The 115,343-nt window shown below is 44.3% G+C and carries 91 protein-coding genes, 1 pseudogene and 1 CRISPR repeat array (1 of these 93 running past the window's edge); of the genes and pseudogenes, 43 read left to right on the top strand and 49 right to left on the bottom strand.

Translation table 11 applies throughout. From position 1 onward, the window contains the following. The 10 genes from QUA40_RS01520 to QUA40_RS01565 form a co-directional block, all read left to right on the top strand. The coding region (locus QUA40_RS01520) for a polymer-forming cytoskeletal protein (protein WP_333121194.1) at nt 1-774 on the top strand (774 nt) is incomplete at its 5' end. 135 nt (nt 775-909) lie between these two features. Then, on the top strand, nt 910-2,472 hold the full coding sequence (locus tag QUA40_RS01525; RefSeq protein WP_333121195.1) for a phage tail sheath C-terminal domain-containing protein: 1,563 nt from the start codon (nt 910-912) through the stop codon (nt 2,470-2,472). A gap of 129 nt (nt 2,473-2,601) precedes the next feature. Further along, a complete protein-coding gene (locus QUA40_RS01530) occupies nt 2,602-3,126 on the top strand; it encodes a phage tail protein (protein ID WP_333121197.1) in 525 nt (174 codons plus the stop codon). Nucleotides 3,127-3,129: 3 nt separating this feature from the next. Beyond that, nucleotides 3,130-3,870 (top strand): T4 family baseplate hub assembly chaperone, encoded by a 741-nt coding sequence (locus QUA40_RS01535; RefSeq protein ID WP_333121199.1) that lies wholly within the window; start codon nt 3,130-3,132, stop codon nt 3,868-3,870. Then, nucleotides 3,863-6,496, top strand: coding sequence for a hypothetical protein (locus tag QUA40_RS01540; protein ID WP_333121201.1), 2,634 nt, complete (start codon nt 3,863-3,865; stop codon nt 6,494-6,496). Before QUA40_RS01535 ends, QUA40_RS01540 begins: the two co-directional genes overlap by 8 nt. Further along, on the top strand, nt 6,493-7,710 hold the full coding sequence (locus QUA40_RS01545) for a Pvc16 family protein (protein WP_333121203.1): 1,218 nt from the start codon (nt 6,493-6,495) through the stop codon (nt 7,708-7,710). Before QUA40_RS01540 ends, QUA40_RS01545 begins: the two co-directional genes overlap by 4 nt. Further along, nucleotides 7,707-9,755, top strand: coding sequence for an ATP-binding protein (locus QUA40_RS01550; RefSeq protein WP_333121205.1), 2,049 nt, complete (start codon nt 7,707-7,709; stop codon nt 9,753-9,755). Before QUA40_RS01545 ends, QUA40_RS01550 begins: the two co-directional genes overlap by 4 nt. A gap of 3 nt (nt 9,756-9,758) precedes the next feature. Next, a complete protein-coding gene (locus tag QUA40_RS01555) occupies nt 9,759-10,013 on the top strand; it encodes a hypothetical protein (protein WP_333121206.1) in 255 nt (84 codons plus the stop codon). Further along, entirely contained in the window at nt 10,010-12,097 is a 2,088-nt protein-coding gene (locus tag QUA40_RS01560) for a DUF4157 domain-containing protein (RefSeq protein ID WP_333121208.1), read from the top strand. Before QUA40_RS01555 ends, QUA40_RS01560 begins: the two co-directional genes overlap by 4 nt. 348 nt (nt 12,098-12,445) lie before the next feature. Further along, nucleotides 12,446-12,901 (top strand): DUF29 domain-containing protein, encoded by a 456-nt coding sequence (locus QUA40_RS01565; RefSeq protein WP_333121209.1) that lies wholly within the window; start codon nt 12,446-12,448, stop codon nt 12,899-12,901. Between the two features lie 48 nt (nt 12,902-12,949). Here the strand turns inward: QUA40_RS01565 and QUA40_RS01570 are convergent, their stop codons facing one another. The 3 genes from QUA40_RS01570 to QUA40_RS01585 form a co-directional block, all read right to left on the bottom strand. Continuing rightward, nucleotides 12,950-13,273: a reverse transcriptase domain-containing protein gene (locus QUA40_RS01570; RefSeq protein WP_333121211.1), complete on the bottom strand. Its 324-nt coding sequence runs from the start codon at nt 13,271-13,273 to the stop codon at nt 12,950-12,952. Continuing rightward, nucleotides 13,249-13,830 (bottom strand): hypothetical protein, encoded by a 582-nt coding sequence (locus tag QUA40_RS01575; protein WP_333121213.1) that lies wholly within the window; start codon nt 13,828-13,830, stop codon nt 13,249-13,251. The genes QUA40_RS01570 and QUA40_RS01575 overlap by 25 nt, the downstream gene beginning before the upstream one ends. 855 nt (nt 13,831-14,685) lie before the next feature. Continuing rightward, a complete protein-coding gene (locus QUA40_RS01585) occupies nt 14,686-16,542 on the bottom strand; it encodes a bifunctional 3'-5' exonuclease/DNA polymerase (RefSeq protein WP_333121214.1) in 1,857 nt (618 codons plus the stop codon). 109 nt (nt 16,543-16,651) lie between these two features. Here QUA40_RS01585 and QUA40_RS01590 point away from each other — a divergent pair, with 109 nt between their 5' ends. From QUA40_RS01590 to QUA40_RS01615, 6 genes are all read left to right on the top strand, one after another. Beyond that, nucleotides 16,652-17,212, top strand: coding sequence for a hypothetical protein (locus tag QUA40_RS01590; RefSeq protein ID WP_333121216.1), 561 nt, complete (start codon nt 16,652-16,654; stop codon nt 17,210-17,212). Next, nucleotides 17,209-17,880: a hypothetical protein gene (locus QUA40_RS01595; RefSeq protein WP_333121217.1), complete on the top strand. Its 672-nt coding sequence runs from the start codon at nt 17,209-17,211 to the stop codon at nt 17,878-17,880. The genes QUA40_RS01590 and QUA40_RS01595 overlap by 4 nt, the downstream gene beginning before the upstream one ends. A gap of 447 nt (nt 17,881-18,327) precedes the next feature. Continuing rightward, nucleotides 18,328-18,582 (top strand): type II toxin-antitoxin system ParD family antitoxin, encoded by a 255-nt coding sequence (locus tag QUA40_RS01600; RefSeq protein WP_333058483.1) that lies wholly within the window; start codon nt 18,328-18,330, stop codon nt 18,580-18,582. Continuing rightward, entirely contained in the window at nt 18,582-18,878 is a 297-nt protein-coding gene (locus QUA40_RS01605; RefSeq protein WP_333058482.1) for a type II toxin-antitoxin system RelE/ParE family toxin, read from the top strand. The genes QUA40_RS01600 and QUA40_RS01605 overlap by 1 nt, the downstream gene beginning before the upstream one ends. A 411-nt stretch (nt 18,879-19,289) precedes the next feature. Continuing rightward, a complete protein-coding gene (locus QUA40_RS01610) occupies nt 19,290-19,511 on the top strand; it encodes a hypothetical protein (protein ID WP_194008911.1) in 222 nt (73 codons plus the stop codon). Nucleotides 19,512-19,847: 336 nt separating this feature from the next. Next, nucleotides 19,848-21,935 (top strand): hypothetical protein, encoded by a 2,088-nt coding sequence (locus QUA40_RS01615; RefSeq protein WP_333121218.1) that lies wholly within the window; start codon nt 19,848-19,850, stop codon nt 21,933-21,935. A 449-nt stretch (nt 21,936-22,384) separates the two neighbouring features. Here the strand turns inward: QUA40_RS01615 and QUA40_RS01620 are convergent. Continuing rightward, nucleotides 22,385-23,705: pseudogene (locus QUA40_RS01620) on the bottom strand (IS4 family transposase). 234 nt (nt 23,706-23,939) lie between these two features. On the opposite strand from QUA40_RS01620, the gene QUA40_RS01625 reads away from it, so the two are divergent. Further along, on the top strand, nt 23,940-24,575 hold the full coding sequence (locus tag QUA40_RS01625; protein ID WP_333121220.1) for a hypothetical protein: 636 nt from the start codon (nt 23,940-23,942) through the stop codon (nt 24,573-24,575). A 3-nt stretch (nt 24,576-24,578) separates the two neighbouring features. Here the strand turns inward: QUA40_RS01625 and QUA40_RS01630 are convergent, their stop codons facing one another. Then, a complete protein-coding gene (locus QUA40_RS01630) occupies nt 24,579-25,643 on the bottom strand; it encodes a DUF5895 domain-containing protein (protein WP_333121222.1) in 1,065 nt (354 codons plus the stop codon). Between the two features lie 82 nt (nt 25,644-25,725). Here QUA40_RS01630 and QUA40_RS01635 point away from each other — a divergent pair, with 82 nt between their 5' ends. Together QUA40_RS01635 and QUA40_RS01640 are read left to right on the top strand one after the other, a co-directional pair. Next, a complete protein-coding gene (locus QUA40_RS01635; RefSeq protein ID WP_333121224.1) occupies nt 25,726-27,660 on the top strand; it encodes a type IV secretion system DNA-binding domain-containing protein in 1,935 nt (644 codons plus the stop codon). Further along, nucleotides 27,657-28,820, top strand: a complete 1,164-nt coding sequence (locus QUA40_RS01640) for a hybrid sensor histidine kinase/response regulator (protein ID WP_333121226.1) — start codon at nt 27,657-27,659, stop codon at nt 28,818-28,820. Before QUA40_RS01635 ends, QUA40_RS01640 begins: the two co-directional genes overlap by 4 nt. Nucleotides 28,821-29,165: 345 nt before the next feature. Here the strand turns inward: QUA40_RS01640 and QUA40_RS01645 are convergent, their stop codons facing one another. The 3 genes from QUA40_RS01645 to QUA40_RS01655 all read right to left on the bottom strand — a co-directional run bounded on the left by QUA40_RS01645 (nt 29,166) and on the right by QUA40_RS01655 (nt 31,556). Then, on the bottom strand, nt 29,166-29,840 hold the full coding sequence (locus QUA40_RS01645; RefSeq protein ID WP_333121227.1) for a response regulator transcription factor: 675 nt from the start codon (nt 29,838-29,840) through the stop codon (nt 29,166-29,168). A 273-nt stretch (nt 29,841-30,113) separates the two neighbouring features. Further along, the gene (locus QUA40_RS01650) at nt 30,114-30,824 is read right to left on the bottom strand and encodes a hypothetical protein (RefSeq protein ID WP_333121228.1); all 711 of its coding nucleotides are present in this window, start codon (nt 30,822-30,824) and stop codon (nt 30,114-30,116) included. Between the two features lie 300 nt (nt 30,825-31,124). Continuing rightward, nucleotides 31,125-31,556, bottom strand: coding sequence for a helix-turn-helix transcriptional regulator (locus tag QUA40_RS01655; RefSeq protein ID WP_332980241.1), 432 nt, complete (start codon nt 31,554-31,556; stop codon nt 31,125-31,127). 337 nt (nt 31,557-31,893) lie between these two features. Between QUA40_RS01655 and QUA40_RS01660 the strand changes: the two genes are divergently transcribed. Continuing rightward, entirely contained in the window at nt 31,894-32,961 is a 1,068-nt protein-coding gene (locus tag QUA40_RS01660) for a hypothetical protein (RefSeq protein ID WP_333121230.1), read from the top strand. Between the two features lie 12 nt (nt 32,962-32,973). Here QUA40_RS01660 and QUA40_RS01665 read toward each other — a convergent pair whose 3' ends face one another. The 3 genes from QUA40_RS01665 to QUA40_RS01675 all read right to left on the bottom strand — a co-directional run bounded on the left by QUA40_RS01665 (nt 32,974) and on the right by QUA40_RS01675 (nt 38,188). Beyond that, the gene (locus tag QUA40_RS01665; protein ID WP_333121232.1) at nt 32,974-34,155 is read right to left on the bottom strand and encodes a hypothetical protein; all 1,182 of its coding nucleotides are present in this window, start codon (nt 34,153-34,155) and stop codon (nt 32,974-32,976) included. Nucleotides 34,156-34,284: 129 nt separating this feature from the next. Then, nucleotides 34,285-35,240, bottom strand: a protein-coding gene (locus tag QUA40_RS01670; RefSeq protein WP_333121234.1) for an IS630 family transposase whose coding sequence is annotated in 2 segments (ribosomal slippage) — nt 34,285-34,901 and nt 34,901-35,240 — 957 coding nt in all. Because the reading frame shifts where the segments join, the coding sequence is not laid out codon by codon here. Between the two features lie 314 nt (nt 35,241-35,554). After that, entirely contained in the window at nt 35,555-38,188 is a 2,634-nt protein-coding gene (locus QUA40_RS01675; protein ID WP_333121236.1) for a DEAD/DEAH box helicase, read from the bottom strand. Between the two features lie 426 nt (nt 38,189-38,614). On the opposite strand from QUA40_RS01675, the gene QUA40_RS01680 reads away from it, so the two are divergent. Both QUA40_RS01680 and QUA40_RS01685 read left to right on the top strand, forming a co-directional pair. Continuing rightward, on the top strand, nt 38,615-39,976 hold the full coding sequence (locus tag QUA40_RS01680; RefSeq protein WP_333121238.1) for a transposase: 1,362 nt from the start codon (nt 38,615-38,617) through the stop codon (nt 39,974-39,976). 183 nt (nt 39,977-40,159) lie between these two features. Beyond that, a complete protein-coding gene (locus QUA40_RS01685) occupies nt 40,160-40,762 on the top strand; it encodes a hypothetical protein (RefSeq protein WP_333121239.1) in 603 nt (200 codons plus the stop codon). Between the two features lie 104 nt (nt 40,763-40,866). Here QUA40_RS01685 and QUA40_RS01690 read toward each other — a convergent pair whose 3' ends face one another. Genes QUA40_RS01690 through QUA40_RS01700 form a run of 3 tightly spaced genes read right to left on the bottom strand, consistent with a single transcriptional unit; the run spans nt 40,867 to nt 41,844 of the window. Further along, a complete protein-coding gene (locus QUA40_RS01690) occupies nt 40,867-41,400 on the bottom strand; it encodes a helix-turn-helix transcriptional regulator (RefSeq protein ID WP_333121241.1) in 534 nt (177 codons plus the stop codon). Further along, the gene (locus QUA40_RS01695; protein WP_445243727.1) at nt 41,397-41,681 is read right to left on the bottom strand and encodes a DUF6932 family protein; all 285 of its coding nucleotides are present in this window, start codon (nt 41,679-41,681) and stop codon (nt 41,397-41,399) included. Before QUA40_RS01695 ends, QUA40_RS01690 begins: the two co-directional genes overlap by 4 nt. Next, nucleotides 41,665-41,844, bottom strand: coding sequence for a DUF6932 family protein (locus tag QUA40_RS01700; RefSeq protein ID WP_333121243.1), 180 nt, complete (start codon nt 41,842-41,844; stop codon nt 41,665-41,667). The genes QUA40_RS01695 and QUA40_RS01700 overlap by 17 nt, the downstream gene beginning before the upstream one ends. A gap of 140 nt (nt 41,845-41,984) precedes the next feature. Here QUA40_RS01700 and QUA40_RS01705 point away from each other — a divergent pair, with 140 nt between their 5' ends. Continuing rightward, complete coding sequence (locus tag QUA40_RS01705; RefSeq protein ID WP_015179671.1) at nt 41,985-42,110, top strand: hypothetical protein; 126 nt, start codon at nt 41,985-41,987, stop codon at nt 42,108-42,110. A gap of 3 nt (nt 42,111-42,113) precedes the next feature. Then, on the top strand, nt 42,114-42,311 hold the full coding sequence (locus QUA40_RS01710; RefSeq protein ID WP_333121245.1) for a hypothetical protein: 198 nt from the start codon (nt 42,114-42,116) through the stop codon (nt 42,309-42,311). A 253-nt stretch (nt 42,312-42,564) separates the two neighbouring features. On the opposite strand, the gene holA is transcribed toward QUA40_RS01710, so the two are convergent. The 6 genes from holA to QUA40_RS01740 form a co-directional block, all read right to left on the bottom strand. Then, on the bottom strand, nt 42,565-43,521 hold the full coding sequence (gene holA, locus QUA40_RS01715; RefSeq protein ID WP_333121247.1) for a DNA polymerase III subunit delta: 957 nt from the start codon (nt 43,519-43,521) through the stop codon (nt 42,565-42,567). Beyond that, the gene (dnaX, locus tag QUA40_RS01720; protein WP_333121249.1) at nt 43,518-44,933 is read right to left on the bottom strand and encodes a DNA polymerase III subunit gamma/tau; all 1,416 of its coding nucleotides are present in this window, start codon (nt 44,931-44,933) and stop codon (nt 43,518-43,520) included. Before dnaX ends, holA begins: the two co-directional genes overlap by 4 nt. A gap of 364 nt (nt 44,934-45,297) precedes the next feature. Continuing rightward, nucleotides 45,298-46,803, bottom strand: coding sequence for a DNA polymerase III subunit beta (dnaN, locus tag QUA40_RS01725; protein ID WP_333121252.1), 1,506 nt, complete (start codon nt 46,801-46,803; stop codon nt 45,298-45,300). 405 nt (nt 46,804-47,208) lie between these two features. Continuing rightward, nucleotides 47,209-48,636, bottom strand: a complete 1,428-nt coding sequence (locus tag QUA40_RS01730; RefSeq protein WP_333121253.1) for an ATP-dependent DNA helicase — start codon at nt 48,634-48,636, stop codon at nt 47,209-47,211. Between the two features lie 173 nt (nt 48,637-48,809). Next, nucleotides 48,810-49,190, bottom strand: a complete 381-nt coding sequence (locus tag QUA40_RS01735; RefSeq protein WP_333121254.1) for a hypothetical protein — start codon at nt 49,188-49,190, stop codon at nt 48,810-48,812. 201 nt (nt 49,191-49,391) lie between these two features. Beyond that, the gene (locus QUA40_RS01740; protein WP_333121256.1) at nt 49,392-50,627 is read right to left on the bottom strand and encodes a hypothetical protein; all 1,236 of its coding nucleotides are present in this window, start codon (nt 50,625-50,627) and stop codon (nt 49,392-49,394) included. A 206-nt stretch (nt 50,628-50,833) separates the two neighbouring features. Here QUA40_RS01740 and QUA40_RS01745 point away from each other — a divergent pair, with 206 nt between their 5' ends. Next, complete coding sequence (locus tag QUA40_RS01745; protein ID WP_333121257.1) at nt 50,834-51,427, top strand: hypothetical protein; 594 nt, start codon at nt 50,834-50,836, stop codon at nt 51,425-51,427. A gap of 363 nt (nt 51,428-51,790) precedes the next feature. Here the strand turns inward: QUA40_RS01745 and QUA40_RS01750 are convergent, their stop codons facing one another. The 7 genes from QUA40_RS01750 to QUA40_RS01780 all read right to left on the bottom strand — a co-directional run bounded on the left by QUA40_RS01750 (nt 51,791) and on the right by QUA40_RS01780 (nt 56,259). Continuing rightward, a complete protein-coding gene (locus QUA40_RS01750) occupies nt 51,791-52,645 on the bottom strand; it encodes a PRTRC system ThiF family protein (protein ID WP_333121259.1) in 855 nt (284 codons plus the stop codon). Further along, complete coding sequence (locus tag QUA40_RS01755) at nt 52,611-53,249, bottom strand: hypothetical protein (RefSeq protein WP_333121260.1); 639 nt, start codon at nt 53,247-53,249, stop codon at nt 52,611-52,613. Before QUA40_RS01755 ends, QUA40_RS01750 begins: the two co-directional genes overlap by 35 nt. A gap of 61 nt (nt 53,250-53,310) precedes the next feature. Next, entirely contained in the window at nt 53,311-54,018 is a 708-nt protein-coding gene (locus QUA40_RS01760) for a hypothetical protein (protein ID WP_333121262.1), read from the bottom strand. Nucleotides 54,019-54,084: 66 nt separating this feature from the next. Then, nucleotides 54,085-54,441: a DUF3768 domain-containing protein gene (locus QUA40_RS01765; RefSeq protein ID WP_333121264.1), complete on the bottom strand. Its 357-nt coding sequence runs from the start codon at nt 54,439-54,441 to the stop codon at nt 54,085-54,087. A gap of 81 nt (nt 54,442-54,522) precedes the next feature. Next, the gene (locus tag QUA40_RS01770; RefSeq protein ID WP_333121266.1) at nt 54,523-55,314 is read right to left on the bottom strand and encodes a hypothetical protein; all 792 of its coding nucleotides are present in this window, start codon (nt 55,312-55,314) and stop codon (nt 54,523-54,525) included. Then, nucleotides 55,314-55,778, bottom strand: a complete 465-nt coding sequence (locus tag QUA40_RS01775; RefSeq protein ID WP_333121267.1) for a hypothetical protein — start codon at nt 55,776-55,778, stop codon at nt 55,314-55,316. The genes QUA40_RS01770 and QUA40_RS01775 overlap by 1 nt, the downstream gene beginning before the upstream one ends. Nucleotides 55,779-55,788: 10 nt before the next feature. Then, the gene (locus tag QUA40_RS01780; RefSeq protein ID WP_172186659.1) at nt 55,789-56,259 is read right to left on the bottom strand and encodes a hypothetical protein; all 471 of its coding nucleotides are present in this window, start codon (nt 56,257-56,259) and stop codon (nt 55,789-55,791) included. A 243-nt stretch (nt 56,260-56,502) separates the two neighbouring features. Between QUA40_RS01780 and QUA40_RS01785 the strand changes: the two genes are divergently transcribed. Beyond that, nucleotides 56,503-56,814 carry a hypothetical protein gene (locus tag QUA40_RS01785; RefSeq protein ID WP_332946638.1) on the top strand — a complete coding sequence of 104 codons (312 nt, stop codon included), beginning with the start codon at nt 56,503-56,505 and terminating at the stop codon, nt 56,812-56,814. A 624-nt stretch (nt 56,815-57,438) separates the two neighbouring features. On the opposite strand, the gene QUA40_RS01790 is transcribed toward QUA40_RS01785, so the two are convergent. Together QUA40_RS01790 and QUA40_RS01795 are read right to left on the bottom strand one after the other, a co-directional pair. After that, nucleotides 57,439-57,756 (bottom strand): helix-turn-helix domain-containing protein, encoded by a 318-nt coding sequence (locus QUA40_RS01790; RefSeq protein ID WP_333121269.1) that lies wholly within the window; start codon nt 57,754-57,756, stop codon nt 57,439-57,441. Continuing rightward, nucleotides 57,725-58,075: a hypothetical protein gene (locus QUA40_RS01795; RefSeq protein ID WP_333121270.1), complete on the bottom strand. Its 351-nt coding sequence runs from the start codon at nt 58,073-58,075 to the stop codon at nt 57,725-57,727. The genes QUA40_RS01790 and QUA40_RS01795 overlap by 32 nt, the downstream gene beginning before the upstream one ends. A gap of 424 nt (nt 58,076-58,499) precedes the next feature. On the opposite strand from QUA40_RS01795, the gene QUA40_RS01800 reads away from it, so the two are divergent. Then, nucleotides 58,500-58,682, top strand: a complete 183-nt coding sequence (locus QUA40_RS01800) for a hypothetical protein (protein WP_333121271.1) — start codon at nt 58,500-58,502, stop codon at nt 58,680-58,682. Nucleotides 58,683-58,725: 43 nt separating this feature from the next. Continuing rightward, nucleotides 58,726-59,301, top strand: a complete 576-nt coding sequence (locus tag QUA40_RS01805; protein ID WP_333121273.1) for a site-specific integrase — start codon at nt 58,726-58,728, stop codon at nt 59,299-59,301. A 138-nt stretch (nt 59,302-59,439) separates the two neighbouring features. Here the strand turns inward: QUA40_RS01805 and QUA40_RS01810 are convergent, their stop codons facing one another. After that, nucleotides 59,440-59,820: an HNH endonuclease gene (locus QUA40_RS01810; protein ID WP_333121275.1), complete on the bottom strand. Its 381-nt coding sequence runs from the start codon at nt 59,818-59,820 to the stop codon at nt 59,440-59,442. 614 nt (nt 59,821-60,434) lie between these two features. Between QUA40_RS01810 and QUA40_RS01815 the strand changes: the two genes are divergently transcribed. The 11 genes from QUA40_RS01815 to QUA40_RS01865 all read left to right on the top strand — a co-directional run bounded on the left by QUA40_RS01815 (nt 60,435) and on the right by QUA40_RS01865 (nt 78,706). After that, nucleotides 60,435-60,599 (top strand): hypothetical protein, encoded by a 165-nt coding sequence (locus tag QUA40_RS01815; RefSeq protein WP_333121276.1) that lies wholly within the window; start codon nt 60,435-60,437, stop codon nt 60,597-60,599. A gap of 232 nt (nt 60,600-60,831) precedes the next feature. Beyond that, nucleotides 60,832-64,083 (top strand): type III-B CRISPR-associated protein Cas10/Cmr2, encoded by a 3,252-nt coding sequence (cas10, locus tag QUA40_RS01820; protein ID WP_333121278.1) that lies wholly within the window; start codon nt 60,832-60,834, stop codon nt 64,081-64,083. A gap of 3 nt (nt 64,084-64,086) precedes the next feature. Beyond that, the gene (locus QUA40_RS01825; protein WP_333121279.1) at nt 64,087-65,274 is read left to right on the top strand and encodes a type III-B CRISPR module-associated Cmr3 family protein; all 1,188 of its coding nucleotides are present in this window, start codon (nt 64,087-64,089) and stop codon (nt 65,272-65,274) included. Next, nucleotides 65,271-66,152 carry a type III-B CRISPR module RAMP protein Cmr4 gene (gene cmr4, locus QUA40_RS01830; protein ID WP_333121281.1) on the top strand — a complete coding sequence of 294 codons (882 nt, stop codon included), beginning with the start codon at nt 65,271-65,273 and terminating at the stop codon, nt 66,150-66,152. The genes QUA40_RS01825 and cmr4 overlap by 4 nt, the downstream gene beginning before the upstream one ends. 11 nt (nt 66,153-66,163) lie before the next feature. Further along, nucleotides 66,164-66,586: a hypothetical protein gene (locus QUA40_RS01835; protein ID WP_333121283.1), complete on the top strand. Its 423-nt coding sequence runs from the start codon at nt 66,164-66,166 to the stop codon at nt 66,584-66,586. 181 nt (nt 66,587-66,767) lie between these two features. Next, nucleotides 66,768-68,456 carry an RAMP superfamily CRISPR-associated protein gene (locus tag QUA40_RS01840; protein ID WP_333121285.1) on the top strand — a complete coding sequence of 563 codons (1,689 nt, stop codon included), beginning with the start codon at nt 66,768-66,770 and terminating at the stop codon, nt 68,454-68,456. Between the two features lie 84 nt (nt 68,457-68,540). Continuing rightward, a complete protein-coding gene (locus QUA40_RS01845) occupies nt 68,541-70,367 on the top strand; it encodes a hypothetical protein (RefSeq protein ID WP_333121287.1) in 1,827 nt (608 codons plus the stop codon). Between the two features lie 122 nt (nt 70,368-70,489). Further along, nucleotides 70,490-72,712 (top strand): WYL domain-containing protein, encoded by a 2,223-nt coding sequence (locus tag QUA40_RS01850; protein WP_333121288.1) that lies wholly within the window; start codon nt 70,490-70,492, stop codon nt 72,710-72,712. Nucleotides 72,713-73,093: 381 nt separating this feature from the next. Further along, nucleotides 73,094-74,809, top strand: coding sequence for a CHAP domain-containing protein (locus QUA40_RS01855; RefSeq protein WP_333121290.1), 1,716 nt, complete (start codon nt 73,094-73,096; stop codon nt 74,807-74,809). A gap of 506 nt (nt 74,810-75,315) precedes the next feature. Beyond that, nucleotides 75,316-76,854: a hypothetical protein gene (locus tag QUA40_RS01860; protein ID WP_333121291.1), complete on the top strand. Its 1,539-nt coding sequence runs from the start codon at nt 75,316-75,318 to the stop codon at nt 76,852-76,854. Nucleotides 76,855-76,951: 97 nt separating this feature from the next. Beyond that, complete coding sequence (locus QUA40_RS01865) at nt 76,952-78,706, top strand: hypothetical protein (protein WP_333121293.1); 1,755 nt, start codon at nt 76,952-76,954, stop codon at nt 78,704-78,706. A gap of 398 nt (nt 78,707-79,104) precedes the next feature. Here QUA40_RS01865 and QUA40_RS01870 read toward each other — a convergent pair whose 3' ends face one another. The 6 genes from QUA40_RS01870 to cas1 (QUA40_RS01895) all read right to left on the bottom strand — a co-directional run bounded on the left by QUA40_RS01870 (nt 79,105) and on the right by cas1 (QUA40_RS01895) (nt 89,482). Then, the gene (locus QUA40_RS01870; protein ID WP_333121294.1) at nt 79,105-79,407 is read right to left on the bottom strand and encodes a helix-turn-helix domain-containing protein; all 303 of its coding nucleotides are present in this window, start codon (nt 79,405-79,407) and stop codon (nt 79,105-79,107) included. Continuing rightward, nucleotides 79,379-79,750: a hypothetical protein gene (locus QUA40_RS01875; protein WP_333121296.1), complete on the bottom strand. Its 372-nt coding sequence runs from the start codon at nt 79,748-79,750 to the stop codon at nt 79,379-79,381. The genes QUA40_RS01870 and QUA40_RS01875 overlap by 29 nt, the downstream gene beginning before the upstream one ends. Before the next feature lie 69 nt (nt 79,751-79,819). Then, nucleotides 79,820-80,089: a hypothetical protein gene (locus QUA40_RS01880; protein ID WP_333121298.1), complete on the bottom strand. Its 270-nt coding sequence runs from the start codon at nt 80,087-80,089 to the stop codon at nt 79,820-79,822. A gap of 70 nt (nt 80,090-80,159) precedes the next feature. Then, nucleotides 80,160-80,438 (bottom strand): CRISPR-associated endonuclease Cas2, encoded by a 279-nt coding sequence (cas2, locus tag QUA40_RS01885; protein WP_333045383.1) that lies wholly within the window; start codon nt 80,436-80,438, stop codon nt 80,160-80,162. 71 nt (nt 80,439-80,509) lie between these two features. Beyond that, nucleotides 80,510-81,580 carry a CRISPR-associated endonuclease Cas1 gene (cas1, locus tag QUA40_RS01890; protein ID WP_333121300.1) on the bottom strand — a complete coding sequence of 357 codons (1,071 nt, stop codon included), beginning with the start codon at nt 81,578-81,580 and terminating at the stop codon, nt 80,510-80,512. A 229-nt stretch (nt 81,581-81,809) separates the two neighbouring features. Then, nucleotides 81,810-87,150: direct repeats of the CRISPR family, unit length 35 nt; unit sequence GTTTCCATTAATTCAACTTCCGAAGAAGCCTAAAG. A gap of 268 nt (nt 87,151-87,418) precedes the next feature. Next, nucleotides 87,419-89,482, bottom strand: a complete 2,064-nt coding sequence (gene cas1, locus QUA40_RS01895) for a CRISPR-associated endonuclease Cas1 (protein WP_333121302.1) — start codon at nt 89,480-89,482, stop codon at nt 87,419-87,421. A 629-nt stretch (nt 89,483-90,111) separates the two neighbouring features. On the opposite strand from cas1 (QUA40_RS01895), the gene QUA40_RS01900 reads away from it, so the two are divergent. Further along, entirely contained in the window at nt 90,112-94,059 is a 3,948-nt protein-coding gene (locus tag QUA40_RS01900) for an NACHT domain-containing protein (RefSeq protein WP_333121304.1), read from the top strand. A gap of 1,040 nt (nt 94,060-95,099) precedes the next feature. Here the strand turns inward: QUA40_RS01900 and QUA40_RS01905 are convergent. Beyond that, entirely contained in the window at nt 95,100-95,621 is a 522-nt protein-coding gene (locus QUA40_RS01905; protein WP_333121306.1) for a transposase, read from the bottom strand. A 199-nt stretch (nt 95,622-95,820) separates the two neighbouring features. Continuing rightward, nucleotides 95,821-96,081 (bottom strand): hypothetical protein, encoded by a 261-nt coding sequence (locus tag QUA40_RS01910; RefSeq protein ID WP_333121308.1) that lies wholly within the window; start codon nt 96,079-96,081, stop codon nt 95,821-95,823. A gap of 568 nt (nt 96,082-96,649) precedes the next feature. Between QUA40_RS01910 and QUA40_RS01915 the strand changes: the two genes are divergently transcribed. Together QUA40_RS01915 and QUA40_RS01920 are read left to right on the top strand one after the other, a co-directional pair. After that, the gene (locus QUA40_RS01915; RefSeq protein WP_333121310.1) at nt 96,650-96,865 is read left to right on the top strand and encodes a hypothetical protein; all 216 of its coding nucleotides are present in this window, start codon (nt 96,650-96,652) and stop codon (nt 96,863-96,865) included. Beyond that, nucleotides 96,813-97,355, top strand: coding sequence for a transposase (locus QUA40_RS01920; RefSeq protein WP_333121312.1), 543 nt, complete (start codon nt 96,813-96,815; stop codon nt 97,353-97,355). The genes QUA40_RS01915 and QUA40_RS01920 overlap by 53 nt, the downstream gene beginning before the upstream one ends. Nucleotides 97,356-98,447: 1,092 nt before the next feature. Here the strand turns inward: QUA40_RS01920 and QUA40_RS01925 are convergent. The 3 genes from QUA40_RS01925 to QUA40_RS01935 all read right to left on the bottom strand — a co-directional run bounded on the left by QUA40_RS01925 (nt 98,448) and on the right by QUA40_RS01935 (nt 105,174). Next, the gene (locus QUA40_RS01925; protein ID WP_333121313.1) at nt 98,448-101,957 is read right to left on the bottom strand and encodes a plasmid replication protein, CyRepA1 family; all 3,510 of its coding nucleotides are present in this window, start codon (nt 101,955-101,957) and stop codon (nt 98,448-98,450) included. A gap of 530 nt (nt 101,958-102,487) precedes the next feature. Then, entirely contained in the window at nt 102,488-104,224 is a 1,737-nt protein-coding gene (locus QUA40_RS01930) for a helix-turn-helix transcriptional regulator (RefSeq protein WP_333121315.1), read from the bottom strand. Nucleotides 104,225-104,523: 299 nt separating this feature from the next. Then, the gene (locus QUA40_RS01935) at nt 104,524-105,174 is read right to left on the bottom strand and encodes a hypothetical protein (RefSeq protein WP_333121317.1); all 651 of its coding nucleotides are present in this window, start codon (nt 105,172-105,174) and stop codon (nt 104,524-104,526) included. Between the two features lie 58 nt (nt 105,175-105,232). Between QUA40_RS01935 and QUA40_RS01940 the strand changes: the two genes are divergently transcribed. Then, nucleotides 105,233-106,207 (top strand): tyrosine-type recombinase/integrase, encoded by a 975-nt coding sequence (locus QUA40_RS01940; RefSeq protein ID WP_333121319.1) that lies wholly within the window; start codon nt 105,233-105,235, stop codon nt 106,205-106,207. Between the two features lie 421 nt (nt 106,208-106,628). Here the strand turns inward: QUA40_RS01940 and QUA40_RS01945 are convergent, their stop codons facing one another. The 8 genes from QUA40_RS01945 to QUA40_RS01980 all read right to left on the bottom strand — a co-directional run. Beyond that, nucleotides 106,629-111,566, bottom strand: coding sequence for a CHAT domain-containing tetratricopeptide repeat protein (locus QUA40_RS01945; protein ID WP_333121322.1), 4,938 nt, complete (start codon nt 111,564-111,566; stop codon nt 106,629-106,631). A gap of 58 nt (nt 111,567-111,624) precedes the next feature. After that, entirely contained in the window at nt 111,625-112,389 is a 765-nt protein-coding gene (locus tag QUA40_RS01950; protein WP_333121324.1) for a DUF1822 family protein, read from the bottom strand. Beyond that, the gene (locus tag QUA40_RS01955) at nt 112,386-113,081 is read right to left on the bottom strand and encodes a hypothetical protein (RefSeq protein WP_333121325.1); all 696 of its coding nucleotides are present in this window, start codon (nt 113,079-113,081) and stop codon (nt 112,386-112,388) included. Before QUA40_RS01955 ends, QUA40_RS01950 begins: the two co-directional genes overlap by 4 nt. A 66-nt stretch (nt 113,082-113,147) precedes the next feature. After that, the gene (locus QUA40_RS01960; RefSeq protein ID WP_333121326.1) at nt 113,148-113,411 is read right to left on the bottom strand and encodes an HNH endonuclease; all 264 of its coding nucleotides are present in this window, start codon (nt 113,409-113,411) and stop codon (nt 113,148-113,150) included. 152 nt (nt 113,412-113,563) lie between these two features. Continuing rightward, the gene (locus QUA40_RS01965; protein ID WP_333121328.1) at nt 113,564-113,743 is read right to left on the bottom strand and encodes a hypothetical protein; all 180 of its coding nucleotides are present in this window, start codon (nt 113,741-113,743) and stop codon (nt 113,564-113,566) included. 12 nt (nt 113,744-113,755) lie between these two features. After that, nucleotides 113,756-114,088 (bottom strand): hypothetical protein, encoded by a 333-nt coding sequence (locus tag QUA40_RS01970; protein WP_333121375.1) that lies wholly within the window; start codon nt 114,086-114,088, stop codon nt 113,756-113,758. A 428-nt stretch (nt 114,089-114,516) separates the two neighbouring features. Continuing rightward, nucleotides 114,517-115,026, bottom strand: coding sequence for a hypothetical protein (locus QUA40_RS01975; protein ID WP_333121329.1), 510 nt, complete (start codon nt 115,024-115,026; stop codon nt 114,517-114,519). Between the two features lie 316 nt (nt 115,027-115,342). Beyond that, a protein-coding gene (locus tag QUA40_RS01980; protein ID WP_333121331.1) for a ParB/RepB/Spo0J family partition protein crosses the window boundary here: on the bottom strand, nt 115,343 shows a 1-nt sliver of it. The gene runs 941 nt beyond the window's last position; just 1 of its 942 coding nucleotides falls inside the window; its start codon lies off the right edge, out of view; its stop codon straddles the right edge of the window (only 1 of its three bases is visible, at nt 115,343).

The following is a 115,343-nucleotide window of genomic DNA, read 5'->3' on the forward strand; positions in this document are numbered from 1 at the left end:
GGAACCACTACCACTAAAACTCTAACTGTTTCAGAAGATGCTAACGTTACCGGAACCACTACCACTAAAACTCTAACCGTTTTAGAAGATGCTAACGTTACCGGAACCACCAACACTAAAACTTTAACCGTTTTAGAAGATGCTAACGTTACTGGAGAGGTAACCGTTTCAAAAAATGCTAACGTTACCGGCACCACTACCACTAAAACTCTAACCGTTTTAGAAGATGCTAACGTTACCGGCACCACTGCTACTACAACTCTAACCGTTGCAGAAGATGCTAACGTTACCGGAAAGCTAACCGTTTTTGGAGATGCTAACGTTACCGGCACCACTGCTACTACAACTCTAATCGTTTCCAAAGATGCTAACGTTACCGGAGAGCTAAAAGTTACCGGACAAGTCACAGCTGACACTTTCATAGGGAAACTCGGTCAAGCCTCATCAAGAGTTATAAAAGAGGAAATTAATGATTTATCTAGTCAGGAGGTTTCAGCCATCCTCAGAACCCTTAATCCCGTTAAATTCATCTACACAGAAGATGAGTCCAAAACGCCCCATGCTGGTTTTATTGCAGAAGATACACCAGACTTACTAACAGCCCATGACAAGCAAGCCATTAAAGTTGTAGATATTGTCGCAATTCTTACCAAAGTTGCTCAAGACCACCGAAAAACGTTGAGTGACGTGGTAAAGATTGTCAAAAAACAGCAGGCTGAAATTGCGGCTTTGACGCAAAAAATAAAAAAAATGGAGGAGAAAACCGATCCATGAGCAAAAAAAACGCAATTCGTATAAGTGCTATTAAAGGGTGTTTATATTGGCGAAAAAGCTAACTAACAAAATAATTAGCGTCCGTTTTTATCACTCTTGACTTCTATTAACTCACCCTAAAACAAGGAATTGATTATGCCCGTCACACCTACTTATCCCGGTGTCTATGTTGAGGAAATTCCCAGTGGTGTTCGCACCATTAGTGGTGTTGCAACGTCTATTACTGCCTTCATTGGTTCTGCCTTAAAAGGACAGTTGAATGAGCCCATACGCATTCAAAACTATGGCGATTTTGTGCGTCAATTCGGAGGACTATGGAATAAAAGCACCATGAGTTATGCGGTGCAACAGTATTTCCTCAATGGCGGTCAAGATGCCATTATCATTCGCATTCATAAGGGGGCAAAAAATGCAAAAATCGGCTTACCCGGTAGTGGTGGAGCGCTGAATCTAGAAGCAGCTAGTCCGGGCACTTGGGGCAACGCTCTACGAGCAGCCGTTGACCATAAAACTCGCAAAAGTGGCAACAATGAAGAAGATGCTAAATTATTCAACTTAACTGTTCAGGAATTAGAAGCACCCGGTTCCAATAAAGTGGCTGCGGCTGAAACCCTCCGCAATCTATCCATCGATCCGGATTCTGCCCGCTTTTACAAGAAAGTAATTGAACAAGAATCAAACTTAGTCAATGTTCCAGAAGACGCTTCAGCTATCACTGCTCGTCCCAATGAGATGGACTCTGTTAATGCTGACGGAACGGGTAGTGACGGTGCAGATATAACCGATACGGAGATTTCTGATGATGGCTTGAAAGCCGATCGCAAAGGGCTGTATGCCCTAGATAAAGCAGATTTATTTAATCTACTTTGCATTCCTCCTTTGACGCGATCAAAGGACGTTGGAATTGATACAACTGTCGTAAAGGCAGCTAAATATTGTAAGGATAAGCGAGCATTTTTGATTGTAGACCCACCTTCAGGCTGGAAGAAGATTTCTGATGCCGTCAGTGGTGTGGATACTCTTCGTGGCACTATCGGCGCTGATCTTGCCACCAATGCAGCGATTTATTTCCCCCGCTTAAAGATGGCCGATCCGCTCATGGAAAATCGTACAGAAGAGTTTGTTCCTTGTGGTGCAATAGCTGGAATTTTTGCTCGTACTGATTCGCAACGAGGAATTTGGAAAGCACCTGCTGGCATAGAAGCCTCAGTAGTAGGAGTACGAGAACTTTCCTACAAAATGACTGATGGTGAAAATGGTCAATTAAATCCTTTAGGGGTGAATTGCGTGCGGAATTTTCCCGTTTATGGCAATGTCCTTTGGGGATCTAGGACGTTAGCTGGCGCTGATCAACTCGCTTCCGAGTGGAAGTATGTTCCGGTTCGCCGACTCGCTTTATACCTGGAAGAAAGTCTCTACCGAGGGACGCAATGGGTAGTATTCGAGCCAAATGATGAACCTTTGTGGTCACAAATCCGGCTTAATATTGGCTCATTTATGAACAACTTGTTTAAGCAGGGAGCATTTCAAGGAAAAACGCCTAAAGAAGCTTACTTTGTCAAATGTGACAGTGAAACAACCACTCAATACGACATTGATCGAGGCATCGTCAATATTGTGATTGGTTTTGCTCCACTGAAACCCGCGGAATTTGTAATTCTCAAATTCCAACAAATGACTCGTGAAAGTGCAGCCTAATTCTTTGGGTAGCTAGTAGGTTGGGTTGAGCCATAGCGAAACCCAATCTATTTCTATAAAAGTGTTGGTCAATAGTGCCCACCTAAGATAATTGCTGGGTATTTCTAGAAAAATTGCAAGGAGAAAAAAATGGCTCAATTTAGCGTGAATGCTCAACGGTTTGACCCCTACAAAAACTTCAAATTTCGGGTTAAATGGGATGGTAAGTATGTTGCAGGTGTGAGTAAAGTAGGAGCATTAAAACGTACTACTGAAGTAGTGAGTCATCGCGACGGCGGAGATCCTAGTAGCCAACGCCACTCACCAGGCTCAACTAAATATGAAGCCATTACACTAGAACGAGGTGTAACTCACGATAAAGAGTTTGAACAATGGGCGAATAAAGTTTGGAATTATGGCTCTGGTTTGGGTGCAGAAGTGTCTTTGAAAGACTTTCGCAAGGACCTCATTATTGAATTGATGAACGAAGCGGGGCAAGTTGCGATCGCATACAAAGTCTTTCGGTGTTGGGTATCTGAATTCACGGCCATGCCCGAACTCGATGCCAATGCGAATGCGGTTGCCATTCAGAGCATTCAGTTGCAAAACGAAGGTTGGGAACGCGACTACGCCGTAAACGAACCAACAGAACCCAGTTTCCTCGAACCTAGCTAATCAATGCGTCCCTTTTCTGCTCATCACATTCTGCAAATTTGGGAAATCGGGCAGAGTCAGCATCCTCTGGATCGGGCGCTGACTCTCCTCACTTTTGCTTGCTCAGACATAACGGCATCTGAACTAGCATCCCTCAGTATTGGACAGCGAGATGCCTATCTGTTGACAATCAGAGAGATGACCTTTGGTTCTAAGCTTAATGGGTTTGCCGAGTGTCCGCAGTGCCGGGAACGCTTGGAATTTGACATGAACGTGGCAGATATCCGCATTGCTGAACCCGTTGCACCCCAAGTACAGGAATATTCTTTGGCGGTGGAAGGGTTGGAGCTGCAATTTCGTTTGCCAACTAGCTGGGATATGGCGGCTATTGTGGGGTGTCAGGATATTGGTGTGGCTAACTCCCAGCTCATACAGCGCTGTCTCGTGCAAGCAAGCCGGGATGGGGTTACGGTTGACTACAGTGAATTGCCATCGGTGGCGATCGCACAATTAGCCGCACAAATGGCAGAATACGACCCCCAGGCGGAAATACTACTAGACCTCAACTGCCCAGCCTGCAACCACTCCTGGCAAGTCCTGTTCGATATTGTGTCATTTTTCTGGACAGAACTGAGCGTCCAGGCCAAGCGCTTGTTGCGGGAAGTTCATCAACTAGCCCGGTTTTATGGCTGGCGAGAGGCAGATATTTTGTCCATGAGTGCAATGCGACGGCAGTTTTATTTGGACATGGTTTCCGATGGCTAATTTTCTCACCCGATTGGTAACGCGGCATCTGGGTTTAATCCCTGTGGTGCAACCGCTGATTGCTTCGATGTTTGCTTCAGAGGAAGTGCTATTAGGTAGCGATTCGCTGGGCTTTGAGGCTCAAACGAGTAGTATTGACTCTTTCTCGGAGGAGGAGAGGAACTGGGAAGCTGGCAAGACGGGGAACTGGCAAGACGGGGAGACGGGGAGACGGGGAGACGGGGAGACAGAGGGAGCAGAATTTAAAGCTGATTCTAGCCGTACTAGAACGGGGAAGATGCCCATCTTACAAGCAGAACTATCTAGCTCTGGTGGGGTAGGTGTCTGGCATACCCAGGCTCTGAGTACAAGCTCTGAGATTCACATCAGCAAACAGGAAGATACCGAGATACTGAGGACGGGCAAGATACCCATTCCACGAGCACAAACATCCAGCTCTGATGGGCTAGGTGTCTCACCTGTCCAAGCTATGGATGCAAGCTCGTCTTCCCAACCCAGTAAGTTAGTGCCATCTCCAGAACAGTCGGATAGCTTCAGTGAAGCTATTTCTGCGATCTCTTCGGAGGCGACACCGATTCAACCAACGCCTGAAAACCAAGGAAATCGAGTTCAACCGTTGGTTGAGTTGGTAGAAGAAATTCAGCCAAATACTTTTCAGCCATTAGACACCAATCGATCGCCAAATATACACGAAAGGCGATCGCACTTGGCAACTTCCTCTGAACAGCAAGACTCCTCACCCCTAACTGAACCCAGTTCCTCACAAACACCCAAAGTCGATACTCCTCAAAATCCCGTTGCTAACTTCATGGCCACGCCACCGACACAGCTATTCGCCGCACCGGGAATGATTCAGCGGAAAGTTGATGCAAGTATGCGATCGCATTCCTCAATTGACAGCCCAGTCAATCCCCCGAACTTAGGTGAGTCCGGTGGTTTCGTGGTGGAAGACATCCCGCTTGAGCATCCGAGTCCGGTAAAACCAACTCTGCCTCTGGTGTCTCCTGAAGCAATCCCATCCGTTCAACCGACGACAACAAGCGTGCCGAGTCGAGTAGAACCACTATTCAACGAGGTTTTAGAAACAGGACAGCGAAGGGAACATACCCAATACGGTTCAGATCAAACAAGCTTAACCCCATCTTACGAGGGTAGGAGAGAATCTAGCTTCCCTCACCTTGTAGGAGAGGAACAGGGGGAGAGGTTAACGGAACCCGATTGGGATAATAGGGAAGTGTTGGAACGCGATCGCTCAACCGCTCAACCAGATTCCCAGATATCCAACCTTAGACAACGTAATGCACCGAGGGAAACCCAGGCAACATCATCTTTTCAGGCATCCCCCGCATTGGAGATAATTCAGCCACTCCGAAGTGCCGAGTCCCCGATGTCATCGCCAATCCAAGCACCGGAAAGCCAATCTTCGCGTCGCCCTAATTCTGTGCAAGATGTTCTTAACACTGCACCCAGTTCCAAGTATTCAACAACACCGCAGGTAGAGAACCAGGGAACTATAGCGAATGCTAGTACACCCGAGCCGCTAGTCCGTTCTGAGATTGTCCTACCCATCCAGCCCTCTGCTGAATCTCAACCGAGTCGAGTTGAACCGCTAATTAATAATGATGTAGCACCAAGTGTCCAGCCAAAACAACAATTGATTGAATCAGATTTAAATCATTACCACAAAACTGTACAAGAGTCAATAAATAAGCAGCAAAACACTTCAACTGCACGGCCAAGTGAACAGACGGAGGGACACACACAGAGGCAGATGGGGAGACGTTTACAAGAGGATTCTTCGTCTCAAGCTGCTCGTACAGTTCCCTCGCGAACATTATCTCAGCAACAGGAGATATCTACAGGTAGCAATCCACCGCTTCATGCTACTGCACAGAAGCGAGAATTCATTCAATTAGTGCCACAGCGATTGATGAGTGGAAATCAATCGCTGCCAATTTCGAGTTTACCTGACGGAGAAACGGGGAGACGAGGAGACGGAGAGAAAAAAAGTGTAGGAAGTTTGACAGCAACAGGAGATGAAAGGATGTCTGAGCAGTCGTTTTTGCTACACTCAAACGTGGATGATCCCCCTAAATCCCCCTTAAAAAGGGGGACTTTGAGCAATATTGTTTCCTCATTAAACAGAGAGACTTTGAGCAGTATTGTTTCCCCCTTAAACAGGGAGACTTTAAGCAATATTGTTCCCCCTTTTTTAAGGGGGGCTAGGGGGGATCGAGTAATGTCTAGCACTTTTGAGATACCCTCTGAGTCCTCTAGGGCTATGCAAATACAGGTTCAGAGTGAGAAGTTGAGTTCTCTCATACGGCGATCGCTTTCTGTATTATCTGAGTCATCCTCCAGCCAATCAAGAGTTTATCCGAATACGAACGATGTGCCGGCATTCCCCTCCTCTAACCCAACCTATCGGCGCAACGCCGCAAATTTCGACCCAACAAATCAGTTAAATCCTGTAGAGACAACCCCGACGATTCAAATCAGTATCGGTCGAATCGAGGTACGGGCCAGTCAGCCGCCCACTCCCCCGCCCCCAACTAAATCCGCTCAACGGGGGCCAACGCAGTCTCTGCAAGATTACCTCAAACAGCGTCACGGAGGGAAGCCATGAGTAACTCACTGGCGATCGCGGCTGTCACTACTACACTGCGGAACTTACTCGCCCGAAGTATTGGAAGTGAACTGGGAAGTGGTGTTGTTACTGCCCGTCCTCCAGATAAGGCGCGGGAGAATGGAGATAGCAGCAATCAGGTGAATTTATTCCTCTATCAAACCCTGCCCAATGCCTCCTTGCGGAATGCAGATGTCACAGGACGATTGAGGCCGGGAGAAACGGGACGTTTTCCCTTAGCCCTGAATTTGTACTACTTAATTACAGTTTACGGTCAGGATAACGAAGATATTATTAGTCATCGTCTGTTAGGGGGAGCGATGCGTGTTCTCCACGACTATGCAATTCTCAACCCCGATCATATTCGTGCTGCCCTACCGGAGAGCGATTTGCACAATCAGGTAGAACGGGTGCGAATTACGCCTCAGCATCTAAATATAGAAGAGCTTTCCAAATTATGGGCAACGTTTCAAACTCAGTATCGAATTTCAGTGGCTTACGAAGTTTCGGTCATCTTAATCGATAGCAGTAGCCCGACAAAAGCTCCCTTGCCCGTCTTAATGCGGGGGTCTGATGATAAGGGGATGCTGGCACAGACGGGTTTGATTCCACCGTTTCCGACACTACAACAGGTGCAAACTCTCAATCAGCAACCGAGTGTGCGGTTGGGTGAACGGTTGATTTTGAGGGGATACCATCTCCAAAGTCAGGGGGATGTTATCGTTCGATTCATGCATCCACGTTGGTCAAGACCATTCGATTTGACTTCGCAACCAGGGGCGACGGATACGGAAGTGGTGGTTGAACTGCCGGAGCGATCGCAAGACTGGCCTGCTGGATTTTATACCGTAATGGTGCAGGTGCGGCAGGGGGGACAAGAGCGGGTGACGAATGAACTGTCGTTTTCCCTCGCGCCTAAAATTCTGCGGTTTGACCTCAGTCCCCCAGGTACGCTGACTGTAACTTGTGAACCCCATATCTGGCCGGGACAACGGGTGGTTTTGCTGGTGGGCGATCGCGAATTGTTGCCTCAAGTCGATTTAGATGCATCCCCTCGGACTGAGAAGACGAATACCCTGGTGTTTAACCTGAGAGATATTCCATCGGGCGATTACTTCCTCCGGTTGCGGGTGGATGGGGTCGATAGTTTGTTAATCGATCGCTCCGTTCAGCCGCCTGTGTTTGATGTGACTCAGAAGGTGCAGGTGCTATGACGCAGTTAAGACGCTGGCAGGTGAGCAACGATCAATATTTGGGGGCAGCGCTAAACTGGCTCCGTCTCCGCCTGAGATGGTTAGCGCAATCAGCGGAGATGGAACAACAGAAGAACAGTGAGTCGTCTCCACCAGAGATTCGGTGGGAGGAGATTGAGCAAGCGGAGAACCTGATGGCAGCAGCGGATTGCGACCCACCGCCAGCTCTGATCTTGCTAAGTTACAAGTTGGGATTGTCGGAGTTTGAGCAATGGGTGTTGCTGCTGTGTGTGGCGATGGAGTTTGATACCAGTATTGCTAATCTTTGTGCAAAGGCTCAAGATGATCCGAATCGACCATATCCGACGTTTGCGCTGGCGTTGGCGTGTTTTGATCAACCGGAATGGGGTGTGGTGTTGCCGGAAAGTCCTTTGCGCTATTGGCGGTTGATTGAGATTCATCAGGTGGGAAATCAACCGCTAATCACGAGTGCGTTACGGGCGGATGAGCGGATTGTTAATTATTTTAAGGGGATAAATTATCTCGATGACCGCTTGGGGTCGTTGGTGTTTCCTCTCAATCCTTGGGAGAAAGGGGTGAAGGAGGGGATTTTACCGTTGCCTGCTTCTGGGCGAGAGGTGGCGGAAACTATGGCATTGCAGATTAAAACGGCGGTTGAGGAGCAGGAGTTTCCTATTTGGCAGTTAACGGGAATTGATAAGGATAGTAAGGTTAGCATAATTTGGAAACTTTGTCAAGTGTTGGGGCTGCGTTTGTATCGGTTGCCCTTGGAGTTGTTGCCGCCGCAGGGGACGGAGTTGGAAACCTTGGCGCGGCTTTGGGAGCGAGAAAGTTTGTTGTTACCTTTGGCGCTGTATGTAGATGTGCAGGGGTTAGATGAGGTGGCGAATGGGGGGGGACTGGCGGGGTTGCGGCGGTTTTTGAGTCGCAGTCAGGGGATTTTCTTTTTGGATGTGCGGGAGAGTGGGTTGGCGCTGTCTCGTCGGACGGTGACGTTTGATGTTGCCAAGCCTACGCCTGTGGAACAGCGAGAGGCTTGGGAGTTGGCGTTGAGGGAAGAGTTAAATCAGCCAATGGTAAAGAGCATTTCGGGGCAACTAGCGAATCAATTTAACTTGAATTTGGTGGAAATTGGGCAGATTGCGGAGAAAGCACGGGGGGAGGTGAGGGAAGAACCTGAATTGCTGGCACATTTATGGCAAGGGTGTCTGGCTAGCACTCGTCCGCGTTTGGATTCGCTGGCGCAACGGTTGGAGGTGAAAGCCACTTGGGATGATATTGTACTGCCGGATGAGGAGAAGAAGTTGCTTGAACAAATAGCTGACCAAGTGCGGCATCGGGGGGTGGTGTATGACGACTGGGGGTTTCGGGGACGGATGAATCGGGGGTTGGGGGTGAGTGCGTTGTTTGCGGGGGAAAGTGGGACGGGGAAGACGATGGCGGCGGAGGTGATAGCGCAGGATTTGCGGTTGAATTTGTACCGGATAGATTTGTCGGCGGTGGTGAGCAAGTATATTGGGGAAACGGAGAAGAATTTACGCAGGTTGTTTGATGCGGCGGAGGATGGGGGAGCGATTTTGTTTTTTGATGAGGCGGATGCGTTATTTGGGAAGCGCAGTGAGGTGAAGGATAGCCATGACCGCTATGCGAATATAGAGATTAATTATTTGTTGCAACGATTGGAAGCGTATCGCGGGTTGGCGATTTTGGCGACGAATATTAAGAGTGCTATGGATGCCGCGTTTGTGCGACGGTTGCGGTTTATGGTGGATTTTCCCTTTCCGAGTGTGAAGGAACGCCATAAAATGTGGGAGAAGGTGTTTCCACCAAAGACACCGACGGAGGAGTTAGATTTGCAACGGTTGGCTCAGTTTAATGTTACGGGGGCGAATATCCATAATATTGCTTTGAATGCGGCGTTTTTGGCAGCGAAGGCGGGGACTCCGGTGGGGATGGAGTTGGTGTTGGCGGCGGCGCGGACGGAGTTTCGCAAGTTGGGAAGGCAGATTAATGAAGCAGATTTTCGGGTTATGGGAGGCAGGTAGGGGATGAAGATTGATATTCAGATTGAGCGGTTGATTTTGTCAGGGGTGGATGTTAGTCAGAGTCAGAGGGTGAAGTTGCAAGGGGCAATTGAGGCGGAGTTGGCGCGACTGTTGACGGTGTTTGGGTTGCCTGTGCATTTACAGGGAGGCGGGAGGATTCCTAAGTTGCCTGCAGATTTGAGTTTGACGAATACAAGCAATCCTGTGCAATTAGGACAGGAAATTGCCCAAGCCATATATGGAGGGATGAAGTTATGAAAGGTCGCCAAGTTGGTCGGGTTAATCAGCAGTCTAAAGGCGAGAGTCCTGTGGTGAGTGGGGTTTTACAGCGTGCGGCGGTGGAGAAGGAGGTGGAGGCGACTGAGGATGTGGAGTCGGAAAGGTTTAGCCAGTCGCGGTTTCGGCATGATTTTAGTCAGGTGCCGATTGGTACAGGGAGTTTGCCAATTCCAATTATTCAGGCAAAGTTGACCATTGGCGAACCGGGAGATAAGTATAAACAAAAGGCTGATCGGGTAACATCCCAGGTGGTACAAAAGATCAATGCCCCCGCATCTACCCTGTCATCTCAAGGACAGGAGATGGGGGCCGATTTCGCGGTGCAGCGAAAATCGTCTTTACCACCGCAGCAATTCTCGCAACTCACTGTCACCGAAACCCCATCTGCATCAGCAGGGGATTGTGTGATCCAAGGGAAAGGCGAAAAGACAGAGAATAGCCAAGTTCTATCAGAAGTCCCGTATCCCAACCAAACGGGTTTACCGGATCGCCTGAAAGCAGGCATAGAAATCCTCTCTGGCTACTTTATAGATGATGTGAGAGTACATTACAACTCGGATAAACCCGCACAATTGCAGGCCCATGCTTATGCACAAGGCACAGAAATACATTTGGGTGCAGGACAAGAGAAACACCTGCCCCATGAGGTTTGGCATGTGGTGCAACAAAAACAGGGAAGGGTACAGCCTACTGTACAGGCACATGGTGCGAACATAAATGACGCTCCGAGCATGGAGCAGGAAGCCGATGTGATGGGTCAAAAGGCTTTAAAACTAGCTTCGGCTGATGCTAATTCAAAAGAAGTAGTGTTAAAACAGGATACGCCAAAGGTAACGACAGCGACCGTTCAGTTGATAACCGTGGATGATAGTGATATTGACAAAACTTATGAAATAATACCCTATGGACAAACTGACAAAGTACAAGGACAGCTAAAAAAGATTGTGGGTGGCGGATGGTACACATTTGTTGTATCAGGCTCTGAGATAAAAGTGCGAGGACAGAGCAATATCATACGGGAGATAACTGCCTTTATACCTACATCAAACGCCGGATCACTCACAGCCATCCTTAGCCATTATGATATAACGGCCCTTTCCACATCTATCCCGGAATTTACTATTAGTGAGATTGTCAAGACATACAGTGTGACCCCTTCAGATGCCCTACAAATGATTGCGGATAATTTTAGACGTGATCCCCGAACCATACGCATTCATTATCCCTTTGGCTCAAAAACGATTGCCAAGGGAGCACCTGCTTTTACTGACCCATCCAAAACCAACAAAATGCCGCAGGCAATGGTCAGTTACCGTCAGCAAGAATATGGGGCGCATAAAAAGGTGGGTCATGACTATGATGACTGGGCTGACGAACTATCAGACAGCGAAGAGTCCTCGTCTGACCGTCAGCATTTTGCCAAAAGGGTGGGGGAATATCTCACCTCTACCAACCCTAAGGACGACTTTATGGATCTATCTGGATCAAAACGGGCTGCCCTCGGTGGCATTCTCACGGCTACACAAGTATCTGATCGCTTGCGGACTTATCAGGATTCAAGCGTGACAGCTATGGAATTCAACAGACAAATACAAGAGCGTGGCAATGGAAAGGGTACAATGCATTCCATCTTTGGAGACAAAAAACATTCTACTTTTCTGCCTGCCCGTACTGGCGGTTCTGGTAACCAACGGGACAAACTAAATTTATACCTTCAGGAAATTCAAGCTACAGCCTTGTTACAAGTAAATAACTGCCTCATAAACGCCATTTGTCAAGCCGTTAAGACACGAAATGCTACGATGGAAGAGCTAGTAGAGATACGTTCGGAGTTGGGAAATGTAGGGGAGATGATGTTAGCAAATGATAAGACTATAGATGTGATCAGTCGAGTCCTCCGTGTTAACAATTGGATTACGGTGCGTTATCCCCTTGATTCAGGGGCAATGAACGAAACTTTTTCGAGAGGGAGCGGGAGCGGTCAACATATAAATATTTACCATACAGGAGGAAATCATTTCCAACACAATCAGCCTTCTACTGGGGCTTACAATATGTCATGATAGGTCTGGTTAAAAGTAATCTAAATTTTTCGGTAATTGTACGTGGAGTTTAGCGATCATTGAGCTTGTAGTAGGATTGGATTAGATGAAATCGGTTTTGAGAGTAAAAAACTCCGAAGGAGTCGCTTCGCAATAGCATTCTAGCCGATGAGAAACGAAAGGCGAACACAAGCTTGGGGAGTACAGAAGAGCAATGCGATCACTCAATTGATAAAATTTTGAAATAGAGTGCGATCACCTGTTTTGGGATTGAGGGTAGAGAGAAATGCGATCGCGATCTTGTAGGTTAGTTTAAGGGAACGAAACCCAACAAACTAACCCAACATGATCGTAAAATTGAGGTAAAAAATGACGCTTAAAACTAACTTAACATCTCTTTATGAGAGCGAATATGAGCAATGGTTAGGGGAAACGATTAACCTTTTAAAAGAAAACCGATTCGATGAGTTAGATAAGGAGCATTTAATTGAGGAGTTAGAACTCTTGAGTCGGCGAGACCAAAAAACCGTTGAAAGGTTACTCGAACAGATTATTAGACATTTACTGCTTCTACAATATTGGACTGCCGAATATGATTATAATTCCAATCATTGGCAAGCGGAAATTATGAGTTTTAGAACACAACTTAATGAGGATTTAACTCAAAATTTACGAAATTACCTACAGGAAAACCAAGCAAAAATTTATGAAAAAGCCTTAAAATATGTCAGGCAAAAGACAGGATATGAGATCATCTGCCCAGAAGACTGTCCTTATACCCTTGAACAATTATTTGAGATCAACTGGCTACCAGAAAGAGGGTAAAATCACTGCGATCGCAATTGTGTTTTTGTGAGTGCGATCGCCCTTTGACTAAGTTTTAAGATATAGTGCGATCGGCTGTTTTTGGATTGAGTGTAGACAGATATGCGATCGCTCCTCTTGTAGGTTGTAGGTTGGTTTGAGGAAACGAAGTGCAATCCTCCCAATAAACGTCTTATCCGGATGTTGCTCAACCCGGAGGTCAGCCATCACCTCATTCACCGCCTTAATCGCCTTCCGTAGCCTCCACCGCGTCGGCGCAAGGACAACCAAATCATCCATAAAGCAGACATAAAAGCAGCCAAAATCCGCCATCCGGTCATCCAACGGCTTCAGGTACAGCGCCCCCATCAACGGCGACAACGGACACCCCAAGGAGATCCCTGGGTAATATCGATGAACTTGCTCCCATCATTAACATACCGCCGTAAATAGCCCCAAAGCAACGCCAAAACCGCCTCATCTTGCACATAACGCCCCACAATCCCCATGAGAATCTGATGATTAATACTGGCATAGTAGCCCTTCACATCAGTCCGAAAAACAAACGGGTTATCAGCCACATTTGCCGCCACCTCTCGCACCGCCGCCTTCATCCCCCCACTACCCGCCAAATGAAAACACCGCAGAGAGAGATGAGGTTTGAGGTGTGCGGATAAAACAATCGCCATCGCCTTCAACACCAGCGCATCCAACGCCGACCAAACCTCGATATTCTGCCCCGGACCCCAAATCGCTCGTAATTCGCGAAACAGATAGCGTCCCGACCGTAATAGAGCCTGAAGCTGCGGTTTTTTCTCCTGCCACCAGCACCGCACCTGCCACACATCATTGTTGAAATGATAGTGCGATCGCTTTTGGCATAGCCAAGCATAGACCTGATCGATGACGACATCTGAGGCAATGCGTTTGAGTAAAGTGCGATCGATCATCCGTAAGTTGGTTTCATACTTCAACCCAACACATAGAAGTGTTTCTGATTATATGGGACTCTGATTGAAATTGCGATCGTCATTTTCAATAATTGTAGGGTGGGTTAATGAAATGTAACACGCCATCTCAACCCCCACAGTGCGATCATCGCTAACCAATGTAATTTTCTCTAGATGCGGGGCTTCACGAAGCGCGAACACACCCTACGGCGATCGGATTATATGTGTTAGGTTTTGAGAGTGCGATCGCAAATCAATAACAAGAGCGATCGATATCTGAAAGCTCGGTTAAAGATAATTTTTTTTCTTTGGTGTTAGATTTCGAGCGTAAACTCCAGTCGGATTTAACTGTAGCATATTTTGAGTTAAAGTTAAGGTGCGTTTACCCTGCTTCTCCACCGCTTTGAGCAGGATCAAGACGCTTGATGAAAAAAACAGTCGGAAGAGCCCTCTAAACAATTTCAGATTAATACTACAACCTTTAATTAGCTTTAACTTGATACAACAGTGGCTAAAAGTTTTTCCGATTCCACCATTATCTACAGGCTTGGCTCGATTAAGAGCGTTAATGAATTTTTCCCCAAATCCCTTCTCTTACTTGATGAATGAGAGTGAATTCTTATTTTCTTCTGCCTAGAGTGACAGAAGAGGGGTATATTCATGGTGATTTGAATTCTACTCTTCATTTTCACCACAACAATCGTTGTTTACGGGTGGGAGGTTAGGGGAGGAATCGTGCTGCGACTGTTAGGGGAGTGGGGAATGGGGAGTGGTCAGGAAGTGGAATTTTCACAGCAATGCCTGCGGTGCGGTTTCTCCCTACTTCCCATTCCCCACTCTTTCCCCGTTAATCTCTTACCCTCCCCAACTTTCCATCACCTTAATTTCTACCTCGCAAGGAATCGGAGAGAGAAACTTATTCCCAGCTCTCACCATACATTTTTTAAGCAAGGCTTTAACTGGCCTCACTTCTTCAAGAGGACACTCTATTAAAATTTCATCGTGAACCACACAAATCAGTTTACCCCCAGTGCTGCTCAGAGGCAAAAAAAGTAGAGCAAGAGCGAGTTTAGTAATGTCAGCACTCATCCCTTGAATTGGGTTATTTAGCATCTCATTAAGCAGCGGTTTAGTATCTTTTGACCATAATCTCCTTCTGCCTAACACAGTCCGACTTTCTCGGATACCTCGGCTCCATGCGCTCCGAACTAGGGCGTGAAATCGTTTGATACCTGTATAGGATTCAAAGAACTTCTTGCGAAAGTGTGAAGCTTGTTGCAGCGTTAAAGTGACTCCATGCTCTGCTTGAGCCATATTCTTAAATTTCGTAACTCCCATGCCATAAATTAAACCGAAGTTAATAATTTTGCCGAGCTGTCTGTCTTCGAGAGTAATTTCAGATAAGGGTTTTGCTAGCACCAAAGAAGCTGTGAGAGAGTGCAAATCTTCCCCTTTGGAGTAAGCTTTCACCATCGTGCGATCGCCGGAAACCTTCGCCATGATCCGCAGTTCAATCTGGCTGTAATCGGCTTTGAGCAGGACGTAACCGGGTGCAGCTTTAAAACACTGTCGGGTTTCCTTATCTCTGGGGATATTCGTTAAATTTGGCTCTCGACAACTAAACCGTCCTGATCTAGCACCAATCTGAAACCAATTGGGATGAATGCGCCCTGTAATCGGGTGAATGCGTTCAGGTAAACCCAGAGTAAAAGTATCGATACGAGCCGATAAACTGCGGTATTCTAACAGTGCTTGAATAACGGGATACTCGCCTTGCAAAGGAATTAAATGTTGAGAGCTAGTGGAAGTAACAGGAATACCTTTTTCTTGCAAAGCCGCTAAGACTTGCTTGGGAGAGCGAGGATTAATTGTATCCGTAAATTCGGGCAGCAGAGAGATTTGTTGATTAGGGTTAGGTCGATGGAGTTGCGAATTAATTTGTTTTAAAAGAGAGTCGCGTTGATGACAGAGATTCACTCCCAAAACTCTCCACTGTTCTCTATCTAAAAGCATTCCGTTGAGTTCCATAGAAGCCACCGCAGGCAGACAGGAAAACTCTAGTAAAGCGGTTTTCCAAAGCTTAGAAACTTTCAATTTTTGTTCGAGAGCAGCAGCCAGCGGGAGTAAAATTGCAGCATCGGCAGCAGCATATTGCAGTTGAGCGAGTGTTAAGTTTCCCGACCAATCGCTAACTTGCTGCGTTTTGTCTAGCTTTACTTTCAACAAATTCTCAGTGACAGCCTCTAGGGACAGGTGGCGTTTTAGTCCAGCCGTCAGCACTCGGTAAGCCAAATAGGTATCGAAAAAGGGTTTTGATGGTTCCAGTCCGGCAAAAGCGAGCATTTGCCATTCAAATTTGAGGTTGTGACTTACCTTGAGTGCAGGACTGGCTAGAAGCAAGCGTAATGGTTCGAGGGAACTCGGTTCAATGGCCCATAAATCTACAATGATTACTGGATGGTCAGGAATGGCAAGTTGTAACAATCTAATTTTGGCTTGGTAGGGGTCAAGCCCTGTCGTTTCGCAGTCTATACCGATGATTTTTGCTTGTTGGAATGGTTGAAGGGCTATTTCAAGATTGAAAGCAGTATCGATTAGTTGGTAAGGAGTTTTAAGTGTAACTTGCAACTGAGCTATTTTAAGTTTGTCGGGGGTCAAAAAAGTTGGGATAGCGGTTGATTGTTTCTGCTCTTTTAGTGGATTAGGTTTCATAATTACTTCTGTTCATAAAAATAGTGAAAGGATTGGGAAAATATTGCTTAGATTTAAATTTAAAGATTATGACATATAATGTAGTTATCACAATAATTAGGTTTGGCAATTGAATCGCCCTATCCAGCTTCTTCGAGTTCGAGATCGACAGGTAGTTAATGCTATCCTGACATCCGTTACTGAGAAGCATTTAGAAGATGCCACAACCCTCTGGGAACCAACCCTTCGAGGGAGTGGAGAAGAAGATGAATACTGGAATTGGGTTAGTAAAAGCTATCGAACTCAATTTTTACCGGGAGATGAACTATATGCCATTGAGTGTGACGGCATAACTCAGGGTTTAATGACTATCGATATTTTTAAAAAACGCTGCTATATTGAGTCTCAATTGAGACGAAGATTGGTGTACGTCAGAGCCCTAGCAACGGCTCCCTGGAATCGACCAACTATTAGCAATCCTCCCACTTATAAGGGAGTAGGTGGAACTCTGATAGATTTTGCGCTCGCTCGTAGTGAGGAACTAGGATACCAAGGAAGGATAGGCTTCCACGCATTGCCTGGTGCGCTAGTATTTTATAGAAAGTTGAAAGTGGGGTTGCTAGACTGCGGTCCCGATCCTGAAGAACCCGACAATCTTAATTACTTTGAAACATTAAGGACAGACAGATGAGTAACTCAATTCCCTCCCAGCCCCAATCCACAATAGATGATACAACCAGTTATCCGCGCTTGATGGAACTGATAGAAGCAGAAGATGCAGCTAATGGAGAAGTTGGCTGCGGTCGGAATTTGGGTAATAAACCTTCAGTTTATCTGAAAACCTGCGGTATCAATATCTCTGATGAAAAGCTAAGAAATTTGTTAAGGGAGTATTTAGGTCATTTATTGATGGAGCTAGATTTTGACTCAATCATCAACCAGGTGAGTCATTTCGTAGAGTCATTAGTCGTGCAGGAACACACTCAATTAGAACACGTAAGACCAGCCTTAATGCTCTTAGAATCAGTTTTTGAGCAAATTCCTGCGAAAGAACTCAAACAATGTATTGAGTCAGAGTTGGGGGAGTTTTGTTCGGAAACTGCGCTCGAGCAAATTGTTCAGTATACTGGTCAAGTGATTCACTATTCAATTCTTCAACCTCGACATAAGTGGCCCAAACCTATTTGGGTACTAAGTGCTCTTGAGAAGGTGTATATTGCTCAGGCATCTAGTTTAGATGCAGCAATTGCCCAAGTTAAAGGACAATATCCCGACGAAACCGGAGAGTTGCAAGTAATAAAAGTCGGAGGTGTTCTCGCACCAAACCAAGTGATTTGCTTGGAGTTATTGAACAATTAATAAAAAATGCAGAATATGTCCGGTATTCTGAGTAACGCTGGAGGATGTCTTGTGCAGTTAGCGGTTTCATTGCATAATAGCCAAAAGTTTTCAGCGAGGTGAGCGCGATCGCGGTTGGAAAAATGAACTTGCTCAAAATGTTGGGTACGATTGATCTCTCCAGGTCAACTGTAGGTAATCATTGTAAATTCGGATTAGTTGGAAACCCACTTGGGGCATGATTATACATCTCCATAAATTACAGATAAGTCTAAGCAGGATAAGGGTTTCAGATTCATTTTTGGAGATGTCTATTGGTTCATTTCGATCGATCGCGAGAGTTACTTGAGAAATTGCTCAACTCGCTTGTACACAAGAGCGAGTTTTTTAGTACAATAATAACAACGATTGCTATTCCCTGTTATTAAGGCGAAAATGGAATAGCCCAAATTACAGGAGGACTCAGGCATGAACGTGTCTTTGACACCAGAGTTAGAGCAGTATGTCCAGGAGAAAGTCTCAAGCGGACTGTATTATTCTGCTAGCGAGGTAATCCGTGAAGGGTTGCGCCTGTTGAAAGAACGGGAACAATTCCAGCAAACTCGCTTGCAGGAATTGCGGCAGGAAATTCAGCTAGGGCTAGACAGCGGTGAAGCAACTCCCTTGGATATGCCAGCAATCAAGGCAAAAGCGCGGCAGCGTCGGCGGAGGAAACCGCAGTAATGGCCACGATCGTTAAACGCCCGCGTGCTGAACTGGATTTGCTAGATATTTGGGACTACATCGCTGATGATAGTTTAGATCGGGCTGACGAGTTTTTAGATCGCGTTGAGGGAAAACTGCAAACCTTGGCACGTAATCCAGGATTGGGCAGAAGGCGTGAGGAACTGTTAGCTGGGTTGCACAGCTTTCCGATCGGCAATTATGTGGTGTTCTATCGGGAAATTGAAAATGGAATAGATGTAATTCGTGTTCTGCACGGTTCACGGGACATTGAAGACATTTTCAGTCGCGGCTAACTCCTTGTAATTCAAGTGCGTATTCAAGACGTACTGCCTGCCAATATAGAGAGTTTGGTTGTGGAAGTGTTGCGTAAATTCGAGTCACCAATTGAGTTAGGGGCATTAATTTCAGTAGATGAAACGCGCTCTCGGGTTAGAATTCTACCTATTACACCGCGATAACTGCAAAACCAAAGATTTTAGTGCGCGATGATCGCACTTTGTCACCTCTCTTAACTCTCTTAAAGACATTTTTCTCGACTTCGTAGCATTGCCCAGTGCTGAGAGCCGTTAGGCAACCTTCCTAAAGCCGCCCCCTCCATTTAGAGGGGGTAATTTTTACTGAACGAAATCGCTCACAGGAATGAAGTTGCACGAACTCGATGCGATTTAAATTGGAATTATTGACCACATAAACTAAGAAAAACCATGCACAATGCTTCGATTGAACCTAATTCCGGCTATAACAACTCCGGTTACGAATCGGCACCCGATTTGACTGTCGGTTACTCGTCATCTAAAGAAGTTCGCCAAGGTAATTTTGACAACGGTTACCAAGAAAATGTGTATGACTTGTCCAACCTAGCAGATACTCCTTGGACAGATTCAGCAGTCCGCCCGAATCCACAGCTTGAGCTGGAGCTTGATTAAAGAAAAAAGCGAAGATGGAGAAATGCAGTCCTGGACGCACTATCAACCTAAAAAAACCAGTTTCTCGTTCTCATGCTCAACCTCAAATGACGGAATTACATAGGAAGGCCAGGTTTTTGGGTAATTCCTAAAATGGAGAGGAAAAGAGGGAGAAAGGTAGAGAGGAAGAGAGGGAGAGGGGGAGAGAGGGGGAGAGGGAGATTTAGCTGATGGCTAATTTCTGCAATACTGCTCTATTTTTCGTAATGTTTTAAAAACCATTTAAAGTTTTTCCAAACTAGAGAGAATAGAGCAGATTTTTTTACCCGCATTTGAGTTAACATCAATAGGATTCTCATGAACAGTCCCAAGCAGTTAAAAAAATCAAGCCAGGTAGGATCTGCCTTAATAGCTGCCAGTACACTCTGCCTAATTTTTGCTTTCATCAGCATTACTTTCTTCAGCTTTCCATCAATTGCTAGCGCTAGTTCCTTACCTACTAAAATTTGGGAAAAAGAGCAATCTAGAGTTTTGCTGCCAGATTGGAGCCAGATTACCTTTAGTTCCCTGCCCGCCGTTGCTAGTTCTGGAAGTTCGGGCGATCGAAGCTGGCAAGCCGGCACTTCTGTTGACAACATCTTGAAGCTGGGGGACATCAACGATGTAAAACCTGAAATTCTGTCTTTGCAAGCAATTGAACAATTGGCACTAGGAGATATCAATTTAGAGAATATCAGCTTGTCAGCATTTCCCTTAGCTGGTAAGCAAACTGTCGGTCACTTGGCTGAAATTGTTCCGAATCTTAGCCAATTTCAATTGAGCGATGTTCCTCCAATTGCTTCTTTATATTCTCAAATAGCCGGAGTGAATCCTAACATCAATCAATTATCAATTGGTCAAGCTGTAAAACAAGTACCACAACTAGCACAGGCAAAACTTAACCAAATTGATCTATCTGAGTTTGCGATCGCCCAAATCCCCAACCTTAATAGCGTAAATTTAGAACAGTTCTCTGGCTGGTCAGAGGAACTCATCAGCAATATTCCGCTGCTGAGTCAAGTCCCGCTTTCAAGCTTTCCGGTTCCTATTGCGTCCATTGGCAGCGCAGTCATGCGAATTGACACGATCTACAGTCGGTACGAGAGCAAGCGCAATAACACAATTTCCGGTTCTGATGTAGAAGGATTTGCGGTAGCGTGCGAGAAAGATTGCGCTTATATCGAACTCGACGACATGGAAAACGCCGGTCGCCGCGCCACAGGGCCGCTAGAAGGCAAGCAGTGGATTAGCGGCAAATACCAGGAAGTGCGAGGTGGTTCTGGCTGTTTGACCGGTTGGGAACCGACGGGACGGCATCCTTTTGGGGAAGTGTTTAAAGTAGTGGTAATGGAACCGTCAGAAACCAGCGATACTGTTGACACGGCTCTGTACTTCAGGTTTAGTTTGCCCTGCGGCAAATCGCCTTACATTATTGGCCCGGTTCCGTTTCTCAGTTACAGCGTTAATTCGCCTATGTTTGTCGGTCGATTGGAGGGCGGTTCTTCTAACAGTATTTCGCGTTCAAAAGGCGTCGCATCTGAAACAAAACCTTCAAAGCCGCTGAGTTCAAATCACGCTCGAAAAAACGCTTTACCAACTCAGCCTGTACCTGAATCAAAGCGAGAGTGCGCGCGCCCAGCGACTTACGTTAACGGTGTGGATGTGGCTTTATTAGGAGAGGCGTTAGCGAAGCTTTCCGAAGGAATCGCCAATTTGGAAAATGCAGCCAGTGCCGACTACGAAGCCATTGGCGAGATGGTTTGTACCGAAGGATCTCGCAACTGCGGGCGGGCGATCGGTCGCTATCAGTTGATGAGTTACCGGGAAGACGTGCAGCGTGCTGTCAGCTCAATTCCAGGGGGGGCTAACTTTATCCTGAACATCAACAAAGGCCAAAAACCTACAAGAGAGGAACTCTTCCAATATTTTCCTCCTGCTGTTCAGGATAAAGTCTTGCAAAATTCTCTAGCTGAGAGCTTAGTCAGCAGCCAACAGGAAATTGACCCTAAAACTGGGCAAATGTTCAGGGGCGATCGTTTAATTGAGCGACTAGCACAGAAACACTTTGGCGGTTCGGGCAGTAAAATTGATGCCAGCTATTCCAACATTTTAGGTGGCTACTCTCTCAAACAGTACGGGGAAAAAGTTCGAGAGCTTTATAACCATAATATCAGCGACAATTGCCAAGCTAATTCTGGTGACAGCAATGGCATCAGCAACTCGGTCGGCTCCGGCATTACTTTAAATGCTAGTTGGAGTATTAAGGTGGCGCTGTTCATTAGCTCTTTTTTGGTGGGAATGTGGTTTTTAATTCAACTTTTTCACAAGCGAAAGCAGCAAATCTTTTTGATACTAATCGGTTTGGGGATAGCAGTTACTCTTGGCACGGCTGCGCTCTCCCATTGAACCAGGGGAAAAAGGAGGTGGAAAAGCAAGTTATTAACAACTATAAGCTGTTGTGCATTTAAATTGTATGTTAAGTGCGGGCTCTCCTGCCTACCCCACAAGAGTAAAGATTTATTTTACTCTGCAATTTAAATGCGGATTAGCTTAACAACCTTCTCTACAACCAGGACGTTTTTAATTGCTGAAACCATTGATTTTATGGCATTGATATCAATTTCGGTTGTATCGAAATGATTAAACCACAGAGGGCACAGAGGACACAGAGAAAGAGAAGATAGAGATAATAATTCCGATGTCAACTGATTAGATATGACTTCTAAGCTGTTCAGGATATAAATTGTAGAGTCGTTTAGTATTCCCCGAAGGAAGTCATAAAAATTGACTGTAAGATTTAGACATACAACAGCTTACTTCAACAAAATACTCTCTCTCTTATCATTGGTGACAAGTTAAGGCTCAAAGCCAGTTGTCAAGGGGATTTTCGGCAGTGGCTCAAAGAAAAATGGTTCTCCACGTAGGGTGGCATCCGGAAAGGGAGCGATAATCAATTTTAACTTGGGTTTTCGTTGAGCTTTGACAATCCCTAAATCTCGATTTTCCTCGGCGGCTAAATACTTCACGGGGTCAGCAGCTAAGCCTTTGTGATGAGCTACTTGAAAATGATACAGACCTCGATAAATCATCTCCAAAGAAATGCTCTCAAATTCCAGGGACATCTCGTCAGCCACCGCATCTCCTAAATCTACCAAAAGACCATAAAACAGCCAAGTTCCCCAAATCTGTAACTTGATGCCATTTAGGGAACCCGTCCATAAATAACTGAGTCCTAACAGCCGTTTTACTACGTTAAATGCCTCTTCAATCCGCCAGCGCCGTCGGTACAAATCCGCCACCACATAGGGCGGGAGAATGGCTGGGTCGAGTACGGAGGTCAGGTAAGAATGCCAGGTGTTCCCCGAACGCACTTCTATCAAACGTAAGGTGATAAATGGAGTCTTTTTCGTTCCCGAACCCAGACGCACTCGGCGGTCTCGCAGACTATAGCTGTTGGTCAACACGCCCTCGACTTGTATCGTCGCTCGTTTTTTGAGTCGGGTAATAAAATCCACGCCTTGTTCTCTCAATTGATGCCAAAATTGAAAGTGATAAAACCCTCTATCTAGTAGCAGTAAGGTCTGGGGTTTGACTAATGCTAACAGGTCTTTCTCCCAGGAGGTGTCCGAGGCTCTGGGATTTTCGTCAAATCCAATCTCGATAGGCAAGCGGGTGATTAAATCGATGACCACTGTCATCTTTCCCGCTAATTGACCTTTGGGGAGAGTTTCTAAACTTTTGAGTTTCCGAAATAGAGCTTCTAGGGTTGAACTGTCGGCAATCCAAATCTGCTCAAAGCAGCGACGGGCAAACTGTGTACTTTCGGGTTCAAGACGGCGACTTCGTGAGCACCAAGCCTGTCTCAGATGGGGCAACAATTCTTTGAAAACTCTCTCGAATAACTCGGCGGGAAAGGTCAAAAATCTTTGAGAAAGAGCTTGTTGACTTACCTGTGTGGGGGGACACCATAATAAACCTTCTCTTCCTAAGATGCGACTTAATTCCCTGACTCCTGCCACATCTCGCCCGACTTAGAGTCAGGAGCGCTGCCACCATCAATGGTAGGTTGAGTATTCGGTCTCTGAGCCCCAGCCGGCGGTAGTAATTTTCTTGAGCGGTAATGGCGGGCGTGACCAAGGCTTCGAGTTGGGCAGCGACCACTTCGTCTTCGACCATCGGTCGTTGGCTCTTCTTAGCATGGTCTCTATTAGTTTTTCGGGTTCGGCTCATGAGGACTCACCGGGGCTAGATGACTTATCCAGTCTGAGTTTCACACATTTGAGCTTGTAGAGAAAGTCCCTCTTGACTTTCGAGCGCTCTTCTTAACTTGTCACCAATGCTCTCTTATTCTCTTTTTTTTCTGCTTTATTGTCCTTTTTTTTCTTTTTTTTTGTATGATGGGAGTAACAAATGGTTAAACAAAATAGAGTTAAACAACAAACAGCAGGCACCCAAAAGATTGTCACCCCCCCGGTTTGGTTAAATCAACTTGGTTACTGGTTTCGCATTGGTTTGACAGTGTTTACCGCCCTGTCGCTATTATTGGGGACAGTTGCTTGCACGAATTCTAGTTCAGCAACAACGGCACCAGCTTCTTGGCAACAAGCTTTGCGAGTCACTCCAAAAGAAACTTTAACCCTAATCGTAAAGGAACACAGCAGTCTTCCAGAACTCAAAGTAGCGGCTGGGCAAAGTGCTGTGGCGGAAGCGATTAAGAGAATGCGAGTGTGGCAAGTTAATGGCTCGGTAGGACGGCTGAACCTTTATGATTTCAATAATTCCACTCTGTGCGGCACAAAAGGCTGCCTTTATGTTGGCTACTTAATTCCTAATGATTCAAGTCAAATGCCAACAGAAGTATTTGCAGCTTATCTCGACCCCCATAAACCGCCGAAAACTCCTTTGTTTAAGGCTGACAGTTCCTCACACGAGGGTTTGCCTTGTCTAGGAGTGAATCAGCTTTCCAAAGAAGGCCGCCGCCAGCTTCAATTTTGCTACGACGGCCTTACCTATCAACTTGCTGAAAGCCAGCTTTTCAGTAGTTAGTGTTTAGTAGTCTGCGGGTTCATCGAAGTCAAAATCTTCTGCTGAATCAACCTCAACTTCAACCTCAGCAGCCTCGGAAAATTCATCTAATTCCTCTAATTCTGAGTCTGTTCCTCCTTCAACTTGTGCAATTTTGCGAGGGGGTGACAATTTACCTCGATTTTTGCGGTTAGTTACGCTTTCTGGCAACGCCTGGACTTCAGGTTCGACACCAGCAGCTATAGCTGGCAACCCGGCCTCGCTAGCGTCAATAAACCCAGCAATGCTATTGTGCAGTCCCCAAATCAATTTCTTTTGTGGTTTTTGACCGAGAAATAGCTTGGGAAAATTAGCATCAGTTGGCTGAGTAATGCTGTGAGTTTTGCAGCAAAAGGATTTATTTTTGCCTTCCCCTTCTTTGAGAGCTCTAAACTCGACATTCAACACTCCCAAAGAGCGCCACTTGTCATTTTTACCGCTGTAATCTCTCCCAAAGCAATCAGCAAATGCCCGTTCCAAATTGCGGTAAAATTCTTCTCTAGCGCTCTTAAAGCTCCAGAGGGCTACATTCTTGAAGCGGACGACAATCGGTACCTGATGCAGGGGTTGGTTTTTGGGATTTAGAAAGATGAGAGCGTGTTCGGAACACACTTCCTGCGTCTTTTTATCGAGGGAATCGCGATATTCGTCGTAAAGCCCAATAAAAGTACCTGCTAATTCTCCATTTTTTTCAATATCTTTGTAGCGGATGTACTCAGGCACAAAAGCTAATACCAACATTCTCGCTTTTTGGAGAAGTAAGCCTGTCACTTCTTCGCTTAGTTCGACCGTTGTCAATTCCTCAACATTAGGCATTACGTGCCATTCCGCTTTGACAAGCTGGTCGTTCGGGAGCAAAATACCTGCTGGGTTATCGTTAATCACGATTCCATAGGGCAAAGAGGGTTTGCGAGTTTGGTTGTAATCACTGTTGAATAGCTCCGGATCTATCTCGTAATAATCAGCACTCTTGTTCTTTTGCGTGTTGGACTTTCCACTAGAATTCTGTACTGTCTTACTGGGAGATTTCGCGTTATTGCTTCTTACCATTGTTTACCTATTTTTGTCATGGTCTCCCCCTTGAGGCGATAGCCGCTATCTGAAACATTTAGTTTTTTTAAGAGTTAAGAAAATGAACAATTTGCAATTTTTGCCTAAAATTAACAAAGCTACCTTGGTACCAATGGCAGTTCAACCTCCTAAACGTTCGTTAACTAGCATAGATGTTGGGGGGTTGTTGGGTCAGTTTATGAAGCCAGAGGGACTGGCAATGTTAGGGCTAATGGCAGGCTTACTTATTGTTTCCAAATTAGTTGGAAACGGAAAGGGTAAAATTACCTCCGGGCGGCTGTGCGGAACGGCAGAAAAATTGGCAGCCACAGGCTCTGCCCTCAAGCAAATGAAAGAAAAAAAACGGCAGCCCGTTACTTTGTGGAGCGGTACGCCGAGTTATTGGTTTAAAGGTTGTCAGGGATTGAGTGCTCGATTGCAAACGCTATTAGGTGCAAATCCGACGGTTTGGTTTCCCCACGCAGAACGCGGAACTTTAGTCATTGGTGCTCCGGGTTCTGGCAAAACATTCAGCGTCATTGACCGCATGGTTGAAAGTGCATTCCAGCAAGGTTTTCCTGCCATTATTTACGACAAAAAAGGAGACCAGATGAAAGTGCTTGCACCCCTTGCAGTGCGCTATGGCTACGATGTGCAAGTGTTTGCGCCAGGGGAAGCTTACAGCGGCACTATCAATCCTCTGGATTTTATGAGAGATGCACAAGATGCAGTAATGGCAGCAGAAATTGGACAAGTTATTGCTCGAAATGCTAGTCCGGGGGAGAGTAAAGGCAATGAGTTTTTCGAGAAAGCAGGCGAGTTGATGGCGAAGGGTTTAGTGCAGTTGGCAAAAAGCAGTCCTTACCCGGATTTAGCTTTTGTGTACGCAATTATTCAACTGCCTGATTTGGTCAAGCGCATCGACCACGCCGTTCACCGACCCGACGGTCATCCCCTCAAAATGGACAGGTGGATTGCCTCTAGTTTTTCGCAGTTATTAAGTTCAAAAGATGCTGAAAAAACAGTGGCGGGCATCAAGGCAACCGCAGAGGCCACCTACTCCAGTTTCATTCAAAAAGATTTGCTGCGGGCATTTATTGGTCGCAGCACCATTCCGATTGCTTTAGAAGGCAAAAAGTGCATTATTTTCAAATTAGATGACCAAAGACGCACTGTAGTGGGGCCGCTGTTAGCTGCTGCTATTCATTTATGTGTGGTGTCTAATTTGAGCCGGGTACGTTCTGACCCATTTCTGTACTGCTTAGACGAGTTTCCGTCTCTCAAGTTCGACAGAATGGATCAGTGGGCTAACGAATATCGTTCTGCTGGCGGCGTGCCGATTGTTGGCATTCAATCACTCAATCAACTCTATAATCTCTATGGGGATAAAAAAGGGGCTGCGATCGCCAGTGCTTTGTCAACTCACGTCCTCTTCAACCCCGGCGATTTTGATACAGCCGAGAAATATTCTAAGCGGTACGGGGAAGTGGAAGTGCTGGTAAAAAATCGATCGACCGGCAGTTCGACGGGGCAGCAAACGAGCCGTTCTGTCAACTGGAGCGAACAGTTGCAAAAGAAACCGCTGATTAGTCCTGACGAAATTCTGAGGTTTCCTCAAGGCAAATGCGTCATCACTTCACCGGCCTACGCAACGGGGGCGGAAGCTTTATTTCCCTACCCTCTCAAGATTCCGGTGCGGCCCGGCGACATAAAGCGAGCTAAAGAGTCTGAACAACTGTGGGACAGCAGCATCAGACCGCAGCTTGAAAGGCGGGCGAAAGCTTTGTCAGTAGAGCAGCAGACGGGTAAACTGCTCAATATAGATGAAGAGCTGGATCAGCGGATTCGATTCGCTCGGGCATTGCTGCCACATCCGAACGATCCAGAAGAACCGGTGACTGTGGCTGATGTTAAGTCGCCTGTTAATGCGGCTGGTGCGAACAGCGCGGCTGGGAAAATAGCAGTTGGCAATATTCGGAAAAAACTCAAAACTCTGTCCTTTGGTGGCGATAGATGATGGAGCAAACTAAACAATTTTTGGCTGACATTTTGATTGTTGACGATATTCCCGCTAACATTCAACTACTTTCTCAATTGCTAATTGAAAACGGTTACAAAGTCAGGAAGTTGATTAGTGGACAGCGAGCTTTAAAAGCAGTAGAGTTGCAAGCGCCAGACTTGATTTTGCTAGACATAAAAATGCCCGGTATGGATGGTTATGAAGTCTGCCGTCAACTTAAAGGATCTGAAGCTACTTGTGATATCCCTATAATTTTTATCAGCGCTTTAGATGACGTATTTGACAAAGTAAAAGGGTTTGAGGCGGGCGGTGCTGACTACATTATAAAACCTTTTGAGCCTGTTGAAGTGTTAGCGCGGGTATCTGCCCAACTTAAAATGCAGCGCCTGCAGCAGCAACTTCGCTCCGCTAACGTGCAATTGGCTGCACAAAATGTTCAGCTAAGCCAGGAAATTCAAGAAAGACAGCAAGCAGAAGCCAATTTAAGAATGCTGTTGCACGCTGTTTCGCACGATTTGCGATCGCCTCTATCAGGAATGTCGCTACTGCTGCGAAGTCGCCTCAATGATGCTGCCAGTAACATTGTTATTGATAGGCGGACTGTGGAGGTTATGGTGCAAAGTTGTTCGCGCCAACTCCAGTTGATTGAGTCACTAACAGCAACACAACAGTTTGATGTGAAAAGTGCTTCTTTAGCCATAAAGCCGCTGTCGCTGCCCACTTTAGTCCAAAATATTCTTATTGAAAGATTACCAATTCTCAACCAGCATCGAGTCAAGGTTAAGCAGCTTTTTGCAGCAGATTTGCCTTTAGTCAATGCTGATGGTCAGCAGCTCTGGCGGGTGTTTGGCAATCTGATCGACAATGCTGTTAAATACAATCAGTCTGGGTTTATTTTGACTGTAGAAGCTAAAAAGGAAGGTGAGATGGTTCGCTGTACGGTTGCAGACAATGGGGCAGGAATTTCTCCTCAGCAATGTGCAAGATTATTCGAGCCTTATACGAGGGGAGTTGGAGTTAGTTTAAGGCAAGGGTTGGGATTGGGACTTTACATTTGCAGGCAAATTGTTGAGGCTCACGGCGGAGAGATTGGCGTTGATAGCGAATTGGGAAAAGGAGCGAGGTTTTGGTTGACATTGCCAAAGTTTGAAGATTGACAAGCTGTCAGAAACGGTAATTTTTGAGAACTAAACTTTATCAAATACGATCGCCTATTTGATAAAGTTTAGAAATGAAATCTCATGACGCCATTTATTCACAATCGCGCCAGCCAAAAATGATCTCGAAGAACTGCTACTCCCACTAGGAACAGTTAATCTCGATCGCGATGTCACTTCTTAAATACGCTAAATTAGCGTTTACTTTAGTTCGACTGCCGTCACTCCAGGATATGCAGAAACCCTGGGAGTTTTGGGAAGAATGCCAACTGCAACATTAATCTTTGAACCGTTGAGCAACCCGGTTACAGGTGTAGGAGGATGTCACTTTCTTAGTTCCAACGGCTAAACCAGCCCCAAGCGCAATGCTTTAACTGCTGCCTGGGTGCGATCGCTCGCTTCAAATTTAGCTATAATCATCTCTACATGACCTTTGGCGGTGTGGACGCTCATGCCTAGCTCAGCGGCAATTTGTTTATTGCTTTTACCCTCAACTAGCTGCTGCAAAACCTGCATTTCCCGTTCAGTCAGCTTGATGTCGTCCGCATAGCTATCGGGCAGTGGCGTTTTGAGATTTTGCAGCACGCAGTCGGCAATCTTACGGTCTAGGTAACTGCCACCTTCTTGCACAGTCGTAATCGCTGCTAGAAGTTGTTCTGCGTTAGTGCCTTTAACGCAGTAGCCGTGAGCGCCGCTTGACAAAGCCGCCATTACGTGAGTTGGATTGCTGTGGTGGGTGAGCATCAGGATGCGAGTATGCGGCAGTGCGGCTCTGATTTGCTGCGCGGCTGCAATACCGTCGATTCCGGGTAAGTCAATGTCCATCAGGGCGATGTCTGGTTGGTGTTGCAGTGCAGCACTGACGGCTTCGTTGCCGTTAACAGCTTGTGCGACAACTGTTAAATGGGGTTGGTTATTGAGGATATGCTGTAGACCGAGCTGCATCATCGGGTCATCTTCAACTATCAGGATGGTTTTTAGTTGGCTTGTTTTTGCTTGGGTGGCGGTAGTTGCAGTCACGGCTAAGATTCCTACTACATTTTATCCATAGTCTATTGTTTTTCCTCATATTAAAGAGTGTCATCCTCCTATGGAGAGAAGAAAATTATTGATTTTTGGGCAATTTCGTCGGAAGGTGGATGTCTCTCGATAGGAGGATGGTAATAAAGTCGATTCTCCTGAGTTTTAGGTGATCGTAAAAATTCTAGTGATGCGACCCGAAAAGCCCGTGCGAGAGGCTCACACTACCGTTCCCACCACAAATCCAGAAGAGCTATACACAGTCTGAACAGATTAGATCGACACTTCGTTGACTTCATCCAAATTGATTTCATCCAAATTGATTTCATCCAAATTGATAGCTGTTGCTACTTCCTTCGGTTGAGGTGTTAGATAACCATTGAGCTTGATAACTGTTTGTTCTGTCTCTCGTTCAATGGCAGTCAAAAGCCAATTTTGAGTTTGTCGGTGTTGCTTGCTATCCCAGGCAAACTGAACTTTTTCTGCTGGTTGAGTCGGGTGCAGTGCCAAAATAATCAGTTGTAGCTTGTGAGGCTCGATCTCGAAGAATTCGGCAGCTACCCATAACTTAACTCGGTCTTGCCAAGTCAGTACAGGATGGCGAATCGCCCACTCAAATAGTCTGGGTGTTCCTTTGACTAAACCCACATTTGTACGGACTTGTATCACTTTAAATGGAGAAGAAGGGGAAGAATTTTCTTCTGTCACTCCCCTTTTTGTTCGGTCTAGTTTTGTTTGAAGTGGAATGTCAACCAACAACTTTCGCTGCGGTAAAAACAGTGATGGCGATAGTTCTTTGAGCTGGAAAACCCACTGCTGGAACTGGGGCTGACTGTTGAGAATTGGCTCGACAGGTAATCCCATTAAAATTTGCTTGACAAGCAGTTGCAAGCGTTCTTGCAGATAGGAAGGAACAAGAGGTGGCTCTTGTAGTGGGCTAGTATGAATAGTTTGATTGAGGTCTGATAGAGTAAGGAGGTACATTGCTCAGAGGATAAAAGGCTGAGCAATAGCGGCGATCGCCAGAAGTAAGGGAGAGTCTTTGCTGACAACTTAAGACCGATCGCTGGAGTCAGGAGTCAGGATTCGGATACTTAACGATTCCTTGATCGCCCCGATTTGAGTTTTCTAGCCAAAATCCGAGTCAATTCTGATCGTAATTGTTGATTGACAAATGCTTCTGCCGCTTAAGTTGTCACCAATTGGGGGGAGTGGGGAAGGAGACGGTGATTTTTCTGGTTTCTCAACAGAAAACCCTAATGGTGCAGGCTGCTCGTTACTTAACTATACAAGTTTGGCTAAAAATGCTACTGATGAAGAAATGATATCGGCAATATCATCGGGATCGAGGGAATAAATCTTTGCTAAAACTTCTTTTTTAATTTTTTCAGAGCCTATCTTCTTGCTGCCACTCACTTGACCTATCGCCACCTCATCCAAACCGCGTTGATAAACTGATAGGGATATATCTCCGTCCAAATAAAGTTGCAGAGTCGTGGTACTGCCACCGCTTAACTTTGCCAGTTGCCGAAAGTTCTTAGAATCGGATTCGGGTATCGTTTTCCCCTTTAACCACCGATATACTGTTGAAAAATCTACTCCGATAGCTTCTGCTAAAGCGCTTTGAGTCCAGCCTTCTTTCAGCAGCAGCTCGATCAACTGAGTCAGCCGCTTTTGGCGATCGAGTATAAGAGAAGACACAGAGCTAACAGTCACAAGTGCTTACCTGACGCTATTACCGTACATTATTTTACTTTCTGTAGCAGAGAAACCTCTCCGCTACAAAAGGGAGGGATTGAGACAAGACCTTTCGAGAATCAGATAAATTACCTCGGATCAGATAAATTACCTGGCACTATACATCTATTTAACGGTAAAGTCCTTGTATTTGCAAGGTTTGAGCAATTTTTTGACGATCGCATTTTTGACTGCCCCTGCTGTATTTTACCCCTTTTCTACAAAATTTGAGCAATCAAAGCCTTAATCGATTACGCAACTACTCTTGCATTATGCAATACTTAATCTTGCACCGCGCAAGACGGACGGAACATCAATGTCATCCTCCAACACAGTTCGCGGTTCTGATGCACATAACTTCTCTGTTGTTCTCCGCGCTGAACTCACTGCGAGAGTTGCACAGGACTGCCAGCTAAACAAAGCCGACGCTAAAGATTTGTCTGCCCAGAGCAGTACGCTCACTGATGCTGAAGCATTAGAATTAAGCAGCTTGGAATCTACAGTCGAACGGAGCTTGAAAGCTTTCTGGGAAATAGGGCAAGCTTTGCGCCAGATCCGGGATCGGCGCCTCTACCGACAAGACTTCTCGACTTTTGAAGACTATTGCACTAATCGGTGGGAAATGTCTCGTCGCTGGGCCTACCAATTGATTGACGCGGCAACCGTCTATGAAAATGTGCGCCATGGCGCACAAATCCTTCCCGCCAATGAGCGCCAAGTTCGCCCTCTCGCTGCACTACCCTCCCAAGAGCAGCCTAGGGCTTGGGCCCAAGCTGTTGCTACGGCTCCTAACGGCAAACTTACGGCTTTTCACGTTGCCCGAGTTGTTGAAGAACACCAGAAGAAAATTTCGACGAATAAGTCTAACAACGAGAATAGTTCCAAAAACCAACGAACTCTTTCAACCAATCATCCATCATCAGACGGTAAGATTTCAGCAGCCACTCAAGAGAATGCTGGGGAATTGGGAGCAACATCCAGTCAGACAGAAACTCAATGGCGAAGCTGCTGGAACTGCTACCACTGTAGTTTTGAGCCAATTCAAGGCAACCCCCAGAGTTTTTATTGTCACAAGCTAGGCAAACTAAGCTTTATTGAGAAGGATGGTAACGAACGCGGAGCTGAATGTAAATTGTGGCTCGATCGATGGATCGAGCCAGAGTTAGTCAAGAAGGCAAAACGAGCCCAACGAGATACTTTTACCTTAACTCTACAGCTCCCGATAGACCTGCAAGCCCAGATGCAAGATGCGGCTAAAACTCAAGGGCTGGCTGTAGTAGATTGGGCTGCACAAGTTCTCAAAGCAGCAGCTTCTACAATCAGTTTTGCTTCTGAAGTCCAGCCTACTCATAACATTACGCCCGCCGCCACAAGTGAGAATTAGGTACGTATTGGGCTAGAAATCGTCCAAATTAAACAGCGTAAATTGATGAGGCGATGTTGTCGTATTTCTGGGTCGGCGTTTGCCCTTAACAACTTCTTGAACTACTGGATTAGAGTGAATTGATGTCTGATCATTCAAGTCAATAACTTCTGAGCTTTCTCCTGAACTTATTTCATGTTCGACAGGACAATCAGTATGATTTTTAGCCTGAGACTCGACAGGCTCAAACCACTCAGTGTACCAATAAGTGGCGTTCATTGATTGGGGTCGATCGCTACTTAAAGTATTGCCAAGGAGCAAATCAGTTTGACCCAACCACCAAATCGGAACAGCCAGCCAAGGTGAAAACATATAAAACTGAAACAAAGCGCATTTTAACAGAGTAGGGTCTATATCTTGACCGATACCGCTCAGACAGTAATTCGACTGTGTTAACATTAAAGCACCCGTACCGCACGCAGGTTCATTGAAGCTGGAAATTCGCTCTGTCTTATCACCACTGACTAACTTAGATATCAACTGACACAAAGCTAAAGGTGTCGGATAAAACCCTGAACTTTTTTGAGCAGTCTTTCCGCAAATTTGGGGTAGCAGCCTGCCCATATAATCTTCAGGATACAGCATGAGAATTGACAGGTCAAACATCTGATAGAGACGCATTGATGCACCTTCACAGCCGGCGGGTTCTTTGGGTAAAATCTTGTAAGCTGGATGTCCGAATGCGAACAAAACCCAGTCCAAGAAAAACTCCAAATAGTCCCAAGCTGACCAAGTTTTCCATTCTCCATGTTGAGGAATGCAATTGAGAGTGTTATCTAGCATGGCTTCTGCGGTAGGAGAATGCTGCCATTCGATTTGGGGAATCGGTTCTGCTGGCAAAGTTTCCTCAATTACAAATTTGGGTAAAATTTCGGGTTTCCTGTTCTCCAGAAGGGCTAGCATTGGCTCCATCTTCCACCGCATCCAGGCATGAGCGGGGACAGCTTGACACAAAGCCCAATAATCCCACCTTCCCCATAAACATCGGTCTATTTGTGCGAGAATTGTTAAAAGCCAGCCCGGCTTTAAATCTCGTTTGAGGTTGGGAATTAAAGCTTGCTTTTTCTTAGGTTTATAGGGTTGATTTCTGAAATGTAACAGCGTTGACTCTCTAGTCTTGGAGTCAATGACTGGTAAGACAAGCTTGTTTTTCATAAGTACAAGTCTGAAAAATGCACCCCTAAAAACCGCAGTAGCGGTTCGCACAATTCTATGTTGATGCAAGCAGCGTCTTGTTTAATAAAAACAGTAAAAAATTTTGGGGAATAGAGTGTATAGCCTTTCTCAGAAAGATGAGGTACAATAACAGCAGTGTGTAAACCAGTTAAAAATATTTGACGATGTAACTTGTCCGAACGCAAACTCGATGGCTTTTCCTAACTCTTGATAATTAGTAGTCTTGATTGAACGGAGAATGATTTTAAGTTTTGACCACAGATTCTCAATTGGTGAAAAATCTGGTGAATAAGGTGATAAGTATATTAATTTTGCGCCTTTCTTTTCAATAGCTTTTTTGACTTCTTCTCCCAGGTGTATAGGACAATTATCCATCACCACACAAGCACCTTTCCAGAGTTTGGGTACGAGTTTTCTGATAATAAAAGCTTCAAATGTAATTGCATCAGTTCCGCCTATTAGATTAACCGATGTCAAAATTTCATTGACTGACATTGCTCCAATTATTGAGACATTTTTGCCACGTTTAGTTGGTTTGGGTCCCTGGGCTCTGTCACCTTTTAAAGACCTAGCATATAACCTAACCATTGCCAAATTAACTCCCGATTCGTCAAGGAATATTAAGTCTTTCAAACTAATCTTTTTAATTGTTTCCCAGAACTCACATCGCAGGATTTGAACTCGGTCGGTGCCTTTGCCTGAAGGGAATAGAGTTTTTTTTTTACAGTAATGTTTAAAAGTTTTATCATTCTTCCTATGGTAGCTCTACTAACGGAAAATCCGATTTTTCCATAAAGTAAATAACGGAGTTCTTCAAGAGTTGCATCATTATTTTCTTCAATCAATTGGGCCAAGATGAGTAGTTGCTCCGCATTGAGTTTGCCTTTGACTCCACATCGGTCAGTTCTCGGAGTAATGTTTTTTGTTTCACGATATTGTTTAAGCAATTTTTGTACAAAACTCAGGGCTACAGAAAAACGCTTAGCTATTGCTTTTTGTGAAATGGGTTCAGTATGATAAGTATCAAGGATTTTTTGCCTAAAATCAATCGAATAAGCTTTCATTTTTAACAATGTATGAAGTTTGGTACAAGTAAACGTGTTGTGAGTCAAGCAGATCGTGCTGTCAAAAAAATGCTATTATGTGTGGTATGGCTTTCGCGTGGCTTTACTGAACCATGTAATTATAGTTCATTTGAGCTGAGCTTCTCTGTTTGACCCTCACGAGTGAGTGTCAGTAACATGATACCTCATCTTTCTAAGAAAGGCTATAGCTATTTTCACACAAAAAAGCTACACTCTATTCCCACTCCCATTTTCCCTATTTCTCTCTCCTTATTCCCCTTTCTCAGCCGTCTATTCCACCCATTTTTTGATATTTAAGGAGTAGAAAATGCTTCGCACAGCAGCAGCCCCACCTGCTTAAGTAAAGCTTTATTGCCATCAGGGCATCCCGACTGAATCAAACATTTAGGACAGCCAGAACTGCAAGAACAACTGCGGGCTAACTCAGCAGCCGCATGAGCTAATTTAGGGAGAGAACGAAAAATAGCTTCCGAGGTTCCCGAACCCCCTTCTGCTAAATCGTAAAAGAGTCCTGCATAGTCATTTGCACCTCTCTTCTCTACCAGAAAATTCACATCATTAGGTGAAGCCAAAATAGTCAGAGGTAAAGCTGCTAAAATTTGATGGCCGAAACTGTGAATAGCCAACAAATTCGCGGGGTACTCCCACAACTGCTGATATCCGGGAGGAATCGGCTGTTGAGACTGAAGCAATTCCTGGCGAGTAGCTGTTACTACGTGTTGCAGGTAACATTCAACCCGGGAATTCAAACTAATTTGCAGTACAGGAGTCGCAAATTTTATTTCGTAAGGTTGCTCAAAGTTTACCTCATTAAGAACCGATGTTAGCTCAGCCGAGCGAGTTCTCTTGCCACAAACAGGACAGGCAGTACATTTTGGTAAATGCTCTCTGTAATTGACACACTTTCTATTGAGACAAGTTAACTCGTAATTGCGAGTTAATAATTGATAACCAGTGACAAGTTGGCTAATTTCCCCCCAAGCCAGTTCCAGAATAGCTTGAGCTGGAATTGCATTACTATCCGTTGAATTGGTTTGAACATTTCTTTCAACTTCTGGAATAAGCAACGGGATTTGTTGAGGCAAACTCAAATTCTGCTTGAGGCTGGTATCAGTGTGGCTAATCGCTACAGTAAACAGTCGAGTTTCAGGGCTGTTTTGCAAAATAGCTTTGCCATTCAAGAGCGAGCGCGAAGTATAAGTCACCAAACAGCCGTCTGAGTTTTGCGTGCGGTAAATAGCACCAGGAAATACCTCTCGATAAGCAATCTCCGCACTGAGGAATTCAATCTCTTCTTGAGTATCCGCATCCACCAGTTGTATCGTGCTAGCACCCGTTCCCCCTCGAAAGTTTACATCTTTATGCGGAAAGCCCTTAGCCCATAATTTATCCCGGCTTTTGTGAAGAACACCTTGCTCAATTAAAGCCGTTGCAATTTGAGGAGCACTCTTGCCAAAGTAGTGCTTGAGCTTATTGACAGGAATGCCTGTTTCGACAGCCGCGCACATCAAATGTTTGGCAATATCTATGGGATAATTGGCATTAAAGCTCACCAATTCAGATTCGGCTGACACCAACAATTCAGGGCGCTCGGCAAAATAGTTATCCAAAGGTGATTGTGCAATGGGAATGAAGACAATTAAACCGGAGTTTGTCCGACCGGCTCGGCCAGCCCTCTGCCTGAAAGCTTGCAAGCTTCCCGGCCATCCCCTAATAATAGCAAAATCAAGTTGAGGCAAATCAATTCCCGCTTCGAGAGCGCTAGTGCTGAGGATACACTTAACTGTTCCTGACTGCAAAGAGTTAATAATTTCCATGCGGCGCTCGCTTGTTAAACTGCCGTAAAAAATTGCTACTTGCGACTCAATTCCCGAGTTAGTTTGAGTTACAGCTTCTTGCTTAAAAGTTGCCCACAAGTTCTTAATTGCTTGTCGGCCGTTACCGAAGCAAATTCCGCTTTGCCCTTGCTGCAACAAAAACATAATGATGCGAGCAACATCGGAATTAGCATCATGAGTGGGTTTAGTAACAATTAATTGCCGTTCTGGGACAGCAGCTCCGCTAGAGTTAATCCAAACTAACCGCTCGGGTTTATTGATAGTTCGCTTTCGACTTCTACCAGATAGTAACTTCGCTAATTTAACGGGATTGCCAACGGTAGCACTCAACATCAGGAATTGCAGTTTTTGAGAACAACCTCCGCGCTCGTCTACTGCCAATTTTAAGCGGCGAATTAAGCTAGCCATGTTAGCTCCGTAAACTCCGTTAAAAGTGTGAGCTTCATCTAGGACAATATAGCGGAGGCGACTTAAAAAATGCTGCCAAGGCTGACTCCAGTGAACGCCTTTCAGCGCATAGTGAATTAATTCTGGTGTTGCGCTGATTATGCTAGGGTTTGCAGCTAATAATTGTTCTCGGGTTTTGGGAGGAGTATCTCCAGTTAGAAGGGCAAGGCGCGGGCGGGCCGGCTCAGGAATCAGTTGGAGCAAATCGGCAAGTTTTTGACTTTGGTCGGCTGTTAAAGCTTTCAAGCCATAAATAGAGAGTGCCGTAAATTGATGTTGGAGAATGCCCTCTAAAATAGGCAAGTACGCACTTAAAGATTTGCCAGAAGCTGTTGCTGTGCTGAGGATGACATCTTTGCCCTGGCGCACGGCTTTGAGTGTTTTAATTTGGTGCGAATAAAGCTGTTGAATGCCTTGGCGGTGCAAAGCAGAAATTATTGAAGGCGGCAAGTCTTGAGGAATTTTGTAGAGCTTAGGAGTTGTAGCAGTCGCGATTGTCTGATAAATAACCTCTTCGCCTAAAAACTCACACAAATCGGCTGTTGCAGTTGGCTGCAAGTGGCTTGCTTCTGGGAAGTTATTTTGGTGAAAGTCAGGTCTGGCTATTAGCTGGGAAAGAAGGTTGATATAATTGGGAGGCATCGGTCACTCTACGAATGAATTTTTTCTCTTTTACTACCGATAGGTAGGAAAAAGAAGGAGAGAGGAAATTCCAAAAAAACCAACTGGGAGTCGGACTGCTTTGGGTAGCAATTATGGGTTTTAATTCAGGAACTAGGGAAACGGTAGGCCTCTGGCTGACTGCGCGATCGCCTCGTGAGGCACTATAATGAGTCTTGCAGGAGTCGTGAAACTCTCTTCTCTTTCTGACCTTCGCGTGCTTCGCGATTCGTTTAAAACTTGTTTTTTTCAAAACTTATAAAAAAAGTTCGGCAAGCGGAAAACTCATCGGCTTTAGCCATGAGATGTAAGCGGCACGGGCGGTTTAAACCGCCGTGAATCTTTCTGAATTCTTAATATTTAAAAGGCGACTGCTATATTAAGATATGAACAAGGAGGTGAGTGAGATTGCTAACAAACTATATTTACAAATTGCGCCCCAATCAAACGCAAGTCTTAAAAATGTCGGCTTGGGTAAATATGCTTAGAAGTCATTACAACTGGTGTCTAAATGACAGAATTACCCAATACAGCCAACAGTTTATCCAAGGCGACTACTGCGATATTATAACTTATGGCGAAGTTTCACCGTTAACCTGTTTCGTCAGCAAAAGTGGCGCAACCGGAAATCCCTGGAAAGACGATAAGTTTGATCAAGAAGGTAAGGCTAGAAATCCCCGTAGAAGTGCGGCGGACATTCAAATTACAGCATTGCCAGAATTGAAAATTGCTAGACCTTGGTATGCTCAAATAGATTCAACAGTTCTACAACAGAATGTTAAACGCTTAGACACTGCTTATAAGAATTTCTTTGAAGGCAGAGGATTTCCCAGGTTCAAAAACCGTAGCAACTTTACGTCTTTTACTTATGTGATGGGCGTAAAACTAAAGGGCAATAAAATCTATCTCCCTAAACTGGGCTGGATGCGATTTCATAACTCTCGCTCAATCCCAGATGGATTTACCATCAAGGCTTGCACGGTTAGAAAACGTCAAAATGGTTGGTATATTTCCATCAGAATAGAGGATAAATCTGTACCTGAATACAGCGCTAAACTTCTTAGTGATAATCCCAAAGTAATAGGGTGCGATTTAGGAATAACTAAGCTGGTTCACCTTTCTGATGGACATCAAATCGAGAATCCCAAGTTTGCAACCAACAAAAAAGCTAAGCGGACTCTGAAAATTAGACAAAGGCGAGTTAGCCGTAAGGTCAAAGGTAGCAAAAACCGCAAAAAAGCGGCTATCATAGTTGGGCGATTTCATCAAAAGATTGGTAATAAACGCCAAGCGCATCAATGGAAAGTTGCTGACAAAATTGTGTCTCGCAACGTCGATGTAATTGCCCTAGAAGATTTAAACATCTCTGGGATGATGCGCCGATGTAAGGTGAAAAATGACAATGGGAGATTCCTGAAGAATGGACAATCTAGAAAGAAGGGTTTGAATCGTTCTATATCTGATGCAGGTTGGGGTGAATTGATTTTAAAGATTGAGTATCTTGCTGTGAAGCAAGGAAAAATCACAGTTAAAATCAATCCTAAACACTCTAGCCAAGAATGCAGGAATTGCGGTCATATTGACAAGTCGAATAGAGATGGTGAAAAGTTCATCTGTGTCGAATGTGGATATCACGAACACGCTGATATTGGCGCTGCTAAAACCATCAGAGATAGAGCTTTGACAATAGTACGTGGGGACTCCGCGAAACTTGGTGCTAGTCATCTACGCCCAAAAGGTATCACCGCGCTCAAAGAGCAAACGCGGTGAGTTTGGGAACCTGAGCAATCAGGATATTAAGGTTGCGAAATCTTAATAATCTCAGTCGCTTTAGCGCTGAGAGTGTCAATTAGACTGGCTATATAATAATTAGTACAGTACACTTTACCAATTACCAGATGTAGCTCATTTAACCCAGAAGTGTTATAGTATCCAATTAAGAATAATAAACCTATGCCTTACAGTAAATTCACTCTCAGCAAAGCTGTAGAAGATTTTCATCTCACAATCATTGAAGGAGCGCGTTTTTTACCAGAAATACTCCCAGTGACTCCTAGTCTTTTACTACAAGATACTCTTAAAGAAACGATTCCCTGGGCGATCGCGGTGAGTAGCGAAAAAGCTCGTTCTGAGGGGATTATCAATCCTGTTTTACTAGAAGTAAAACGCCAGCTTCAAGGACAGATTAGCGTTTTTTCCGGCGAGGAATTCAATGTAGAACCGGAGGCTGAACTCACAGGCTATGTTGACTTTCTCCTGAGTCGTTCCCCGGAACAACTATTTATCAAAGCTCCTGCGGTTGTATTGGTGGAAGCCAAAAAAGAAGACCTTAAACCGGCTCTTGGCCAATGCCTTGCAGAAATGGTTGCAGCTCAACGCTTTAACCAACAAAAGCAACAGCCGATATCGACGATTTACGGAACGGTAACTAGCGGTACCGTCTGGCGGTTTCTTAAACTAGAAGAGCAATGCGCGTCCATTGACCTTACAGATTATCCACTACCTCCTGTTGACCAAATATTGGGCTTTCTCGTTTGGATGATGCAGGAAAAGTGAGCTGCTTTTAAACGGCTTTTGGGTATGTCAGTTAACTGATTTTCACCGATGATAGTGCGTTCGTACTCTTAAAAACTGCGGGGACTCTCGGCAATAACTAATGACTATTTCTCGACTTTCTGAGCTTTAACTTCTAACTGCTTTCGCTGTCGTTCTACAAACTCAGCTAGAGAAGTTTTCCGAATTTCCATCTCCTGAAAATCCACCCCAAAACTAGCTGTTTTCAGCTCAACCGCTAAAGCTTCAGTAATATCGATAATTTCCACCCAACTCGCACATTGATAATCTGAGTCTTCATATTGCTTAATTCGATTTTCTTCCAGCCCCAGTCTATCCGCCAGTTCTTTTTGAGTCATTTTCGCAGCAATTCGAGCTTTAATTAAGACTCTTGGCAGTTCTAAAATCGAATCTACTTCAATTTTGAGGTATTGAGTGCGATCGCACCCCACCAATCTTTCATACTCAGCTATTTCTGCCCTAAAAGTATCCAGATGACTTTGGATAGATTCACGCATCACTAACCACCAAGGATCGTTCTTTTTCACCTCTTCATCTTGGGCGTCATACTGGGCTAGCGTAGATTCACATCTTTTCGCTAACTCTTGGGTATACTCATATTGCTTTTTATTTCTAATCATGGCGACCACCTTACTAAATCTATAGCAATAATTCCTTTAGGATGCAGCTCTCTGTCCCGTTGAAATAATTCATAGGAAGTTAGATCGTAACTACCGACTGGCTGGTCGGACGGAAAGATTTCACCGCGATAAAGAGCTTTCTGTGCGGCTCTATCTGCATAATTTCTCAGTCGAGGAGCATGAGTTTTCAGATAATTCATATCAACCTCTTCTCTATCCCAACAAGCATCAAAATCTTGAGGAGCTAGTTTGCTAGTAATAAAACTACCATTGATGTAAATTGTTCGGCATCCTGCTGCCTTTAGCTGCTAAGAATGCCATTTGCAAACCCTCTATCATGCGAGTACGAAGTGGTGTTATTCCAAAGCGATCTTTGAATTCTTCCCATTCGGCCCTATACACTCCTGGTGGCAAGTTGCCGTTCTCATCAAATTCGGGAATCATGCCCTCACACCTTTACATTTTAACACAATTTTATTGTTGGTTTTTATAGCTATTGATTTCCTCAGCATACCTGAATATGCAGGCAAAAAGCCATCGCTATGAGTTATAATTAATAAGTTGTAACAGAAGCGACTGGTGCGATGCAGGGTTTTGAGTTAACTTTCAGGTCTAATTCGACACCGAATGTTCCGAATATTCCGACTCAATACGGTCAAATAGAAGTCGCCACAACTACATTTAGACTCAACGGTCAAACTCACACCTAAACGATGGAATACGACGAGGATTCGGATGGCCTAATCGTCGCTATCAAAACTTCCCAAGGTAACAGTCAATCAGTAGTTTATGATGCCTTGGAACAGGTCAAATCGATGACAGATGTATTTGGCAACGTCACATCATACAGCTACGACTTGCAACAAGCATCCGGGCCAACAATACAACTCCACCTGCTGGGTCGGTTGTAACTCGCATTGACGAAATTACCTTACAGAAAAAATATGGTAAGCGGAAAGCGAGCAAAACTTTATTTAGTCCGCTCGATGCAAGCGACTCTCTTAGACTTTAGTTCCAGTAAAATTTGGCAACAAATCTGGACTTATTGTACATTATATTACGCCAAAAATGTTAAAAAATACCTTGGATAAGTAATGAAAAAACAGCTTTTTTAACAAGGCAGTTAATGAAAGACTGCCGAATTAACTCGGCAGCGCTTTCCTGTTATTTAAGGTGAGTGAGTTGAGTGATGCTGAGCAAAGCAGGCAACATCGAGTCAGGCTTATCTCCTGTTTTGAGAGCAATTTCTAAATCAAACAAAATGGAGAGGGATCGACTTAAGAATTTCGCAGATACTTCCTTAACCTCCTGCTTAAGGAAATACAGCCGTTTGGGGTTACTAATTCCGCAGATGCTAGCAATTTCGCTATCAGAACGTTGTTGGTCGGAATTGATAGTAGCTTTTACCCACAGCCAAGTTTTAAACTGAGTTTGGAGAGTGGCAATAATTGCTAAAGGAAACTCGGCCCGAGATAGCAATTCATCAAGCACCTTAATTGCCGCCACTGCTTGACCTTTTAAAAGAGCTTCGGCAAGTTGAAAACAGTTGGCTGTGGTAGCTGGAACGAGGATTTTAGCAGCTTCTTTCGTAATGCGAGCGCCTGCTGCATAAATAGCTAATTTCTCTAGTTCACTGACTCTTCTAGCAGAATCGTTGCCAATGGCTACCGCTAGATAACTGACAGCATCTCTGGCAATTGAGAGATTCATCTGTTTAGCAGTAGTAGCGATCGCACTTTCAATCAAATCAGTACGCCAAGGAGGAATGAGAGTAAACTCCTTAAGTTTACCAAACTGCAACAAATGCTTAACTACCTTGAGTCGCTTGTCGATAACAGCAGCAGTGAAGACTAAGTGCGTTGTAGCAGGTAATTGGGGCAAGATTTGCAGCAATTCTAGCCCCATTTCTCCAAATTGCTTGAAATCGCAATTTTCAACGACAATAAGTTTGTTTCCTCCGCCGAAAGGAACTGAAGCAGCAGCAGAGAGGGCTGCATCCAGGGAAGAAGCATGGAAGCGGTGGATGTTAAAATCTCGCCATAGAGGATGAGTTTGAGTCTTAAACTTTTCAACTTCTCGTTCAATTGCGTAGGTGTCATTCCCAATTAGGATGCTAATCATGCTGCTAACTCCTCCTGTTGTTTGACAGTTACAGTAACAGAGCGGCCTAAAGCTTTAGTAACGATCCGCTGCACGGATTCAAGGTGACTCTGAAACTTGTTCGCGTATTTTCTTTCTACTGCTAACACACATAAATCAGCCGAAAGTTCGGCAATTTGAGCGCGGTTTAAGAGGCTACGATTTCCTGGTTTCGCTGCTGCTACTACTTGCGCCCAAGTTGTTTCAAAGTCAGGATAATCTGCCTCTATTTTTTTAGGGGTTTTATCAAATTTGTCAGGCTGATTAGATTGGGAAGTTGCCGGCAACCGCGTTTCGGGGGCAGCGGGTTTGCAAGACAGCATCAAGTTCAGCAGACAGACTTCTAACCAGGTAGCAGCATTGGTGCTAGTTCTCAATTGAAATTCTGATTTTTGCAATTGTGTACAAGCCGCATCAATTGTTTCAAAATCGAGATGAAGAGCGAGCGATCGCAGTTGTGAATAGCCTACTGGTCCTGTAATTAAATTCTGGCAGTGGCGCGTTGATTTGACAATGAGCAAATCTCTCATTGCTGCTAGCAAGCTGCTGAGAATCAGTTTGGGGGTTTTGCCGCTGTCAATGAGCGTTCTCGAAGATTGCAGTACGCTTAAGGTATCGCCAGAATGAATGGCTTTGAGAAGGGCGATCGACTCTTGCTCGCTGATACTGCCAGATACTTCTGCAACTTGAGTTAGGGTAATCTCTGAGTTTAGCAGTGAAAGCTGAGAAAGTAATTGCAGGGCATCTCTTAACCCCCCGTCACAGGTGCGAGCGATCGCCCGCATGGCCTCACTTGCGATCTCAATAGATTCAGCGGAGCTAATTTTGTGCAATTGTCCGATAATAGCATCAACTGACAAGGCTCGGAAGTTAAAAGTTTGGCAGCGGGAGATAATTGTCGGCAGGACTTTATGTGCTTCCGTCGTACAGAGAATAAACACCACATGAGCCGGAGGTTCTTCAAGGCATTTGAGGAGAGCATTTTGAGCGCTGGTACTGAGTTGGTGACACTCGTCTAAAATCCAAATGCGGTAACGGCTCATCGCTGGGGCAAAGTTGCTGTGTTGTATTAATTCTCTGGCATCATCCACGCCATTGTGAGAGGCAGCATCGATTTCAGTTACGTCTAAGCTGGAACTGGAATCAATGGTTTTACAGCTTGAACATTGCCCGCAAGGAGTGGCGGTTGGCTTTTTGTTATTCAAACAATTGAGGGATTTAGCAAGGATGCGAGCGGTTGAGGTTTTGCCTGTTCCTCTGGGGCCAGTAAATAGGTAAGCTTGAGCAATTTTGTCGGAGGTGATGGCATTGGTCAAGGTTGTTTTGATGGTATCTTGACCTACTAATTCTTGTAGGTTTTTTGGTCGGTATTTGAGGTGCAGTGGTTGGTACATTTTGAGTGGTTAGAATACTTCTGGTAACTATTCCCCGATAGGGGAGCCATGCCTGAAGTTATGCCATTTCTCAAAAATCTTGCTACAGAATTGTTAGCTTTGTTTGTGGGATCTGTTTGTCATGTGCGGATCTGTGAAATTGTTTGTCTAAATTAGGAATTTTTAATGGCGACACACCCTACGGCTACTATTGCATGAGTCTTAATAATTAGTATTAATATAAGTTGTTGGTGCGAGAGTATTGAACACACTTCTAGATAACTTTTATGTTAAAATAGGAATTTAAATCATCCTAATTTATACAGTAATAGGCTCCGAATTGGGGCAGGAGAGGGCATCAAATTTAGATGCCGCTCCCCACCTTTTATTCTTGCGGAGCGATAATGTATTCGCACTCCTTAGCCTCTGTACCCGACGCTGGTATTCCAAACGGTGCAATCAGTATGGGAGCCGTAGGAGTTGCCATTAACATCCGCAAATCCGAACTAGAAACAGCTTTAACTGTATCAATTAAATAGCGGATGTCGCACTTGATCCGAAAGTCACAACCGAATAGTTTGGCATCAACTATCTCAGTACCAGAACTGAGAGTATTATTTAGTGAAATTCGCACTTGTTGACTATCTAAATCGAATTCAAAAATTGCTGTAACATGGGACTTATCGCTGTGAGAAGCTAACCGCTCTAAGGCTTTTAAAAAGCTGAGCTTCTCTACCACAATTTGATGGCTAAGTTCATGCCGATAAGGAGCAATAATCTGGTCGCAATTCGGGTATTTTCCTTCTAATAACTGCGCTGTCAGCCGCCAATTGTTCCACTCAAAAGCAACAAAGTTATTGCTATTGTCAGGCTCAGTCTCATAGTAAATAGCTACTCTGTCAGTGGGATTCAAAGTCCGCTCTAATACCCGGAGTACCTTAGTGGGTACTGTAAATTGCACGTTTCGAGTGTTCAAAATATCGGAATCACTGCTTTCACTGAATCCTACAACCATTGCTATCCGATGTCCGTCTGTTGTCCAAACTCTCAATTGAGAAAGTCCCCTTTCTGCGTCGTGGCTTAGTTGAAAGTTAGCTCCAGTTAAGATACGTTTGGTTTCTTCAGAACTTACAGCAAATAAGCTGGCTTTGAGGACAGCAATTAACACGCTAGCAGGAATGGTCACAAGTTTTTGTTCAAGGCTCTTGATAGCAGGGAATTCGTCCGCAGTTAGCCCACGAATGACGTGCTTGCTCCTTGATGCAGTCAGAGTGGCACTGACTGATGGAACGTCACTTCCTTTGATAATTTCCCAAGAACTCTTTAAGGTAACGCGACTTTTCGGAAATTTTCCGAGAATGTCTGCGAGTATGGTGGCAGGGAGAGTGAGCTTTCCAGATTGATTGACATTAGCTTCAAAACTCGCTTGTATCCCAAATTCCAGGTTATAAGCAGTTAAATGCAATTGTCTAGTTGCGGCATCTGCTTCTATGAGAATATTGGATAAAATGACATGGTTGTTATTGCTATAAATGCTGCTTTTGAGAGTTTGGATGTAATCATTTAATTCTCTGGCATCACAGGCAAATTCAACGATTGAAGGGGAAGGGTAAGGAGAAGGCTCCGGCAATGTCTCATCGTTTGATTTAGCTCCTAAATCAGAAGCATCTGTGGCTGAAACTGGTGTATATTCTGTGAATTTTTCAGAGGGTTCTACTTGTTCTGAAAGTGCTGTTTCCGGTTCAGAAGTTGAAGAACCTTTTGTGATTTTTGTAACAGATTTTTCAGCCTTAGCGGAATTAGTCGCTGTTTCAGGAGAGCGTTTTTTCTTGGTTGCTCTCTGTACTACTTTTTGCTGAGGGGGTGTTTCTGTAAGTCTAGATTTTGCCATAATTAGTTGTGTGTCAGAAGTTCGATTTGCCGCTGCGGTAGCAGCACTCGCGAGCGGTGGCTGAAAAAAAAGAGTCGAAGTGTGGAAAGAGTGGAACCAATATGGTTGAGAGCAGGTGGATTATTGTAATTATTTTTTAACAATTAAAGGTAATAATCAACCTTTATTTTAGGATGATAAATTTGAGCTTGTTGATTAATAAAATCGTAATCTAAGTAGCAGTTTTTGGGAGTGCATCTTGTCGAAAAAAAGAGAGCGAAGCATTCCGGCATATAAGTTATTGGTGAACGTCTTATATTTACGGAGGTCATGCTTCGCCCTACTGATATATTATTCTAAGTGAGATGTCGCCTTTTTCACAAACCGATTAATTGCTATTTTCTCCCTACTTTCTACTGCCTATCATCAAAAGTTACTTGAACCAGATTTAGTTAAGTATCCTAATGCAAGTTGAACTCTGGATGAAATTGGAGGAACAAATAGTATCCGTTGGCGGCAGCGACTCGTTCCGACATACAAGAGGCGGTGGTATTCTTTAAGTTTCTGTTTGCTGCTCATTTCTTTTCCCACCAATAGCCGAGTCAAAATGTCATTAATGTCCAAACCCACTTCATCAAAAGTGCTGCCTTGAGAATTGTGAATAGTCAGGGCAAAGCAATTGTCAATTTCGGCAAATATGTCGTCCTTAAACCAATAATACTTGCGCCATAAAAATCCGCTGCGCTTGGCACTCTTGAGTTTTTCCTTAAGTTCAGCCTGGTAGCGTTTATTTTCGGATTCATGCAGCACAAAGATTTGCCGAAATAAACCGTCATCGGTCACAATCTTTAAAAGCCATACTCGATAGCCGTAGTGTTGGCTCGTTTCAACTTCTTTAATGGTAAATTCAGTTGAAGTGGGCAAAATAACGGTCTTACCATCAGGGGCCATGACTGGTTTCTTAGTAATCAGCCTTTCTCCCGGTATGAATCTGGGGGCTGTTTGACCGTAAACTTGTTCTCGGAGGGCCTGATTGTAATAGTTGACTTGCTTGTTTGTCCAGCACAGAATCCGAAAGCAGTCAGGGTTGGAAGTGAATTCGCGCTTGATGGTTTTGAGGGCGTATTGCAGGAGTGTTTCTGGCTTAACTTTGAATGCACCGTTAGATTTGTTCCCTTGAGTGTAGGTAGAATGTGGCAAGAACATATCGGTTTTATTCTTGACACAAGAACGGCATTCGGTGATGAAGTCGAGGACGGGACTTTCTCCAGCTTGCCTGACAACTTCGGTTAGCATAGTTTTATTGGTAATGCTGAAGACAGGCGAGCGTTTTTCTCCGACGGGGTTAAGCTGAGCTGGATCGCCCATGAGAATTAATTTGCGGTGGTTGAACAGGGTACGTTCAAATCTACGCTCAATCCAAGACCATAATTGAGTTCCAACCATCGAACATTCGTCAAGAAAAATGATATCGTAGAGGTGGAGGTAACAACAGCTTGTCTGTTCTAAGACTTTCTCTTGTTCTTTGCGAACTATGCCTAAGCCTAAAAGTTGGTGTATTGTCAGAAAGTCTACTCCGAAAATACCTTGAGAGGCTGCCATTTTTCTGAGAATACCGACGGCTTTGTTAGTAGGTGCAGTGAGGACAATGCGCTTGCTTTGAGCCAAGAGTTCTTTGATTAGAAGAAAAATAAGTGTGCTTTTTCCTGTGCCTGCATAACCGCAGAGCAAAAAGAATGACTCAGTGCTGCTTGCAAATGTTCTCAATTTGTCGAGTGTTTGCTGCTGTTGTGGTTTGAGAGTGAAGGGAATTTGTTTAAATTCCTGCGGTCGTTCTAGTAAGGTTTGAATCATTATTAGTGCTAGATAATAACTCTATCGCCTCCCTAATAAGCGTTAGCTTGAGTGCAAGACTGTTTCACGAAGCAGGTTAAATCAACAAAAAAAAGGCGATAGCGCTCTGGTACACTAGAGGGCGATCGCTGATTTATTTGTTGATTAATAATATGAACAGTGGTTGTTGGTTTTTAAACAATAACAACTTTGGTCTTCTTAACTCGCTTGATATTAGCTGCTGTTCCTTTGCTTTGTCCGTCCCAGATGGCTAGTCCGTAATCACAATGCGAACACATTTGGATGTCGCGAGCGCTATAGTTTCCGGGAATGCCAATGGTGGGATAACCAAAAGTATTCCTAGGTTTGCCATTGCCGCTAAATAAGGCATAGTAAACCAAGACTTTCTGGTAATTCTTAGACTGCAAATACTGCTGAACTAAGCTATCAATACCAGAAGCATCACCGACTATAACTTCAAATCCTAGTTCAATGATGCGATTGAGAGATGCGATTGCTCCTAAAGGCAATTCATTAATGGAACGACTACCGGAAATCATTACTGTTTTGTTCATGCGATCCTGGAATTGTAGGGTCAAGGGTGAATTGAATAGCACTCAAACTCAAAGATTGTTCCTTGAGTTGATATTTACGACTAGAAAAAATCAACATTTTCTGCCATTAGGCAATTTATATTTTGGATTAGTAACAGAGTTGTTTATCGCATTTACACTGTTATAAACTAGCCAATTATATTGGATTTCCCATTTATTCCATCATCTTGGCATCTTTTCTAAATCAAATTCAGCAACTTTTCGGAGAGTTTCTAAGCGCTTACTTAAAGTTTTATGCCGGGGACATTCTACAGCGTATTCGTATTTAGAGCCTGTATGTTGAATATCTGGAACTTGGCAATCAATTAAGTTGCTAAGGTAGCCGACTAGCTTTTTGACAGGTATTAGCCAAGCCTTAGCTAACGCTTTAGTACGGAACCCAATCCAAGCTCTAAAGTAGGAGCCGTCTTCGCTAATCTGATAAGCCACATTGGGGGATAATTTAACAATAGATTCGATACGAGCTATACCCAAACCTTTGAGTTCGGTCAAACTGTAATTTTGGATTTCTCCGCTGTTCCACTCGATTTGGAATGGACGTAGATTTTCAACGTTCAAGCGTTGGACTGTCCCCCTTTGTTGAACTCCTTCTCGGCCTTTTAAAATGTAATCTCCCTCTTTAAATCCGTATAATCCTTGTTTCTTGGCTAGGTTTTCTAGGTGCTGCTTCCAGGTTTCTTCCCAAGCTATGTTAAATTCTAGAAGTTCGTAATTTTCTTCGCTCAATTGTCGAGCCAGTTTTTCTTTGAATTGCTGTTTTTGAATTGGCATAGCGAATTCTAAGAAGTTGTCGGGTATTTCGAGAGCTAAATACGTCTTAGCTCGGATTTTGAGGTCAGCAACAGACAAACTGCGAGCGACTTTTAACTGCTGAGGTGCAGGAATATCTATGGTACAACTTGTCGGGAAGCCTGGAAACAAGTTAATGGGAAAGAGATAAGATTGGTCGAGAGTCGAGATGAAAATGTGGTGTTTAGTCAGCGATTCTACTTGGAAAATAGTTGTGTTACTGAATTGTACCTGTTGCGAATTAGCAAGTACGATGGTTGTGCAAGCTGGAAGTTCTCCAGTAGTTTTTTGAGGAATAAACTGAGGCACAAGGGAGATTTTGAGGACACGAATTTCATCAAGTGTATAATTCCAAGAAAAGCTGTCTTCGCTGTTACTAGCATCCCAGGTAATTCTTACAGGTCGATCGGTTTGATTTAGAGAAGTGACAGTACCGTAATGCTTACCAGTTTTGATGATATCGCCTACTTTAAAGGGAAGTTGATCGGAAGGATGCGGAGTGAGAAAAGGGAAAATTACCGCTACCACTTCTTTAACTTCACTGGGGGGAGTGTTGTCAGATTTAGAGCAAATATTTGAGAGACCGATTAAAGCGGTGTTAGAGTCCATAACCTTTGAGAAGTTAATTTTTTTTCAACTTCTCCCGTTAGGGGGTATCTTCTCGAACAGAAGCCTAAAACTTTCTAGTTTTCGCTAGCATCTTTGGTGCATATAAAGCTAATTTAGGCTTTATTTAGGCTTTAAATTTGTTTAAGTCCCGCTAGATATATCGCCATGCTGTCAAGATCACGATATGGAAAACTAAGCGAGCAAAGATGCCCACTTCTGAAAAAATTGCTGCCGCCATAGAGACGATAGACCACTTGGTAGCTTGGCTACAAGATACCGGACTGAGTGCGTCCGCGATCGCCCAGTTTAAATTCAACTCGCTGGCCTCTATGTACCCAGAACTCAAAGGGGTAGCAGAGACGGCAAAACAACTGATTGGTGCAGCTTCCCCTTTGACAGAAGTTGGGATGACAGTAACGGAACTAGCAGCAATACTCACAGATAACTTAGAGTGCAAAATCAAGCCAGATTTAGTCAACAAAGCTCTAGTTTCATTGGGGTATCAAGAGCGTAATGAAGCCAAGCGAATTTGGATACTGACACAAGCCGGCTCAGCTCATGGTATTTCCTTGCTGGCTACTTCAACAACAAACAAATGGAGTGGTTCTCAAATAAAGTGGTATCGCTCTCTAATTCCCATCTTAGAAGAATACTTAACAAATACAGGAATTTTAGAGAATGGCAGCAGTAGCGATCTCACTGCAATACAAGATACAGAACACTCTGAAATTTCCGAAAAAAGCCTTGCATCAATTACTCAAAATGGTAACTCTCCTAGTATTGACTACTCTCAGGGCTGAAGCACCTGAGTTTCCCGCGTATCGTGAGGCTCTATGAAAAGAAAGCAACTTGGACAGTGCCTGAGTGAGTCAAGGTATGGGAAATTACAGTCAATCCTAGTCAGATTGAGCTGATTCAATCCTTTGCCGACGATGCCTACACGAAACGCTACAACTCAACACAGTATTAAACCAAAAAAAAATCTTAATAAAGTTAGCAAAATAAAGGGAAGGGGAAGGGGAGGGTAAAGGTGTATTGTTCAACCTTTACCCTCCCCTCTACTCTCTCAGATTTTTCAGATGGGTATGAGGGCTATGTCCTTGATTTTATCAAGCTTTTGACGGGGTTGTTATCCCGTTAGGTGTAGCTAACCAGGATTTGTATCAAGTACAACTAAACTTTATGAGAGATGAACAACTGATAAATTCTGAGCGCATAGAACCAGATTTAAGGTTAAGGAAAGTGGCAAACTTACGCAAGTCCTTTGTCAAACTGAGGCGGAATAGATAGTCAGTAACGATTGAGGCAATTGTTTGATTAATTGTGAGACTCTGAGCGTTAAGATTAGCCAACTCAGCACAAGATAAATGGGTATTTCCCAATTCTTCAGGTCGCAATTCTATCAAATTGGGGCATTGTAAAACAGGAGAGGGAAGCGCTCCCATAATGCCTATTTTCTTGAACTTATCCAGGTGCGTAGTTAGCTCTTCAAGGCTATTATGGCTGCCCAGTAGAATTTGACCGCTATCAAAGTTATTGCCAGCATCAAGATACCAGATTCTCGGAATCTCAGCGTGGCGGTTATTCTCTAGCGTTTGGCCCAAGGAACGGCGAGCAGCACTATTGTCAACGCAGCCAATGATAATTACCAAATCATTCCAGTATGATTTTACCAATTTGGGGTCAAAATAGTCAGGAATTGCACTAATTTCTAGCCCCCAGGTAAGATTGTAACGCAAGGCAAGAGTAGTGGCTTTATTCAGTCCAAGTTCAGATTGACAAAATCTCTGCCTCCCCAAATTTTTCCCTTCCACAATATCGGGATCTACAAAGGTAATATTGACATTTTTCCCAACTTGTTTGAAAACGTAAGCTAATCGTGCTAAACTTTCAGCTACATAAGAGCCAGTGCCGCCACAGCCAACGAGCCATAAGTGAAGGTGAGAGTAATCTTTGAGAAGGAGAGGTGTGGAATTTGCGTACTCAAAGTCGAGGTTTAAGGGAGTTTTGGTAAGCATCAGTGATAAAATGTGGCTCTTCAAATACAGAATTAGCTTTAATTAAGCTATAGTGTCCGAAAATTCCGATTCTCACTAAAATCTCAGGAGTCAAGGTATTAACTTTACCCAAGACTGCATAGAGGCGAAAACCCCGCTCGTCAGCATCATCTGTGCTGCTAAAGAAAGCAGGCAATTCTGCGTGAGAGTGGCACTCAATTAAAGCAGTTGAGTAGGATGAATTGTCACAAGGCTGGCAGCTCGTTCGTGTAGTCAATTGGACTGGAATTGTCAGTTGCCATTGATTACTACTGTCAAGGGATAGGTGAAATAAAATCTCTGTGAGATTGCCACTGCTATCTTTGGTGAATACAGCTTTTGTCAATATAGAAAGTAGCAGTTCTGATGGTACTAAACGAGTCTCAAGGTGCAAGTATGGTTCTATAGGTGGCAACCCTTTGATAGTATTGGGCGTTGAATTTGCAACAGGAATCATGGCCTCTAGTCCGGGGCGAACTGAACGCACAAACACGCCGTTAGAGGCTGTAACGTATTCGCAGAATACCCCAGTAGCAATGGGAGGCAAGGGAATAGAGGCATGAATGTGGTTAAAAAGTTTTAGCATTAACTTAAACTTTGTGTTGAACAATAAATATTGAGTGCAGTCCCTACATAGAAGTTTTGATTTAGGTAGGGTTAGCAATCAATAGGAGGTGTTGCACTAAAGAGTCAATTGAAGGACTGTACCTCACTTCAACTAAATCTTTAACAGGATAGGTACGCCTTTTTCTCAAGGCTAAATTTTTCAGATGTTCTCTGACATCTTGGGGAAACTTTCGGCTTTTTTGGCTGGATAAGTCAGCATTGAAAGGAGTGGTTATGAAGCTCTGCCAAGCAATATCAATGGTTTGAGTTGAAGCAACAGGTGGAGTATTTTTTCCCCAGCAAATTAAACCGTTTGGATGGATGTTTGGTAAAGGAGTGTGGTAAGCTTTCGACTCTGGGTTGAAAGTAGCAAAATCAGTTGCAAATACCCAATATTGAGTGTTTTGTCCTACAAATACCAAGGCAGTTAGTGGAATAGTAATGGGTTTACTCTCATCAAATTGGAGGTTATATTGGGCAGGAGATATGAATTTTACTACCCAATTTCCTTGAGAGTTAGTTCCCCACCTTATGACTCCTGGGGGCATCCAATCCGTATCAATCGGCTCGTGAGAAAATGCAGTTCTCAAACTGACAGAGGAGAGTAGTTTGTAGTGTTCCTTTGTTCCTTCTCGATAATGGAACAGATATTGTTCTTTGATGAACAGTAATTCAGCATCAATTTCTGCTAGCTGTCGGGGAGCTGTTTGCAGAATTTCACGAAAGACTTCTCCTGACAAATGTTGCATAATAACTTGAAATCGATAGAGGTTATGGAGCTAACCCGATAGGTAAGGTTAGCTCATGCTTGAAAATTAATATTCGTTCGACTGCATTAGGGTAGCAACTCTCCAAGTTTTGTCGGGGTCTTCTGGACATTGTGAACTAACTTCCTGATTTGCCAGCCATGCTTTCCTGTCAAAATAATCAATTTTGAAAAAATAGCTTTTACTGTCAAGTTGAATGCTCAGAAAATCTCGTTCTCCGTAGGGGTTGTTGCCAGCTTCAAAGGTGTTAAAATCTCTTAGTAATTGCAGTAACTTTTGTTGCTGTTCGGGAAGAAGAGCTTTTACAGCTTGAGTAATCCGAATTTCACCAATTTTGGTATCTCCTTGACGTAATTGGTCATTAAGACGTGCAATTCTTTCGGCTGTTGTTAGAGTTTCAGTCATAATTAAGGCCTCAATTTCCAACAACTACAACCGCACTAGCGGTTGCTGGTTCACTCGTAATTATTCGGATTCAGGGGTAATTCAAATTGACAAGGTGCTTTTGTTCCAGAGTTCAAGAATTTGCTGAAAATGTCGATGGCGGTCAGTAGCAAGCCAGTCAATGACCTGTTGAGCCTGGGTTATTAATTCTTTAGCACTTTGCCATTGTTCTGATAAAAATATCAAGTTTTCGACTGTCCATTCTCCAAATTGATACTCGTGTTGAGCGCAGCCGTCAAGCCAAATATTACCCGTTGAGTAATTGAGGAAACTCAGTACAATTGGCATCCCTTTTACGGGAAATTCAGCCAGAGAGCAAAACTGTTGAAATTGCTGATGATTGATCCTATCTGGTGGTAGAATCTGAGAAAATGAAACTTCAAATTCTTGTTCATACCAATCTTTCATCTCATTTTCAGTTAGCCAATTTAGTCCTTCAGAACTTAGAGACAGCAGGATTTGCCATTCAGGAGCTAAGGAATCAATATCTTCATAGCTCAACCAATCCAACCCCCAAGACTCAATCAGGAGTTGGTCGAGGCGTTCTTCTTGTGCTATTTCTAATTGCCAGGGGCTGATCGGGATAAGTTCTGTTTCGTCAAGAAGACGGAAGAATTCTAATTCGCGGGGGCTATGATTATCAGGAGTATCCGAGTAAATAGAACTGGTACTGGTAGCAAATTCAGTTGAAAAAAAGTGCTGGTAAAGATTGAGAAGTTGAGCGCTATTGAGCGTTTGTCTGATAAATTCAATCGCTTCAAGTGGCTTAGTTACTGGGTAGGAGTGTCGCAAAGCGGCAATGGCTTGCGACACAGACAAAATAGTTGCAGGCATTAAAAATTAAGAGGAATTTGGAGACAAGCAATAGCTGGCGCAACTTGGAGTTTTTTGAGAGTGTCTCTAAATCGCTGTAGTTCTTGCTCACCCAGAGCGATCGCGTCAGAGAGTTCTTGAGCCCGACTTGCCAAGGTTAGCGGAGTAACACAACCGCTGATAGAGTCGCATTGCAGAGCCCAAGTGAGTTGGACAGCTTGATTCGGTTCTTCCGGTGCGGAGACAAGTGAGGGGAGTGGGGAATGGGGAGTGAGCAGTACGCATAGTTCTTTTTTCCAATCTTCTTCTACACCCTTGGTCTTGGCTTGTTTGATGATTTTAATGGGTTGACCTGTTTTTCGTTCAATTGTAGCTTCGCTTAATTCAGGGAAGTAAGGAAGTAGGACTTCTAGCAATTTTTCATCATTTGCAGTAATTTCGTTGGGCAGTTCGATTTGCCTGCCTTCATATTCTATTAGACTCATTGTTACCTCTTTAAAACAGGGGGATTTGTACTCCAGCTTCACCTTTGTTGACGGGGTGGTTAGCAGGATTTTGAAGATTTGGTTTGGCTTTTTTCCGGGGTTGACCAACAGAAGAACGAATTTGAGCGCTCACTTTTCGGTTAGGTAGGTTAGAGGCTAACCGCTGGAGCAATTCTTGTAAATGGTTTGGCCAAGCTCCAATCGAGTTTTCTCTAACTTGTACTAATAGTGGTAAGTCGTCATGGCTCGTTGCTGTAATTTCTACGATTCGCCCTTCTGGATGCCCATCGTCTGGTCGCATAACAATGTGGATTTTGATTGTACAAAAATTGAATTCATAAGGTTCTGATTCTCCTTCATCAAGTAAGTCAGGACTCTGTGAAGTGTTCTCAGTTTTGTTGATGGTTTCACCCACTTTTTGAGTAGCTGAAAGTGGAATATCCTCTCCAGTTGGTTCGGAATTTGGTTCTATTTGGGTCATGGCTGGATTCGCAGTACAAGCAAGTGCAGCTTATTCTCAAAAATTGCCGCGATCGCGGCCTTGCTTTTAACGATCTATTTTTTGTAAAGTTTTAACGATAAGCGTGTTTCCCAAGAAATTTCTTAATTAATTCCCATTAATTATCTGTCCGACAAGATGCGGTCGCACTTGTCTCTATTGATTCTTTGATTGTAATTTCTCAACCCCCTTGACAAGAAGACGAGATAGACATTAGATAAAGGAATGGAAAAACTACCCGGCTTAAAGCAACTATTGAACGAGGCAAAAGAAGCCTTGATAGTAGAGCTATGGCAAGAAATCCAAAAACTCAGCGCAACATTAGCCACCTACGAACCTTGCGCCAGAGCCATCTCCCAAAAAAACTCTTCAAAATTCCGAAGTATTGATAGAGAAGGAATATCTATTGCGCTCGCAAGCTATATTACTATTAGCCACATCTACGATTGCACAGCTATCAATCAGAGCATATTTACTTATGCAATTGTAACTATCCGTACAAATGCGATCGCTCTAGAGCGTCAATCAATACTATGATAAAAAGTTGTAGTTAGTAGAGAATCAGTAAAATATATAAAAAATTCTCCCAGCTATCAGTAGGTTCTGTCGCTGGGAGAAATCGCTGGAAAGTCGGTTTATTCAACTAACGCAGGTATCTCGATTAATTCGATTTCAAACCTTCGCTGCATTCGCCGTTATTCTTTAGGCACAGTAGGCTTTGGTTGCATGTCAAAAATAATCACAAATGTGCGCGTTTTCACTAATCGCTGCAAAACCCGTAGATGATCATCTGCATCGTTTCTTTTACGAAATCGTGCCACAATAACACGCTGACAATTAGGAAGCAGGCTAATGATACACCACGGGTGCAATTTTTCAGAGTAGGTCATTTTAGTACCTCAGCAGTAAAAGTAACAGATTGTGCTCTTGTTTCATTGCTTGCCAAGACAGTAATTGAATAATCTTGTCAAAGACAGGTCACGGTGACATTGATATTTGACGAGGTTTGTGCTAAGACAAGCTCAAATTATCTTTTGATGCTGAAAAAGCTTGGTGTATGTATAGCAGCCACCAAAACTGTTGGAACAAGTCAGCAGTATATGATTGCGACAACGTATACAGTCGTTGCCCTGAACAGTCTTTCCGTTATACCCGCCACTATTAATCCAGGCTATTCTCTTCGCAAGGCGGACACAGGAAAGCCACCAATGTCTCTGGAATTTCCTCAAAGTGTTCCAGCAGAAAATCCATTAAAGCCAAATGACGCAAATCGACAGCAGTAGGAAATCTGCGATTTTTCCCCTTTCTAAACCAACCCCGCACTGTAGAATCAGAACGAGAACAAATAAAAGCAATTTCCTCATAACTCACTCCCCACTTTGCATAAAACTGCCTCGGTGTCATTCCGAATTGGCATTGACTGTAAACTGCAATCAAATTGCGTTCTCTATCGGTCAGATTCTGCTGCTTTTTTATCATCCTCAAACTTCTCCAAATCTTCCTCCCAGGCAGTATCAAACTGACACCACGTTGCACTTTTGGAATCAGGAGTAAGGCAAATTATGTAGCACCACATCCAACAGCATTGACACTGTTCGTAATTGTAAAATTTGCCGATAACTATTCCTCTGTCAGCTTCTTCGCTAACACCCGTCCAGCGCACCATCTCGCCGCACTTAAAGCGCGGGAGATGAATTTTGGCAAAGTTTACAGGAAATTCAATTGCAGGCGGCATATCCTTCAACTGTTTTAGTGGCAGGGTCGAAATCAAATCTCGCTTTCCTTTTGAGATTGACATGAGTTCTTAACTGTGCATCGACTGCAACAGATTTGTTTTGATAGGTTTTTAGGCCAATTTCTTGATAAAGAAATTGCAGCGCGATATTTCCTTAAATCAATCAATTGGAATCTATATTTGACGAACTATTCTCAAAGCCCAACTCTGGCTAGGCTATCAGTTTTTTGAGATACCGCCCAATCGCGTTGATGTCAAGTCCCGTTGCAGCAGACTTGTATAGTAAAGGTGTAGTTGCTTTCGTCAGCGAGGTGCGATGATGGACAAACGTCTCCAAATCGAACCACACCGGGAAGTAGAAGGATTATTGGAGAATATTGATGACTTGTTCTTCAGGCTCTAACTGGCAGCAAAAAAGGTTGCAGGTAGAATCAAACAATAGTATAATTAGATTAGTGAATAATAATTTTATTGGTAGCGCGGTGTTATGAACGCCCAAAAACCTGTTACTTTCAGAGACCTCATAGACGCGATCGCCACTTTGCCGATTATCAATTTTCCTGAGAATTCTAGTCAGTTGAATAGCAATAAGCGGGAAGTAAGTTGCAACAAGCGCCTCCGATTGCCCAGAAAGCGATTGAGCCGGATTTGGTTTGCCATCAAAGAATAGAAGCCAGTTAGCCTACTTGACGTAACTTCCCTTTCGTCCAATAATGAAGGAATTTACTCTAAGAGGCTGCGCCGTGAAGGTTCAAGGGAATGGGCGCGCTAAGATTTTGACGCCCGCAGAAATTGACCGACTGTTTGACCGGGGTTTTATTACAGCAAGGGACAGGCTTTTGTTTGCTGTAACTTTTTACTGCGCCTGCCGCATTTCAGAGGCGTTAGCTTTAACAACTCACGACATTGTTGGGGGGTCAGTCACGTTGCGGAAAGCGACGACAAAGGGGAAATCAGCAACGCGAACGCTGCCGCTCCATCCTATGCTGGCTAAGTATTTAAAGGCTTACAATCCAGATGTGGGTTTTTTGTTTCCTGGGCGAGACAATACGAAGCCTTTGACTCGCGCCGCATCGGATGTGATTTTTAAAGAAGCTTGCAAGCGGGTAAGAATTAAGGGGGCTTCAACACATTCGATGCGGCGGACGGCGCTGACTAATTTGAGCAATGCGGGGGTGCCGCTGCGGGTGATTATGGAGATTTCGGGACACAAAAATTTGTCGAGTCTGCAGCGCTATTTGGAGGTACAGCCGGAACAGCTTGTCAAGGCGATCGGGCTCTTGAAGTAAGGCGACAGAGTGGATGGGGTGTATGTCATAGGTTATTTTTTAATGGGAGGTAGCTTAATTAGAAGTTTCGTGGGGTAGGGAGTAGAGTTCTGTTAAGTTTATTATACTCGCTCGATTGCATGACCGCCTTCGAGCTTGTCAAACTAATGGAGGCGGATTGCGATCTGATAAATCGCCCCGTGCCGATTCCAGAGAACCATCCATTATATTCCAATCAATGTCATCATCGGGGAACAGCGATAATTGTCCAGGCGAGACGTTGGATTGCCCGCGATTGTGATAAGAAAGGTGACACGCAGTACAAAGGGCTATTAAGTTTTCTGGACGGTTGTCCTCCGGTATCCGGTTGCGGTGGTGCACTGTCAAAGTTAGGGAACATCGTTCGGACTTGGTTAAACCACTTTTCCTACCGGGTCGGAGGCATTGTTGGTTGCATTTAGCACAGCGCCAGAGCACACTTTCTTTCACGGATAACGCAATCTCTCGCCAATTGTCGGGATATCTCTTGGGTTTTGTCATAGCTCATTCCTCACAATTGGCGCGATCACTTTTGTTGCCATCACTCAGAATCCATTAAGTCAAAAAGTGCTGTAAATTCGCTCAATCTTCCATATCTCTTAACGCCTTCGTCACTATTATTCCACGCTTGTCTCACTTAAGAGCGATCGCCATTTAGAATCCACAAAGTACAGAAAGTTGCATCAAGCGAAACCAGGGACAAAATCGATCGCTCAAAAATAGTCCTCTGAAGTTCAGAAAAATTAGCGATCGCGCGTAGCAACCGTTTTAGACTTTTTCGGTACTGTCGTTGCTAATCAAAAATCACCAAGAAAAGTCTACTTGCTATTGACATATTTCGCCATTTAAAGTATGAGGATAAATAGCAAGAGGATTTACTACAACTGCCAATTAATCTTGAACACCATATATCGAGGCTGTACGTAAATATTAAGAGTTTTTAAGCATTCTGCTGTCACACTTGCTTGGGGCGGTGTCTCTGTGTTCGCCCTAAGCTCGATTGCAACTCTATTTTATCTACCTGTCAACCTATATATTTCGTCATTCGCACGACAACAGGCTCAGCTACAAAACGAACGTGCTAATTTAACTATATTGGTATGAAATTGCAGTAAATGAACTACTACCAGAAGCTTTATGCTTTGCTGCACGACTCGAAAAATCCCGAAACCTGTCTCTATGCAGGCAGTTACGATGTTTTCAAGAGCAAATGGAGTCTATACTTGGGATGTATGGTCATTGGGTGCGATCGCCGATTCTTCCGATCGCGTAAATTTTGAAAAGCTACAGAAACAAGGAGTAACGATGGCTGACTGCATCTCAGTTTGTTCCACAGGGCTTTAATAGGTCTAGGCGCGCCCACACAAACAGTTTTGCGTAAGTTCTAGTAAAGATTTGTGACAAATATTGGCAGAAGGCATAAAACTCTCTTGGAACCCCTGATAGACAGACAGAAGGTAAAAATCAAGTTGTAGAGAAACAACGATGACCCTATATCGTGGAGAAACAACGATGACCCTATATCAACGCAAACTTTATACATTACTGGTTCAATCAGGATTATTGGCAAATACAATCCCCTATAGTGAAAGAATACCTTGCTTATCCAACTGTGAATCTAACTTACCAGAATGGGAAGAGACAAGACGTAGGGCTGAGGAAATTAGCAAAGGTTCCGATCGCGTTAATTTTGAAAAGCTCTACAACAGAACTTCCCATCCGCCAAATCAGGTTCCAGTTCGCCACCTAATCAGCGGTCAACATCGCACTGTCGGGAATTTACCGCAATTAAACGACGAAATTATCGATCGGCTCAACGCAGTAGCTGGCAATGATGATAATCCTGCTAAAAAAGCGTTTTGGTGGTTGTGGCGCTTTTACCCAGAATATCTAGCCCAACAGCAGCCAGATGCTTTGCTTTATCCAGCCGATGGCCTAATCCCCGATTGTCCGTTACATAGTTATAACAGTACAGTTTCTGCGATCGCGGGTGCAATTCCTGAAGATTATACAGAGAAAGATGCCAACAAGCACCCTTATTTATTATTATTTACATTCTCGCCAGTACAGGAATTTATCAAATCTTCACGTAAATTCCTTGACTTTTGGGCTGGTTCCTATTTACTGCATTATCTGAGTGCTAAACTCTGCTGGTTTATTGCCAATGAATATGGGCCGGATGCGGTGATTACCCCTTCTTTATGGAGTCAGGAAATTATTGATGCGCTCATGGTTAAGGAGTACCCAGATTTTTTATCTGACTTTCGGCGGTTCCAACATAATTTCGATCCAGTTAGTCGCTTTGAAAAGGGAACTTCTACGAGTTTAAGTACCGCTGGTTTTCCGAACGTAATTACGGCAATTGTGCCGGGAAAAGAGGCTGCTGAAGAATTAGGGGAAAAACTTTGTAAGCATTTGAAAGAACAATGGCAAGGAGTTGCTCTTAAGGTGCGATCGCATATTCGTGAGTCAGTCATTGGTTATTTAAGTGAGAGAGAAATTAACCAGGTTTTAAATGACCTAGCTAATGGCGAAGCAGTATCAGGTAGTCCCGACAACCCCAACCAACGGGACTTACAAAAATGGGTACAGAGAAGTAACTGGGAGTGGAATAAACTTTGGGACGCGCAAATAGACCATACTTGGGAACCATACTGGACGGCAGTTCCACTCGGTCATCCCGAACAACAATTCTCGGTTCAAGCGGCAGTAGGAACTCGTTTTCATGATCAGCATGATGAATGGATAGCTAACCAAGAAACAGTTGCACCCTCGCGAAACGAGCAGCCGATACCAACTGAGGCAGAAAATCATGCCTATGAAGAACTTAACATAGGAACTTGGTGGGCCAACTCTCAAAGTCGATTAGGGCAAGCCATTCAAGCTGTCAAAAATACTCGCAATTGGCGGATTCCTGCTGCACCTGGAGAGCGCTCTACTATATCGGGACAATTTAGCGCCGTTCATCCTGGATTGAATTATGGTGTGCATCGAGAATCATCTCAAGAGCCTATTAGAGACTTACGAGAAGGTGCGGGTATTAGTTCGGGTTCAATGCAGCTATTTTGGCGACTAATGGCGTTAGTTTATCCGGGATTATTTAATGGTTCCGAAAAGTTAAACGCTTTGGAATTGACGAAGCGCATGGCATGGCAATATGGAGGAGTCGCTCAATCCTTGGGGATTAGATTTAGCCAGCAAAGAAGGCGCGATCGCGAAAACTTAGATTTAGATTATGAAAAACTCATCCGATTTCCTAACTTGAGTTCTATTGCTGCTGCTCGATTCGCTCACGATCGCCCAGATAAAATTCAAGAATATTGGCAATGTTTATGGTCTAAAATTCGCAAAGCTAAGAATCCAGAAACTGAAAATTTGATTTTTGACAGAGAACAGAGAAGTCGCTTTATTTCTAAGACCTTTCGCCCTTTCCAAGTTCCCAAAACCGATGTAGCTATTAAGCAGGCATTTCCCAATTATCAAGATGGTTATAACGGAGTGGTGTTCTCCAGCAAATGGCTTGCTGAAGATATGGGACTGCATGAAAAGCCAAAAATTTCATCACCAGAGAATCAAGATAAAAACCGACTCACATTGTTACGTAATTTAGTAGCAGATGCACATAAAGAATGTCATTTTGGCGACAGTTCCCCGGCGGATTGGTGGGCAATAATTGTAGCTGATGGTGATGGTATGGGTAAGTACGTTTCTGGCTCTAAACTCAACCCTTACAAAGGTTACATCCACGAACCATCTATTGATAAAGGCAATTCGCTATTTAGCGATGAGGAGTTTAACAGTCAGTTTGATAAGCTGTTAGAGACTCGCAAACGTATGGGGCCAGCAACTCACGTTGGACTTAATCGTGCTTTGTTAGACTTTTCCAATCGCATCGTACCCTATCTCACTGAAAAACGATTTTGTGGGAAAGTTGTTTATAGTGGTGGGGATGATGTTCTTGCTGTTTTACCTTTAGCAGATTTACCGGAATATTTGCTATGTTTGCGAGCAGCTTGGTGTGGGGATACAGACCCTTATACCACAGATCGTCCTAACATTAGTTTTATTGCCCAAGGTGGTTATTGGCAACCTGATCCCCAGAATGGTAGTGATTTTTGCGGGCTGCCAAATCGTCCTTTATTTACGATGGGTGAAGGTGCAACGTTGAGTGCAGGAATTGTCATTGCTCATAAAAGTGTTCCGTTACCAACCGTGCTGGAATCTCTTTGGAGTGCTGAGGAAGACAGAGCTAAGGAGATGAAAGGGGCAACAATAAATGAAGAAAAGAAAGTCCCGGCCAAAGATGGATTTTGTTTTCGAGTAATTTACGGAGGTGGCAATGTTTTAGAAGCTTCTATGAAAGGTAATTTTTTATCAGATTGGTGGAAAGTTATTTCTGATAAAAATCCAGATAAGTTAGCACCTGTACTTTACCGTCTAGCGGAGGAATTACCTCGTCATGCTGCCTTGACTAAGCACAATCGCCTCATTGATAAAGCCGCGAGTGTAATTATCAAATCACGAGATGAACCCTTATCTGAAAATACAGAAAGAGCTCTTTACTCCTGGTTTAACGATTGGGAAGATTGGGCTTATTGTGTCGAACAAGATTGGAAAGAGCGAGAAGAACGTAAAACGCCTGAAGAACCTAAAGAACCCCAACCCGTAGGTTGCAGCATTCAAGATTTAGCAAAATTATTACGATTTAGTGCCTTTTGGCTTGATAAGATGGCACAGCAGCAATCGTGGGGTAGAGGAGGTTAAACAATGGAAATGTTTTGGTATGCGATTGAACCCTTAGATGTCTTATTATTTCGGGAAGCTAAACCCTTTAGTCCCGGTGAGGGTGCTTGGGCAAAAAGCTTGTTTCCCCCCTTACCAATTACGGTGTTTCAAGCACTGCGCTCAATTGAAGATTTCTACGGTAGTGAAAAGGGAGATAAACAGCGCAATCTAAACTTTATCGGCCCGTTTCTGATGGACGATAAAAATGAACTTTGGCTGCCAACTCCTAAAGATTTAATTGCCCTTAAAACAGGTAGTGAAGATGAGAATCCAAATCAAAAATCTATTGATTGGCATCGCCTTGAGCGCTTGCGTCCCAAAAGCGGACTATCTAACTGGGAATATCTAGTATTTCCTGATGATAGCTTAGAGCCAATGGTGCCACCTCAGTTAAACACAGAGAGAGAGGCTAAAGATAGAGAGTATGTTTGCGGAATGCCGAAACCTTGGATAAAAGCCAAAGCATTATGTCAATATCTTCAGGGAGAACTTACTACATCACCAGATGATTTTTGTAGCGATCCTTGGTCAGTGCAGGTGTTACCACATATTCACATGGAAACTGGAGCTAGACAAGTACGAGATAGTGACGGTTATTTTACGGAAGTGGCGATTCGTTTGAAACCGGGATGGAAGCTGGTAGCGGGTATGAGCAAGGAAATATCAGAAACTCAAGTAGTGCGTTTGGGAGGTGAAGGACATCGAGCGTTAGTATCGCCATTGAAAGATTTATTGCAATTAAAAAATGGGCATTGGCCAGATTGGGAGGATTTGAAAGAGTTTTTAACTCCCAATTCAGAGAGTCCCCCTTCAGAAAGTAAAGTTGCTTATTTGCTTACGCCGGGACTGGCTCGTGCAGAAACTAATGCGCCTGTTTATGGTGCTTATCCTTGCGAGTGGCGCGATCGCCTTGCTGGATGTGCTACCAGTCGCCCGTTGTTGTGGGGTGGCGTGTCGAATATCAAGAGGCGATTACCAAATTCTCAAGAAAAAGGGAACACTGAATTTGCCTTGTTGCCGCAACGGGCATTTGTGCCGCCAGGGACGGTTTATGTGTTTAAAGAATCACCTCCCCCTGAATCTTTACTGCTACCACCTACAGGAGGTCAATGGTTAGAAACTTTCAGAATGTTGAATTACGGAATGTTATTGTGGGGGAATAGAAAATGACTAATCTTGCTTATTTGTATTTGCTTTCGCCGCTGCATACTGGTGGCACGAGTCAAGAGGGAAATCTTGTCGGCATCGCTAGGGAATCTCATACTGATTTACCCTATTTGCCTTCTAGTAGTATTCGAGGACGATTGCGGGCAGCTACTCCTGAGAGCGATCGCATAAAATTATGGGGAAATACAATTGATGATGTTACCTCAGCTACCGTCAACTCAAATCAAACCCCAGAATCAGCACAGAATCAGACAACACCAACACCTACCAACACCTCAACAGCAGTAACAAACTTAATTCAAGGTACTTTATGGGTGGGTGATGCTGCTTTGCTTTGGTTTCCCGTTGCTAGTCTCAGTCATGGAGTTGTGTGGATATCTTCACCTTTTCTGTTGCGTCGGTGGATGCGCTTAATTAACAACTCACTCCCCATGCCAGAAGTTGGAAGCTTTAGCAAAGGTAATATCAAAAATCTTTATCTCAAAGATGCTATTTTTAAAGCTGCCGATCTCAAAAAATGGAACGAAAAAACCCAGTGGCGACAATATCTTCCTACTGGCAGTGAGGAAACTAACACTATCTCTCAGGTGTTAGTATTGTCAGACCAAGATTGTCAGGTGTTAATCCAGTCTAGTTTATGGCGACAGGTGAAAGTAAAGTTAGATGAGAAAAAAAATGTCGATGGCGGATTCCGGTATGAAGAAGCAATTCCACCAGAAAATTTGATGTTTTTCCCTTGGGGAACTACAGTTGCAACTAATGGTAAAGTTAATGATGCTAGTACCATTCTAAAAACCATGCTGCAAAAAAAGGATATAGTTTGGCAGTTTGGAGGGCAAGAAAGTCTGGGTAGAGGTTTTGTAGAGCTTTGGAGCAATTAGGAGCAAATAAAATGTTAACTTATGACCCACGCACCATTTCGAGTAAGGTTTACAAAAACCTGGACGATTTAAAAAACAAAACACCCAATGAAAGCGATCGTAAAGAACAGAAAAGCCAAGCTGTAGAACTTTATACTTATATATCAACCTGGGGATTGCTACGTTTAAAAGCCGAAGAATTTGCCTTAAGTCAAGATAACAAAAGAAGGGTAGTTCAATCCTTATTTCAGACTTTAGGTGAAATTGCATTTTCAGGTCAGCCAAATCCATTTCTAGGAAGAGATGGGTTAAATTATCTAACTGGAAAAGATGCTTCTGAATATTTAGGTTTCACTGGGTTAGCCTTGCAAGTAGCACGGGAATTTGCTTTCTGGGCAGAAGCCATTTATCCGAAAACTCAGACCAACCCAAATCCACCAACAGTTACTAACTAATAAAAATGGAGAATATATGTCAGATCCCTCTCCTTGGCTTAATCACCCCAACAATTTCAACCCCGAACCGTCTAACTCGGCCAGCTTTGTTGAATATTTGCGCTGGATGCGAGTGAAGTTAGAGGATACTATTCCAGAGAGCGGTACAATCAACAGCGGTACAATTTTAGAATTGTTTAATTTGTTTGAAAATAATGACTTTTCTAAAACCTTAACTCGTCTGAGAGATAGAACCAAAAAATTAGCTGAAGAATGGTTTGAAGCTGAGTGTCCCTGGCGAATTAGAGTTGGGGGAACAAAAGGGCCAGAATCAATGTTATTGCCAGCTTTTGATGCTCTAGGGATGCCCTATATTCCTAGCAGCACTCTCAGAGGAATAGCTAGAGCAATGGCAGTGAAAGATCTGACAATGACTGAGACGGAAATTAAAGAAATCTTTGGTGACATTAATCCTGAATCAAGTATGGGTCAAGTCATCTTTTTAGATGCTTACCCATTACCAGGAGACAACAAGCAAGGCGGACTGATGCCAGACATGGCTAATTCTATCTGGAAATGGGAAGGAATGACACCACCTGTATACAATACTAATCCTAATATTTGTATTTCTTTGAAAAACCCTACTTTTGTCATCGGCTTACGGCGGGGATTAGGTTGTTCCGATGACACTTTGCAGCGAGTAAAAATGTGGCTGATTAATGGGTTAAATCAAGGGATTGGTTCTAGGGTAAACAGCGGTTATGGTACGCTGAAAGCCACGGTTAAACTTGGGGAAAAAATCACCAAATTACGCTTTATTTTAAGCATAGATTTTGAGCTTCAAGGGCAATTAATTCACGGAAGACAAAGGTTTGATGGATGGAAAAGAAACGACAAGGATACTAAATGGAAGTCTCCGGGTATAGCTGAAGCTGAAGTACGCGCGATCGCATTTCGCTCAATGCTACGATACTGGTTTCGTAGCTTAGCTTTGGGGGTACTACCCTCTAAGTCAGTCCGCAACTTGGAACTAGAGATTTTTGGAGGAATAGAACCTAATCCTACTACTGGATTATTTCGCTTGGAAGTAGAAGTAACTGGAAAAATTGATAATGAAATTACTGAGCAAGCTGCTGCGTGTCTGTCAGGTAAATTAATTGTCAGATCATCTTCTCATCAGCTAGCTATTTTAAATCAATCCCCTGGATTAGATAACCTATCTTTAGAAGAGCGTCAAAGTCGCATTGAACACAAACGTAAAAATCTAATTAACCTGCTCAAAACTTTAACTTGGTTAATGTTTCACTTAGGAGGAGTTGGACAAGGTGCCAGAAGACCTTGTTACAAGAGGACAGGACACAATCCCACTCCCCTTTGGCGGGGTTCTACACTGATTTTATATCCAGAAAACGAAAACGATGAATTTTGGAAACCGCCGTATACTCTGGCAGCTTTTCACCAATTATTTCAAAAACGTTTGGGAGAGTTTTATACCGCCTTAAAACACTTTAATAGAACTAACATTGACTCCTCCAATCCTAGAACTGTGACGGCAACTACAAATTGGGCTGAAGCAGTGGATCGAAATTGCTCGATTGTAGTTTGTCAAGGTAAAGGCAGTGGAAAAAACGGTAAAGGTCATGCTTTATCAGTATTACACAGCCCTCAATTATTCTTTAATGGAGACTATGATAAGCAACTTTGCGGAGGAGTAAATCCTAGTATACCTTCTCCTGTTTGGATTCGTGAAATTAAAGACACTCAAGAAAATTATTTTCATGTGGTGACTGTTTTTGGTGCAACAAGTGGCAAGCGACAAACTTTTCTTGAAGAGTTAAAGAAAAAATCGTCCTCTAACTGCTTGCAAATTTGGCCTTTGGCTAATCCGTAAGAATTACTTAAGGCAATAGTCTCGAAACTTTCCATAAAAACTCGATTGGTGACAAACCTTACAATTTTAATAGGAGATACCATTATGACTATTCTCATTGCAAACATTGGCACTTCTGACATCGCGATAAAAATTGATGGATACTACTTACCGATTGGATTTGACCGCCTCGAACCTAATTTGGATGAGGCAGTAGCAGAACTAAGTAACATCGAGAAAGCTGTTTGGGATACACACAAAGCAAAGATTGATGATTTTTTCAAGAAGCATATCCCGGACTCGAAAAAAACTTTTTACTTCCGAGAACGAACTCGTTACATTCTTGAAGAATACAAAAAAGAAGAGCCGGATGCTTGGTACGATCTTCTCAGCCCTGGTCGGCTTTGGGGCGTGATGGAGGCAGCTATTAGAGAAGAACAAGTTACAGAAGTTCATATTTTCGTTACCGATCAGCCAGAATTTGAAGGAGATCCGCTACAAGAAAATCCTGGTTATAAAACTGATTCCGTTCACCTATTCTACATTCTCAAGCGTTGGTTTGGTCGTGAGTTTGGAGATACATTGAACATTATCCCCGTGATTATTCCAAAGCAACTTCCTGCGATCGATCAAGATGGCTTGCTAAACGAATATTATGGGTTTTTCAACCAGTTTGATAAATCGACAAAAATTTTGGTCAGCGTTAAGGGGGGAACACCGCAAATGCAGACGGCGCTGCGGGTACAAGCGATATCGTCAGATATTGCGAACCAGATTTATTTGGAACCGGAGTTATCCCTTAAAAGGTTATTAACTGGAAAACCTTCAAAATGTAGAAAAATTTCCTATTGGCGATATCAACGAATTCAAAAGTATCAAACTGTCAAACAGCTCTTGAATCGCTGGGATTTTGATGGAGGGCTAACAATTTTACAGCAGTGGGAGAAAACCCTCGAATCGCTAAAGGCAGATCATATTGAAGGAATCAAGAATATTGAGGAGAGCGAAAATCGCATTCAATCAATTATTCATGCTCTGAGCATGGCTGTTGGCTACCTAAATTTAGACAAAACCTATGCTGAAACTCAAGCAAATTTATCTTTAGGTAAATTAGCCGACTTAACGACAAGTTACAATCACCTGCTCAATCTATACACGCAATGTTGCCTATTTTGGGAAGTAGACAGAATCGCGGACTTTTTAACACGCATGGGGTCATTTTATGAAGAAACTCTGCACAAATTAATTGATGATTTGGAGGGAAAAATTTATTTTGACCGTGAGCGTTATCCCGATGACTGGTACTTAGACACGCAAAAACTTTTAAGCCAAAATGAGTCTTTAGCGCAAAAATTTTATCAGGTAGAAAAAAGCTATTTGAGAAATTCTTCAACATTAGTCAAGCAGATTAATAATCAGAGTTGCCTTCAAAATGAAATATGGCGAACACCTATTCAAGCACAAGACAGAAGGCTTGGATTTCTATTTAAGCTTGGACGATTGACGCAGATAAATTTCGTTGCAGCCTTGGTTTACTACAATAATTCACCTGGTAATAGAAAAGTCCTAGCGTGTCAGAAGATGGTTAAAGGTATGCAAGCGCTTGACTACTGGTTTGCAAAACGTAACCAATTAATTCATGGCGCTAAAGGAGTGTCAAAGTTACGGATGCAAGAGGCTTTAGAGCAAGACAAGCAACAGCCACAAAATGATAACATTAGAAATACTGTTCCTTATGCTTGTGATGCTAACCAAATCCTCAGCCAAATGACCAATATTGTCCGTAGCGCCTTAACCCTCATGGGAACCACTCAACCAGCTTCAGTAACGGACTCAAACCCCACCGACTATCTCCACCCGAATAAAGAACCCTACTACCTCTATTCAGACATTTGTGAGTGGGTTATCGACACTTTAAATAGCGATGTTTAATTATTTTTAACAGGTAAATTGAGTTATTTAACCGGGGTTGGAAGCCTTATTTTTTCTTCTTACGATCTTTCTGAGAGCGCACCAATCCTCATGCCCCATGCCCAATTCCGTCCAAAACTAACATGATTTGTCACCTTCTCATCGGCCCACCCGGCAGCGGAAAATCCACCTTTGCCCAATACCTAGCCCCCCTAGCAAACTATCAGATTGTTTCCACCGACGAAATTCGCGAACAACTCTACGGACATGCCAGCATTCAAGGAGATTGGACAGAAATAGAACATCAAATTCTACAGCAAATCCGAAGCGCGATCGCCCTTAACCAACCAGTCATCTACGATGCCACCAACGCCAAACGCGCATGGCGAATGTCACTCCTGACGCAGTTAAATTCCCACTCCCCCCTCACTCCTGGGGACGATCGCACATCAGAACCCATATTGTGGATGGCTTGGCATCTCAAAACCCCCTTAGAAACTTGCCAGCAGCGAAATCAACAGCGCGATCGCATCGTACCAGACCAAGTAATCGCCGATATGTTCAAATCCCTGAAAGACTTCCCGCCGCTTCCGGCAGAAGGCTTTGCAGCCGTCAACACTATTCCCCAAACTGACGGCGAGTTTGACATGACAGATATTCAAAACAAAATTCAAAAGCTCGATCGCGCCTGCACCAACCGCATCAACCGCACTAAACATGGTCAAATTACCCTGCACCAATACTCAAAACTCCAAGATTTCGATCGCTTGCTGCATTTAATAGCATTAATTATCCGCTATCCCGGTATCGGATACTTACATATCAATGACCCAAAATTGATTCTAACAATTTTGGGCAAAGTGCCACATTTTGCCGATTCAGTTGAGGAAATTTGTGCGGTAATGCACCAACTTAAAGGCAGTATTTATGCTAATTATAACACAATTGCGATCGACTTGCAATGGCTGCAACAAAATAAACTAATCGGCATTGGAAACAACACTATTTCTTTAGGCGATCGAACAAATCCCATTACTCCCCCACACGACAAAAAAAATCTTACTACTCCCCCCCTTACCAAGGGGGGGTTGGAGGGAATCGAAAATAGTATGGGATTGCGGACAGTCAAAAACGGCGACGTGGGAGAAGTCGAAAACGATATTGATGTCACCGTAATTGAAGACTCAAACCTAATCACTCACGCTTACTCAGATTCAGAACCATTCAAGCGGCTGCTAAAAATTATTCGGTTTATCATTCACCACCCATTTTTACCAAATTCCGAAAACCGCAGCCAAAAAGCACTAACCGACGCCCTCAAAGCAAACAAGGTTCTTATCGGTGATTTCTTGGATACCCTACAGAAAGATATTGAAAAAATCCTGAAACCTTATCAAATATTGCCAGAATTCCCCCTGCGACACGGCTACTTTGCAGGTACTGGTATTTTATCGCAGCGCGAACTGAATCAAGTATTCGGAATTATGCAATCTCAAGCTAAAAGTTTAGAAGATTCCGATGCTTTAGCCGTTTTTGAAATATTTAAAGAACGGATGAAACTCAGCAAACTTAATTCTCCTGATGCTTATCCTGTAAGGGCGATCGCCAATCGCTGCATTGTCGATACCGACAGCATTTTAGATAGCAAAGCCTTATCAAATAATTTAGCCAAATTGGAAGCAGCAATTATTGGTGGAGAACTCTTAGAATTGGGCCGTTTTCTCGGTGGCGGTCGATTTTCGGGAGATGCGGACGGCTTCTTTTTAGCGTGGCCGCTGCAAATAGTGTTTTATAACTTTGCTTGGTATTTGGGCCTTGAATGTGCAGGCAAAAAAGATAATGGTTTGTTGCGTTTTGAAAGGCTGGATAGATTGTTTTTGGGTCAACCTCAAGGGAAAAAGCGCGATCGCCAGACTCAAGAACAATCTTTACGAAAACTGAATCAACTTTTAGCAGCAAGTGCCGGGATATTTCTCGGTAAAACTGCTAGTTTGCAGCAGCAGTTTCTTAGCTCAGATAAAAAAGTGCGATCGGGCGCAGAAATAACTGTGGAACTTTGGTTTAGTGACGATAAATTTCGATTTGTTGCCGAGGGAACTAAGCGATTTCCTGTAATGAAGATGTCACCTCCTGTGGGAGGGAAAAAACCTGAAGGATTTAAATCTCTGTTTTCTTTGCAACCAACTGGAGATGCTAAGTTTCCCCATCGGTTTCGAGTTGTATTGCCAAATTGGTCTTTAAATGATATCAGTTTGGAACAGTGGATTATCGGGTTTGGCGGCAGTGTTAAGGTAGTCAAGCCACCGGAATTGGTGGAGAAAATTAAAAATATTGGCGATCGCATTGTTGAGGTTTATCGCGAATAAATCGGAGAGTCCGCCAACCCGCAAGTCCGAGAGTCCGCCAGAGGTTTTTAACCCCTGGCGGGCTCGCGGGTAAATGCGAGAATTTTTGGGTAAGTCACAATCTTTACTCTTGAGTCTCGCGTTGCGCGGACGAAAGTTTGTGTAGACGCGGTTTCAACCGCCTCCTTCATAAATCAAACCCGAATTTGATATAAGCCCTAATTTAAATCGTCATTCGCACCAACAACATTGCAATTTCACCCCAAAATCTGCCACATCAAATCGTCATTCGCACGAATTGTCATTCGCACAAAATCTCTAGTGGAGCGCGGGAACTCAGCATTAAGATGTCACTAACAACATCAATGAACCAGCAATTTCCACTTATAAAAACGTAAAATCATGTTAGATTCAACCTTCTCCAACAACAGCAACTCCTGGCAAACCTCCCCTAATGTTGACCCCACTGCTTTCGAGATAAAATTAGATCCTTTAGCAAAAACACTCCCCACCGGAACCACTAAAACTTCACCCGATATCGGCACTTTCCTACCCGAACTTAATCTCAACTATCCAACACCAGATATCAGCAACTTTATCCTCAGCCAGCAACCATCAGCAATATCAGTTAACCCTGCAACATCCAGCGCCGCCAACCTTTCCCAATCTAACACAGCCGATGTACTCACAGGTTCAGTCATAGAACAAGCTCAAGAAATTGCTAGCAGCTATCTCAAACGCTTTGCTAATGCAGCGAATTTCAACCAAGATATGAAACTCGCCTTTGGAGATGACATTGACTTGGCAGACGCTCAAACTATAGTACAAGCTGCCGCCAGTGGCAACACCAAAAATCTGCCACGAGTGACAGTTATTTCCAGTTCTCAAATCAATAACGCTAACGGTGCTTTTGACAGCTTAAACGGCGAGATTTATCTGTCAAAAGAGTACATTCAGCAAAACGCGAAGAATCCCGAAGCCGTAGCAACCGTGCTGCTAGAAGAAATGGGGCATTTCATAGACTCCCGAATCAATATTGCCGATGCTGCTGGCGATGAAGGCGAGATTTTTGCCGCCGTTGTTCGAGGCAAAGAATTAAGCAAACCCGAAATTCTCGCTCTCAAATCCGAAGACGACACAGCCACTATTACCCTAGGCGGCAAAACTGTTTTCATAGAACAATCAACGCCCTCAGAATTTCAGATAAACCTCAACTCAACTAATTACAGTCGTTCCGGTAATAAATTTGTTGCCAGTAACGGCACTGGCGGCACCTATCTCTGGTGTACAGACTTTGCTTTTGGTCGAGCCTTAGAAAAAGGTTTGCTTCAAAACTATAGCGGTTTGGGAGGAAAAATTTCAGGTAACGCAGGTGTTTGGGACGACCAGGCCGGTTCCTGGGGCCGTCAAGCCCAAGCTAACAGTCTTATAGTCTGGGACCCCAATCAAGGCGGTGCAGGTAGCGTAGGTCATGTAGGCTTTGTCGAACGAGTGAATTCTGACGGTTCTTTTGTGATTTCCGAAGCCAATTTTGGTTCGGCCACAATGTCTTTCAACTCGCGCACTATTAACCCCGGAACCAGTGCTTTTAATAGCGCTAAATTTGTATATCTGTCAGGAAATCCCACACAGAATCCCATCACACAGAATCCCGTAACTGGCACGTTGTTCCGGGGTACAGTAGACGGACAACTTAACGTTCGCAGCAGCCCAGGAACGAACAGTTCCATAGTTGGTTCGCTGAGTCCCAACAGCAGTCGCAATTTTGACGCAGTTTCTCGCAGTACCACTGTTTGGGACGCTCGCGAACAGCGCAATGACGATCGCTGGTTCCGCATTCAAGGTACAAACCAGTGGGTTTCTGGCGCATTTATCACCGGTAATCCGGTATTCAACGGCACCGCCGATGGAAGTTTAAACGTCCGCAGCGGGCCGGGAACAAATTTCCCTGTTGTAGGCTCTCTGGGTACCAATAACAGCCGAACTTTTGACGCTACCACCGTGGGTACGACTCACTGGGATGCGCGAGAAGGAAAGAATGAAAACCGCTGGTTCCGCTTGCAAAATACAGACCAGTGGGTATCGGCGGCATTTATTACCGGCAATCCGAGTTACTAATTTAGCCCTGAACGCAGGCTCCGTCTGAAACCGGGTTTTTTACGAAAATCCTTCGTTGGAGTACCCAGATTAACTAAAAAACCCGGTTTCGAGGAGTCTTAATGCGTCCAGGAGTGTAATTCCAGACTTGTAGGGGTAGCGCCAAGAGTGCCTATCCCTGATCGCCAGTTTTAGAAGAGACGGCAGACTAAAAATTTGTAAAACTTGTAGGGGTAGCGCCAAGAGTGCCTACCCAATCGCCCTTGCTTAACTGTACAATGCCCAAAGCTCGATCGTAATTTTTGTAGGGTGCAATATCTGCAATCCATTCGGGCGATCGTAACTATCAACACATATATTTAAATTTATAGCCCAAAAAACAACATCTTTTCGGCTATTTTTAACAAATATTTTATTTACTTATATAAAAAATGCTCATCAAAAATTGTAGATGAAGCCTCTTGTTTCCATTATTATGTACCATCGAGAGCGATCGACCTTCTCTCCCATTCAAAAAGGTAACACCAGTGAACTTGAACGGAGCAAAAGCAGACCAAAACGGGTCATTCATTTATTTCGTCTACCCCTTCATATTTGAAACCAAAGACTTTAAAACCCTCAAAAGCGCCATATCCCAAGCCCAAATACCAGCCAAAGAAAATCAATTCCTGTGGGAATCCCAATCATTTCCCAAAAACGACTTGCTCTTCCACGTCGCCAACTACCTCAATCCCACAGACAATCACCCCCCCACAGCCAGCTTGTGGAAACTCAACGAAGTAGCCCGCGATATTTTTGGTTTCCGAGCTCAGTGGCAATTAATTACTCCCATAAGTGAAATTCCATTTACCTTTGGTGAAGCAGGAGAAGGCAACAAAGCAGTCCAACTAGCACTGTTTCAAATAGGAGTCGGATTTTTAACAGTCAGAGTCCAGCCAGATTCAGACAACATTAACGAATGGCTCAACTTTCTGCACTACTTTCGCTTTCTGCGGGGACAGCAAGGAACTCACGTAAAAGCTGAGCGGCGCATCGGTTTCAACCCCGATACAAAACAACCCCAATTAGAGCCTTTTTTCCCAGAATTAGCAGGAGGCCAAGCCCAATATCAAAAAGGTAAAGTTTACTTCGGTGAAGTAGTGACAAATTTACTAAAAAAATCAGCCTTACCACCCAACTCGTTACCCGAACCGACATCAAAACAATGGTGGAGTGAAGTTTTTGTTCCTGGACAGATGCTGTCCTTTACAGCATTATTTGCCGACCACCTACCCGTCGATGAAACCCAACTTTTACTTTACAAGTTGCAAAACTTATTCCATCAACAACAAGGCAACAATCCAGCCCCCGAAGACTTAGGATTCAACAATCCAGCTTGGCTGCCCTACGCCAGTCGCCAGTGGTTTATCTTTTCCTTAGAAGGTGGCAGTTTCCTAGCAGCAGATGCCCCTAAAACTGAATTCTTCCGTCAAACTTTACCATCTCACCTGCGCGACCAATATTTTCTGCTATTTCTGATTGCCCTGCACCAGCGCTTTACCCTGATGATGCTATCATCAAAAGTAGCCCTGAATTGGTTAACCGACCACGAAAAAAAACACAGCAACGGACAGCGCGAACAAGTCTTTGAAGAAATCCGCAATCAATTGCTAGTATTCACCGCGCGGGGCTACTTCACCCAAGTAATGCAGCGCGAACACCACCACCGCTGTTACCGCCAGTGGCATCAAGTATTTCAAATACAAGAATTGTACCAAGAAGTAAACGACGAAGTGCGCGATATGTACGAATACACCCTCATGCAGCAAACGCGCCGCTTAGAAACTACCATACAAGTTATCGGCGTAGCCGTAGGTATCGGCGGCATTATCGCCTCCAGCATTGCCAATTACATCCAACAGCCATTAAGCTTGAACCCCACTTGGAAAATAGATACAATTCATCCAGCAGTTTTAATTTTATTATTGAGTGTAGCAGCCGGAGTAGCAGCCGGAGTCTTAACTTGGTTGGGTACAGGCGGCTGGAACTGGATTTTGAATCGCATCAAACAGCGAGACAAAAAGTAGTGCATATTTGTTAAACCAAGGGAAACTTTGAACACCGCCGTAGGGGCGGTGCCCCGGTGTCTGCCTTCTAAATATCAAATCATCAATCCAAAAAATCATGGCTATCTTAATTGCAAATATCGGCACTTCAGACCTCACTATCCAAATTTCCATACAAGGCAAAAACTACTATTTACCCATTGACTATTTGCCCAGCGAAGCCAATATTGGCGAACAAATTGCTAAATTGCCGCCAAAACTGCAAGAATTGTGGGATTACAAAAAACAGCGCAACTATATTGAAACCATCCTTTACCATGATTTAGGATTTCCCATTAACACCAAACAAACTAGCCGTGAATTAACTCAAGTTGTATTGAAAAAGTACCGAGATAATCCGGGGAAATGGCATCCTCGAATTAAACCAGTCCGCATCTGGGGTGCCATTCAAAAAGCTATCAGTCTCGGTGCAACAAAAGGTTACATATTTGTTACCAACCAAGTGATACCTCAAACCCCTGACGGACACGAAAAAGATACAATCTTTTTGTATGAAATTTTAGTGAAGTGGCTGGAATTGGAAAACATACCATTCATACTAGAAAATAAAACTCTCGACAGCAAAATAGAAGCCAACAAATTAGAACCTCTCCTCAGCGAGTATGAAAAACACCTTAAACAAATTGCGATTGATGAAAAAATAAATCTATTGTCCGCGGAAACTGAACCTAACAAAAACTTGGTTCTAGTGAGTATCAAAGGGGGCACTGGTACAATGATCACAGCCTTGCAAATTCAAGCCATTGATTCCAACTTTAAGAATTTAGTTTTTATCGATCCCGGATTAAACTTAGAGAAAATTTTGCAAGGAGAACCTTCTGACTGCCAACTAACTTTGTATTGGCGACACCTGCGGAGTCAAAAATACGACACAGTAAGGCAGTTACTTACCCGCTGGGATTTTGACGGTGCTATTATGATTCTAGATGATTGGCAAAATAGTCTCAGTTTACTCCCGGATGGAATAGTAGATAAAGCAGATATTGAAGAGAGTCGAACTGCGATAGAATCGGCAACTGCTGCACTCAATTTGGGCTTGTCTTTTATCAATTTAGACCGTGCCGACACGCAAAATATTCTTAACTCTAATCCGGCAATAACAGCGCTGACAGTGTTAGAACAAAATTATGAAGCTTGGCTGAATTTATATGTTCAATGTCGCATATACTGGGAATTAAATCAGGTAGCCAACTTTTTGGCACGCTTGAGCTCCTTTTGGGAAGAGTTGCTCAATTATTTAATTATTACTTTAGAGGGCAGTCAATACTTTGTGGGCGATATCAATGATTGGCAGTTGCAAAAAAACTTAGTTGAACCTAAACTGTGGGAAAAATTCTATAGGCAAGAAAGAAAAAAGAATAATGAATTTAAAGAATGGGATTTTGACAATAGCCCTTATTTACTTAGAAACCGCTTCAGTAAGTATAGGCTGGTTAAAAACTTGGTGGATGTTAGAGGAAAAAACAGAAAAATTTGGGAAGATATTAAAGAATCATTGATGATATTAGATTATTGGCTTCAAAAACGTAATAAAATGATTCATTTAGCTAAAGGTGTATCCCGAAAAACTATGTCTGAAATGTTAAAATCCGACCGCTTATCGGCCGACAAACAAGTAAGACAAGAAGCAATAAAAGCTTGCGCTCCGGAGGAAATATTGCAGGTAATGAGTGAAATATGCAGCGCAACTTTTGATTTATTAGATATGGCCAAACCATCTTTTGTCGGGTATAGCAGCACTACTCCCTACTACATTTATTCTGATATTATTTTTTGGGTGCTAGACCGCCTAGAAAGAGACAAATTGAAATAGTGCGTTATCCCTAGTGGTAGGGTGCGTCAGTTGTGGAATTTTGAATCATCACGAAAAGTCTCGTTCTGACGCACCGTTTGTTACCCCCTGCCTCAGTTGTAAGATTGTTAGTTTAGAACGAAAATAATCCTCCTTGACGCACCCTACTACATGGTTAATTGTTGTTAGAGAGTCTCTGAATCTGGTAACGAGTAAAAGCCGCTGGCGAAATCGCCAACGACTTGTACTTTAGGGTACCTAAATGCAGGTGTTTCCATTAATTCGACTTCAAAGAAGCCATACTAAGACTGTAATGAAACTGCACTTTCAAAGACAGGTCAGAGTGATATTGACAAATTGGCTGATTTGTGATTCTGAGTAAAGGTAAAAAAGCAGAACAGAGTGCCAACTTTTGACTTTTAACTTTGAGAAGGCGGACACAGCAGGCTCCTGAGTTCGCCGGGAATTTCCTCAAAATGCTCTAGCAGGAAGTCCATTACTGCCAAATGACGCAAATCGACAGCGGTAGGAAACCTTCGGCTCTTATCCCGCTTAAACCAACCCCGTACAGTCGAATTTGAACGAGAACAAATAAAAGCGATTTCCTCATGAGTCACTCCCCATTTAGCATAAAACTGTCTTGGTGTCATACCCAATTGGCATTGACTGTAAATGGCAATCAAATTGCGCTCTCTACTTGTCAAACTTCGCGGCTTTTTCATCCTCAAAAACCTCTAAATCTTCCTCCCGCGCCGTATCAAACTGACACCAACTCACACTCTTAGAATCAGCAGCCAGCCAAATTATGTAGCACCAAATCCAACAGCACCGACGTGGTTCGTAGTTGTAAAATTTGCCAATAACTATCCCCCAATCAGCTTCTTCGCCAACACCCACCCAGCGCACTATCTCGCCGTACTCAAAGCGCGGGGGATGAATTTCGGTAAAGTTCAAGTTCGCCGATAAATTAAGTGCAGGCGGCATTCTCCTCAAATCTTTTAGTGGCAGTGCTGAAATTAAATCTCCACCTCTGTCCATAATTGACCTGATTTCAGAGCTGTGCATCGATTCCACCTTCCTTTTGATGACAGATATTGAGCCAGCGAGGTATCTCCCAAAATTACTCAACCGCTGCTAGTGCGAATCAATTTCCTCAATCGAAATTGTTTGCTCTCCCGCATACTTCCAATAAAACCTCAGAGCCATCGAAGCCGCAGAACCCCAAATTTCACCTTTTTGATGTCTGTATCGGTGGGTTCTCAAGCTTCTGTATTCCGGGCCCTCAGATGCGATTGTTTTAAAAGCTTTGCGGTATTGCTTTTGAACTTTAACGGGGAGCGATTTCAGTTGTTTTGGGACTTTTGGAGAAAACCGCAGCCTAAATTTAGCACCTTCATCGCTCATAAATCTCCCAGGGGGAAAAGGGAGAAAATACATCCTCCCGTTTTCCCAATATCAGGAACTTTCCGGCTATCTAAACAATGAAAGCCTCATCGTCTATTGCAAACTTTGGTTGCACTCCCAGCACCGTTACCTTGCATCGACAGTGAGCAGAAAGAGGATAGAATCGGATTTGGTCTTGCCGTTTGTTAAGCAATTTCAACAGCCGTTTTTGCAGTTGTTCTTGCCGTTTTTCATCCAGCACGCATTCAAAAACCGACTTCTGAACTCGGCAACCGCAGGTTTCTAATAATTTAGAAATTTTTAGGCGGCGGCGGTCATCTACAATGTCATAGCAGATGAGGTAAAACATTAGACCTCCCCAGAAAAGTTAGTCTTGAACAGGCAAGATGCCTGTTCCACAAGAAATATGGTCGAGGTATATTACATTTTGACCAGTAGGGGATACTCATCTTCCGAGTCGTTAGAATCGGCAGCAGCGTTATTTTTGGGGAGTGTCCAAACCAGCGGTCGGTAATGCTGAACGTCCCCCAACACGCAGGCGATATATTCCCGTACTTGCAATTCCAAACAGTGGCGATAGCTAACGGTTCCTGCATGGGGATGTGTTACCAAAGTTTGCAGTTTCTCTTCCCAATGCTGAATGAATGTTTGGAGGGCGCGAGGCGACAGGAAGGCTCCGCTACCGTTTTGAGGGATAATATCTCGTGCGGTAATGATGCGGGATTTGGCTAAGTTGACGGCTAATTCATCTACCAGCATCGGGCGAAATTCTGCCATTAAGTCGCAAACAAGGGGTTTTTGGTGCTGGCTGGGAACGTGCAGATGGCTGATGTCGGCATCCAATCCCAGTACCTGCACAAAAGTAGATGTTTGTTGGTGCAACAGGGTATTTCCCAGATTTAGCATTCGGTTAATGGGGTCTGAGGGATGCTGCAAATCGCGCCACCGAAAACCCAACTGCAAGGGTAGCAATGAACCCAGGGCGGGATAATAAAAGCTTTCGGCGGTGACATCGTACCCCCGCAGTTCATCGAGGGAATAAGCCATCGGCAAGTCATCCATTAACAATTTGAAAAAAGCGCAGTAAACTTCAGGCTCGAATGCAGCACTGCTGACGTGCAACTGCTGGAGCAATACGCTTTCATTGTGCATTTTTGCCCAAGTAATGCTCTCAGCAAAAGCGCGAACAAATTCTGGGTCTTGCAGGCGTTTGAGTTGATGGAAGCGATGTTTTGCAGGTCGTTCAGGCTGGGGTTGGGGTTCGCAGTTGCCCAATTCTTCGCCTTGGCGGCTGATAAAATAGATGGGAATTTTGCGGGACGATGCTAGTTTGACGGCTTGACGTGACAACTGGCAAAGGCTAAACAGAATAATTTGGGTGACTTGCTTGATTGGCACGCTTTGACACAATTTCTCTCGGTGGATTACTTGGAAATGATGCTGTTGGACGCTGAGAATTGAACCGGGTTTAGTGATGTATACTGCGGTCATGTTTTCCCTCTGATGAATGTGGTACTGGGGCTAAGTGGCGGTTTTAGAGATGTTTGTTTCGCTCTCTCTCGCTCTCTTTGGGCCCTGTATTTCTATGTTCTCAGAGGGGTATTTGAGTTCGTATTCGAGTACGAGGGGGGTGTATATGAGTTCGTATATGAGTTTCGTAGGTTGGGTGGAGTGAAGCGAACCCTCCGTTTCACTCCACCCAACTCTCTGGGGCTAATCAGTTGGGATTAATTCAACTTCCGAACAAGCGTAAAGCCGGTACTGTGGCGATCCAGACCAACTGTGCTCCAAGTTTCCATTAATTCAACTTCCGAAGAAGCCTTTAGTCTTGTAACATGGCAGAGATCAACTCTGAATGTAGGTTTCCATTAATTCAACTTCCGAAGAAGCCTTTAGATGTAGTTTCCTTTATTTAGCTACCTAGCTAATAAGTGTTTCCATTAATTCAACTTCCGAAGAAGCCTAAAGAGTGTGGATAATAATTCTCACACAATTCAAAAGTTGTTTACATTAATTCAACTTCCGAAGAAGCCTAAAGCTTGATTAATTTTTTCGAGAAATCATTTTCACCAAGTTTCCATTAATTCAACTTCCGAAGAAGCCTAAAGTTTCTACAAGCTTTTCCAATCACGGAAAGGCAGAGGAGTTTCCATTAATTCAACTTCCGAAGAAGCCTAAAGAAGAGGATTCCAACGAGTACTGCATTTCCCATACCGTTTCCATTAATTCAACTTCCGAAGAAGCCTAAAGTTCAAATAAGCCTTATCCTGCAAATCGGGGGCAAAAGTTTCCATTAATTCAACTTCCGAAGAAGCCTAAAGCTTCGATGAAAGAGGCGGCTAAAAGAGGCTGCAACAGTTTCCATTAATTCAACTTCCGAAGAAGCCTAAAGATTCAACAGAAGACGAAGTTGTAACCGTCAACGGCATGTTTCCATTAATTCAACTTCCGAAGAAGCCTAAAGCATTTGCACAAAGGGTTTTGATACAAATAATTGCTCGATTGTTTCCATTAATTCAACTTCCGAAGAAGCCTAAAGTTTCCTCCAACTCCAACGGCGAGACATGTGCGAATTGCTATCGTTTCCATTAATTCAACTTCCGAAGAAGCCTAAAGAAAGACTTCAGCCCAATCAAGGACTAACTTACAGCGTAGGTTTCCATTAATTCAACTTCCGAAGAAGCCTAAAGTAGATGTTTGCCAGATACAGGATATGGATTTGTCGACATTGTTTCCATTAATTCAACTTCCGAAGAAGCCTAAAGGTGTCACCTCTGGGAATGTCAACCGAATGTGCTTTTTGTTTCCATTAATTCAACTTCCGAAGAAGCCTAAAGCCGTTGGGGTGTTTTGGAGATAGATTATAGAAAGTTTCCATTAATTCAACTTCCGAAGAAGCCTAAAGTCAGGGTATGCAAGAGGCAGAAGTAGTAAAATATTCGGACGGTTTCCATTAATTCAACTTCCGAAGAAGCCTAAAGATTAGGCCTGGTTTCCTGCACTCCCGCAAGTGCGATCGTTTCCATTAATTCAACTTCCGAAGAAGCCTAAAGTTATTACCAGGACGGTAATTACTGGACTAAGGCTTCTTGTTTCCATTAATTCAACTTCCGAAGAAGCCTAAAGACTTTTCTTTATATCCTCTCTGGAGGACGTAACGAAAAGTTTCCATTAATTCAACTTCCGAAGAAGCCTAAAGTATGTTGAGCTTGAAGAAGGAGAATCTGGGCTTTGTTGTTTCCATTAATTCAACTTCCGAAGAAGCCTAAAGAGTCTTCAGCAAAAAAGTTGTAGTTTTTCGTTGTCCGTTTCCATTAATTCAACTTCCGAAGAAGCCTAAAGTTGAAAAAATTGTCTCAGACCATCCAATTGGAAGAGTTTCCATTAATTCAACTTCCGAAGAAGCCTAAAGCAGAAAATTTCAGACTTGCCTAAAGAGCTGAGAGAAGGTTTCCATTAATTCAACTTCCGAAGAAGCCTAAAGAAGCAATGCTCTGAATGCTGAGCTAAACAGGTTCGGGTTTCCATTAATTCAACTTCCGAAGAAGCCTAAAGCCCCAATTTTGTTTCATTCTATAAGAATGACTTAGGTTTCCATTAATTCAACTTCCGAAGAAGCCTAAAGATTAAAAAAGCTTGCGGAGAAAACGTTCCTCTTTTTCGTTTCCATTAATTCAACTTCCGAAGAAGCCTAAAGTTAGTGATCTACAAACACAGTGTCACGGCTTAACTTGTTTCCATTAATTCAACTTGCGAAGAAGCCTAAAGAAGTCCAACCCCGACTCCCCCGAGGAAGACTCGGAGTTTCCATTAATTCAACTTCCGAAGAAGCCTAAAGAGAAGGAAACCGAAATAGTCGAGCCCGAATACCCTGTTTCCATTAATTCAACTTCCGAAGAAGCCTAAAGCTTTCAAAGCATCCGGTAACCCTTTTGGAACTCCAGTTTCCATTAATTCAACTTCCGAAGAAGCCTAAAGTTGGCATTGTGAAGTAATCTCCAATGGTCAGGTTGTGGTTTCCATTAATTCAACTTCCGAAGAAGCCTAAAGCCTCACTGTGGGTAATGGTTACATCAGTATAACTTTGGATGTTTCCATTAATTCAACTTCCGAAGAAGCCTAAAGTTTTATTTTTCTCCCGCAGGAAATCCACGAGAATATCTAGAGTTTCCATTAATTCAACTTCCGAAGAAGCCTAAAGATATTTCCCCAAAAGGAAAGGGCAATGACGACTGTATTGTTTCCATTAATTCAACTTCCGAAGAAGCCTAAAGGTGTAATGAGCTAGGACTAGAGGTCTACCGTTTGGCGTTTCCATTAATTCAACTTCCGAAGAAGCCTAAAGGACTTAAAGTCCGATACGGCAGCTGCGATAGCTGCCAGTTTCCATTAATTCAACTTCCGAAGAAGCCTAAAGTTGTTGATAATGTGGATGACCGAAGCCGGCTATGTTTCCATTAATTCAACTTCCGAAGAAGCCTAAAGACTAGCAACTGCACTAGGGGCGAACTATTACTTTTGTTTCCATTAATTCAACTTCCGAAGAAGCCTAAAGTTGGAAAAGTAATTAAGGGAGTAAAAGATGCTGGTGGTTTCCATTAATTCAACTTCCGAAGAAGCCTAAAGCTGTATGCACCGATTGTAACGGTTGTGGCTGTTAATGTTTCCATTAATTCAACTTCCGAAGAAGCCTAAAGAGGTTCCGCTAGCAACAAGGCTACAGTTAGCAATGGTTTCCATTAATTCAACTTCCGAAGAAGCCTAAAGAAGTTTCGTTGGAGTTTAGTGGCCAGTAACAAGCTTAGTGTTTCCATTAATTCAACTTCCGAAGAAGCCTAAAGGCGTCGTTGCCGGTGGCTGTAACCATAGCCAGTAAAGTTTCCATTAATTCAACTTCCGAAGAAGCCTAAAGAGGAGGAAAACAGGTGGCTCGTTTTGAGCGAGAAGGTTTCCATTAATTCAACTTCCGAAGAAGCCTAAAGAGACCAAGGCGATGACCATGGACCAGCAGTCTGATGTTTCCATTAATTCAACTTCCGAAGAAGCCTAAAGGTGCAGGGAACTTTACTGTTCCACTCGTCAAAGATTGTTTCCATTAATTCAACTTCCGAAGAAGCCTAAAGCAGCGACAGTGGCATTCGTAGAGCCTCAGACTCTAGTTTCCATTAATTCAACTTCCGAAGAAGCCTAAAGACCTGCTGGGGATGTCTCCAAGATATAATGGATGTAATAGTTTCCATTAATTTAACTTCCGAAGAAGCCTAAAGAAGAGGAATTGCCGCAAGTATAGCCAATCAAAAAAGTTTCCATTAATTCAACTTCCGAAGAAGCCTAAAGCCTTTAAAAAAGGCGAGTATCACGTGGTTGCACAAGCAAGTTTCCATTAATTCAACTTCCGAAGAAGCCTAAAGAAGGTGTTTCAATAGAGGTTACAGTTAGCGATAGTTAAGTTTCCATTAATTCAACTTCCGAAGAAGCCTAAAGTTGTTTCGATCGAAAGTGGAATTGAAAAAGTCAAGTTTCCATTAATTCAACTTCCGAAGAAGCCTAAAGCGTTGGAGATGGTCCTTTTGGAGTCACGAAACCCAAGTTTCCATTAATTCAACTTCCGAAGAAGCCTAAAGATTTTGGATGGGCAAATAGTAGGAGGTTACCGAGTTTGTTTCCATTAATTCAACTTCCGAAGAAGCCTAAAGTTTTGCAGCCTAAATTTATGCTTCCAAAGGCATAAAGTTTCCATTAATTCAACTTCCGAAGAAGCCTAAAGTTTGGGATTCGTGCGAGAAACTCGGAGTCCAGAGCACTGTTTCCATTAATTCAACTTCCGAAGAAGCCTAAAGCAGTACCAAACGGTGATTACCGGATAATTTCAGCAGTTTCCATTAATTCAACTTCCGAAGAAGCCTAAAGCACAGTATCAATTAAAGCCTGTGATTATGCTTTCATGTTTCCATTAATTCAACTTCCGAAGAAGCCTAAAGCGTCAGAACACTATTGACGGTAGCCGGGAATACAGCCCGAAGTTTCCATTAATTCAACTTCCGAAGAAGCCTAAAGAAGGCCATGATCAAATCAATTCCTCGCTACTTGGGTTTCCATTAATTCAACTTCCGAAGAAGCCTAAAGTCAGAAGGAAATCAGATTGTCGTTTCGGGTTCTGAAAGTTTCCATTAATTCAACTTCCGAAGAAGCCTAAAGCACTTTAGTTGGGAAATTATTTTTTCCTATAAACCTCCCGTTTCCATTAATTCAACTTCCGAAGAAGCCTAAAGTTTCACCAGGAACTTATTGCAGTCGTTGCATCTAGGGTTTCCATTAATTCAACTTCCGAAGAAGCCTAAAGTGGATAATCGAACCCACAAGGCCCGACCCAGGCCCGTTTCCATTAATTCAACTTCCGAAGAAGCCTAAAGACCTGATTGCACAGGTCTTGTAGGAGTTGAAATAAACGTTTCCATTAATTCAACTTCCGAAGAAGCCTAAAGATATGACTCATCCTCTTTCAGAGGAAAACTCACTTGTTGTTTCCATTAATTCAACTTCCGAAGAAGCCTAAAGAAGTGACGGTGCTAAGACTGAAGATTGTAAGCCTAAAGTTTCCATTAATTCAACTTCCGAAGAAGCCTAAAGCAGGAATGTTTAAGACTATTAGCGTAAACGGTTTAGTTTCCATTAATTCAACTTCCGAAGAAGCCTAAAGAGGACAACGGAGACGGGACTTTCACAGTTCCAAAAGAGTTTCCATTAATTCAACTTCCGAAGAAGCCTAAAGCTCCAGGGAATGCTTGACAACACGGACACTGAGGAGTTTCCATTAATTCAACTTCCGAAGAAGCCTAAAGCTCCTATGGGAATCGCCAAGTAGTTTCTTTCTTTCTTGTTTCCATTAATTCAACTTCCGAAGAAGCCTAAAGTTGTATTTTGCTTTGTTGTTACAGCAATATATAAAATGTTTCCATTAATTCAACTTCCGAAGAAGCCTAAAGATTATTGGCTCCACACAAGGAGTCGACAGCCAGCTGTCAAGTTTCCATTAATTCAACTTCCGAAGAAGCCTAAAGGCTAGCTCCTAGAAGCCTTACCCTAAGATAAGTCTACAGCACTTTTTCGTGGGGGTCAAAATTTAAAGTCAATAAAAGCAGAATATTCTCAACAAGTCAGCAACCTACGGTAAAATAAGGCTTCCAAACCTTTACCCCAAAAGAATTTCGTGGGGGGCAACGACAGAATAAGGGTTTCAGACATCACCTACCCCCCACGAAAAAGCTAATTAGACAACCGTGGAACTAACAAACAGAGAAAAAATCTTTTTCTCTCACCCACCGAGCCCTACTTATCCCACATCATCGGCCGATATACCTCAACCTCTCCCATCAACGCTGAGATGTACTCCCGCACCTGCAATTCCAAACAGCGACGATACGCCACCTTATAACCAGTATGCGGATGAGTCGTCTCCGACAGCAACTTTTCATCCCAATGCTTGAGAAACTTCTTCAAAGCATGAGGTTGAAGAAAAACGCCACCCCGTTCGTCTGGCGGCGTAAAATCATCCGCAATAAAAATCTGAGAATTGATCAAATACGTTACCAGAGAATCCACAACCTGAGCCCGAAACTCCTCCATCAAATCTGAAACCAAAGCCGGGTGATTGTCGCGGGGCACGTGAAGATTCCCAAAATGCGTGTGCAGCCCCACAGCTTCCACAAACGAACTCACATTCTGACTTAATAAAGTGTAGCCCAAACTCAGCAAACTATTAATCGGATCGGTAGGAGGGCGCTTAGTGCGAACTTCAAACACAAACGGGCCCGAAAACAAAGAACCCAAAGCTTGAAAATAAACAGTCGCCGCTTTCCCCTCATAACCCCGCAGTGCATCCATAGACTCAGCCAAATGCAAACTTTCCATCAGCATTTCCAGCATTTCCACCGCCTGCAAAACTGATGTTTGACTAGCATCCTTCGATTTGCGATAGCGGTTCAATCGCATCAGCAAAATCCGTGAATTATGCAGCTTCGCCCTGACAATTGCCTCGGCTTGCAGGCGAACAAACTCAGGATTCATAGAACAACTTACCTGCTTAGTCAAATATTCCACCTTGGCCCGCCCGTCATGTTGTAACCGCCCAAAATAGCGACCCCGCTGCGACAAATACAGAATTGGAATCCGCTGATGCAGCGCACAAGATACAGCCCCGTGAGACACATTGCAGCAGCCAAACAAAATAATGTGGCTTACCCGACTAGCGGGAACTTTAATCCGTAATTCCTGCTGGTAATAAACCTGAAACTGCTGGTTTTGAATGCTCAGATAAGCTCCCTGATCCGTGACATACAATGTACTCATAGGTTCCCTCCAAAAATGTTCCGAATTAGCGCGTGGCAAAACAAGCCGCTTCACAGAAATACTGCAAGCCAAAGGCTTTCCAGAAAATACAGGTACTTTGCGAGTTACGGCGCGAGAAAAAGACATTCCCGAAGTAGGGGCAAACCCCCCGTGGTTGCCCTTTGCGGCTGGCTGGGCGGGCACGGGGGCACCGCCCCTACCTGGGGAGGGTTCCGGTGCAAAAACCTCTCCATTACGAAACAGATAACCGAGAAAAATAAACTCCTCATCGGGTGCAAAAATCCGCGTCTTTTCTGGCTGAAGCTTTAAATACAAACTGCCCAGCCAAGAACTAATCTGTTTCAAACAGCGATTAGCTTGAATAGAATCGGCACAAGCGATTGCAAAATCATCGCCAAAGCGCACCAAATTCCAACCGTGACTCAAACAAAGTCGGTCAAATTCGTTCAAGTACAAATTAGCCAAAGCACCGGAAAGAATCGCCCCTTGCAAAACTCCCTGATTCGGATACAAACACTGACCCTTAACAACAATTCCCGACCCAAGCTGCTGTTGGATTAACTGGCGCAAAATCGGCTCTAACTGCAACTTTTCCAAATCAGCCAATAGCAGCGGCCAACAAAGATTGTCAAAAAACTTCTCAATATCAGCTTTAACTACCCAAGCCTGCCCGAATCCATAATAGGAATACAGGTGTTTGACAGCCATCTGTATGCCCCTGCCGGGACGGTAAGCGTAGCTGCAATCGAGAAAAATATCCTCCAGCGGCCAATACAGTTCGTCCAGCAAAAAGCGCTGCACAATTCTGTCCCTAACCGTAGGAATACCAATCAAACGCTTGCCGCCGTTGGCTTTGGGCTGGTAAAAACCCTTAGCCGGACGCGGAAAATAAGATTCCTGCTGCAACTGCTGCTGCAAAATTTGCAACTGGTGTCGGGCAACACCAGCAAACAAATCAACGGTAATGCCGTCAATTCCAGCGCTGCGACTACGCTTGCGTACTTGCTGCCAAGCCGCGTGCAGAGGTTCTGGTGTAAATTCCATGTACCCCCCAAATTGGGTTTTAAACCTTACAACTTCGATTTTTGCAGGGGGGTGTTTGAGTTCAGATTTGAGTGCTTGACAAACTTATATGAGTTCGTGTATGAGTTGAGGTAGCTGCACTGGAATGATAGTTGACTGTTGATTGTTAACGATTCGGATGTAACCAGCGACAAGGCGGCAATTCAGGACACGGCAATGCCCTTTCCCTACCTCAGAATCATCCATCGCCCTCTTGTGAGCGAACTATCGCTGGATTAATGGGACACGGCGTTGTGCCTATTAGTGTCAACTTAAGCTTGTAGTCCGCCAGTCCTCCCGTTCACCCGGCAGTCCGCCAGGGAATGAATTCCCTGTCTCAAAGCGAAAGTCCTCTCAAAGAGGACTGAAGAAGTCATTAGTCCTCATAGCGAGGACTTTCGCTTTGAGGCTGTTGTTGAAACCCCTGCCGGACTGAGGGTTTAATGTTAAGTTGACAGCAATGGGCAGTGCCGTGTCCTGATGGTTCGACTGTGGGTAATATCAATATCCGATGCCACGGGATTTGATATGATGCAAAACACCTGGTTTCTAGCCACCCGTGCGTAAGTCCTGTTCAGGTTAAGTTGACACGAATACTCTTCACACGCCCTATGTCAAACCGCACTCTCCAAGCAACCGCTGAAGGAATCAAACTCGCCAAAAGAGCTTTGGGACGCAAAAATTTGACGCAAAAAGCTCTGGCTTTTGAAATGGCGCTCGCAGCTTGGTCAACTGTTAACAGATTTTTTACGGGGAAGGCGATTTATCGATCGATTTTCATGGAGATTTGTCATGTCCTTGACTTAGACTGGCAGCAAATAGTCAGTCCAGAAACAGAACCGGAACCGAAGCCAATCGCACCTATTGACCCACAAATTGACGAACTTCTTGTCGCAATAGAACGCAGCGGCGCTCGTGCCAGGGCCGCTCTCAATCCTTACATTCTCCCTCCCATTCCCCGCCAAACCCTGCTGTCCAAATGCCTGAAAGAAATACGTGCCGGAGTCTTTGAAAACAAGCGTCGGATCGTCCCAATTATAGGGGCAGCCGGATACGGAAAAAGCACCATTCTCGGCAGCATCTACGATGAACTACACGCCGAACAAACCGAATCCGACAGTGGCTGGTTAGCCTTAGTCCGGTGCGACGATTTAATCGAATCCGCTGAAACCTTTGCCCTAGAACTCGGTGAAAAAATTAGTGCTAAGCGACAATCAATCGTGGAAATTGCCCAACAACTAACAGCTCAACAAAGCCGCGGCATTCTCCTGATTGACACTTTAGATATTGTACTGACAAAACCTTTAGTTCCGGTGTTGCGCGGCATTTTATCCCAACTCTTAGAAATCGGCACAACAGTTGCCTTTACCTGCCGCGATACCGACTACAGCAACTTTTTTGAACCCTACCATGAAAGCTTTGCCGGATTCCGAGAAAGTGTCAGCGACAACTGCAAAATTACCCCCTTCACCAGCGAAGAAGTCAGAACCGCAGCGCAAGAATTCATTAAGACTAAACCTGGTTTCAACACTCTAGCAAGCCAGCAATCTTTTGCCAACCAAATTATTGCCCTTTCCGCAGACAGCGTATCCCTACAAGAAATCGTCTGCCACCCCTTGCTGCTGGCTTTACTTTGCGACTTGTTCGCCGCTGAAGAAACAGTCCCCGAAGATTTAACCGTCAGCCAGCTATACGAAAAATATTGGGATTGGAAAATTGCCAAAGTTCGCCACAACTTGCAGTCCGAACACCTCAGCCTCGCCAAACAAAAACTGTGCCTGAAACTAGCACGATTAATGTATGACAACTCTGGAGATAGATTGCGTGACTTTGTTTACGAGGGCGATTTAGACCTCAGCGAAACAGAATTTTCTGCTTACAATTCACTCAAAAGCGACGGAATTTTTAAAGATTTAGGAGGAAAGCGAGCTGGTTTTTTTCACCAAACATTCTTAGAATATACCGTGGCGCGTTGGATGAATACGAGCGAAACAGGCGAACGAGCCAAAGACCAACTTAAAAATGATTTAATTGCTTCTAAAATTGCCGATTCGAGATATTATATTTGGTCAATATTTCGCCAACTTTTAACCCTCCTGAGCCTGCCGGAATTCAACCAAATTTCCGATGAATTAGACACAACCAAAATTTTGCCTTTTCGCGCCGTCACCTTTGCCAGTGTTTCCCGCACCGAACCGGAATCCTCAGCCGTGTTGCTGTCCCTACTAAGAATAGCCCTTATTAGAGACTACAGCTTCCAAGAAACCCTCCTAGCAGCAGCCAGAGGAGCACCACAGCGCCACAGAGACGCCGCCTGGGAAGTAGCAGTACAACTGCTAGGAAATGTCGGCCCGGAACTAATTAACAAAGCAGCGGAAACAGCGGCCGAATTGCTAGGGCGATTCCCCCCAGTTTTGCAGGTAAATCTCGAATCGCCCGCTGAAACTTCTCGATTTGAGCGAGCCCTAGCAGCCATCGCCAATCGACAGTCGCAAACAGCAGAAAGTAACCCACAATCGTCAACAACCGAAAATAACCGACTGTCTCAAACAGCAGAAAATAACCCGCAGTCTCAAACAGCAGAAAATAACCGACAGCCACAAACAACCAAAAATAACCCACAACCTCAAACAACCAAAAATAACCCACAACCTCAAACAACCAAAAATAACCCACAACCTCAAACAGCAGAAAATAGCCGACAGTCTCAAACAACCGAAAATAAACGACGACAAGAACGCTATCAAATTTGGGGAAAATTCATCGGTGTTTTTTGTGAAAATTATGCGAATAAACGGACAGATAGCATAGAATTAGAAATTTTAAAAAGCCTTAAAAAATATTATTTTCTCTTCGGCGGCAACGTTCGTTCTACCGTCATTGAACTTTACCTAACTCCGGGCATTCCGGCAACAGTACAGCGAGAATTTCTGCTAACAATTATCTCTCAACCAATTTCCGAACAATTCAAAGAACAAGAAAACACCACACAACTTCTCAGCAGCCTGCTACCAAACTTTTTAGCTGCCGGCGACACACTCTTCGGAACCACTTGGCAAGATGCACTCCGCGCCCCACTAGGCAAATACTGGACTGCGGTTTCCGCCACTACTGTCGGCCGCGCTGCTGCATCAGATACAGCCTTGCTAGAAGCGATTTTAAAGAGTACATTCAGCGATAGCTTGCCAAGGGATATAGAGGATTTAACGGGGCGCAATCTCGCTGCTATTACATCAGCAGTTCACAGTGGTGCGACTGATTTAGTTGCTGCTAGTTTACTAAAAATCCCCATAGAAACTATCCCAGCCAATCGAGCATCAACTATTACTTTAGTATTCAGAGAACTAGCAATTTATGGTAATGGTTTGCATCCCCTCAGTAGCGAACTGCAATTAGCTTTGGTTCAGTGGATTGTGCCGGCGATAGAGCGAGCTCCTGTAGAATTCATTCGCGCGATAGATGCCCTTGCCAATAACCTATCGATACAGCAGCTTTTGGCAGAGATTCTCGAACAATTACTTCCCACACTGCCAGCATCACAAACAGCTAATATCCTCAAAAAACTCAATAATGTTCCTCCTCAACTCGAACCTTACTTACAAAAAAATGCGGATTCAAAAGAAGTGCGATCGGCCCTAGTTAAATTGTACCGCCAACAAGCGGAAATTTCAGCAGATTTCAGTAATGATAAGACATTACCCTCAGCAGATTTCAGTAATGCCTTGTCATTACCGTCGGCGGATTCCAGTAATGACAAGGCATTGCCGTCTCCCTACTCGTTATCTATTTCTGAACTCGCAAAACTGTGTTTAGATTCCTCGCGAGATGTGGCCCTCGATGCCTCCGCAGCCATACTCGCCCTCGCCGAACAAAAAAAGCAGATCCAGTTACAGCAATTGCTACTAATTTTAGCAAAGTCTCCCCTCGTTGGAGTGCGCCAAAACTGTTTGAAAGCTTTCATTGAAAAAGTCAACTCGCAAGTAGTTGCAACTTCAGAAATTATGGCTGTTTTTGAAACTTTAGCAAACGATTCGACTGCCGAAATAGTCCAACTCTTATACAAATTGATAGACACTGCCATTTGGAATCATCCTTCAGGGGTAAATACAATTGACCCCAATTTAGCAGAAGCCACCTTTGAGCTAACTCGCAGAATTGTTAAAAGTTCCAATCAAGATGTTATCAACATGGGAGCAGCTTCAGCACTGATTGCTTTAAATCAAATAGCTCTTTTAGACAAGATAGAACTCATGCCACAGATTGGGAATTGCACCCGCATCTTACTGCGAACTGTAGACATCAGCCGCAAAGTAGATAAATTAGTTGTCACAGGATTGCTGACTAAACTCGCTAAATTTGACTCCGAGTTTTTGGCTGCTATTGTCAGAGAAGATTTGATTGTTGGCGATTCCCTAATGCCAGTAGCGAATCAGTGCGCTGTTGCTGTGGCTGTTGCAAACGACTGCGGCAAAAATTCACCGCTGCTAGATGAGATTTTGAACGATCGCAGAATTCCCAACGAGGTGAAAAGTCGTATTATTCGCGATCGGGAAGCTTGAGAGTTTGACAGTCGCCTACAAATTATCATCTTTTAGCGCTCGCTTACAGCCCATATTCCGCACCCCCCAAAGGGCAGGGCTGTTTCATTCGCGAATTTTAGCTTTTCTAAAATTCTGAATGAACATATTAATGTCCTCCTCGAACGCTAAAAATTCAACTATCAATTTAATTTATAGTTGAATGAACTGTTTTCCTTACCAACTAGGAACCAATCTAGTGAAAAAATGGGAGTTGTAGTTGATAAATGACTACTTTTTATTGATATATTGGGGTTAAATAAGTAGTAAAATTAATTCCAGAGCGCATTAAATATGAATTTTGCAGGCCTAAAATTCTTAAAAGCTAAAGCTTTGCCACTGATGTTATAGCGTTTCAATGTATCGTTGAAACCTTCGTAGATCGGCCTTAAGATTTGTTACTTTAATTTTTCTACAAAAGCTTCTGGGCAATGCCCAAAAGCGTTCTTCAGAAGCTCAGGACATTGTGCAATTCTTCTAGTAATTGCTCGGAGGTGCACCGATGAGCGACATTAATCAGGCTCCCCAGACGATCGCCCAGACAATCAACTGGCTCCACAATTGCTTGGGCCGACCTGCGCTGCCGTAATGTCCCAAGGAATGCGAAAGGGACTGCGACGTTCCCGGAGGCAAAGCGCCTGCTTGGATAACTGGAGTTTAGACTAAGAAAAGCTGGCTCAGCTAGAAACTGAGGCGGAAAAGATTTATTGTGCAGCTAAATATATGTGATTAAGAAGTCAAATTTCGATGATTTTGGAACTGACCTCGACCCTTTTTCACTACTGGATAGCGAATGCGCCCTATTCGGGATTGACCAGTCGGCCAACCAGGGGATTTTCCCCGTGGTTTTGGTGCTTGAGCAGGAGTGCCAATCTTAACCAAAAGTGGGAAAAGGGATTGAGCCACCCGTCCAGGAGTCAAATTAGTCAGAGGTTTTTGCCAAGGCAAGTGATAGTCTCGAACTAAATCTTGAGCCAACCACAACTGCTTTCGTTAACAGAGGCATCAAATCGCTCCAACGGTCACATTGTTCGCTTGGTGCTGAGATGGGGTAGAGTCCAATGTAATGTTTGCTTGGCTAAACGATACCAATGCTCAATGGCAAAGCGACGCAAATAGTCCATCCAGACTACTTCGAGAGAACAAGAATTCTCACCTTCACCTATCCATGCTAACCATAAAGGTTTAACCTGACGACAATTACTACCGAGAGCTTTTCGCTCTACCAAGATCAATGTCATCGGATGTTGAGCACTAGAACGAAAGTGTAAGTTATCCCACCTTCTGATTTGTAATTGTCCTAGCTTTGGGTCATCTAATTCTACCATCTCCTCAGCAGCCCACCAAGTTTGGGGGTCATTGATCTGAAATTTCTTCCCGTGACTACGGGGGCGTCCTCGGCCAGAATAAGCTGGTGGGGCAGAGTATAAACAGCGATTAGAACGCAGCCGGATTAACTTGTCGGCTTTGAGATGGGCAGTCTGCAAAACTAAATTGGCACAGCCATATTCTCGGTCAAATAATACTAATGGTCGTTGTGGCAACCCTGCTATCACTTGCTCCCGTCTGCCATGCCGCTTTACTGATGGGTGTATCCTTTCCTGGTGATTCGTTCGTGTCTTAAGGGTAAGGCCCAACTCCCTTGTGCTTCCGGTATCCAGGCAATTGTGCTGTAGCCCAAGCCGATTGCTATCGGTTTATTACCATCAATTGCAGTGGCTTGATGTTCATAGGTACGCTCCCTCAAGGTTGGTGCATCTGGTCTCGCCCACGCTTGCGCGAGTCTACTGCTAAAATTGGTCTCTCTACTCCTGACATCTGCTGAAGATACAGTTTCATTAATTGCTCTCGGTCTGGCTGACAGTCCTGTAAGGCTTCGGACACGCTTGACCATTGTCTTCGGAACAATGGGTTCAGTGCCATCTCTGTTAAACAATTGGCTCTTGGCGTAGTCATCACTGCATCCATCAGCTCAAAGGTGGCATCTTTGGCTGGACCTAGCATTCTATAGGCTTGTTGACGAAATTCTCTCAAGGTTTCACAATTCATGGTAGGCAGATTTGAGGTTTTTTGCTAATTCTCAATTTTCTGCCTTTAGGGAACCTGTGGCAATCACAGGCTCCCTTTTCTTTCCCTTGTTAGTCTAAACTCCAGTGGATAAACCAGAAAGGAAAAACAGTCAAAGTCAGTTGGAAACTCTATTGGACTTAGGACAAAAAGCGATAATTTTGCGATTAATAATCGCAAAACTAATTGACTGTAGTTTAGACTAACTAAAGATGAGAACGGTGGCAAAAGAAGAACTAGAGCCACCGTTAAGGAGAGAATGAGGGTGAAAAATAAAAACCTATCCACTCCTTAAATGAACAGTGAACGATTAAAGGACTTTCGTCAAGAAGCATACGAGTTATTGGTACGAAGCAAGGATGCAACATTCGAGCTCATGGATGCAGTGATGACCACGAGGAATGCGTCATGTTTGGCCCAATTTTCGCTCAATCCATTATTCAATCGTCAATGGTCAAGCGTTTACGAGGCATTGCAAGACTGTAGGCCAGACCGGAAAAAACTGATGCTGCTGTATCTCCAGCAATTAGAACAGCAAGTACCCGTAGCAGAACATATGTTAGTGGCAATTGATCACACTGCATGGGGGAGAGCAGATGCTAAAACATTAAAAGATAGAACCCATGAATATCAGGGGGGTGTAATTCTTGGGCAGGGGTACAGTACCATTGCGTGGATACCTGAAGCGCTGCGTAAGTTGGGCATTACCCCTGCTCCATGAAAGGATTAGTAGTGGGTCTTCACCCATACTTCAAGCAGCCTCCCAACTCAAACTTGTCTGTGAACAGAGCGTCAATCCAGTCTTAGCAGTTTTAGATAGAGAATATGGCAATGCAAATTGGGTACTGGCTATAGCAGATATTCAAGTTGATTGTTTAATGAGACTCCGAAAGAATGCCTGCTTATGGTCAGCACCACCAGCCTATAGTGGTCGCGGTAGGCCACGGAAACATGGGCCAAAAATGAGCCTCTGGGACCCGACCACATGGCTCCAAACGGATACTGTGATTGAAATTGACGAACATCCAGATTTGGGACAAGTCCGAGTCAGTCAATGGCTAGACTTGCATTTTTATCGTGCGGCCGAACAGAGAGTCAATTTAATCCTCGTGGAAAGAATGAAGCCCATGTCAAATGGTCAGCCATTTCCACCCTTGTGGTTGGCTTGGGTGTCCGAGAGAACTCTACCCAAGCGAAACTGTTTGGTTTAAGTATTTACGACGTTTTGGGGTGGATCATTGGTATAGGTTTGCTAAGCAAAGATTGCATTGGACATTGCCTAACTTGAGAACTCCCGAACAATCAGAGCGGTGGAGTGATTTAATGCCATTGATGAGTTGGCAACTCTGGCTAGCTAGGGATTTAGTGGTCGAGAATGTATTACCCTGGCAATCTGCTAATATCAATTTAACCCCTGGACGTGTTGCCCAATCAATGTTGTGGCTTTTAGTTGATATTGGTACTCCCGCGAAATTGCCTAAACAGAGGGGAAAATCCCCCGGCTGGGAAAAAGGAAAGGTACGGACTAAGGCACCGTGCTATCCCACTGTAAAAAAACGGGTTTCTCGACGCAAAAAGTCTTCAAGATTAGTTATTTAATCTTCTCCCTCTTGAGTTTTTGAGTAACAGCTTGCCGGATATTCAAAGGCGGCTACTTTTAGCTGCAATCATTTTTTAGTCTAAACTACAGTAATTGAGGTTTGATAAGCAGATCGTGTCAACAGCGATGTCAGGAAATTTATTCGTCTATCGAGCGCGTTTCTCTGGTATGATTTCACTTTATACGTCGTAATATAAGTCAAGCAAACTGTTAGTCTATATGGCATCATGGCGATCTATCGTACACTCAATGCGGGCGATCGGGACGCATGACAGCCTCCAATTTGCAGCCAGCGCGATCGCCTCTCTCCTGAGATTTATCTAATTGAGAATGGTGCAAAATCTCAGTCCAACCAGCTTTATTCGCGCTACAACATCACGAAGAGGGAAATTCTCTCTTTGCCCAAAGTCCAATTACATTTGTGACTTGCTTTCCATCTTTTTCCATTACTGTGTTGCGCGAGCGTCGATCGCACCTAAGCAATTTTACTCAGTTGGTTGTTAGCGCACTCTCTCAGGCTCCAACAGTGAGCGAAGATTGGCGAGTTGCGAACAATAAACTGTTGCCCTCGTGAGTGACAACACTAGCGAGGAACGAGTCTGTCTATGTTTCTAGTTGCGAACTCCCGCGTCGAACTCACATTTTTCAGGTCGCGCTGGGACTAAACGAATCGCACTTTTTGGCAGCGTTCTCACCTTGCTCCTCAATCCGCCAGCTCCAAGCGGCGATCGCAAGTGTGGACGATCGCACCCGAAAGCAACGATTGCACCATCACTCGAGCGCCTGAGACAGCTTTAACCACATATTTTTGAACCTCACCAACAAACCGCACTAGCGCGCCCACTTTCAAGGAGCGCCCTGCGTTCGCAGCTTCATCATTTGGTGGCACACCCCCCGATATCTTCATATCTTTATCTGACCCTGTGCCGCCAGGAATCCCTTCCAAACAGGGAGCCACGGCTTCTGCCAAAGAGATAGCCTTCTCATCCCGCTGCTCCCAAGCTGCAAAAATCGCCGCTCGGTCGTCGTTGGGGAACTGGAACTGGTAAACTCGAATGCGCTTAGACCTACCCAAAGCATCTCGTTCCTCCGACCTTTCTTGGCGAACCAGTCGCAGGGTAAAGCCCAGCTTCCCCTTCAAAACATACTGAACCACCTCCATTGGGTGGGCATTAGGGTGGACGTTGATACCCAGAAAATCTTTCACGTCCGCAGAATACTGCTTGACCCTTTGAGCAAAGGCTATCACCTCCGGGTCAGTCCCTCGATACTCCCTGTCTGAGTCAAAGAACTCCATCAGCCCCAACTTCTTGAGAGCTTCCACAGAAGCTTTCAGGAAGCGCAAATCTTGCGGGCAAACCTTCCCTTGACCCCTTTCTTGATGCCCCGCCAAGTGATTTTTATCTCGTTTCCTGACAAACTCTGGGTCATGGGTCAAATAGTAATGCAGGCGAATTTGAGGCAGCCAGCCGTCGTCGTCCTTCAATTTCAGCTCAGGCGTCACCGACACACCATAAGTCTCTTGCAGTTGGTACTTGCGCTCTTGATTGAGTTCGCCGTTTGTCTTGGAGCGCTTGTCCTTCAACTTCAGATACTCAGACAGAGTAATATCAGGAGCATCAGCAACAGCATCCGCTTCTACCCTGCGGTTTTCTCGCTGAATTGACTCAGCCTCTTCCTTAACCAGAGCAGCTCCGACATTTCGGAGAGTTAATTCATTTAACTGAGCATTAACCTTCTGGGCAAGCTGCTGCAATAGCTTCCAGTTTTTGACCGCGCTGGCTGCTATTTGCTGCGCTAATCCCTCTAAAAGGAGTTGTTCTAGCTGATTTTCTCGGCACAGTTTTACCTGAAACCCTTCAGCTTTTAAGCTGTACCTAATCGCCTCTCTGTAATGCCACATTCCGGCATTAATTCTAGCAGCCATTTTTGCCCAAGTTCTCAGGTGAACCGGGTCGTGGGCCGCGTCGATGTCGAAGTCAACTCCTTGCAGCAAGCGGATGTTGGTTTTGATAACCTTCTGCTGGGAAGCGAGGAGAGCTCGGTAAGAAGCGCTGCCGTTGCCAATTTTGCCAATGCCAAAGGGCGCTGTCCAAACAAAGATTGGAACATTTTCATCCCTGACGCGAGCGAGACCTTGCAAGGCATCGTTGACGGCAATTGCTCCTTTGAAAATGCCGAATACAGCTGTAAAATAACCGCGAATGTCGATGCTAACTCCTGTGCCAATGGTGGGGCTAGCGATGATGATGTCGTAGTTTTGAATGGTGGCATTAAGTTTCTCAACGCAGCCACAAGCAGGGTGGTTGGGGTCGGCTACTGACTCGCTATCAATCCTGAGAATGCGCTTGTCGGGAAATCGTTTTTGCAGTTGTGTTTCTAGATTGCGACATGACCATTTTCCTTTGACTTTTTGGGAGTCTTCAACAACCATAATGTGGGGCCTGTATCGATCGATCGGGCAGCAGAGGGCGTGGCTTTCAAGGTCGCAACTGGTGATTTCTCCCGAGAGAATTTGCTCCATTTGAGCGAATAGTGGTGCGGGACTTTGAGTGGCGTAGAAGATCGCGTCCCGCTCTTTTTTAGGTTTCCACTCGTTGACGGCAATCCAAGGTTCGAGGGGGATGCCAGCAAGCGCCTTCAAGTAGTCGATCGCGCAATCAGATAAGTCAGCATCCTGGGCAACGATTAAGCCACCGGTGGTTAAGACGGTGCGAATGAGTTCTTGCAGGGTTTGCAAGATGGCGACGCGGTTTTCGCGGCAGGTGCTGGAGTTCAAGGCGTGCCAGATGACTTGTTCGCACTCATCAATGAGGACGATCGCCCCAGACCAGTTTTCGGGGTTGAAACGGGCCATTGAGTGGGGGTGGAGGCTGTCTACACACAAGCCGTACCCGAATAATTTGCCTTCCGGCGAGTTCTTGGTTTCGTCGATGTAGTTGATTCCCAACCCGGCGCAGATGGCGCGGCCGAGCTGAATCCTGTGGGTGATGACTAGCACGCGGCGTTCGCCCGTGTTGAGGGCGTGGGAAACCAGGTGGGCGAGGGAGCGGGTTTTGCCGGTGCCTTTGGGGGATTTGATGCAGGCTAAGCCGGCCTCTGGATAGGGGAGTTCTCCCAGATAGCGAGAATTTAGCGTTAAAGACGCGGGATAGGTTAAAAGCCATGATTCCCTATCCTGCCAAAATTGGAAGCCTCGTGCTGCGTTTTTGAGGGCAATGAGCGCATCCTCGCCTCTGGCTACCACGAAATCGTCGATGCCTTTCTCCGGTCCTGGCAGAGTGATGACGCTGACGGAGCATTTGGCGGTGGTGAACAGGCGGCCGAGTTTGTCAATCTCGCGGTTGACGTTGAGGACGGTAGAGTGCTTGCTGTCGCGATCGAAGCCGATGTAGATTTCCCGCCCTGGGGTGGCGAAGTGTTGGAGTTCGGGGATGAGATAGGGGTTGCACTTCTCCCCTAGCACGTTCTTGGTTTTGACGCCCATCGTGACGCCGGGGAGGGCAATGGCCACGTAGCCCATTGTGAGCAGGCAGGCGGCTTTTTTTACGCCTTCGACGATGGTGACGGGGATGTTGTTGTCCCACACCCATTGCCAGAACTGAGGCTGGTTTGGGAGAGAGGGAGAGGGGGAGCAGGGGGGCAGAGGGGCAGAGGGGCAGCACGGGCTAGGGGCAGAGGAGCGTGGGAGCAGAGGGGAAATCTTCGTCTTTCCTGTTCCATCTCCCCATCTCCCCATCTCCCCCGCTCCCCATCTCCCCATCTCCCCCGCTCCCCCTTCCAAATCCTCTGGGTTGATGGGGACGCCGTGGCGTTCTGCGACTTTTGCCCAGATGTGGTCTGGGACTTGCAGGAAGAAGGCTCTGGTGGGGGTTTTGGGGGGGTGTTCGTATTTTACGGGCTTGGTTTTACCGTTTGGGTCGAAGCTGTTGCGGGGCTGATAGGGTTTGAAGCAGCCCCAATACATGGGCTGCCAGTTGTTGAGGGGGTCAAGGCCCGAACACCACCAACCACCGTGCTCGATGTGGCTGTAGTGTTTTCTGGCCCACCGCCATTGTGCGTCGGGGTGGACTCTGCCGGAGGCGGCGTTAATTTCGTAGAGGAGGTAGGCGTAGGGGGCGTCGCCACTAAGGGTTTGCACGTTGAGGGCGAAGATGGCGGGGTCTACACCGCTTTCTTGCCATTCATTGAGGGCGGACTTAGATAAGACCATAACGCACCCCCATGTTGGCTGTGTTGACCTTCGGGTCTAGTAGCAATGCGAAATGCGCTCCAAGTTGCACCCGAATCTGGCTACCGCCAGAGCGCCTCATGAACGGGTCAGATGGAGTCAAGTGGACTGTGAGTCTCTGTGAGGACTGATTTTGAAGGTCAATGGCTGTGCTATCTCGATAAATCTTCACCGGGCTATTCCTTGAGTGGGGAACATCCCTTTGTCTCATGTTCTAAAAATCGCTGCTTGCACGCCGATCAAAGATAATTAATTAATAGTTAATCCGCGCGTAGTAAGGTTCTGAAATGCTTGCTAGTCAAGAGTTTCAAAATTGAGTTGTCACCAGATCCGGGAGTTTTTGTCACCAGATCCGGGTGTTTTTGTCACTAGATCCGGGTGTGTCCGTAGTAAAGTCATAAGCCTTGCCTGGTAAAAGTTTGAAGGTGATTTTGAGGTCATTTTTGCCTTACTACGCAAAACTCCAGCCTTACTACGCTTGGGGCTGGAGTTGGGGTCAAGGGGACGGGAAGCTAGATTGACAATTCTGGTAGCACTTTAGGCAAGATTTTTTTGAGGTGGGCGGCGGTTTTGGGGCTAATTGGCTTGCCGCGCTGAAGCTGTGAGACTAGCTGCTGAGATATGCCCAGCTTTTCGGCGATGACTCTTTGCTTCGTCCAATCCTTTGCTTCACAAGCCTTCTGTATCGGTTCCCACTCTAACGGGGCAGCAAATGCTGATTTCCGTTTCCGGGGCAAAGATGCTGATTTTTTAGCAGCTATCAAGGCAGGAATTTTACCGGGAGGCTTGATGGTGACACCAGCTTCTAGCAGTAAATCAATAATTCTTTTTTTGCAATCTTTGGGTTTACCTGTTGTACTTCCAGGACGCAACCATTCTGGGTAGGTTTCAGAGTCATATATAATCTGCCAATCTAACTCAGCTAGCTGCATTAAGGCTTTATCCCAACGTTGCTTCAGCTTACCAGCGTAGCGATGATCCTTACGGGCTAATTCAATCTCATTTTTCGGCATCACCATCTCTAGCACGGTCTTAACCGTGTATTTCCCATTTGTATGAATGGCGCTTTCTGTTGTTATATTGATGGCAATTAAGAATGCTAGCTCATCATGATACGGGTTCATTTTGAGCGTCGCTTCTGAAATCCAACCAAACTCATATAAGGCAACTGGAGGTCTGGCATTCTTGCCAGGTTTATTAAAGAAAAACTCAGCCCATCTACCCGCCCGAATGAAGGCTACTATTTCTGTTGGTTCATCAATTTCATCTGTGAAAATGTTACGCAGCCCGTAGCGCTCCACAGCAACGTCCCAAATGAGGGAATTCATATCGCATCCTAGCTTCCCGATATTCCATTTAATGGTAGCGTCCAGCCTTCTCAGAAGCTTCAGGCATTGCTCTATCCTGAGTAACTTCTGGGAAGTGGTCATATCTTTACGCTCACCCCAACCCATTAAGTCTATGAGGTTAGTGCCGCCATTTTTCCCAGTTCCAGCTAGCTTAATTTCAGTTCTCCAAGGCACAGCCTGTTGAAAAACATAGGCAGATAGTAAACAGTGGAGTTTGGCAGTATCTTTCCCCAAATTGCCAAATTCCTCAATAATTCCCCAGGCTGCCTTGCCTGTAAAGTAAAAATATTCTTTAGTAACTGGGTCTTTATCCTTTAAGGCTAACTTAACAAAACCCGTGCTGTAATTATCTCGAAAAAACACATTTTTATGGGTATCTTCTTGCCAATCCCAAATTCGTAATAAGGACTTGCAAGCCGTTCTAGGAGGGGCTGAGGTGAGTATTTGAGTGATTGTGGTGCTGATAAATAGCTGGGGTTCGGTTGCGGGAACTGTTTTTGAAGCCAGCCCCAGCATAGCGGTTAACTCATCTAGTGTCCGATTGGATAAATCGAGTGGCTCTAGAAAAATTAAAGCTGAATCAAGTGCCACGTTTTTCCATAAATTTTCCTCGGTTCTACCTGCCTGAAGCCAGAGGGTCAGATGATTTAATATTTCCTCTGCTTTTGTCAAGTAGAAAGCATCATCAACTATCTGATCTTTGAGAAATTTTTCGAGTTCATCAACACACTTATGACTAAAGCCTTCTAATGTTTCATCCCTTTTAGTAATTTCGGCATGAATCCCCATTGCTACATTCAAGGCCAAAGTTTCTAAAAAATTACTCTGGCGTAGCTTCTTGGCGTACTCTTGAATGCGGTCGCCATCTATCGTGGTGGTGGTGGTAGTAGATAACTCCATAGCCTAGCCTCTTAATGCTAATAATAGTTACAGGTTTGATAGACAAATATCTCACTTGCTTTCTCGAACCTTTTTGTAAGGAGTAACCCGAACTTTCCGTACTACCAGGCCCTGTAGCCCCAAAGCATTTGCGTTCCAGTGGTGGCGAAAAATAATGTGTTTTTCCACTAACTTCACGATCGAAAGCTCTCCCATATACTGTCCCAATTCGCTCGTTACTACAGTTTACCATAACGCTATTATTTTAACATTTTCCAGTAATAATTTCCTGCTTTATCGCTGTTAATTTCTGCCAGAAACTAAGAACTGTTGATACAAGCTATTGTCAAATCTCGATCATCCCCTAACCCACAAACAGCCTTCGCACAGAGGGACGTTATGCTTCCGGTTTTTCCACTAATTTCTCCTGCAAAGCACATCTCTAAGCGCGTAGCATCGGCATAGTCATAGTTATTAGCATAGGGCGGCGAGGTAATGATTAAATCAGCAAAATCATCCGGTACGCCAAGACAAGTCCGAGCATCAGAGCGAACGCTCTTAGCAGTATTAGCTGCTGTTTTTCCTGCAATTCTCATGTCTTGAACCTGGGTTTGAACCATTAGCTCAAAAGCTGACATCGGCGACAATACAGATTTTTTGGTTTGGTTTGGTAAGATGTACTGCCAAGGGGCAGTTCCAACGCAGGAAACATGGCAGAGAATGGCTATAATTGTCAGCCATACCAACTCGGATTGAGGAGAATCGTCAGCTAATTGTTTCCAAGCCTGCCACAATCGATTTAAGCCTTCAAGGGAGCGATCGCTTAAACAAGAACGAATCAAAGCCGGATAATTATCTACACAGCCCGACAAATTTTCGGCACGTATAGCGATCGCCGCTGCGCCTGCAAGGTTTTGGAGCCCGCCGCTCATCATTAGTACGCTCGCCGAACGGACTGGTAAATTATCCATCTTTTTGCACCCCAGATTCAGGTAATCTGGTCTGGAAAGGCACATTATGAGGCCGGCTATGGACTTAGAACACGCTGCTAATTCCTTTGGAGAGATAGCTTCAACGCGCGACCTAGTGGCAGAGCTGTTAGCTGCCAAGCGCTCTGTCAACACAAGGGGGGCTTATGAGAAAGATTTGTACGATTTTTTTATGACAATGACGGGGCAGGAACCGCATCCGGCATTAGTGCGCGAGTTCCTACGGCTGAACCGCTTCGCCGCTGTCGCGGTGGTTCTCAAGTATAAAGCCAAACTAATCGACAAGGGACTTAAGGAAGCGACGATTAATCGGCGACTGGCGGCTATCAAAAGTTTGGTGAATTTTGCTCGCAAGGTGGGCGAGTGCGAGTGGAGTTTGGTAGATGTTGAAGGAGAGAAGGTGGTTCCTTACCGGGATACTACAGGGTTTGGCCGAGTTGCTTCTGAGAATGTGGCGGCGATGCAGTCGGTGTTGTCCATTCCTGACCGGAGTACACCCCAGGGAAAGCGCGACTATGCAGTTCTTCGGCTGCTGTGGGACAATGCGTTGCGCCGGGGGGAGATCGGCGGAGCCAATATAGGCGACTTTGACCCGCTAGCCCGAACTCTGAATATTTACGGCAAAGGTAGGGGAACTCAAGCGCAGCTAATTGACTTGCATAGCGCGACTAGAGATGCGATTTCTGATTGGCTGAGCGTGCGGGGAGCTGCAATGCCCCTCGATCCTTTATTTATCGCTTTGACAAAGCGTGAATACGGATTGAGGTTGAGCGGGTACGCTATTTACAAGCTTGTTTTCTCAACTTGCTCCGCTGCGGGAATTCCTAAAAGAATCAGCCCGCACAGAATACGCCACGCTGCAATTACGACGCTGTTAGATACAAGCAACGGTAATACGCGAATGGCGCAGAAGTTGAGCCGCCATACGAGCTCGAACGTCCTTAATTGCTACGATGACAATCGGCAGAGCTTGCAGCGAGAAGCGTCGGGGCTGCTGGCTGATTTGGTGCGCTAAGTTGAGATTTGTATGTTCGGATGGTAATCGAATACAAGACAATGGGAAACTCATCGAAACTGTTAACTCTCGTCTCACACTCCTAGTCCAAGGAAATATGGTTGAAATACTACGATACAGTATTTAGGACTCAAAATGATTTGTGAGCGAGATTATCTGCGAATACTAGGCAAGAAATTGTAAAAGTTGGGGGTTCGATACCCCCAACTTTTATCCCCATTCCTCTCACTACTGTTAAAGCAGTCGAACCCAAACCTGCACCTGGTATCGAACCCCCAACTTTTACCCTCATTCCTCTCACACTCTCCCGTTGCGGTGAGACGTGAGGCTCCTGCGGAATTAGCTGAACTTTCCTAACTAATGCTCGAACTGCTATACTGGTTTATTCAGGTGTTGCTAAATTCCTCTTTAATAGTCTATTTTACCGAATCCCAGTGCAGGTAAAAGCGGCCCAGTAAAAAGGGTGAGAGAACGGCTTTAATTCTTGACAATATTTATCTAAATTTTTGACAGATAAATAAATTTGTTTGCCAATTTTATCATACTTTTTGTATTCTTCATCCCATTGCTGATATTCTGAGGAACCGGAGGAGCAAGCTTTTCGTTCTGCCTCGGATATTTTGCGGAGGGTGTGGGTTTCTTCACGTTTCTGTTTCAAAAGTTCTGTGAGTTGGGGTTTATAACTAGCAGCTAAGGTATTGCCCGTAAGCTCTCGCAACTTAACTTGAGCTTGTCTCATAGCTTCTGGGCGATTCTTTCCCTGCTGCCACTCTTGATAGTAAAAAATGGAGAAAAGCGCCGTAGCTAAATCATCGACAGCCCAAAGCGTACTGATAACACTTCTGGCTCCCGCCGACAAAAAAGCAGTTGAAAAAGTGAGGATATCACCAGTAATTTCACTCAATCCCAATCCTGTTTCGCAGCAGGAAAGAAATACATCCGACAACTGAGGGAGACGCCATGCAGGAGTCATTAGCTGACCTAAAGTAATGCAGCCATCTCCTAAAATTAATGTCGATTCAAAGGGATTGTCAAAACGCGACTGGGCGTGGTGGCTAGAGTGGAGGATTTGGACGGTTTGCGCCAGTTCTCGATAGTTACTAACCGTGGCTTGACGGCGACCTTTTAAGCGTTGATTGTCTGGGATACTATAAAGGACTGCTAGTTGCTCTCCTTCAAAGCTGGCGCAAGGCAAGTCGCCCGTCGCATCTTCAATAGTGCCACAGTTTAGGTTATTGCCTAATGAAGGGCGCTGCTGACAGAACTCTAGCACTTGGCAACTAGGTGCGTAACGAATCAAAAACTTGTCACCCAAATATCGGTTGTCTCCAATGGGTAGTGCAGCGAAGGGGATTTGGTGAAGGGCAAAATGAGGAACTATAATCAGTTCCGAAATTCCTTCTAAATGCCATAAGATTAGATCGTTTAAATTTAACTGTTGTGCCAGTTTAGTTAACATCCCAACGAACTCTTCTTTCCAAGAATTGTTATCTTCAACATATTGTCCTAACCAATTTTGGAAAATCCATCCGTGCAAAGTCTCAAATCCTAAATCAGCGCAACTTTGTAGGGTAATCTCGTTTTGCCGCACGACGAAGATAAAGGTGTCGCTAACAGTGGTGTAAAAGCTAATAATTGCAGTGGTGGGTTTGTCGATAAGCTGCTGGATGGATGGGAATTTGAGAGGATTGACTCGAATTTGACCCGCAAGCACCGAATCTAAGCGACGAAGTTGTTCCCAAATTAGGAGTTTTTCAGCTTCCAGATCAGCTATTGTTTGATTGTAAGCTGCTAGTGCTGCGCGACTGTTATCAAGTTTGCTATTATCAAAGTCGTTGCTAGGTTGATTGCGCCCTCGTTCTTTGTCAATTTGCTGCTGTCGGCGCTCAAAATCCTGTAAATACTGTTGAATTTCAGCAGGAATTTCTGCACTTGAATAGAGGTCATTGCTTGCCATCAAGTCTACGAGGCGTTTAGAGCGCGATCGCTCTACGTATTCAACAGCTTTATCTAACTGCTTATTATTGATGCAAGCTTGCACGATGTTTGCATAAATGTCGATCGCCTCTTCAAAAATTTCTTGGCGGCGAAATTCAGAAGTTGCCCAAGTACGGCTGGTTTCTACGGCTTCGATCGCGATACCGTATCCCTCAATGGCTAACTGCCAATCTCCCATTACAAATGCTCTGTTTCCTAGCATTTCTCCAGTCTTCAGGCACTCAAATGGGAAAGCTGTTGGCGTGAAGACTTCCATTGCTTTTCGATAACAGGCGATCGCCTCGGAGTTTCGCTCAAGGCTGAGGTAGCTATTGGCCAGATTCATTTGAACCATAGCCCACTCTGTAGGAAACTCATCCTGGTTAAAGATTTGTAAGGCAGCTTGATGGGCGGCAATAGCTATTTCTAAATTCTCATTTGGATCGCCCTGAAGTCGATGCAAATAAGCATTAGCCAGATTCATTTTTACTCTAGCCCAATCTACGGGAAACTCGTCTTGAGTGTAAACTTGTAATGCTGCTTTGTTAGCTGCGATCGCCTTCTCAACATTTTCGACCCGATCGCCATGAAGTCGCTGGCGGTAAGCAGATGCCAGATTCATTTGAGTTTGCGCCCAAAGTTGAGGAAATTCTTCGCGGGTGCGGAATAACAGGGCATTTTCATAACAGGCGATCGCTTGTTCCAAGTTTTCCGCCTTGTTGCCACAAATGCGATCGCAGTAAACGATGCCCAAATTGTTTTGCACTTGGGCCCATTCTTCAGGCATTGCTTCGCGGGTGCGAACTTCCATTGCAGCTTCGCCAGCCGCGATCGCTAATTCTGCATTCTCTAACCGATCTCCCCGAATTCGGTTGTCATAGGCAAGAGATAATGTATTTTGAATCGTTGCCCACTGTATCGGAAAAGCTTCGCGGGTATATACTTGTAGGGCATCTTGACAGTAAGCAATCGCTTGTTCTTGATTGTCGGCGCGATCGCCCTTAAAACGGCGGTAGCAAGTGTTACCGAGGAACATCTGACAAAGTGCCCACTCTTCTGGAAAAGCTTCACGGGTAAAGACTGTGGAAGCAATTTCGTAACCTGCGATCGCAATTTCTAAATTATTAGCCTCATTCCCTTTTTTTAATTGGTGGATGTGTAAACTTAAAACCAAAATACCAGAAGCAATTTCTTTTCTTTTTTCAGGTGGGACTTCAGATAGCATAGCATCGGTTTCATCTGGCATCTCCTTAACAAAAATTTCGTCAATTTGCTCTTGGTTAGCGTCAAGCAATATTTTCTGTACCCACTTGATAAAAAGTTCGTCTATGGGTTCTGGATCAGCTTTCAACGATATAAGTTTTTGCGCTATTTTAACAAAATACTTCTCAATTTGCTCTCGCTCATGTTCAAGTAAAGTATCAACTCGAATTTTAGCTTGAGTTTCGGAAATAACTTGCAATAATTCAAAGGGTAAATTAGGGCGGATTTTATGTTGAATAAAATTCCATTGTTCGGGGAAGTCTTCTTTGGTAAAAACAGTAGCTGCAACTTCGTAGCCTGTCTTAGCAATCTTCCAGTTGTTTTCTGCATTGCCTTTGGGGAAATTTTCAATCAGGCTGCTAAAGTTGAGAACTCTTGCCGCTAAATTGATTGCTTCCCCTGGCCCTACTTGAGATATATCAAACTTTATTAGACTTAATCGTTCTACAAAACTGTTGTCCAGTTTATCTAGGTTTGCTTCGAGAATATGGTACAAAGCTTGCGGATTATTTTCGTTTTTTGCAACGGTGTCTAAGACTTTAATAAGAAACTGTGAAATAGAACTTACTTGCTGGAGGTGAACATTTTCTAGTAGGCCTAAAATAACAGGAGAACTTGAGCGTTCAGCATATTCTCTGGCTTTTTTTAGTTCTCCCCAGTCCGTGCAAAGCCCTAGTATTTGTGCGTAAGCAGAAAATTTTTCGGGAATTTCTTGATGTAAAGATTCAGAATCACCCCAGCGGCTGATCATCTCTACAGCTTCAATTACAATCTCAAAACCTTCAAAAGCTTCCGCCTTTTTGCCAGTAGCCAATGCTACCTTTCCCAACTCAAGTCCGGTTTCGATGCACTCTCTAGGGAACGAAGTAGGAGTAAAGACTTTTAAGGCGGTTTGAAAACAGGTTAAAGCATTAGCACTTTGTGCCAATTTGCGGTAAGCAAAACCCAAATCTAACTGGGTTTTAGCCCATCTTTCTGGATAGGTTTCGGGAGTATAAATTTGTAATGCGGCTTGGTAGGCTGCGATCGCCCGTTCCTGGTTCTGGATTTTGTCCCCTAAAATCCTTTCGCTATAGGCAAGACCGAGGTGAAATTGGCTACTAGCCCAATCAGAATCAGTGCGAACTTTTAAGGCAACTTGATAACAGGCGATCGCTTGCTCGAAATTTTGTGCGCGAGATCCTTCAACTCGGCGAGTGTAAGCAAGTGCCAGGTTATTTTGCAGTGTTCCCCAAAGTTCAGGAGTTCGCTCGCGGCTAACAACTTGCAAGGCTCCTTCATAGCAAGCGATCGCCTTTTCTAAATTCTCAGCTTCATCTCCGACGATTCTGTCACTGTAAACAAGACCGAGATTATTTTGCACCATCGCCCACTCTTGGGGAGAAGTATCGCGAGTGAAAATTTGCAAAGCATTGGTGCAAGCGGTTAGGGCTTTTTCAAGGTTGGGCGAGCGATCGCCCCAAATCCGATTGCGGTATGCTGGGGCTAAATCGCTTTGGGTTTTCGCCCACACTTGTGGCTCAACCTCACGAGTCAAAATCTTGGCACATCCTTCAAAACCGGCAATGGCAATTTCCAGGTTAATTGCTCTGTTACCCAGTGGAAATAGCCAGAGGATCTCGCAGAAATACATAATAACTGCCGCGATCGCTTTTGTTATTTTTGGCTGGGTTCTCAGGAGTGTACAATCTATCCAGAGACAAAATTGCCACAAAAAATCTTCATTCAGTTCGTCTGAGTTAATTGCTAGTATCTGGTAAACAGTTTGTCGATCGCTTGGGTTGAACAGAATTGTCCGCAATACTTCCCACAAGAAAGCTGGAGCTTTAACAAAAGAGCCTGTTACTGGTGAGGCATCTGCTCCTATGTAAGACCTGTATAAAAAATCAGCCAAATCGATTAACAAATTAGCCTCAGAAATCTCCCTCTGTGCTACCAGAATTGTAGCTACCATTTCCATCATTTCCACCAAACCAACATCCACCAAGTCCGGGTGCTTCCTTAAAATCTTCAGTTGCTTACCGCGAGGACATTGGAGGAGCGCTTGAATCAGCTTGAAATAATCTTTCTGGCGTTTTGTCGCTGGGGGAGCTTTCTTCGGGCCGAATCCTTTTGCCATATTCTTTACAGGTTACGAAGGGGATACTACATATACACATCAGCCATCCGCTCCAAAATTACGCAGCATCCCTCCATATTTCTGCTAACTTCTCCAGCAGTGCTTCGGCTAAATCTTCTAAATCAGTGTCGGCGCTATCGGCACTTTCACGACGAGTAAACTCCCCTCCTGCGGTACTCCCAGCTAACATCTCTCCCCCTGCGTACCGCCACTCGTACTCGTCGCAAGTTCGATAAATACGCTCTAATTGGGCAACAATATTGCTCTGCGATTGAGTTTGGATCGTGGAGCGTACCTGTACCGCCACTGGATCGTCTGTTTCTAAGAAGGCGATCGCTTCTTCTAAACGAGTAATCTGTTCAATTAAAGTGTCGATTGGCATCAGTTCTGCTACTGCTATTTGTTGCGGGGGATTTGAGCTATCTAAGGTGGGAGCAAATCCCAATAGTTGCACGGAGTCAAGGCGATCGCTAAACTGTACTCCCACATATCCAATCCGATTTTCTATTACTTCTTCGGGTAAGAAGATGGTTGTTTCACCAGGTAAAACTGGGCGGCATTCTAGGGAGCCAATACCTGGGATTACCAAGTCAGCGACATTAGCTAGCGCTGTTTTTGCTGGATTGAAGCTATCGGAATTATTCACATCTGTTTCAATTTGTAGCCATTTTAAATAGCTGTGAACTGCGTAAACTGCGAGTGCATTCAAGTAAACTCGTTTTCCTTTTTGGACTGTACTTTGAACGGCTGCCAACTGTCGCGCCATTTCGTGAGCTTTTAACTCTAGCGGTACTGTTAATAGAGGGAGTTCTGCAATGTTCATGGTTTTGGTTCCTGCTCATATCCTAGAGTGCGGGCTATTTCTTGCAACGAAGGTTCACATTTTCTATCCCAGTGAGAATTCAGAGTTGTGTACTTAACGTTTAACTCTTTTGCTAAGTCTTTAAACTTGTCCGGGGGTTCTTTTAACACTCTTCTTTTGCTGAGGAATTGGCAGTTACACTCCGGGTAAGAACGAGGGTAACTATTTTTTAGCTTGCCTTCTGGATCTTGCTCAATATAAAGTTCTAGTTGGAGACCTATTCGCTGAGTGGTTTCTTTCTGAGCGCTTTCAATCATGCCATCCAACCCGCTGAGCGTAAAATCGGGTAATAGTTCGAGCCGAGTTGTTTCCCCAGCATCCACCGCAATCGGTGCATCTAAACTAATTGGAGCATCTTTGTCAGGAGAGTACAAATCTTTAATTCGCCAACCCAGGTAGACGTTGATCCAGTTAAGCAAACTTTTTGAAACAGAAGATTGGCGCGGCTCAAAATTAGCAATCTCGCGACTAACCCATTCTAAAGTAAGGTTGAGGGCAGCAGGATAATTTGGATGAGCTGATTTTTTGACTCCTGGTAGTTGCTGAATTTGCAATAACAGCTTGTTCATGGCTGTTCGCCATTTTCTACTTTTAGCTGGGTTGTGGCGCACCTCTGCAATTAGAGCGCTTAACCGTCCATCTAGGTCATCCATGCGACTTTTTTGAGGAGCAAGTTAGTTTGTTTATTAGCTATGAAAATTCGCGATCGTGCGAAAATCCTAAGCTATTTTCTCATGTGGTTGAGCTCTTTGTGTGCGTAAATTCTTGCCGGGAGGAGGCAAGAGGCTATTTCCACGCGAATTATTGCAACTGAAGCAGGCTAAACGCAGGTTGGAGAGTGCGTTAGACCCGCCTCGACTTTTCGGGAGTAAGTGTTCGATGGTTCTTTCTGATTTCTGCATCGACTTGTTGCACCAGTGGCAGCGGTTTCCGTACAGTTCCAGAAGTTGGCGTCTCTTGTTGCGTCTTGAAGCTGGGGACATAAAGCTTTCGGAGCCTCACGGCTGTTACGTGTTCATTTACGTATCAGCTCCCTGCTAAAAATTTACGCAGCCATAATTTAAACTCTCCTGCTGCCTTTGATCCCTGGACTAAAGTTGAGCGGGTTGTCAGGCTCGTTTTTGAGGATTTTTCTTTATTTTGGTTGGTAATTAGAAGACTTCAGAGCAGGAGCCAAAAAGCGTTCTGTGTAATACAAAGCCAGTTGATTGCTCACACCATTAAAAACCGCATCAAAGGCGTGTTCAGCCCAAGGAATTTCGACCATTACCGCACGGTTTCCAGGGGCTTGTAATTGTTCGTAGAGAGCGTCCAAACTTTGCCCCAACTATATGGTCGCGACCTGCATAAACCAGTAGAGAAGGGGAAGGTTGGGTTTAACATAATTGATAGGAGAAGCTTCATGGTAAAGCTCTCTTAATTTGTCCGGGGTTCCTCCCAGAAAGGCTCGCAGAATAGCTCGGACGTTTAGGGGGTCGGGAAAAGGTGCGTCATAATCTCCCCGGAGCAGGTCATTTGGCCCGTAATAATTCACTACTGCCCGAACTAGAACTGTAGTTGAACGATAAGCATAAAGCGATGCTAAATGGGAACCGGCTGATCTTCCCATCAGAGCAATTCTGTCAATATCAATGAACCACTCATCGGCATGGGTTTTGATACAGCAATTTCCAGGTTCATGGAGTACGGTTGCAAGGGTTTGTCAACCATTTTGGTAAGTGTTTGGGATTAAGGTGTACTCTATTTCCCTGGAATCTGCTGTATATGACAGAGCAGCTTCTACGTCCTCCAACTGAACCCGAAACCGATACTGGGGAGCGTGGTGGTAATCTATTGCTACTACGCAATAGCCCCTCCCGATGGGAGCATCTCATATTTGTAAAAACACTTCTTCGGGCTCCTTCCTTCTTCCTTCTTCCTTCCTTCTTCCTCTTTTCTCCTGGCTCCTGACTCCTGACTCCAATTTCTAGCTTGGCTGCTTTCATTGAGATGCTCCCCCTCCCGGCCATGTAGCGGCTAAATTCCTCATTACTATTTGGACTGTCTCTTTGCCAAGCTCTTCTCTAGAGGATGACGATCGCCGGATATCTACCAATTTGCATCGGCCGGTAAACATTTAGTTGCAGTTTCACTCGATCCGGGGAAAGCAACTACAACGCCTTCAGGAATGCGAACTTCCCGGACGGGGATTCCCCGGAAGGCATCTGCTAGGATAAACGGTTGTTGTCGTCGTTGTGCCTGTTCAATTTGAGGAAGGGTGGCCAAATAATCTGCCCCCAAAACTGCTTGGACTTCGGCCGTGATCCGTGTATTGGCTGCTGGGAACTGTAGCAGGGGGATTAGGCTGAGGCTCAGGGCAAGCAGGCTACAGACCAGGGATGTGTTGCAGAACCAGCCTTGTTGTCGTCTGAAGATGGTTAGCATTCGGGCGATCGCATTAATACCTACAAGCCAAGGGCTAATTTCTGGCGCTCCCACTGCCAAAGGAAACAGGGACAGTGTGGTCGCTGGTACGATGACCCAGAGGCTGAGAAATAATCCAACTGCACTCAGAAACGAAGAGATGAACAGGGAGACTAAAAACCATACTAATGACACTAGCTTTTTGTCGTTATTTTTAGGTCGCACAGATTTTTTCCCAAAGCCGGATTTTTAACTATTACGCCTTAGATCCCGCCACTGAAGTCTGTACCCAGAATTAGTGGCGGGATCTAAGGCGAGAAAAAGCGAAATTGTTTTCAGGCGAGAAAAAGCGAAATTGTTTTCAACCGATATGAGGTACAGCCGAATAAGGACAGAGAACATTTGAAGTTTTTCTAAAACAGAAGCCTACACTGCTCCTGCCGATACAGTGTAGGTAGTTCACTCAGCTTAAATTAATGTGAATTTAAGTAGTTTTACTTTAAAATCCGCTT

This window comes from Microcoleus sp. Pol11C3 (assembly GCF_036701485.1).
In the GTDB taxonomy this organism is placed as follows: Bacteria; Cyanobacteriota; Cyanobacteriia; order Cyanobacteriales; family Microcoleaceae; genus Microcoleus.

Excerpts from the sequence above, each read along its gene's own strand:
- QUA40_RS01525 (WP_333121195.1), top strand. The coding sequence starts at position 910 with ATGCCCGTCACACCTACTTATCCCGGTGTCTATGTTGAGGAAATTCCC.
- QUA40_RS01530 (WP_333121197.1), top strand. The coding sequence starts at position 2,602 with ATGGCTCAATTTAGCGTGAATGCTCAACGGTTTGACCCCTACAAAAAC.
- QUA40_RS01535 (WP_333121199.1), top strand. The coding sequence starts at position 3,130 with ATGCGTCCCTTTTCTGCTCATCACATTCTGCAAATTTGGGAAATCGGG.
- QUA40_RS01540 (WP_333121201.1), top strand. The coding sequence starts at position 3,863 with ATGGCTAATTTTCTCACCCGATTGGTAACGCGGCATCTGGGTTTAATC.
- QUA40_RS01545 (WP_333121203.1), top strand. The coding sequence starts at position 6,493 with ATGAGTAACTCACTGGCGATCGCGGCTGTCACTACTACACTGCGGAAC.
- QUA40_RS01550 (WP_333121205.1), top strand. The coding sequence starts at position 7,707 with ATGACGCAGTTAAGACGCTGGCAGGTGAGCAACGATCAATATTTGGGG.
- QUA40_RS01555 (WP_333121206.1), top strand. The coding sequence starts at position 9,759 with ATGAAGATTGATATTCAGATTGAGCGGTTGATTTTGTCAGGGGTGGAT.
- QUA40_RS01560 (WP_333121208.1), top strand. The coding sequence starts at position 10,010 with ATGAAAGGTCGCCAAGTTGGTCGGGTTAATCAGCAGTCTAAAGGCGAG.
- QUA40_RS01565 (WP_333121209.1), top strand. The coding sequence starts at position 12,446 with ATGACGCTTAAAACTAACTTAACATCTCTTTATGAGAGCGAATATGAG.
- QUA40_RS01575 (WP_333121213.1), bottom strand. The coding sequence starts at position 13,830 with ATGATCGATCGCACTTTACTCAAACGCATTGCCTCAGATGTCGTCATC.
- QUA40_RS01585 (WP_333121214.1), bottom strand. The coding sequence starts at position 16,542 with ATGAAACCTAATCCACTAAAAGAGCAGAAACAATCAACCGCTATCCCA.
- QUA40_RS01595 (WP_333121217.1), top strand. The coding sequence starts at position 17,209 with ATGAGTAACTCAATTCCCTCCCAGCCCCAATCCACAATAGATGATACA.
- QUA40_RS01600 (WP_333058483.1), top strand. The coding sequence starts at position 18,328 with ATGAACGTGTCTTTGACACCAGAGTTAGAGCAGTATGTCCAGGAGAAA.
- QUA40_RS01605 (WP_333058482.1), top strand. The coding sequence starts at position 18,582 with ATGGCCACGATCGTTAAACGCCCGCGTGCTGAACTGGATTTGCTAGAT.
- QUA40_RS01610 (WP_194008911.1), top strand. The coding sequence starts at position 19,290 with ATGCACAATGCTTCGATTGAACCTAATTCCGGCTATAACAACTCCGGT.
- QUA40_RS01615 (WP_333121218.1), top strand. The coding sequence starts at position 19,848 with ATGAACAGTCCCAAGCAGTTAAAAAAATCAAGCCAGGTAGGATCTGCC.
- QUA40_RS01625 (WP_333121220.1), top strand. The coding sequence starts at position 23,940 with ATGGTTAAACAAAATAGAGTTAAACAACAAACAGCAGGCACCCAAAAG.
- QUA40_RS01630 (WP_333121222.1), bottom strand. The coding sequence starts at position 25,643 with ATGGTAAGAAGCAATAACGCGAAATCTCCCAGTAAGACAGTACAGAAT.
- QUA40_RS01635 (WP_333121224.1), top strand. The coding sequence starts at position 25,726 with ATGAACAATTTGCAATTTTTGCCTAAAATTAACAAAGCTACCTTGGTA.
- QUA40_RS01640 (WP_333121226.1), top strand. The coding sequence starts at position 27,657 with ATGATGGAGCAAACTAAACAATTTTTGGCTGACATTTTGATTGTTGAC.
- QUA40_RS01650 (WP_333121228.1), bottom strand. The coding sequence starts at position 30,824 with ATGTACCTCCTTACTCTATCAGACCTCAATCAAACTATTCATACTAGC.
- QUA40_RS01660 (WP_333121230.1), top strand. The coding sequence starts at position 31,894 with ATGTCATCCTCCAACACAGTTCGCGGTTCTGATGCACATAACTTCTCT.
- QUA40_RS01665 (WP_333121232.1), bottom strand. The coding sequence starts at position 34,155 with ATGAAAAACAAGCTTGTCTTACCAGTCATTGACTCCAAGACTAGAGAG.
- QUA40_RS01675 (WP_333121236.1), bottom strand. The coding sequence starts at position 38,188 with ATGCCTCCCAATTATATCAACCTTCTTTCCCAGCTAATAGCCAGACCT.
- QUA40_RS01685 (WP_333121239.1), top strand. The coding sequence starts at position 40,160 with ATGCCTTACAGTAAATTCACTCTCAGCAAAGCTGTAGAAGATTTTCAT.
- QUA40_RS01690 (WP_333121241.1), bottom strand. The coding sequence starts at position 41,400 with ATGATTAGAAATAAAAAGCAATATGAGTATACCCAAGAGTTAGCGAAA.
- QUA40_RS01700 (WP_333121243.1), bottom strand. The coding sequence starts at position 41,844 with ATGATTCCCGAATTTGATGAGAACGGCAACTTGCCACCAGGAGTGTAT.
- QUA40_RS01705 (WP_015179671.1), top strand. The coding sequence starts at position 41,985 with ATGCAGGGTTTTGAGTTAACTTTCAGGTCTAATTCGACACCGAATGTT.
- QUA40_RS01710 (WP_333121245.1), top strand. The coding sequence starts at position 42,114 with ATGGAATACGACGAGGATTCGGATGGCCTAATCGTCGCTATCAAAACT.
- holA (WP_333121247.1), bottom strand. The coding sequence starts at position 43,521 with ATGATTAGCATCCTAATTGGGAATGACACCTACGCAATTGAACGAGAA.
- dnaX (WP_333121249.1), bottom strand. The coding sequence starts at position 44,933 with ATGTACCAACCACTGCACCTCAAATACCGACCAAAAAACCTACAAGAA.
- dnaN (WP_333121252.1), bottom strand. The coding sequence starts at position 46,803 with ATGGCAAAATCTAGACTTACAGAAACACCCCCTCAGCAAAAAGTAGTA.
- QUA40_RS01730 (WP_333121253.1), bottom strand. The coding sequence starts at position 48,636 with ATGATTCAAACCTTACTAGAACGACCGCAGGAATTTAAACAAATTCCC.
- QUA40_RS01735 (WP_333121254.1), bottom strand. The coding sequence starts at position 49,190 with ATGAACAAAACAGTAATGATTTCCGGTAGTCGTTCCATTAATGAATTG.
- QUA40_RS01740 (WP_333121256.1), bottom strand. The coding sequence starts at position 50,627 with ATGGACTCTAACACCGCTTTAATCGGTCTCTCAAATATTTGCTCTAAA.
- QUA40_RS01745 (WP_333121257.1), top strand. The coding sequence starts at position 50,834 with ATGCCCACTTCTGAAAAAATTGCTGCCGCCATAGAGACGATAGACCAC.
- QUA40_RS01750 (WP_333121259.1), bottom strand. The coding sequence starts at position 52,645 with ATGCTTACCAAAACTCCCTTAAACCTCGACTTTGAGTACGCAAATTCC.
- QUA40_RS01755 (WP_333121260.1), bottom strand. The coding sequence starts at position 53,249 with ATGCTAAAACTTTTTAACCACATTCATGCCTCTATTCCCTTGCCTCCC.
- QUA40_RS01760 (WP_333121262.1), bottom strand. The coding sequence starts at position 54,018 with ATGCAACATTTGTCAGGAGAAGTCTTTCGTGAAATTCTGCAAACAGCT.
- QUA40_RS01765 (WP_333121264.1), bottom strand. The coding sequence starts at position 54,441 with ATGACTGAAACTCTAACAACAGCCGAAAGAATTGCACGTCTTAATGAC.
- QUA40_RS01770 (WP_333121266.1), bottom strand. The coding sequence starts at position 55,314 with ATGCCTGCAACTATTTTGTCTGTGTCGCAAGCCATTGCCGCTTTGCGA.
- QUA40_RS01775 (WP_333121267.1), bottom strand. The coding sequence starts at position 55,778 with ATGAGTCTAATAGAATATGAAGGCAGGCAAATCGAACTGCCCAACGAA.
- QUA40_RS01780 (WP_172186659.1), bottom strand. The coding sequence starts at position 56,259 with ATGACCCAAATAGAACCAAATTCCGAACCAACTGGAGAGGATATTCCA.
- QUA40_RS01785 (WP_332946638.1), top strand. The coding sequence starts at position 56,503 with ATGGAAAAACTACCCGGCTTAAAGCAACTATTGAACGAGGCAAAAGAA.
- QUA40_RS01790 (WP_333121269.1), bottom strand. The coding sequence starts at position 57,756 with ATGATAAAAAAGCAGCAGAATCTGACCGATAGAGAACGCAATTTGATT.
- QUA40_RS01795 (WP_333121270.1), bottom strand. The coding sequence starts at position 58,075 with ATGTCAATCTCAAAAGGAAAGCGAGATTTGATTTCGACCCTGCCACTA.
- QUA40_RS01800 (WP_333121271.1), top strand. The coding sequence starts at position 58,500 with ATGAACGCCCAAAAACCTGTTACTTTCAGAGACCTCATAGACGCGATC.
- QUA40_RS01805 (WP_333121273.1), top strand. The coding sequence starts at position 58,726 with ATGAAGGAATTTACTCTAAGAGGCTGCGCCGTGAAGGTTCAAGGGAAT.
- QUA40_RS01810 (WP_333121275.1), bottom strand. The coding sequence starts at position 59,820 with ATGACAAAACCCAAGAGATATCCCGACAATTGGCGAGAGATTGCGTTA.
- QUA40_RS01815 (WP_333121276.1), top strand. The coding sequence starts at position 60,435 with ATGAACTACTACCAGAAGCTTTATGCTTTGCTGCACGACTCGAAAAAT.
- cas10 (WP_333121278.1), top strand. The coding sequence starts at position 60,832 with ATGACCCTATATCAACGCAAACTTTATACATTACTGGTTCAATCAGGA.
- QUA40_RS01825 (WP_333121279.1), top strand. The coding sequence starts at position 64,087 with ATGGAAATGTTTTGGTATGCGATTGAACCCTTAGATGTCTTATTATTT.
- cmr4 (WP_333121281.1), top strand. The coding sequence starts at position 65,271 with ATGACTAATCTTGCTTATTTGTATTTGCTTTCGCCGCTGCATACTGGT.
- QUA40_RS01835 (WP_333121283.1), top strand. The coding sequence starts at position 66,164 with ATGTTAACTTATGACCCACGCACCATTTCGAGTAAGGTTTACAAAAAC.
- QUA40_RS01845 (WP_333121287.1), top strand. The coding sequence starts at position 68,541 with ATGACTATTCTCATTGCAAACATTGGCACTTCTGACATCGCGATAAAA.
- QUA40_RS01850 (WP_333121288.1), top strand. The coding sequence starts at position 70,490 with ATGATTTGTCACCTTCTCATCGGCCCACCCGGCAGCGGAAAATCCACC.
- QUA40_RS01855 (WP_333121290.1), top strand. The coding sequence starts at position 73,094 with ATGTTAGATTCAACCTTCTCCAACAACAGCAACTCCTGGCAAACCTCC.
- QUA40_RS01865 (WP_333121293.1), top strand. The coding sequence starts at position 76,952 with ATGGCTATCTTAATTGCAAATATCGGCACTTCAGACCTCACTATCCAA.
- QUA40_RS01870 (WP_333121294.1), bottom strand. The coding sequence starts at position 79,407 with ATGAAAAAGCCGCGAAGTTTGACAAGTAGAGAGCGCAATTTGATTGCC.
- QUA40_RS01875 (WP_333121296.1), bottom strand. The coding sequence starts at position 79,750 with ATGCACAGCTCTGAAATCAGGTCAATTATGGACAGAGGTGGAGATTTA.
- QUA40_RS01880 (WP_333121298.1), bottom strand. The coding sequence starts at position 80,089 with ATGAGCGATGAAGGTGCTAAATTTAGGCTGCGGTTTTCTCCAAAAGTC.
- cas2 (WP_333045383.1), bottom strand. The coding sequence starts at position 80,438 with ATGTTTTACCTCATCTGCTATGACATTGTAGATGACCGCCGCCGCCTA.
- cas1 (WP_333121300.1), bottom strand. The coding sequence starts at position 81,580 with ATGACCGCAGTATACATCACTAAACCCGGTTCAATTCTCAGCGTCCAA.
- cas1 (WP_333121302.1), bottom strand. The coding sequence starts at position 89,482 with ATGGAATTTACACCAGAACCTCTGCACGCGGCTTGGCAGCAAGTACGC.
- QUA40_RS01900 (WP_333121304.1), top strand. The coding sequence starts at position 90,112 with ATGTCAAACCGCACTCTCCAAGCAACCGCTGAAGGAATCAAACTCGCC.
- QUA40_RS01910 (WP_333121308.1), bottom strand. The coding sequence starts at position 96,081 with ATGCTAGGTCCAGCCAAAGATGCCACCTTTGAGCTGATGGATGCAGTG.
- QUA40_RS01915 (WP_333121310.1), top strand. The coding sequence starts at position 96,650 with ATGCTGCTGTATCTCCAGCAATTAGAACAGCAAGTACCCGTAGCAGAA.
- QUA40_RS01925 (WP_333121313.1), bottom strand. The coding sequence starts at position 101,957 with ATGGTCTTATCTAAGTCCGCCCTCAATGAATGGCAAGAAAGCGGTGTA.
- QUA40_RS01930 (WP_333121315.1), bottom strand. The coding sequence starts at position 104,224 with ATGGAGTTATCTACTACCACCACCACCACGATAGATGGCGACCGCATT.
- QUA40_RS01935 (WP_333121317.1), bottom strand. The coding sequence starts at position 105,174 with ATGGATAATTTACCAGTCCGTTCGGCGAGCGTACTAATGATGAGCGGC.
- QUA40_RS01940 (WP_333121319.1), top strand. The coding sequence starts at position 105,233 with ATGGACTTAGAACACGCTGCTAATTCCTTTGGAGAGATAGCTTCAACG.
- QUA40_RS01945 (WP_333121322.1), bottom strand. The coding sequence starts at position 111,566 with ATGGCAAAAGGATTCGGCCCGAAGAAAGCTCCCCCAGCGACAAAACGC.
- QUA40_RS01950 (WP_333121324.1), bottom strand. The coding sequence starts at position 112,389 with ATGAACATTGCAGAACTCCCTCTATTAACAGTACCGCTAGAGTTAAAA.
- QUA40_RS01955 (WP_333121325.1), bottom strand. The coding sequence starts at position 113,081 with ATGGATGACCTAGATGGACGGTTAAGCGCTCTAATTGCAGAGGTGCGC.
- QUA40_RS01960 (WP_333121326.1), bottom strand. The coding sequence starts at position 113,411 with ATGTCCCCAGCTTCAAGACGCAACAAGAGACGCCAACTTCTGGAACTG.